The sequence below is a fragment of the Enterobacter cloacae complex sp. IR5441 genome (assembly GCF_049238215.1).
GTDB classification, from domain to species: domain Bacteria; phylum Pseudomonadota; class Gammaproteobacteria; order Enterobacterales; family Enterobacteriaceae; genus Enterobacter; species Enterobacter hormaechei_C.
This window is the reverse complement of the sequence record NZ_JBMKIA010000001.1, coordinates 478,423-578,487: the sequence shown is the minus strand read 5'-3', so window position 1 is coordinate 578,487 and position 100,065 is coordinate 478,423. Positions and strand designations below refer to the sequence as shown.

Genomic DNA, 100,065 nt, shown 5'->3' with positions numbered 1-100,065 from the left:
TCGATATTCATATCACTTCGAAAGCAATATGAAGTAATAGATGGTGCATCCGGGAGGATTCGAACCTCCGACCGCTCGGTTCGTAGCCGAGTACTCTATCCAGCTGAGCTACGGATGCAAAATGGCGGTGAGGCGGGGATTCGAACCCCGGATGCAGCTTTTGACCGCATACTCCCTTAGCAGGGGAGCGCCTTCAGCCTCTCGGCCACCTCACCACACAACGCCTCTTTCGAGTGCTTCGAGCAACTCGTTAAGAGCTTCTCGTCGCTGCGTGGCGCATATATTACTTTCTGGGACTTATAAGTCAAACAATTTTCCACATGCTTTTTTCGTTTGCACAATTCGCACGCAATTCGCATGTAAAAGCCGCAAAGAGAGTGTTTTATAAGCGGATTTTGCAGGCATCTTCACAGAATTGTGTTGAGAGAAGCGCGTCTTTTGGATGAGATAAGATTATGAGAGTGGTCAAAAACGAAGCGTTTGAAATAGAACGGTAACTTTATGCAGGAAAAATAGCAGGAGGGTTGCGTCTCGCCCGACAGCGAGACGCGACAATATCAGTAACTGGACTGCTGGGATTTTTCAGCCTGGATACGCTGGTAGATCTCTTCACGGTGGACAGATACTTCTTTAGGAGCGTTAACACCAATACGTACCTGGTTACCCTTTACCCCTAAAACTGTCACGGTGACCTCATCCCCAATCATGAGGGTCTCACCAACTCGACGAGTCAGAATCAGCATTCTTTGCTCCTTGAAAGATTAAAAGAGTCGGGTCTCTTGTATCCCGGCATTATCCATCATATAACGCCAAAAAGTAAGCGATGACAAACACGTAAAGTGTAAGCAGTCACGGCATCACATTCTGTTAAACGTAAGTTTAGCCGATATACACAAACTCAACCTGACTTTATCGTTATCGATAGCGCAGTGAGCAAGACGCCATAACGTTACCGCTATGGCGTCTGCTTGTGCTTTGTAGTTATTACAGTTTCGCGCTTACCCAGCTTTCAACGCTGGCTAATGCCGCGGGAAGTGCCGCCGCATCCGTACCACCGGCTTGCGCCATGTCCGGACGACCGCCACCTTTGCCACCCACCTGCTGGGCGACCATGCCAATCAGTTCCCCTGCTTTAACACGATCCGTCACATCCTTAGAGACGCCCGCAATCAGAGAAACCTTACCCTCTGCGACCGTTGCCAGCACGATAACCGTCGAACCAAGCTGGTTCTTCAGATCGTCGACCATGGTACGCAGCATCTTAGGCTCAACGCCCGCCAGATCGCTGACCAGCAGTTTGACGCCCTTAATGTCTACCGCTTTGCTGGAGAGGTTTGCGCTCTCCTGCGCCGCAGCCTGTTCTTTCAGCTGCTGGAGTTCTTTTTCCAGCTGACGGGTACGATCCAGCGCGACACGCACTTTTTCGCCCAGGTTCTGACTATCGCCTTTCAGCAGCTGCGCGATCTCGTGCAGCTGGTCGCTCTGCGCATGCAGGCTGGCAATCGCGCCTTCCCCGGTCACCGCCTCAATACGGCGCACGCCTGCCGCCGTCCCCGACTCGGAAACGATGCGGAACAAGCCGATGTCACCGGTACGGGATGCGTGAGTACCGCCACACAGTTCGGTAGCGAAGTCGCCCATGCTCAGCACGCGAACGCGGTCGTCATATTTCTCGCCAAACAGCGCCATCGCACCTTTCTTCTTCGCTGCCTCGAGATCCATGATGTGGGTTTCGATTGGCAGGTTACGGCGGATCTGGGCATTCACCAGGTCTTCCACCGCACGAATTTCAGACGGCTTCATCGCTTCAAAATGCGAGAAGTCGAAACGCAGCACTTTGTCATTAACCAGAGAACCTTTCTGTGCAACGTGCGTACCCAGCACTTCGCGCAGGGCTGCGTGCATCAGGTGGGTTGCCGAGTGGTTCAGACGAATGCGCGCGCGGCGAGCCTCGTCAACGTTGGCCTGAACGCCCTCGCCCACTTTCAGAGAGCCGGAAACCAGTTTGCCCTGGTGACCAATCGCCTGACCGTATTTCTGGGTATCGCTTACGCTGAAGCTGAAGCCATTGCCTTTCAGTTCGCCTTTATCGCCAACCTGACCGCCCGATTCCGCATAGAACGGCGTTTTATCCAGGATAACAACCGCTTCCTGGCCCGCGCTAATGCTGTCTACGGCTTTACCGTCAACAAACAGCGCGGTCACATTGCTGGTCAGGGCCAGCTCTTCGTAGCCTTTAAATTCAGACGCGCTATCAACGCGGATCATCGCGTTGTAGTCCGCGCCAAAACCGCTGGATTCACGCGCACGACGACGCTGCTCTTCCATTGCGGCTTCAAAGCCTGCTTCGTCAACTTTGATGTTGCGCTCGCGGCAAACGTCCGCGGTCAGGTCAACCGGGAAGCCGTAGGTGTCGTACAGGCGGAAAGCGGTTTCGCCATCCAGCGTGTCGCCCTTGAGTTTCGCCAGCTCGTCGTCCAGCAGCGCCAGACCGCGCTCCAGCGTACGGGCAAACTGCTCTTCTTCGGTTTTCAGAACCTGTTCAACCTGCGCCTGCTGGCGTTTCAGCTCGTCACCGGCAGAGCCCATCACGCCAATCAGTGGCCCAACGAGTTTATAGAAGAAGGTGTCCTTCGCGCCCAGCATGTTGCCATGGCGGATCGCACGACGAATGATACGACGCAGCACATAGCCACGGTTTTCATTCGACGGGATAACGCCGTCAGCAATCAGGAACGCACAGGAACGAATATGGTCTGCGATAACGCGCAGTGATTTGTTGCTCAGATCGGTTGCGCCCGTTACCTCAGCAACGGCTTTGATCAGGGTGCTGAACAGGTCAATCTCATAGTTGGAGTTAACGTGTTGCAGAACGGCCGCGATACGCTCAAGGCCCATACCGGTATCTACGGACGGTTTTGGCAGCGGCTCCATGGTGCCGTCGGCCTGACGGTTGAACTGCATGAAGACGATGTTCCAGATCTCAATGTAGCGATCGCCATCTTCTTCCGCGCTTCCCGGAGGGCCACCCCAGATGTGGTCGCCATGATCGTAGAAGATCTCGGTGCACGGACCGCAAGGGCCGGTGTCGCCCATCTGCCAGAAGTTATCAGACGCGTAAGGCGCGCCTTTGTTGTCACCGATACGGATGATACGTTCGCGCGGGATACCCACTTCTTTTTCCCAGATGTCGAACGCTTCGTCATCGGTCTCATACACGGTCACCCACAGACGCTCTTTCGGCAGATTGAACCAGTTTTCACCGGTCAGCAGTTCCCACGCGTATTGAATGGCATCGTGTTTGAAATAGTCGCCGAAGCTGAAGTTACCCAGCATTTCGAAGAAGGTGTGGTGGCGCGCGGTGTAACCGACGTTTTCCAGATCGTTGTGTTTACCGCCCGCACGCACGCAACGCTGTGAGGTTGTGGCGCGGGAATAATTACGCTTGTCGAGACCAAGGAACACATCCTTGAACTGGTTCATCCCGGCGTTGGTAAACAGCAGAGTCGGGTCATTGTTCGGTACCAGGGAGCTGCTGGCAACAACCTGGTGTCCCTTACTATGGAAAAAATCGAGAAACGCCTGACGGATCTCAGCGGTGCTCTTGCTCATAATTATCCTGAAATCAAGCTAACGAAATGTCGCAGCAGATCTGTATCTGTAAACAGTTGGACGGACCAGCTACTGGAAAAAGTGGGAATAAGATAAGTTTTCTTTAGTGGGAAGTAAAATCCCGCATGCGTTCAATCGGTAAAATTACGCCAGATATCCTGAATATCTTCCATCAGGAAGCCGCGGTAGAGCAAAAAGCGCTGGATTTTAACTTTTTCTGAAAATTCACGCGGCAGCGGCTCACCGTACTTTCGTACCGCCTGCTCACGCGCCAGTTCGCACCAGTCAATTTCACTTTCGCGCATGGCTTTTTCAATCGATTCACGGGCTACGCCTTTCTGGTTCAGCTCCTGGCGGATACGCGCTGGCCCATAGCCTTTACGACCACGGCTGGCAAGAAAGCGAGCGGCAAAACGGCCGTCATCCAGATAGTGATGCTCGTAGCACCAGGCAACCACGCGGTCATAATCTTCCGCGGTGGCATCAATGTCTTCCGGACCGTTTTTGCTCATGACGGGCGCTGACAGTTTCCGCCGCAGCTCCTGTTCGCTATGGTCACGCACGGCAAGAATACGCACGGCCCGATCCAGCAAGCGTGAGTAGGCTGGTCGGCGTGATGTCGGTTCACTCATAAAAAACCTGTCGATTCAGAAATGCAAAAAGGGCCGCATCAGCAGCCCTTCATTTTTATCCGAGAGGATTAAAAGTCTTCGTTGGTTTCTTCAGCATCCGCGCCGTCGACCACGAAATCAGGTTTAGAGTCCTGGTTGTTCAGCAGGAGTTCACGCACCTTCTTCTCAATCTCTTTCGCCGCCGCCGGGTTCTCTTTCAGCCAGGAGATAGCATTCGCTTTACCCTGACCAATCTTGTCACCGTTGTAGCTGTACCATGCGCCCGCTTTTTCAATCAGCTTCTCTTTCACGCCCAGGTCAACCAGCTCGCCGAGGAAGTTGATACCTTCGCCGTAGAGGATCTGGAACTCAGCCTGTTTGAACGGTGCTGCGATTTTGTTCTTCACAACCTTCACGCGGGTTTCGCTACCGACTACGTTATCCCCCTCTTTCACCGCGCCGATACGGCGGATATCCAGACGGACAGAAGCGTAGAATTTCAGTGCGTTACCGCCGGTGGTGGTTTCCGGGTTACCGAACATTACACCAATTTTCATACGGATCTGGTTGATGAAGATCAGCAGCGTATTGGACTGCTTCAGGTTACCCGCCAGCTTACGCATCGCCTGGCTCATCATACGTGCCGCGAGGCCCATGTGAGAGTCACCGATTTCACCTTCAATTTCCGCTTTTGGCGTCAGCGCCGCAACGGAGTCGACGATGATCACGTCAACCGCGCCTGAGCGCGCCAGCGCGTCACAAATTTCCAGTGCCTGCTCGCCGGTGTCCGGCTGGGAGCACAGCAGGTTGTCGATATCAACGCCCAGTTTACGGGCATAGACCGGGTCCAGCGCGTGCTCGGCATCGATAAACGCACAGGTTTTACCTTCGCGCTGTGCCGCCGCAACAACCTGCAACGTCAGGGTAGTTTTACCCGAGGATTCCGGACCGTAGATTTCTACGATACGGCCCATCGGCAAACCGCCAGCGCCCAGTGCGATATCAAGAGAAAGCGAACCAGTGGAGATAGTTTCCACATCCATGGAACGGTCTTCACCCAGGCGCATGATGGAGCCTTTACCGAATTGCTTTTCGATCTGGCCCAGTGCTGCCGCCAACGCTTTCTGTTTGTTTTCGTCGATAGCCATTATTACTCCTGTCATGCCGGGAGAAGCAACTGCGCTTCACCATGGACTTCTGTTCTGTTGAGGCAATTATACTGTATAGTCATACAGTATCAAGTATTTTGTAGAAATTGTTGCCAGAGCGTTTTTAACGCGTATTCCGTTGCCTGACGACGCACGCTTTCGCGGTCGCCGCTGAAGCATTCCCGGCGGGTGATCCCTTCACCTTTTGAGGTGGCAAAGCCAAACCAGACGGTGCCGACAGGCTTCACGTCGCTGCCGCCGTCCGGCCCCGCGATACCGCTGATGGAGATAGCGTAATCTGCGCGCGCCTCTTTCAGCGCGCCAATCGCCATCTCGATCACCACCGGCTCGCTGACCGCGCCATGCTGCTCAAGCGTGGCTTCACGCACGCCGATCATCTGCGCTTTCGCCTCGTTACTGTAGGTCACAAAGCCGCGTTCAAACCAGGCGGAACTGCCAGCAATATCGGTAATTGCTTTCGCCACCCAGCCGCCGGTGCAGGATTCTGCGGTCGTGAGAGTCGCGCCGCGCTGTTTCAGCGCCAGCCCCACCACTTCGCTTAGCTGCATCAATTCATGGTCAGTCATTCACGCTCCAGGCCTTAGAAAAACATGCAGCACAAGATAGCACTTTCTCATCAAATATGGGGATGCGCGTCGGGTTTTACGAGGGGGCTTCAGAAAAAAGCCGATGCGGGCGCATCGGCCAGAGAGACGCTTATTTCATGCTGTTAGCGAGGGTGTCCACATTGTGGCGAAACGCCTTGACGTAGGTGTCCGCCACGCCGCCCTTCGCGGACAGCGCTTCCGGGTAAAGTTCACCACCCGGCTGGGCGCCCGTGGCGGTCGCAATCTGCTTCACCAGGCGTGGGTCAAGCTGGTTTTCCATAAACCAGGTTTTCACGCCGTCAGCTTTAATCTGATTGATGATCTCCGCTACCTGCGCCGCGCTGGCTTCACTCTCAGACGACAGCCCCTGCGGCGCCATAAACGTCACACCGTAGGCGCGGCTGAAATAGCCGAAGGCGTCGTGGCTGGTCAGCACTTTGCGCTTCGCCTGTGGGATGTCGCTGAAACGCTTTTTAGCCCAACCGTCCAGCTGAGAGAGCTGCGCAATATAGGGTTTACCGGTAGCTTCAAGCGCCGCCGTATCTTCAGGATCGGCCTTCACCAGCCCTGAGAGAATATTTTGCGCATACAGCGCGCCGTTCGCCGCGCTGTTCCACGCGTGCGGATCGGTCACGGTTTTACCGTCCTCTTCCAGCGTGTGCGTTTTCACGCCGTCCGAAGCAACCACCAGCTGGCCTTTGAATCCGGAGGCTTTCACCAGACGGTCGAGCCAGCCCTCCAGCCCCAGCCCATTGACCACCACCACGTCAGCTTTACTCAGCGCCGCGCTGTCTTTGGGCGAGGGTTCGAAAGTATGGGGATCACCGTCCGGCCCCACCAGCGTCGTCACCTTCACACGATCGCCGCCAACCTGCTGCGTGATGTCTCCCAGGATGGAAAAGCTGGTCACCACATTAAGCGTTTTCGCCATTACGCCGTGCGTCATCATGCCGAGCGCGAGCGCCACGGCTAATCCTGTACGTTTCATCGTTTCCCCTTGCGTTAAAAAAGCGCCCGCAGGCTATCCGCCAGCCTGCTGCGCGTGCCAAATAAAACTGAAATAAAGAACAATGCGCTGGCGGTCAGCACAATGGAGGGCCCGGCGGGCAGACTCACTGCCCAGGAAAGGCTTAAGCCCAGCCACGCGCAAAAAATACCGCTGATACCCGCCATCAAAAGTAACCCTGGCAGTGTGCGCACCCAGCAGCGTGCCGCCACGGCGGGTAACATCATCAGCCCGACGGCCATCAGCGTGCCGAGCACCTGAAAACCGGCTACCAGGTTGAGCACCAGCAGCGCCAGAAACAGACCGTGTAACATCCCGGGCAGCCAGCGCGCGTTCACCTGCAACCACGCGGTATCAAACGCTTCGCTGACCAGCCCCCGATAAAAAATCGCCAGCGTGAGGAGCGTGAACATGCAAACGCCCGTCACGAACAGGGCTGACGCGCTATCCACGGCGAGAATGGAGCCAAACAGAAGATGAAGCAGATCGACATTTGAACCGCGCAGCGACACCAGCGTGACGCCCAGCGCCAGCGAGCCCAGGTAAAACCCTGCGAAGCTGGCATCCTCTTTAAGCGGCGTGCGGCGGCTGACCAGCCCGGCCACCAGCGCAACGGCGATCCCGGCAATAAACCCGCCGACAGTCATTGCCAGCAGCGACATCCCGCTGAGCAGATAGCCCACCGCGACACCCGGCAAAATGGCGTGAGAAAGGGCGTCCCCCATCAGGCTCATCCGACGCAGTTGAAGAAATACGCCCAGCGCAGTGGTGCTGACGGAGAGCGCCAGGCAAACCACCAGCGCGCGCCGCATAAAGCCGTACTCAATAAACGGCTGGAAGAAGAGATGCCAGATCATGCCACCCTCACCCGCTCGGTTTTCCAGTGCGGCGTATCAGCATCCAGCCGCAACGTTTGTGGGAAGTGGCGCGAGACGCGTTCGCTGTCGTGCAGTACCGCCAGCAGGGTCTGCCCCTGCATATACATCTCCAGCATCAGATCCATCAGCACGTTGCAGGTCGCTTCATCGACGCCGGTGAAAGGCTCATCCAGCATTACCAGCGGCGCCTGCTGCACCAAAACGCGGGCAAACAGCATGCGCTGAAACTGGCCGCCGGAAAGTTCATCTATGGTAGAGAACGCCATGGACTCCAGCCCCACGCGCTCCAGCGCGCCGGCAATGCGCATGCGGGTATCCCGACGAAAACCGGCAAACAGAGAGATTGCTGGCCAGCAGCCCATACTCACCACGTCCTGCACGGTCAGAGGAAATTGCGCCTCCAGCGCGTGACGCTGCGCCAGCCAGCCCACCACCGGACGTCTCCCCTGCCAGCGAAACGTACCGCTGACGGGCGGAATAAAGCCGGCGAGCGTTTTCAGCAGCGTGGATTTACCGCAGCCGTTGGCCCCGACGATGGCGGTCATGCTCCCGCGTTCAATCACGCCGGACAGCGCGCGCGTAACGGGCTGACGTTCGTAACCCGCCACCAGGTCGTTCATCACGATCATGGCAACGCCACCGCCCAGCGCACGGCCAGGCCGAGAAACAGAATGAGCACCAGCGCCAGCAGCAGCCGAACCGGGGATGAGAGAGAAAACAGGGACATGGATATCTCAATTCAAAAATAATGTTATAACATAACAATAATGAAAGTCGATTAAGATGTAAACGGTGGGAGTGAAATGGGAGTGTGGCGAAATGTTTCTGCAAACTTCCCTCTCCCGTGGGAGAGGGTCAGGGTGCGGGCAGCCATGCCGGGTGGCGGCGTTGCCTTACCCGGCCTACCCGTCAGGGTAACTTACTGGCTAAACGGTGACGCTGCCGGCACACGCGCCTGAGACACCGCCAGCCCCAGCTGCCACACCGCCATCGCATAGTGCGTGCTGTGGTTGTAGCGGGTAATGGTGTAGAAGTTCGGCAGCCCGAACCAGTACTGATAACCGGTTCCGACATCCAGGCGCAGCAGGCTCACCTGGTCAACATTGCCCAGCGGCTGCGACGGCGTTAAGCCTGCCGCTGCCAGCTGCGCCACGCTGTATTTGGTTTTAAATCCGTTTTCCAGACCAAACGCCTCGCCGTTCGCCTGCACCGCCACCTGGCCGCCCGGCGTCCAGCCATGCGCTTTGAAGTAGTTGGCCACGCTGCCAATGGCGTCTTCGGGATCCCACAGGTTGATGTGACCATCCCCGTTAAAATCTACCGCGTACTGCTTATAGGAGGACGGCATAAACTGGCCGTAGCCCATTGCCCCGGCGAACGACCCTTTCAGATCGAGCGGATCGTCCTGTTCGTCTCGCGCCATCAGCAGGAAGGTTTCCAGCTCGGAAGAGAAATACTCGGCGCGGCGCGGGTAGTTGAAGGAGAGCGTCGCCAGCGCATCAAGGATGCGGGTTTTACCCATAATGCGTCCCCAGCGGGTCTCGACCCCAATAATACCGACGATGATCTCCGGCGGCACGCCATAGACCTGCCACGCACGGTTCAGGGCGTCTTCATACTGATTCCAGAACACCACGCCATTCTGCACGTTGTCCGGGGTAATAAACTGTTTGCGATAGCGCAGCCACGCGCCGTTTGGCCCGGTCGGCACCTGGGCTGTCGGCGCCTGCCTGTCCATCAGGCGCAGCACGTAGTCCAGACGCTTCGCCTGAGACAAAATGGCATGCAGCTGCTGGCGGTCAAAACCGTGCTTGCTCACCATTTTATCGATGAACTGTTCGGCCGCAGGGTTATTCGCGAAGTCGCCGCCCATCTGCATCATATTGTGCTGCGGCTCCAGCAGGAATCCTCCGGAAGGCGCGCCCGCCGTTGGCTGAGCGGCTTCGGTCTTGGGTTTGCTACTACAGGCGGACAGGAGAATAAGCGCAGGCAACAGCGCTGCATAACGACGCTTGAACATGTGGCATCCATTTAACGAGTTCGGTAAGAACCCAGTATGGTAAAGCATCCCCAACTCCTCAAGGAAGCGGTACGCACCTCCCCGACGCAAATCCGTGCTTTTCTCCACCAAAAATTATTCACCTCATCAATAAACTTTCAAAATAATACATTTTTCTTTCATTGCGAGATCTGATTAACACTTTAAAACCTTTCAAAGTGATTATTATTAGCCGCAGATAGACAAAAACAAACGCCCTACAGGAGAGAAGAATGATAGAAACCATCACCCACGGCGCCGAGTGGTTCATCGGGCTGTTTCAGAAAGGCGGCGAGGTCTTCACCGGCATGGTGACCGGGATCCTGCCCCTGCTGATCAGCCTGCTGGTGATCATGAACGCGCTGATTAACTTTATCGGCCAGCAGCGTATTGAACGCTTCGCCCAGCGCTGTGCCGGCAATCCGCTGTCCCGCTACCTGATCCTGCCCTTCATCGGCACCTTTGTGTTCTGCAACCCGATGACCTTAAGCCTCGGCCGCTTTATGCCAGAGAAGTACAAGCCGAGTTATTACGCCGCCGCCTCCTACAGCTGTCATTCAATGAACGGCCTGTTCCCGCACATTAACCCCGGCGAGCTGTTTGTTTACCTCGGGATTGCCAGCGGTCTCACTACGCTGGGACTGCCGCTCGGCCCGCTGGCAGTGAGCTATCTGCTGGTCGGCCTGGTGACCAACTTCTTCCGCGGCTGGGTAACGGACCTCACTACCGCCATTTTTGAGAAAAAAATGGGCATTCAGCTTGATGAGAAAGTTCAGCTTTCGGGAGCCACAGTATGAACCGGATCCGCATAGAGAAAGGCACGGGCGGCTGGGGCGGCCCGCTGGAGTTCGACGCCATCAAAGGCAAAAAGATCGTCTACATCACCGCGGGCACTCGCCCGGCGATCGTCGACACGCTGCGCGAGCTGACCGGCTGGGAAGCGGTCGACGGCTTCAAAGAGGGTGAGCCGCCGGAAGCGGAAATCGGCGTGGCGGTGATCGACTGCGGCGGCACCCTGCGCTGCGGCATCTATCCGAAGCGCCGCATTCCGACGGTGAATATTCACTCCACGGGCAAGTCAGGCCCGCTGGCGCAGTACATCCTTGAGGATATTTATGTCTCTGGGGTGAAGGAGGACAACATCACGCTGGTGAATGGCACATCCGCGCCGCAAAAAGCGGCCCCGCGCGACTACGACACCAGCAAAAAAATCACCGAGCAGAGCGACGGCCTGCTGGCGAAGGTCGGGATGGGGATGGGGTCCGCCGTGGCGGTGCTGTTCCAGTCCGGGCGCGACACCATCGACACGGTGCTGAAAACCATTCTGCCGTTTATGGCGTTCGTCTCGGCGCTGATCGGCATCATCATGGCCTCCGGCCTCGGCGACTGGATTGCCCACGGCCTCGCCCCGCTCGCCAGCCACCCGCTCGGGCTGGTGACGCTGGCGCTGATCTGCTCCTTCCCGCTGCTGTCGCCGTTTCTCGGCCCGGGCGCGGTGATTGCCCAGGTCATCGGCGTGCTGATTGGCGTGCAGATTGGTCTGGGGAATATTCCCCCGCACCTCGCCCTGCCCGCCCTGTTTGCCATTAACGCCCAGGCGGCGTGCGACTTCATCCCCGTCGGGCTGTCGCTGGCGGAAGCGCGCCAGGAGACCGTGCGCGTGGGCGTCCCCTCCGTGCTGGTGAGCCGCTTCCTGACGGGCGCGCCAACGGTGCTGATTGCCTGGTTTGTCTCCGGCTTTATTTATCAATAAGAGGTTCCTGCCATGACCGTGATTTACCAGACCACCATTACCCGCATCGGCCAGAGCGCGGCCGATGCGCTCAGCGACCAGATGCTGATCACTTTCCGCGAAGGGGCGCCTGCGGATATCGAAGAGTTTTGCTTTATCCACTGCCACGGCGAGCTGAACGGTGAGCTGAAGGCCGGAAGCCAGCTGGAGCTGGGCAAGGCGCGCTATGCCGTAACCGCCGTCGGTGAGGTCGCCGAGCAAAACCTGCGCGAACTGGGGCACATCACCCTGCGTTTCGACGGCCAGCCGCGGGCGGAGTATCCCGGCACGGTTCACGTTGAGGGGCCGGTTCCGCAGGCTGTCACCCCAGGCTGCACGTTAAAATTTATTTCGTAATAAAGGAGAGACACATGAGTCAGGTTGCCGTTGTCATTGGTGGGGGACAAACCTTAGGCGAGTTCCTCTGCCATGGGCTTGCCGCAGAGGGCTACCGCGTGGCGGTCGTGGATATTCAGAGTGAGAAAGCCGCCCGCGTAGCGGACGCCATCAACACTGAGTTTGGCGAAGGGATGGCGTATGGATTTGGCGCCGACGCCACCAGCGAGCAGAGCGTGATGGCGCTGGCCCGCGGCGTGGATGAGATTTTTGGTCGCACCGATCTGCTGGTCTACAGCGCGGGGATCGCGAAGGCGGCCTTTATCAGCGATTTCGAACTGGGGGATTTTGACCGCTCGTTGCAGGTGAATCTGGTGGGCTATTTCCTCTGCGCCCGCGAATTTTCCCGTCTGATGATCCGCGACGGTATTCAGGGTCGCATCATTCAGATCAACTCAAAATCGGGGAAAGTGGGCAGCAAGCACAACTCCGGCTACAGCGCGGCGAAGTTTGGCGGCGTCGGGCTGACGCAGTCTCTGGCGCTGGATCTGGCCGAATACGGGATTACCGTGCACGCGCTGATGCTGGGTAACCTGCTGAAATCCCCAATGTTCCAGTCCCTGCTGCCGCAGTATGCCGACAAACTTGGCATCAAAGCGGAGGACGTCGAACAGTACTACATCGACAAAGTGCCGCTGAAGCGCGGGTGCGATTATCAGGACGTGCTGAACATGCTGCTGTTTTACGCCAGCCCGAAAGCCTCGTACTGCACCGGGCAGTCGATTAACGTTACCGGTGGGCAGGTGATGTTCTGAGTTCATTCCCCGGTGGCGCTGCGCTAACCGGGGCTACAATCCCCGTAGGCCGGGTAAGGCGCAGCCGCCACCCGGCAGTTAAGGAGCCGATATGGTCACCGCACTCATCACCGTCGCCGCCCTCGCCTGGCTTTGCCAGATGGCGTTTGGCGGCTGGCAAATCCGTCAGTTTAACCGCGCCTTTGATGCCCTGTGTCAGAAGGGACGCGTGGGCGTCGGGCGTTCCGGGGGACGCTTCAAACCGCGAGTTGTCGTCGCTGTTGCGCTGGATGAAAACAATAAGGTCTGCGATTCCCTCATCATGCGCGGCGTAACGGTGTTTGCCCGTCCGACCAAAATCCAGGCGATCAACGGCATTTCGCTGCATGAATTACAACCTGATGTGATCTTCCCCCATGATTCACTCTGTCAGAATGCACTATCATTAGCGCTTAATCTGAAACAGGGATAATTTCGTTGTGAAAGTTATAAACTTGCGGAATTATCATTTCGCAACGTAAGGAACGAAGCGCCTATGAAACCTCGTCAGCGGCAGGCGGCCATACTTGAGCATCTGCAAAAGCAGGGAAAGTGCTCGGTAGAGGATCTGGCCCACTACTTTGACACCACCGGCACGACAATACGCAAGGACCTGGTGTTGCTCGAAAACTCCGGCGCCGTCATTCGTACCTACGGCGGCGTGGTGCTCAATAAAGACGAAGCCGACCCGCCTATCGACCACAAAACGCTGATCAATACCCACCAGAAAGCGCTGATTGCCGAAGCCGCCGTCAAATTTATCCAGGACGGCGATTCCATCATCCTCGACGCAGGCAGTACCGTCCTACAGATGATCCCGCTGCTCAGCCGCTTTAATAACATCACCGTGATGACCAACAGCCTGCACATCGTCAATGCCCTGTCCGAGTTCGACAGCGAGCAGACCATCCTGATGCCCGGCGGCACCTTTCGTAAAAAATCCGCGTCGTTTCACGGGCAACTGGCGGAGAATGCCTTCGACCACTTTAGCTTCGATAAGCTGTTTATGGGCACCGACGGCATCGACCTCAACGCGGGCGTGACCACCTTCAACGAGGTGTTCAGCGTCAGCAAAGCGATGTGCAACGCCGCGCGGGAAGTGATTTTGATGGCGGACTCGTCGAAGTTTGGCCGTAAAAGCCCCAACATTGTCTGTAGCCTTGAAAGCGTCGATAAGCTGATTACCGACGCAGGTATCGATCCGGCATTTAAAAAAGCGCTGGAAGCGAAGGGCATCGACGTGATCGTAACCGGAGAGAAAAATGAGTGATTTTCTGTTAAACGCAGGCCGCCAGACCCTGCTGCTGGAGCTACAGGAAGCCAGCCGCCTGCCGGAGCGTCTGGGTGAAGATTTTGTTCGTGCAGCCAACACCATTATCCACTGCGAGGGCAAAGTGATCGTGGCGGGTATCGGTAAATCCGGTCATATCGGCAAGAAGATTGCCGCGACGCTTGCCAGCACCGGCACCCCGTCGTTCTTCGTGCATCCTGCCGAAGCGCTGCACGGCGATCTGGGGATGATCGAAAGCCGCGACGTGATGCTGTTTATCTCCTACTCCGGTTCAGCCAAAGAGCTGGATCTCATCATCCCTCGCCTGCAAGAAAAATCGGTGGCCCTGTTAGCGATGACCGGCAAATCCCGTTCGCCGCTGGCGTTGGCCGCGAAAGCAACGCTGGATATTTCCGTTGAGCGCGAAGCCTGTCCGATGCACCTGGCACCGACCTCCAGCACCGTCAACACCCTGATGATGGGCGACGCGCTGGCAATGGCGGTGATGCAGGCGCGCGGTTTTAATGAGGAAGATTTCGCCCGTTCGCATCCGGCAGGTGCGCTCGGCGCACGCCTGCTCAACAAGGTTCACCACCTGATGCGCATCGACGATGCCATTCCGCAAGTTAAACTCGACACCAGCGTGATGGACGCCATGCTGGAGCTGAGCCGCACCGGGCTGGGGCTGGTTGCGGTATGCGACAATGACCGCCAGGTGAAGGGCGTCTTCACCGACGGCGACCTGCGCCGCTGGCTGGTGGGCGGCGGCAAGCTGGAGGCGCGGGTATCCGAAGCAATGACCCGGGGCGGGCTGACGCTGAATGCCGACAGCCGCGCCATTGAAGCCAAAGAGGTGCTGATGAAGCGCAAAATCACCGCCGCGCCGGTGGTGGACGAGCACGGCAGGCTGTGCGGCGCGATCAACCTGCAAGACTTCTACCAGGCGGGGATTATTTAACCCTTCAGCCCCAGACGTTTCGCCAGCCTGTGAAGGTTGGCGACGTCCATCTCCAGCGCCCGCGCGCACGCCGCCCAGCTGCGGTTATTCTGCTCCAGCACGCGGGCGATCATCTGACGCTGGAACGCATCCGTCGCCTCGCGCAGGTTTTCGTTCACGCTCTCAGGTATCACCGGCTTCACGGACGGCGTCGTTTCCTCATGCAGCGCGAAATGGCGCGCATGAATAACCACTTCATCCCCCGAACGCGTTGCCCGCGCCAGCACTACCGCGCGGTGGATCGCATGTTCCAGTTCACGCACGTTACCCGGCCAGCCGTAGCTCAGCAGGTGCGTCCTCGCGCCGGGGCTTAGCACCACGCGGGAAAGCCCCATTTTGAGCCGACACTGTTCGCAGAAAAAGCCCGCCAGCAGCACCACATCCTCGCCACGCTCGCGCAGCGGCGGCACCGTGAGCGGGAACACGCTCAGACGGTGGAACAGATCGGCACGGAAATTCCCCGCCAGCACCTCTTCGCGCAGATCGCGGTTCGTCGCCGCCAGCACGCGCACATCCACGCGTAAGCTGCGATCGTCACCCACGCGTTGAATATCGCCATACTGCAACACCCGCAGCAGTTTGGCCTGGAGCGAAAGGGAGAGTTCGCCAATTTCATCGAGGAACAGCGTGCCGTTATCAGCCATTTCGAACTTGCCGCTGCGGTTGCTGATCGCCCCGGTAAAGGCCCCTTTGACGTGTCCGAACAGCTCGCTTTCCGCCACGCTTTCCGGCAGCGCCGCGCAGTTGAGATAGACCAGCGGATTCACCGCACGGGGCGAGGCTTCGTGGATCGCTTTTGCCACCAGCTCTTTACCGGTGCCGGTCTCCCCGAAGATCAGCACGTTCAAATCAGACGCGGCGACAATCTCAATCTCTTTTTTGAGCTGCGCCATGCCTGGCGAAAGGCCGATCATTTCGGTGTGCGCCACCTGCTCAAACGCCGTCGGGCTACCCGGAAGAATATTCTGGCTCTCCAGCTGTTCTATCAGCAGGGCGTTGTTCAGCGCCCCGGCCGCCAGCGCAGCAATCAGCCGTAGCTCTTCGTCGCTGAAGGTATCGAACTGATCAGGCGACATGCCGTCGAGGGTTAACGCGCCAATCAGGTTCTGCCCGGCAAACAGCGGCAGGCCGATACAGGCGTGCACCTTCAGGCTCTCCTGTCCGGGGATCAGGCCGTCGTACGGGTCGGGCAGATCGCTGTCTGCCGGAAAACGCACCACGTCACCCGCACGGGCGATAGTTTCCAGACGCGGGTGGCCCTCCAGGGTAAAGCGCCGCCCGAGTACGTCCTTCGCCAGACCGTCGATAGCCAGCGGAATAAACTGCCGCCCTTCGTAACGCAGCAGCGCCGAGGCATCGCAATCCAGCACGTGGCGCAACGTGGAGATCAGCCGCTGAAAGCGGTCCTGATGACCAATACCGGTTTGCAGTTCTATGGCGATCTTCGCCAGCACATCTACGGAAAAGCTCATCTCTGCCTCACTGTCATTTTGACAATGCATAGTGTCATATTGACAATTTTTAAGATAGTCAAAATGACTACCCATTAGGAAGCATTAAATTATTAATTCATGATTTTCAATGAGTTAAAAAGTTGGCACACAACTTGATATATGACAGTCATCTTATTTGAAAACGCCGTATTAAGTTGAGGTTGATATGTCTATTCTGGTTAAAAATAACATTCATTGGGTGGGTCAACGTGACTGGGAAGTACGTGATTTTCACGGGACGGAATACAAAACGCTGCGCGGCAGCAGCTACAACAGCTATCTCATTCGTGAAGGTAAAAACGTCCTGATCGATACCGTCGATCACAAATTCAGCCGCGAGTTCGTGCAGAACCTGCGCAGCGAAATCGATCTGAACGAGATCGACTACATCATCATCAACCACGCGGAAGAGGATCATGCCGGGGCGCTGACCGAGCTGATGTCCCACATTCCGGATACCCCAATCTACTGCACCACCAACGCCATTGACTCCATCAACGGTCACCACCACCATCCGGAGTGGAACTTCCACACCGTGAAAACCGGCGACACGCTGGATATCGGCAACGGCAAACAGCTGATCTTCGTGGAAACCCCAATGCTGCACTGGCCGGACAGCATGATGACCTACATGACCGGTGACGCGGTGCTGTTCAGTAACGACGCCTTCGGCCAGCACTACTGCGACGAACGTCTGTTCAACGACGAAGTGGATCAGACCGAGCTGTTCGAACAGTGCCAGCGCTACTACGCCAACATCCTGACCCCGTTCAGCCGTCTGGTCACGCCAAAAATCACCGAGATCCTCGGCTTCAACCTGCCGGTGGATATGATTGCCACCTCCCACGGCGTGGTATGGCGTGAAAATCCAACCCAGATCGTCGAACTGTACCTGAAGTGGGCGGCGGACTATCAGGAAGATCGCATCACCATCTTCTACGACACCATGTCCAACAACACCCGCATGATGGCGGACGCCATTGCCCAGGGCATCAACGAAGTTGACCCGAACGTGGCGGTGAAAATCTTCAACGTGGCGCGCAGCGATAAGAATGAGGTATTGACCAACGTCTTCCGCTCCAAAGGCGTGCTGGTGGGTACCTCCACCATGAATAACGTGATGATGCCGAAAATTGCCGGACTGGTGGAAGAGATGACCGGCCTGCGCTTCCGTAACAAACGCGCCAGCGCCTTTGGTTCACACGGCTGGAGCGGCGGCGCGGTAGACCGTCTCTCCACCCGTTTACAGGATGCCGGTTTTGAGATGTCCCTGAGCCTGAAGGCGAAATGGCGTCCGGATCTCGACGCGCTGGAAATCTGTCGCCAGCACGGTCGCGACATTGCCCGCCAGTGGGCGCTTGCGCCGCTGCCGGAAACCGCACCCGCCGCGGCGGTTACGCCGGAAGCCGTAGCAGAAGCCGCTCCTGCCGCGGCCGACCTCGGCCCTTGCATGCAGTGCAGCGTCTGCCAGTGGATTTACGATCCTGAGCTGGGCGAGCCGTTGCAGGATGTCGCGCCGGGTACGCCGTGGAGCGAGGTGCCGGACAACTTCCTCTGCCCGGAATGTTCCCTCGGGAAAGACGTCTTTGATGAACTGGCAACGGAGGCAAAATGAGCCACGGCATCGTCATTATCGGCTCGGGCTTTGCCGCCCGCCAGCTGGTGAAAAATATCCGCAAACAGGATGCTAACGTGCCGTTGACGGTGATCGCCGCCGACAGCATGGATGAGTACAACAAGCCTGATTTAAGCCACGTCATTAGCCAGAATCAGCGCGCCGACGATCTCACCCGCCAGACGGCGGGGGAGTTCGCAGAACAGTTTAACCTGCGTCTGTTTCCGTACACCTGGGTCACCGACATCGACGCCGACGCCCACGTGGTGAACGCGAAAGATAAAACCTGGCAGTACGACAAGCTGGTGCTGGCGACGGGGGCATCGGCGTTTGTGCCGCCGGTTGAGGGCCGCGAGCTGATGGTCACGCTCAACAGCCAGCAGGAGTATCAGGCCAGCGAGACCCTGTTACGCGACGCCACGCGGGTGATGATTGTCGGCGGCGGGCTGATTGGCACCGAGCTGGCGATGGACTTCTGCCGGGCGGGAAAATCCGTCACCCTGGTTGACCACGCGGCCAGCATTCTGTCAGCGCTGATGCCGGCAGAAGTAAGCAGTCGCTTACAGCATCGTCTGACCGACATGGGCGTACATCTGCTGCTGAAATCGCAGTTGCAGAGCCTGAGCAAAACCGAAACCGGCATTTGTGCGACGCTCGACCGCAACCGCAGCGTTGAAGTGGATGTGGTTATTGCGGCGACGGGGTTGCGCCCGGAAACCGCGCTGGCGCACCGCGCAGGCGCAGAGATCAATCGCGGCGTGAAGGTGGACAGCTACCTGCAAACCACCCAGCCGGACATTTATGCCCTGGGCGACTGCGCGGAAATTAACGGCCAGGTGCTGCCGTTCCTGCAACCGATTCAGTTAAGCGCCATGTTCCTGGCGAAAAACCTGCTCGGCGGCAACGCCCCGGTGAAATTACCCGCCATGCTGGTGAAGGTAAAAACGCCGGAACTACCGCTGCATCTCGCAGGTGAAACGCAGCGTCAGGATCTGGACTGGGAGATTGTCCTTTCGCCTCAGGGCATGGTGGCGCGCGGCACCGATACCGACGGTCAGATGCGCGCCTTTGTCGTCAGCGAAGACAGAATGAAGGAGGCCTTCGCGCTGCTGAAATCGCTACCAGCTTAACCCTCGTCATGCCGGGTGGCGCTCCGCTTACCCGGCCTACAGTACTGCCACGCTTACTTAACCTTTGGATTTTGTTGTCCACCGCCCCGATGTCCCGGGGCTTTTTTTATCGCTACACTTTCAGCGTCAGGAGCGCACCACCAGCGCGTCATAACCGCGCCAGCGATAGTTCGCCATCGAGATCAGCCAGCAGGCGACAAACAGCCCGACCACCACAAATCCGGCATCGCCCAGGTTATCGTTCACCGCGCCAATCAGATCCCACACGCCGCCGCTGAGGGCGAACTTGTCCATCAGCAGACCCAGCGCTTCCAGGCCGCCGATAAACAGCGCCACCACCACCGAAGTGCCGGTGATGGTCATGTTGTAGTAGAGCTTGCGCTGCGGCTTGTTAAACGCCCAGCCGTAGGCACCCACCATCAGCAGGTTATCGAGCGTATCCACCAGCGCCATGCCGCTGGCGAAGAGCGCCGGGAAGATCATGATCGACCACACCGACATCCCGCTGGAGGCGCTGGCGGCGGAGATCCCCAGCACGCCGATTTCGGTGGCGGTGTCGAACCCCAGGCCGAACAGGAAACCGACCAGGTACATCTGCCAGCTTTTATTGACGAGGCGGAAGGTTTTGCCGAACAGCCAGTTCATGACGCCGCCCTGTGCAGGCAGCGTTATGTCGCCCTGCACGGGATTGCCGTGTTTCAGCGCCTGAAAACTGCGCCAGACGCCGCGCAGGATCACCATATTCACCAGCGCCATCGCCAGCAGGAAGGTGGCGGAGACGGCGGTGCCAATCAGGCTGCCGGTTTCGTGGAACCATGCCATGTTTTTCTGAAACGCCGTGGCGGTCGCGGCGATAGCAATGGAGGCCAGCACCACGATGGTGGAGTGTCCGAGGGAAAACCATGCGCCCACGCCGGACGGGCGCTTGCCCTGCTGCATCATTTTACGCGTCACGGTATCAATCGCGGCGATATGGTCGGCATCCACCGCATGACGCAGTCCGTAACACCAGGCCAGCAGGCTGGCCGCCATCAGCGCCGTACTGCCGCTAAAGGTGTGCCACGCCAGCCCCCAGGCCAGCAGGTTAGCCATCCCGAGAGCCAGCAGCAGGCACGCTGCACGAGGTTCATTGCGTAAAAGTCGTAACATTTTAAATCCCTTGTGAACATGATCGGGCGGCAGCAACCACCGCCTGCCCGAAGGAGATCGCTCCGTCGCCTGCGGGCAGGCGCGAAGGAAAAAGAAGCGTGAAATCAGAAAGGTAATGACGAAGGCGCGCGCGCAGCAGGCGGTTGTGAAGGACGCCGCCGCTGAAGCACACCGTAGAGAGCGACCGTCGGCGGGCATGCGTTGCCGCCAGTTCGCTCAGCCCTTTTGCCAGCGCATCGTGAAAAGCCCAGGCACGCTCGCCGGGTTCCGCCCGCCAGGTAAGCCACTGTTGCCAGAACAGCGCAAGGTTATCCGTCTGGAGCGTCACCGGATGATCAACCCCTGCGCAGCGTTCGGCCAGCGCCTCCAGCCGGCACGCGGCTTCGCCCTCATAGCGTTGCGTTTCAATGCCCAGCGCACAGGCCACGGCGTCGAACAGACGACCACAGGAGGAGGCCCGCGGCGCATTGATACCGCGCGACACAGCCGTTGCCAGCAGCGGCCAGTTTTGACGCTGTACCACCTCTGTTTCCGGGTACTGCTGCCAGTCAGGTACGAACGCCAGACAGTGGGCGAGCAAATTGCGCCACGGCTGTTTTGCCGCCAGATCGCCCCCCGGCAGCGCAACGGCTGGCAGACCGCCCAGCCGTTCGCAGTCGCGATAGTTCACCCGCAGGCACTCGCCGCCCCACAGCGCACCGTTCTCGCCCATGCCGATCCCGTCCAGGGTCAGGGCAATAACATCCCCGCCGTCGAGCGGCCAGCCATTCTCCGCCAGACACGCTGCCGCATGCGCATGATGATGCAGCACGGTCTCAACGGGCAGCGCCTGCGCCCGGGCCCACAGTCGGGCGTGATAACCCGGATGGGCATCGCATACCACGCGCTCAGGCTGAAAGGCGTAGATGTCCTGCATCGTCGAGAGCGCACTGCGCCACTGCGCCTCTACCCCCTCGTCACTCAGATCGCCAAAATGCTGGCTCAGCACCGCCTGGTTGCCACGCACCAGGCTAAAGGTGTTTTTCATCTCCGCGCCGGTGCATAACATGGGCGGGATGTCGCGGAATCCGGCGGGCAATGTGATGGCATCCGGCACAAAACCGCGTGCGCGACGCAGCATCGTGCCCTCCTGGTCCATCACTGAATCATCCATCCGTTGCAGGATGTCGCGGTTGTGCAGCAGGAAGCCGTCAGCGATGTCACTGAGTTCTTCCAGCGCCTGCTGGTTGCTTATGGCGGGTGGATGGCCGCTGAGGTTGCCGGAGGTCATCACCAGCGGGCGCTGGCAGTCCAGCATCAGCAAATGCTGGAGCGGGTTCGCAGGCAGCATCACGCCGACCGTATCCAGCCCCGGCGCAATCTCCTCAGGAAACGCAGGAAGGCAGGCTTTTGGCGTCAGCACAATCGGCGCAGCGGGTGAACGTAACAGCGTCTGGATGGCCTCCGGCAGATCGTCCGCATGCGGGATCATCACCGCCAGCGGCCTGGTCGGGCGCTGCTTGCGTGCCCGTAATTTCCGAACCGCCTGCGGGTTAAGCGCGTCGCAGACCAGGTGAAAACCGCCCAGCCCTTTGACCGCCACAATCCCGCCGCCTTCCAGCATCGCCACCGCCGCGCTTAACGCCGATTCGCGGGTGGCAGCAGCCTCCCCGGCTCGCCACTCCAGCTGCGGTCCGCAATCCGGGCAGGCCACCGGCTGGGCGTGAAAACGCCGGTCAGCCGGGTTGCGGTACTCCGTTTCACAGGGCACACAGAGCGGGAATGGCGCCATTGACGTGGCCGGGCGGTCATAGGGCATGGCGCGGATAATGGTAAACCGCGGCCCGCAGTGGGTGCAGTTGATAAACGGGTAGCGGTAGCGACGTTCGCGGGGATCGCGCATCTCCACCAGGCATGCGGGACAGGTGGCGGCATCCGGGACGATTTGCGTGTCCATCGCCCCGCTCTCGCTGTGGCGGATGACAAACTCATCCGGCAGCGTCGTCCAGCTGAACGGCTGCGTTTCAATGCGATCGATGCGCGCCAGCGGTGGGCAGTCCTGGCGCAGTCTCGCGGTAAAGTCACCCCCACTGCCCGCGAGACGCACCAGGACACCCTCTCCGTCGTTGCAGACGTCGCCTGCCAGCCCCAGCTGGTGCGCAAGCTGCCAGACGAAGGGACGAAATCCTACCCCCTGCACCTTGCCGCGCACCCGAAGCTGTACGCCGTTAACGCGCATCGCAATTTAAAACAGCAGCGATGATGAGGTGTCGAACGCCGCGCGGCGGCGTTTTTCGGCACTCATCTGTTCGAGCTTGTCGCGATCGACGCAGACCAGCGCATGCGTCGGACAGGCTTCCATACACGCCGGACCGGCATCGCGGTGGTAGCAGAGGTCACATTTATTGGCTTCGGCTTTCTCCGCGCGTACGCTCAGCCCGATACCGCTGTTGCGCACCACCGGGCGAACCACCACCTCCATCGCGCCATACGGACACGCCACCACACAGGTTTTGCACCCGATGCAGCGCTCCTGCATCACATGCACGAAGCCTTTCTCGCGCTTAATCGCCCCGTTCGGACAGACGTTGGCGCACGGCGCGTCTTCGCACTGGCGACAGATAGCGGCGGTAGAAATATTCACGCCTTTAATGACGTGGATGCGCGGCAGGAAGGTATCAGGGGTGAGAGAGGCGCAATCCTGCTCTGCCTGATGGGACACCACGCACGCCACTTCACAGGTACGGCAACCAATGCATTTGCTGGCATCGGCCATAATAAAACGGTTCATCTGCTTCTCCGGCATTACTGTTATGCGCGAAGCTATTCATAAACCGTGCCAATATTTAATGCATTGATTTTATAGGGAAATTTAAAAGAGAAGGATCTGTCATCGTCATTAGTGACGATGACAGATGTCGACGTCAGCGATGCGGGCCGTCAATGACGGAGTCGCGCAGGATAAGCTCGCCGGAGAAGGTTTGCTGAGGCTTAAACTCACCGCCGTCGAGCATGAAAATCATACGGCTGATGGTCTCCTGAATCATCTCCGTTACTGGAATACGCACGCTGGAGAGGGACGGCACGATATAGGGCGCGATTGCCACATCGTCAAAGCCGATGACGGACACTGCGCCCGGCGTGGCGACGCCGCTCTCGTGCAGCTGCCTGATGGCGCCAATCGCCATGTCGTCGTTACTCGCCACCAGCGCGGTAAACGTTTCGCCGCGGGTGAGCAACTGAGAGACCGCCGCCGCGCCGCTGGCCGGGTTCCACTTCCCTTCGGCGATCAGCGCGTCGCGAACTGCAATCCCGTGCTGCGCCAGCGCGTCCTTGTAGCCGGAAAGACGCTCCACCCCGGTGGGGGAATCCAGCGAACCGGTGATAAACGCAATCTCCCGGTGGCCTTTCGCAATCAGCTGCGATACTGCGTCCTGACACGACGCTTTATGATCGGACCAGACGCTGTGACTGCTGTTTTTCCGCAAACGGCGGTTGAGCACCATGATCGGCTGCTCGCATTTCTCAATGATCTCGTCCAGCGCTTCCACGCTCAGAAAACGCGGATAGATGATTACCGCGTCGCAGCGCATGTCGAGCAGGTACTGGATCGCCTCGCGCTCCTCTTCGGCGCTGTGCTTGCCGTCCGCCAGGATCAGCTGACGCCCCTTCTCTTCCGTCATCCGCGCGGCGTTAAACAGCAGCTCGCTAAAGTAGACCCCATGGTACAGGGTGTTCGTCACCACCAGCCCCAGGGTCTGGGTGCGTTTGGTCGCCAGGTTTCGCGCCAGCAGATTGGGGCGATACCCGCTCTCTTCGATGGCCTGAAACACGCGGTCTTTCGTCTCCTGGCTGACGTAACCGTTCCCCGACAGTACCCGGGAGACCGTCGCTTTTGATACGCCTGCCCGCTTCGCCACTTCCAGCATCGTGGTCATATTATTATTCCGTCTGAACCTGATGGGCGCAGTGTACTGCACCGCAGAAAAATTGTCGCAGCGGCGTTATCACGCTTTTTACGGCCACGAGTGATCGTCATCACGAAACGAAAAAATGCATAAAAAGTGGTCTTGTTTCATTAAAAGAAACTCATGATGATTGTGTGAAACCGGTTTCCTACACTTCTCACAACGATAACAGGATCACATCCGATGGCAAAAAATTACGCTGCGCTGGCGACCGACGTCGTTAGCGCGCTGGGCGGCAAAGAGAACATCGTCGCCGTCACCCACTGTATGACGCGACTGCGCTTCGTCCTGAAAGACGAAAGCCTCACCGACGCCGCACGCCTGAAAAGCATCAGCGGTGTGCTCGGCGTGGTGCGCAACGACAACCAGTGTCAGGTGATCATCGGCAACACCGTGTCCCAGGCATACCGTGAAGTGGTGAGCCTGCTGCCCGCTAACCTGCAACCTGCCGTAGCGGAAGGTCCACAGAAGCTCACGCTGCGCCGGATTGGCGCCGGGATCCTCGACGCGCTGATCGGCACCATGTCTCCGCTGATCCCGGCGATCATCGGCGGGTCGATGGTCAAGCTGCTGGCGATGATCCTTGAGATGACCGGCGTGCTGGGCAAAGGCGACCCGACGCTGACGATCCTGACCGTTATCGGCGATGGCGCGTTCTTCTTCCTGCCGCTGATGGTGGCGGCGTCCGCGGCGGTGAAGTTCAAAACCAACATGTCGCTGGCAATCGCCATCGCGGGCGTTCTGGTTCACCCGAGCTTTATCGAGCTGATGGCGAAAGCCGCGCAGGGCGAGCACGTTGAGTTCGCCTTCATTCCGGTGACGGCGGTGAAATACACCTACACGGTGATCCCCGCCCTGGTGATGACCTGGTGCCTGTCATACATCGAACGCTGGGTGGATCGCATTACCCCGGCGGTGACCAAAAACTTCCTCAAGCCGATGCTGATCGTGCTGATTGCCGCCCCGCTCGCCATCGTACTGATTGGCCCGCTCGGGATCTGGATCGGCAGCGCCATCTCCGCGCTGGTCTACACCATTCACGGCTATCTGGGCTGGCTCTCCGTTGCCATTATGGGCGCGCTGTGGCCGCTGCTGGTGATGACCGGGATGCACCGCGTGTTTACGCCGACCATCATCCAGACGATTGCCGAAACGGGCAAAGAAGGGATGGTGATGCCGTCGGAGATCGGCGCCAACCTGTCGCTCGGCGGTTCGTCGCTGGCGGTGGCGTGGAAAACCAAAAATCCGGAGCTGCGCCAGACGGCGCTGGCCGCGGCGGCCTCCGCCATCATGGCGGGGATCTCTGAACCGGCCCTGTACGGCGTAGCGGTACGCCTGAAGCGTCCGCTGATTGCGAGCCTGATCAGCGGCTTTATCTGCGGCGCGGTGGCAGGCATGGCAGGCCTTGCCAGCCATTCGATGGCGGCGCCGGGGCTGTTTACCAGCGTGCAGTTCTTCGACCCGGCCAACCCGATGACCATCGTCTGGGTGTTTGGCGTGATGGGTCTGGCGGTAGTGCTGTCGTTTGTGCTAACCCTGCTGTTAGGGTTTGAGGATATCCCGGTAGAAGACGAAGCCGAAAAAGCACGCGCCCTGCAAACCGCACCGGTACAGAACAAAGCAGCAGAAGCATAAACTGAAAGCGAGGTAAGAATGTCTGTTTTTCCACAAGGATTTTTATGGGGCGGCGCGCTTGCCGCCAACCAGAGTGAAGGGGCTTACCGTGAAGGCGGCAAAGGACTGACGACGGTCGACATGATCCCCCACGGCGCAAACCGTCTGGCGGTAAAAGTCGGCAAGGAAAAACGGTTTTCGTTGCGGGACGACGAATTCTACCCGAGCCACGAGGCGATTGATTTTTACCATCGCTACAAAGAAGACATCGCCCTGATGGCGGAGATGGGCTTTACGGTGTTCCGCACCTCGATTGCCTGGAGCCGCCTCTACCCGAACGGCGACGAACCGCTGCCGAATCAGGAAGGCATTGCCTTCTACCGCGCGGTGTTCGAGGAGTGTAAAAAGTACAACATCGAGCCGCTGGTGACGCTCTGCCACTTCGACGTGCCGATGCACCTGGTCACGGAGTACGGCTCCTGGCGCAACCGTAAGATGGTGGATTTCTTCGCCCGCTACGCCCGCACCTGCTTCGAGGCGTTTAACGGGCTGGTGAAATACTGGCTGACCTTCAACGAAATCAACATCATGCTGCACAGCCCGTTCTCCGGCGCGGGGCTGGTATTTGAAGAAGGTGAAAACGAGGACCAGGTGAAGTACCAGGCCGCGCACCACGAGCTGGTGGCGAGCGCGCTGGCGACCAAAATTGCCCACGAGGTGAACCCGGAAAACCAGGTCGGTTGTATGCTGGCGGGCGGCAATTTTTACCCCTGGTCCTGCAAGCCGGAAGACGTGTGGATGGCGCTGGAAAAAGACCGCGAGAACCTGTTCTTTATCGACGTGCAGGCGCGCGGCAGCTATCCGGCTTACTCTGCCCGCGTGTTCCGCGAGAAAGGCGTGGTGATTGTGAAAGACCCGGGCGACGATGAACTGCTGAAAAACACCGTCGACTTTGTCTCGTTCAGCTATTACGCCTCGCGCTGCGCGTCGGCGGACATGAACGCGGGAAACACCAGCGCGGCGAACATCGTGAAGTCCCTGCGCAACCCGCATATTCAGGTGAGCGAATGGGGCTGGGGCATTGACCCGCTCGGCCTGCGCATCACCATGAACATGATGTACGACCGCTACCAGAAGCCGCTGTTCCTGGTGGAAAACGGCCTTGGAGCGAAGGACGTCATTGATGAAAACGGCGAGATCAACGACGACTACCGCATCAGCTACCTGCGCGAGCATATTCGCGCGATGGCTGATGCGATTGAGGACGGCGTACCGCTGCTGGGCTACACCACCTGGGGCTGCATTGACCTTGTCTCGGCCTCAACGGGGGAAATGAGCAAGCGCTACGGGTTTGTGTACGTCGACCGGGACGACGCCGGGAACGGCACGCTGGACCGCAAGCGCAAGAAATCATTCTGGTGGTATAAGAAGGTGATTGCGAGTAACGGGGGGGATCTGGAGTAGCCTGCTGCCCTCACCCCAGCCCTCTCCCACAGGGAGAGGGGGATGGGTTTGGTAGGCCGGGTAAGGCGAAGCCGCCACCCGGCACTGCTCAGAGCTGAGAAAATCCCCCATCCCCAACCCACCCGGCAAGCCGTGAATAGACCACGTCCACCGCCTCTTTCACCGGCGGCGTCATCGGGTAATAGAACCCGACAATGTCCGGCTGAATCCCCAGAAACAGCACCTCACCCACGTCGTCTTTAATCTGATCGACCAGGTAGTTCAGCGGCATATTGTGCGTCGTCATCATAAACATCTCGGCGATGTCGTCCGGGTCAATCAGGCGGATCTCACCGGGGTTGAGCCCCATATCGGTGGCATCAACGATTAACAGCCTGTCCGGGCGCAGCTCGCGAATGGCCACCACGTCGTTTTCCGGCGCGCTGCCGCCGTCAATTACCACCCAGCTGCCCGGCGGGTTTGCGGCGCACAGTTCCGCCAGCAGCGGACCCGCGCCGTCGTCGCCCATCATGCTGTTGCCGACACACAGTAAAACGTCAGTCACGTAATCTCCTCACCATCAGGTAGATGGCGCTCTCCTGATGAATATCGTGCAGCATGCTAAGCAGCGTTTTGCTCCACGCCTGCTGCTCGGGGGTTTGCCTGCTCAGCGCCGCGTCAAAGGCGTTAGCAAGCATCGTGATGTGGTTGGCGTCGATCACGATCTCGCCGTACTTCGGCACGCCTTCCATTTTGCGCCGCGCCGTGCTGCCCTCCTCCAGCGTGGCGATCCACGTCAGGTACTCGGGCCATGGACAGCTTAACGCCGCCTCCAGGCAGTCGATCACCCCGAGGTGATGCCCAATCGCCAGGCTGTAATAGACCACCTGCTGCGCCGCAGCCGGCGTGGCATCGTTCTCATCAATAAACTTACGGCTCAGCTGGCTGAACACCACCGTTTCACTCATCGGATACGCGCCTCATCCACGATGCTGTTCAGGTTCGCCACGATCTCATTGAGTCGCGGATCGTTTTCCGCCTCCAGCCAGCGCGCCACCTGATGGTCGCCCTGGCTCAGCAGGCGCAGATAATCGTCGGCAATCTGGCGTCCGTAGCGGTAGCCCGCCAGCCTGCGCGCCGTGCGGTCGATCTTCACCCGCAGCGGCTGCACCATATCCGGGTGCAGGATAGTGGCTGGCTGGTTGTCCAGCTCGCCCGGCTCGCGGGCGTGGATTTTCTGCTCCAGCAGGCCGAGCGCCATGGCAAAACCGTACAGCGTCGCGGCGGGCGTCGGCGGGCAGCCCGGAATGTAGACGTCCACCGGCACGATTTTGTCGGTGCCGCCCCAGACGCAGTACAGGTCGTGGAAGATGCCGCCGCTGTTGCCGCAGGCACCGTACGAGATGCAGATTTTCGGGTCCGGCGCGGACTGCCAGGCGCGCAGCGCGGGGGATCGCATGGCGCGGGTGACGGCCCCGGTAAACAGCAGAATGTCCGCATGGCGCGGAGACGGCACCACTTTGATGCCGAAGCGCTCGGCGTCAAACAGCGGTGACAGCGTGGCGAAGATCTCGATCTCGCAGCCGTTGCAGCCGCCGCAGTCCACGCGGTAGACGTAGGCCGAGCGTTTGATTTTTTTCAGCAGCGACGCCTTCATGCTGGCGATGGATTCGTCCACCGTCATCGGCACAGGAATGCCGTTAGCATCGCGCGGGCCCAGTAGGTTTTCCATCAGCTGGCCTCTCTCATATGGCGGGTTAAATCGATGCGATCAGACGGCAGCAGGCACTTCTGACGCTTGCACTCCGGGCAGGTTTCGAAGCTTTCACGGTGATGCTCCGCGCGCACGTCGCCGTTGTGCTTCAGCAGCGCGATGGCGTAGTCGATCTCTTTTTGCACGGCGAACGGACGCTTGCAGACGCGGCAGTTGCACAGCGCAAAGCGCGACTGCTGGAGGAAGTCCTCTTTTTTCCACACCGCCAGCTCGTACTCCTGAGACAGGCGAATGGCGACCGTCGGGCAGACCTCCTCGCAGCGGCCGCAGAAGATGCAGCGCCCGAGGTTAAACTGCCAGGCCAGCTCGCCGGTTTTCAGGTCCGTTTCCACCGTTAAGGCATTCGACGGGCAGGCGTTGACGCAGGCCGCGCAGCCGATGCACTGCTGTGGGTTGTGCTCCGGCTTGCCGCGAAAGTTTTTATCCACCGGGATCGGCTCCAGCGGATAACTGCTGGTCTGCGCGCCGGTTTTGATCACTTTTTTGATAAAGGTAAACATGGCGAATCCTTATTTCAGCGGCGAGTTCTTACGCTCGATGCTGTAGCGCTCAAGCTCTTTGTACGGCACCACCTGGCTTTTCTTCTTGCGCACGTCCACGACGGTCATGCGATCGGTGCAGGAGTAGCACGGGTCGAGGCTGCCGATGATCAGCGGCGCGTCAGAGACGGTGTTGCCGCGCAGCATGTAGCGCAGGGTTGGCCAGTTGGCGTAGGTCGCCGCACGACAGCGCCAGCGGTAGAGCTTCTGGTTGTCGCCGGTCATGCTCCAGTGGATGTCGTCCCCGCGCGGCGCTTCGGCAAAGCCGAGGGCAAAGCGGTTTGGAATGTAGGTGAAGCCCTCCACCATCAGCGGGCCGCCCGGCAGGTTATCGAGGCCAAAGTCGATCATGTTCAGCGCAGTGAATACCTCGTTGATGCGCACCTTCAGGCGGGAGATGACGTCGCAGCCCTGCTCGCTGTGCACGGTCATCGGCAGCAGGCCGTAGCCGACGAACGGGTGATCGGCGCGGGTATCGCGGGCGTGGCCGCTGGCGCGCACCATCGGACCAACGTTACTGAAGTCGCGGGCGATTTCCGGGTCAAGACGACCGATGCCGACGGTGCGCTGCTCGATGTTGGGCGTGCTGAGCAGCATATCCACCAGCTCCTGCACGTCCCGACGCATCTGCTGCGCCAGCTGGCGGGTCTGGATCATGTCGTCCTTCAGCAGGTCGCGGCGGATCCCGCCGATCAGGTTCAGACCGTAGGTTTTACGCGCCCCGGTGAGGATCTCCGCTATCTTCATTGATGCCTCGCGCACGCGGAAGAACTGCATAAACCCGGAGTCAAAGCCGACGAAGTGGCAGGCCAGGCCGAGGTTGAGCAGGTGTGAGTGCAGGCGCTCTACCTCAAGCAGAATGGCGCGGATCATCTGCGCGCGTTCCGGCACCACGATCCCCATGCCGTTTTCCACCGAGGTGGTGTAGGCGGTGCTGTGGGCAAAGCCGCAGATGCCGCACACGCGGTCAGAGAGGAACGTGACTTCGTTGTAGCCCATGCGGGTCTCCGCCAGCTTCTCCATGCCGCGGTGGACATAGAACAGGCGGTAGTCGGCGTCGATAATGTTCTCGCCGTCGACGAACAGGCGGAAGTGGCCCGGTTCGTCGGAGGTGACGTGCAGCGGGCCAATCGGCACTACGTTATTCTTCTTGCTGCCCAGCTCGTTGATGAACTCGTAGGTTTCGCTGTCGGTGGTCGGGGCCGGGCGCTGGCGGTAGTCCATGCTGTCCTTGCGCAGCGGATAGAGTTCGTCCGGCCAGTCGTCCGGCAGCACCAGACGGCGCTCGTCAGGCAGGCCAACCGGCACCAGACCATACATATCGCGCACTTCGCGCTCGCCCCAGACCGCGGCAGGCACGCGCGGCGTGACGGAGGGGTATTCCGGTTTAGCCGGATCGACCTCTACGCGCACGGTGAGCCAGCACTTCTCCCCCTGCTCCATCGACATCACGTAGTACACCGCATAGTTGCCACACAGCTGACGCTCGTCGTTGCCGAACAGCACTGACAGCCAGCCGCCCTGCTGGTAGTAGAGAAACTCCACCACTTCCGGCAGATAGTTCACCTTAATGGTGACGGTGATCTGGTCTTTGGTTTGCCAGGACTCCTCGAGCACCACGCCCGGGAAAGCCTGATGCAATGCGGCGAGATACTGCTGACCTTTCTTTTCTTCAGACATAAACACTCTCTTTAATCACGCCACCAGCAAGGAGACGAACGCTAAAAATGCAAAACCAAAACCGGCCCAGGTGATGCGTGACGTTTCGACAAAACGCAGGCGCGCCATGCTGTTTTCAAACAGGGCAATCACCAGCACGCCGATAAGCAGCTTGAGCACAGCCACCACCACGGCCAGCAGCAGGCCGCCCGCAGAGAAGTGCGTCATCTGCCCCCACGGGAAGAAAACGCCGACGAACATCTGCAACACCACCAGTTGCTTGAGGCTGATGCCCCACTTCAGCACCGCAAAGCCATAGCCGCTGTACTCGGTGAGCGGCCCCTCCTGTAATTCCTGCTCCGCTTCCGCGAGATCGAACGGCAGCTTGCCCATCTCGATAAAGGTGGCGAACGCGCAGGCGCAGAGCGCCAGCACCAGCGGGAGCGAACGTGAAACCGGCCAGTGGTAAACGGTGTCGGTGATGAAACTGATGTGGGTCGAGCCTGCAACCTGCGCGGCGACCCACAGCCCCAGCAGCAGAATTGGCTCAACCAGCACGCCGAGCATCGCTTCGCGGCTGGCGCCGATACCCGTAAACGGGCTGCCGGTATCCAGACCCGCAATCGCAAAGAAGAAACGCGCGATGGCGAAGAGGTAGATCAGCGTAATCAGATCGCCCAGCACCGGCAGCGGCGAAGCCACCGTCACCACCGGCAGCGCGGTGGCGATGGTCAGCATCACGCCGACCATCACGAACGGCGTCAGGCGGAACACCCAGCCTGCGGCATCCGGCGCGACGCTCTGACGGGAGAGCAGTTTGAAGAGATCGCGGTACTCCTGGAGCACGCCAGGTCCGCGACGATTGTGCAGCCGGGCGCGCGCCACGCGCGTGATGCCCGACAGCAGCGGCGCGACGGCGAACAGCACCAGCGCCTGAAGAATTGCCAGTAACAGACTCATGTCAGGCTCCTCGTGAAATGACAATCACCACCAGCACCGCCAGCTCGATCAGCGCCAGGCGGCGGAACAGCACGGGCACGGCGGCACCCTGCCAGCCCGGCACCCAGCCCACCGGGTTCAGCCAATGGCGCAGCTTCAGCACGGCGGCGAAGTTCTCCTTCACCGGCATAGCGAAACCGTGGGCGGTGATGACCATCGACTGCTCATGTTCGTAGCCGCAGGCCCACGCCGCGCCGCGCGAGCGGGAGGCGAGACGGTCGCGTCTGAAGAACAGCATCAGCACGAACGGCAGGAGCGGCGCGGCAATCAGCAGCAGCGCCATCATCGGCTGGGAAACGACGGTATGCGCCGTGACCAGCGGCAGCGGAATGGCGTGGCCCAGCAGCGGCAGCAACCACGGCGCGGCGACGCCGCCCGCGATGCAGCACAGCGCCAGTGCGACCACGCTTACGCCCATCAGTAGCGGTGCGCAGCAGGCGTTCTCAGCCTCACGCGTACGCGGTGCGCCCAGGAAGGTGACGCCGTAAACCTTCGCCATACACATCACCGCCAGCGCGCCGGTGATCGCCAGGCCCACCGCCAGCAGCGGGCCGAGTAAACGCCCGATAAACGCCTCGCTCTGGCCGAGGGCGAAGAAGGACTGATAAATCACCCACTCGCCGGCAAAGCCGTTCAGCGGCGGCATCGCAGCCATCGCCATCAGCCCGACCAGCATCGCCAGCGAAATGACGGGCATTTTTTTGCCAATCCCGCCGAGCTTTTCAATATCGCGGTGCCCGGTGCGGAACCAGACGCTGCCCGCACCGAGGAACAGGGTGCTTTTAAACAGACTGTGGTTGATAAGGTGATACAGACCGCCAATAAACCCGGCGGCAATCAGCGCCGGCTGGTTGAGCGCCAGCCCGGTGACGCCCGCGCCCATGCCGAGCAGGATAATCCCGATGTTCTCCAGGGTGTGGTACGCCAGCAGACGCTGGATGTTGTGCTCCATCAGCGCGTACAGCCCGCCGACGAACGCGGTGATCATCCCCGCAATCAGCAGCGCCACGCCCCACCACAGCGGCGGCTGACCGCCCGTCAGGGTTATCATCAGGATGCCGAACAGACCGACCTTCATCACCACGGTGGAGAACAGCGCAGCGGCCGGGGCTGAGGCATTGGCATGCGCCTGCGGCACCCAGCCGTGCAGCGGGATAATCCCGGCCAGCAGGCCAAAACCGACTACGCCCAACAGCCAGACGTCGTTGCCCAGCGGCTGACCGTTAAGCGCGGCAAAATCCAGCGTGCCGAAACGCTGCCACACCAGCCAGCAGGCCAGCGCCAGCAGCAGCGTACCGAGACGTCCGAGCGCAAACCACAGCTTGCCGGAGGCGCTGCATCCGGTCAGGAACACGCCGCACAGGGCCATGATTTCTGCCATCACCACCAGCGCGCCGAGGTTGCTGGCGATAACGGTACAGACCGCGGCGGCCATCAACAGGTTAACCAGCAGGCCGTTGGCTTTGGTGTGCTGATGTCGGTGCCAGTCGATATTAAACAGGCTGATAAACAGTCCGCACAGGCCAAAGGTTATCAGCCAGATGGCGTTCAGCGGCGTAAGCTCAACGGCGTGGTGAATCAGCGGGATGAGGGTGTCGACGGACTGGCCGTCGATCAGGACAACCCCGCCCGCCGCCAGCGTCATCAGGCTGCCGACCGCCCCGCCGATACCGGCGATCACCCCGCTCAGCGTTTTATGGAAGGAGAGAAGCAGCGCCAGGACAGCGGCGGCGGCAAACCAGGCCACACCGCTGGTCATCATAACTATCGCGTTCATTTCGCCCCCTCGTTAAGCGCCCGCAGCAGCGAAAGATCGCCGACGTCGGTATTGATGGTCAGCTCGCGCTTGCGTTTGCTGGTGCGAGCGATGTCGCGGATGTTGACCAGGACCAGCGCCCGGGTCGGGCAGGTCCGCACGCAGGCCGGACCCTGCTCATCGAAGCTGCACAGATCGCACTTCACCGCAACGGCGCGAATGCCCGGCACCCAGTCCAGCAGCGTACTCACGCGTGCCGGAGCCGGTGGCGCAGGCGGCGCTTTCGCAGTATTAGCATTCGCCGGAATATGCAGCGGACGGCTGCCTGAAAACTCAATGGCGCCGAACGGACAGGCGATGCCGCACAGCTTGCAGCTCACGCACAGGCTTTCGTTCAGCTGTACCGCGCCGTCAACGCGGGTGATGGCATTGACAGGACAGACGCCCGCGCACGGGGCGTCTTCACAGTGGTGACAGAGCTGCGGGGCAGACTCTTTCTCATTACGCATGACGCGCAGGCGCGGCATGGACTGTAGCCCGTGCAGGCGGTGCGTTTCCGAACACGCCGCCTCACAGGTCCGACAGCCAATACAGACCGTCGAGTCAGCAATTACAAAACGGTTCACCGGGTCATCCTCTGGTGATGGTCATTTTTGACGAAAAAAAACTGTCTTATCGACACTTCTCGACACTCGTTTTTCAAGCCACGTTCGCGGAGGATTTTCCGTCGATCAGCTGTTTCAGGTTGACTGGCCTGTCATGCTCAACGGCGGTGTAGAGGCCGTTGTAAACCGGCGCGATTTTCTCCAGATAGTGCTCCAGCACCTGCTGGCGATCGCGGTTGCTGACGTGACCGTCCACCATGCCGTCCGCCATCAGCTGCGCCCGGGCGATGCAGTGCCTGTCGCCCTCTTTCGTCTCGACGTAGTACTCAATCGTGTGGCTGTTGAAGGTCTCCGCCAGGGTGACGTAAACCGTAAAGTGACCGAACAGGACAAAACGCATATCCCCCTGCGCCGCACAGCTCATGGCGTGATGCAGATGGGCCTTCGATAGCGTGATCCCCTGGATCAGTGAATTGCAGTACAGGTGCCATTGCTCCTGGAGCTGCTGATGACGTTGTGCGATGTAATCCGCTTTTTCGCTAATTTCCCAAATAGTCATAAAAGGTATCCGGTTAATGGAGTTAGCGGCTGTTAAGCAGATTTCGTGCCAGTTTTTAATTTGTTGATTTAAATGGGTTTTAAAGAGATGCGCACTGTCACCGCCGCGGTGTCGACGTGTCATTTCGACAGCGTTGACATCGTCACGCCGTAACGCAAATCAAGCTGGCACCGTTATTGCATTGAAGGGGCAATTCATTAAGGAGGCGTCATGCACGAAATCACCCTCTGCCAGCGGGCACTGGAACTTATCGAACAGCAGGCAGTGCATAACCACGCGAAACGCGTCACCGGCGTCTGGCTGAAGGTCGGGGCGTTTTCCTGCGTCGAGACCAGCGCCCTCACCTTCTGTTTTGAGCTGGTGTGCCGCGGCACGCTGGCGGAAGGCTGCGCGCTGCATATCGACGAGCAGCAGGCAGAGTGCTGGTGCGAGCAGTGTCAGCAGTACGTCACGCTGCTGTCATCGAAGGTACAGCGCTGTCCGCAGTGCCAGAGCAGCGGGCTGCGCATCGTGGCGGATGACGGTATGCAGATCCAACGCCTCGAAATCGAGAAGGAGTAATGTATGTGTAGTACCTGCGGTTGCGCTGAAGGCAACCTGTATATAGAAGGGGATGAACACCGTCCCCACTCCGCGTTTCGCTCCGCGCCCTTTTCTCCTGCCCCGCGTCCCGCGGCGGCCCTGACCGGCATCACCTTTGCCCCGCAGCGTTCCGACGCGGGCGACCTCCATTACGGCCACGGCGAAGCGGGTACGCACGCGCCGGGCATCAGCCAGCGCCAGATGCTGGAGGTGGAGATCAACGTGCTGGACAAGAATAACCAGCTCGCCGCCCGCAATCGCGCCCGCTTTGCCGCGCGCGAACAGCTGGTGCTGAACCTGGTCTCCAGCCCCGGCTCCGGTAAAACCACGCTGCTGACCGAAACCCTTAAACGTCTGAACGAACACGTCTCCTGCGCCGTAATCGAAGGCGACCAGCAAACGGTAAACGACGCCGCGCGCATCCGCGAAACCGGTACGCCTGCGATTCAGGTCAACACCGGGAAAGGGTGCCACCTGGACGCGCAGATGATTGCCGACGCCGCCCCGCGCCTGCCGCTGGCGGATAACGGTATCCTGTTTATTGAAAACGTCGGCAACCTGGTCTGCCCGGCAAGCTTCGACCTCGGCGAGCGGCATAAAGTGGCGGTGCTCTCCGTGACCGAAGGAGAAGACAAGCCGCTGAAATATCCGCATATGTTTGCCGCCGCCTCCCTCATGCTGCTGAACAAGGTCGACCTGCTGCCGTACCTGAATTTCGACGTGGATAAGTGCCTGGCTTACGCCCGGGAAGTGAACCCGGACATTGAGATCCTGCTGCTTTCCGCCACGCGCGGCGACGGGATGGACGCCTGGCTGAACTGGCTGGAGAACGAACGATGTGCATAGGCGTCCCCGGACAAATTCATTCCCTCGACGGCAATCAGGCCAAAGTGGAGGTCTGCGGCATCCTGCGCGATGTCGACCTGACGCTGGTAGGCAGCCACGATGAGACCGGCGCAACGCGTCTCGGCCAGTGGGTGCTGGTTCACGTGGGTTTTGCCATGAGCGTGATTAATGAGGAAGAAGCCCGCGACACGCTGGATGCGCTACAGAATATGTTTGACGTCGAGCCGGACGTGGGCGCCCTGCTGTATGGCGAGGAGCGATAACACATGCGTTACGTTGATGAATATCGCGCGCCGGAGCAGGTGTTGCAGCTTATCGATCGCCTGAAAACCCGCGCCTCGCTGCTGGACTACACGAAAGAAAAACCGCTGCGGATCATGGAGGTGTGCGGCGGACACACCCACGCCATCTTTAAATTTGGCCTCGACCAGCTGCTGCCGGAGAACATCGAGTTTATCCACGGCCCCGGCTGCCCGGTATGCGTGCTGCCGATGGGGCGCATCGACAGCTGTATCGACATCGCCAGCCGCCCCGGTGTGATTTTTTGCACCTTTGGCGACGCCATGCGTGTTCCGGGAAAAAATGGCTCGCTGCTCCAGGCGAAGGCGCGCGGCGCGGACGTGCGGATCGTCTACTCACCGATGGATGCCCTGACGCTGGCGATGGCTAATCCTGAGCGTAAGGTCGTCTTTTTCGGGCTGGGTTTTGAAACCACCATGCCCGCCACCGCCATTACCCTCCAGCAGGCGAAAGCCCGCAACGTCACTAACTTTTACTTTTTCTGCCAGCACATCACGCTTATTCCCACGCTGCGCAGCCTGCTTGAAGCGCCGGATAACGGTATCGACGCGTTTCTGGCGCCGGGCCACGTCAGCATGGTGATCGGCACAGAAGCCTACGGTTTTATCGCTGAACAGTACAATCGTCCGTTAGTGGTGGCTGGTTTCGAGCCACTTGATCTACTGCAAGGCGTGACCATGCTGGTTGAGCAGAAAATAGCGGCCCTGAGTGCGGTGGAAAATCAGTATCGTCGCGTGGTGCCCGATGCAGGTAACAGACGGGCACAGCAGGCCATAGCCGACGTGTTTAGCGTCGAAGGCGACAGCGAGTGGCGCGGACTGGGGCTGATTGCCGAATCCGGCGTACACCTGACGCCCGCGTATCGCGCCTTCGACGCCGAAGCGCATTTCCGCCCGCAGCCGCAGCAGGTGTGCGACGATCCCCGCGCCCGCTGTGGCGACGTACTCACCGGCAAATGCAAACCTCATCACTGCCCGTTATTTGGCAACGCCTGTAACCCGCAAACCGCGTTTGGCGCGCTGATGGTCTCTTCCGAAGGGGCATGCGCCGCGTGGTATCACTATCGCAACCAGGAGTGTGAAGCATGAACACGGTGGAAATGGCGCACGGAAGCGGTGGACAGGCGATGCAGCAGCTGATTAACCGGCTGTTTATGGAAGCCTTTAATAACCCCTGGCTCGCCGAGCAGGAAGATCAGGCGCGTATTGACCTCGCGGCCCTGACCGCCCACGGTGACAGGCTGGCGTTCTCTACCGACAGCTACGTGATTGACCCGCTGTTCTTCCCGGGAGGCGATATCGGCAAGCTCGCCGTCTGCGGCACGGCAAACGACGTCGCCGTCAGCGGCGCGATCCCCCGCTACCTCTCCTGCGGGTTTATCCTCGAAGAAGGGTTACCAATGGAGACGCTCACGGCGGTGGTCAACAGCATGGCGCACACCGCCCGCGAGGCGGGGATCGCCATCGTCACCGGGGATACCAAGGTGGTGCAGCGCGGCGCGGCGGATAAGCTCTTCATCAACACAGCCGGGATGGGCGCGATCCCTGCCGACATTCACTGGGGCGCGCAGCAGCTTTGCGCAGGCGACGTGCTGATTGTCAGCGGCACGCTGGGCTGCCACGGGGCAACCATCCTGAACCTGCGCGAAGGCCTGGGGCTGGATGGCGAGCTGCGCAGTGACTGCGCGGTACTCACGCCGCTGATCCAGACGCTGCGCGACATGCCGGGCGTAAAAGCCCTGCGCGACGCCACGCGGGGCGGCGTGAATGCCGTCGTGCACGAGTTCGCGGCAAGCTGCGGCTGCGGGATTGAGCTGACCGAGCGCGGCCTGCCCGTTAAGCCCGCCGTGCGCGGGCTGTGCGAGCTACTAGGTCTAAACCCGCTTAACTTTGCCAATGAGGGCAAGCTGGTGATCGGCGTGGAACGCGCGGCGGCGGAAGCCGTACTTGCACAGCTGCGCACGCATCCTTTAGGGAAAGACGCGGCCATCATCGGCGACGTGGTTGAGCGCAAAGGGGTGCGCCTGACCGGGCTTTACGGCGTGAAGCGCACGCTGGATCTGCCGCACGCTGAACCGTTACCCCGAATTTGCTAGACCGCGCCAAAAGCGGTCAGCGCTGAATTTCTCTTTTTGCCAGTTTCTATTGGAAAGCAACAATGCCGTATACACCGATGAGCGATCTTGGACAGCAGGGCCTGTTTGACATCACGCGCACACTTTTACAACAGCCCGATCTCGGCGCGCTGAGCGATGCCCTGACGCGGCTGGTCAGGCAATCAGCGCTGGCGGACAGCGCCGCCATTGTGCTCTGGCATAGCGCAACCCACCGCGCGAGCTATTTCTCAACGCGTGATAACGGCAAAATCTTCGAATATGAAGATGAAACGTTTCTGGCCCACGGCCCGGTGCGGCGTATCCTCTCCCGCCCGGAAGCGCTGCACTGCAATTTTGACCAGTTTCGCCAGGCCTGGCCGAAGCTGGCAGAGAGCAATCTTTACCACCCATTCGGCCACTACAGCATGCTGCCGCTGGCGGTGGAAGGGCAAATTTTTGGCGGCTGCGAGTTTATCCGCGATACCGACCAGCCCTGGAGCGAGGCGGAGTACGAACGCCTGCACACCTTTACCCAGATTGTGGCCGTTGTCGCGGAGCAGATCCAAAGCCGCGTCACCAATAATGTGGACTACGACCTGCTGAGCCGCGAGCGCGATAACTTCCGCATTCTGGTTGCCATCACCAACGCCGTGCTCTCCCGCCTGGACATGGATGAGTTGGTCAGCGAAGTGTCAAAAGAGATCCATCACTATTTTAAAATCGATGCCATCAGCATTGCGCTACGCGGCAACCGGAAAGGCAAGCTCAACATCTACTCCACCCACTACCTTGATGAAGCCAACCCGGCGCACGAGCAGAGCGAAGTGGACGAAGCGGGAACGCTGTCCGAGCGGGTATTTAAAAGCAAAGAGATCCTGCTGCTCAATCTCAATGAACAGGATCCGGTAGCCCCCTACGAGCGGATGTTGTTCAACACCTGGGGCAACAAGATCCAGACCCTGTGCCTGCTGCCGCTGATGTCCGGCAACACCATGCTCGGCGTGCTTAAACTGGCGCAGTGCGATGAAGCCGTATTTACCACCGCTAACCTGAAGCTGCTGCGCCAGATCGCCGAGCGTATCTCCATTGCGCTGGATAACGCCCTCGCCTATCAGGAGATCCATCGCCTGAAGGAGCGGCTGGTGGACGAAAACCTGGCGCTGACCGAGCAGCTCAACAACGTGGACAGCGAGTTTGGCGAAATCATCGGGCGCAGCGATGCCATGTACAGCGTCCTTAAGCAGGTGGAAATGGTGGCGCAGAGCGACAGCACGGTGCTGATCCTCGGTGAAACCGGCACCGGGAAAGAGCTGATTGCCCGGGCGATCCACAACCTGAGCAACCGCAACAGCCGCCGGATGGTGAAGATGAACTGCGCGGCGATGCCTGCGGGCTTACTGGAAAGCGACCTGTTCGGCCACGAGCGCGGCGCCTTTACCGGCGCCAGCAGCCAGCGGCTGGGCCGTTTTGAACTGGCGGATAAAAGCTCGTTGTTCCTCGACGAAGTGGGCGATATGCCGCTGGAGCTTCAGCCCAAGCTGCTGCGCGTTTTGCAGGAGCAGGAGTTCGAGCGCCTCGGCAGCAACAAGCTGATCCAGACCGACGTGCGTCTGATTGCCGCCACCAATCGCGATCTGAAAAAAATGGTCGCCGACCGCGAGTTTCGCAGCGATCTTTACTATCGCCTGAACGTCTTCCCGATCTGCCTGCCGCCGCTGCGCGAGCGCCCGGAAGATATTCCGCTGCTGGTGAAAGCCTTTACCGCGAAGATTGCCCGCCGGATGGGGCGAAATATCGACAGTATTCCTGCCGAAACGCTACGCACACTCACGGCGATGGAGTGGCCGGGGAACGTGCGCGAGCTGGAAAACGTCATTGAGCGCGCGGTCCTGCTGACGCGCGGGAACGTGCTCCAGCTCTCCCTGCCAGAGGTTACTCTCTCTGAAACGACCGTGACCGCAACCGAGCTTGCGAAAGAGGGAGAAGATGAATATCAGCTCATTATGCGAGTGCTGAAGGAGACCAACGGCGTGGTAGCCGGACCGAAAGGTGCGGCGCAACGGCTGGGGCTGAAGCGTACCACCCTGCTCTCGCGCATGAAGCGTCTGGGAATCGATAAAGAGAGCCTGAATTAACCCGTCATTCCGGCGACGTCGCCCTGCGCGTAATTTGTCGCCCACTGCGGCGCGGAGCCGGTTATTTTTTGGGCCGATACTTTTCGGGTAATTCCGGAACCGGACGGCGATCGTCGATCAGATGACGGATGGTCAGAATCGGATGGCGCCATAACATACGTGGCCCTGCCCAGCGCATCACCTGCTTCATCTCTTCCCGTCGGGCGGGTTGATAACAGTGCACAGGGCACTGTTTGCAGGCAGGTTTTTCCTCACCAAACACGCATTTATCCAGCCGCTTATCGGCATAAGCCTTGAGCGCCGAATAGTGCCCCTCTTCTTTTATGGCGTGCGGACACCTGTTTTCGTACAGGGCGATCATTCTGGCGATCGTCTTTTTTTCTCGTGAAATACGTTTACCGGACATAACGTCGTCCTCAACAATAAAGTGCATTTATAATACCCTTTTATCCGCACATTTTCAGTCATTGCATTCCATTTTCTGAAGCGCCCTTCCAGAATTACCCCGCCCCCCGCTGCGTTTTACTGGTATTTTATACAGGCATAAATAACCACCTTTGACCGCATTCACCGGAGAGCTTATGCAAGAGATCGCGATCGCCAAACCCTATCGTCACTTGAAAGTGGGTTACTTCAGAAAACGTCATGAAGACCGTAAAACGAAAATTCCAAAACGGTACAGCGTACACGCTGCGCTGAGCCTGAAAGGCGACTGGCTTGAGCAAGCGGGATTTACCACCAACTCGCAGGTTCGGGTGGGCGTCGAGCACGGAAAAATCATCATTGAATTAATGGCGGAAGATGCCTCGTAAAGTCGTGACTTTTTTCTGCGCCGCACCTTTTTTTCATGCGACAATAGAAGGAACAATCGGCCATTGAGCCGCTCAAAGCGTAATATTTTCAAAGAAATGGATATCATAACTCCATGAGCACAATCGACAATTTCGACGCGCATACGCCAATGATGCAGCAGTACCTGAAGCTGAAGGCCCAGCATCCGGAAATTCTGCTGTTTTACCGTATGGGCGATTTTTACGAGCTTTTTTATGACGATGCGAAACGTGCGTCTCAGCTGCTCGACATTTCCCTGACGAAACGTGGCGCGTCGGCAGGCGAGCCCATCCCGATGGCGGGTATCCCGCATCACGCGGTTGAAAACTATCTGGCGAAGCTGGTGAACCAGGGTGAGTCTGTCGCTATCTGCGAACAAATTGGCGACCCGGCCACGTCGAAAGGCCCCGTTGAGCGCAAGGTCGTGCGCATCGTCACGCCGGGAACCATCAGCGATGAGGCCCTGCTTCAGGAGCGCCAGGATAACCTGCTGGCGGCGATCTGGCAGGACAGTAAAGGGTTTGGCTACGCCACGCTGGATATCAGCTCCGGTCGTTTTCGCCTGAGTGAACCGGCTGACCGTGAAACCATGGCGGCTGAACTACAGCGCACCAATCCGGCAGAACTGCTTTATGCAGAGGATTTCGCCGAGACGGCGCTGATTGAAGGTCGCCGCGGCCTGCGTCGTCGCCCACTGTGGGAGTTCGAAATTGATACCGCGCGCCAGCAGTTGAACCTGCAATTTGGCACGCGCGATTTGATTGGCTTTGGCGTAGAAAACGCCCCGCGCGGGCTGTGCGCAGCAGGCTGCCTGTTGCAGTACGTTAAGGATACGCAGCGTACCGCCCTGCCCCATATCCGTTCCATTACCATGGAGCGTCAGCAGGACAGCATCATCATGGATGCCGCCACCCGCCGCAACCTGGAGATCACTCAGAATCTCGCTGGCGGCATGGAAAATACGCTGGCGTCGGTTCTCGACAGCACGGTTACCCCCATGGGCAGCCGTATGCTCAAACGCTGGCTGCATATGCCGATCCGCAATACCGACACGCTGATCGGTCGCCAGCAAACCATTGCCGCATTGCAGGATCGTTACACCGACTTGCAGCCGGTGCTGCGTCAGGTGGGTGATCTTGAGCGTATCCTGGCGCGCCTGGCACTGCGCACCGCGCGTCCACGCGATCTCGCCCGTATGCGCCACGCGTTCCAGCAGTTGCCGGAACTGCGCGCCCAGCTGGGAGAGATCGACAGCGCGCCAGTGCAGAAGCTGCGCGAAACCATGGGCGAATTTACCGAGCTTCGCGAACTGCTGGAACGCGCCATCATTGATGCGCCGCCTGTTCTGGTGCGGGATGGCGGGGTTATTGCTCCAGGTTATAACGAAGAGCTGGACGAATGGCGTGCGCTGGCCGATGGCGCGACGGATTATCTGGATAAGCTGGAAATCCGCGAGCGTGAACGTCTGGGGCTCGACACCCTGAAAGTCGGCTACAACGCGGTACACGGTTACTATATCCAGATCAGCCGTGGGCAGAGCCACCTGGCACCTATTCACTACGTTCGCCGCCAGACGCTGAAAAATGCCGAGCGCTACATTATTCCCGAGCTGAAAGAGTACGAAGACAAAGTGCTCACGTCGAAAGGTAAAGCGCTGGCGCTGGAGAAACAGCTGTATGACGAGCTGTTCGACATCCTGATGCCGCACCTGGCTGACCTGCAACTGAGCGCCGCTGCGCTGGCCGAGCTGGATGTCCTGGTAAACCTGGCCGAGCGCGCCGATACGCTGAACTACACCTGTCCGACCTTTACTGACAAACCCGGCATTCGCATTACCGAAGGCCGCCACCCGGTGGTTGAGCAGGTGCTGAACGAACCGTTTATTGCCAACCCGTTGAACCTGTCACCGCAGCGAAGAATGCTGATCATTACCGGCCCCAACATGGGCGGTAAAAGCACCTATATGCGCCAGACAGCCCTTATCGCGCTGCTCGCCTACATCGGCAGCTACGTTCCGGCGCAGAAAGTTGAGATTGGCCCTATCGACCGTATCTTCACCCGTGTGGGTGCGGCGGACGATCTGGCGAGCGGTCGCTCTACCTTTATGGTCGAGATGACCGAAACCGCCAACATTCTGCATAACGCGACAGAGAACAGTCTGGTGTTGATGGACGAAGTAGGACGCGGTACCTCCACCTATGACGGCCTGTCCCTGGCCTGGGCGTGCGCGGAAAGTCTGGCAAATAAAATCAAGGCGCTGACGCTGTTCGCAACGCACTATTTCGAACTGACACAGCTGCCAGAGAAAATGGAAGGCGTGGCTAACGTCCACCTTGATGCGCTTGAGCACGGCGACACCATCGCCTTTATGCACACGGTGCAGGACGGCGCGGCAAGCAAGAGTTATGGCCTGGCCGTCGCGGCGCTGGCGGGCGTGCCAAAAGAGGTGATCAAGCGCGCGCGTCAGAAACTGCGTGAACTGGAAAGTTTGTCACCGAATGCGGCGGCGACGCAGATAGATGGTACGCAGATGTCACTGCTGGCGGTCCCGGAAGAGACCTCTCCGGCCGTGGAAGCGCTGGAAAATCTCGACCCGGATTCCCTGACGCCGCGACAGGCGCTGGAGTGGATTTATCGGTTGAAGAGTCTGGTTTAGTTCTCTGCGGTCTTTTTTGCCGGGTGGCGGCTTCGCCTTACCCGGCCTACAAAACCCGTAGGCCCGGTAAGCGTAGCGCCACCGGGCAAAGGACCGCACAATATTATCGCCCGGTAAGCGCAGCCGCCACCGGGCTTTTTTACAGCAGCGGCGGGATCGTCGGCACCTGCGGCGCCTCATCAATATCCTTCTGCGTCATGCGGAACGCTTCCGGGTAATGCTCGCGGCTGGTACGGCGCAGCGGTTCGGTATCGCGCCAGGTATAAAGACAGTGCTGACACTGGTATACCGTCCAGACACCTTTCACCGGTGATGTTGCCATCACTTCAATATGTTCATCGGCACAACGTGGACAAATCATTTTTTCCTCCTTATTGACGTGCCGCCAGCATCGCGGTCAGTTTTTCGGCCCAGGCTTTGGTTTCAGGGAGATCCTGTACCGGCTGGCTGTAGTGACCACGGTTGTCCGGGGCAACAGGGGTGGTGGCATCAATGATCAGCTTGTCAGTGATCCCCGCCGGGCTGGAGCCGGGGTCAAGCTCGAGCACAGACATATTCGGTAGCTGTACCAGATCGCCTGCCGGATTGACCTTCGATGACAGCGCCCACATCACCTGCGGCAGGTTAAACGGATCGACATCTTCATCCACCATAATCACCATCTTCACGTAACCCAGACCGTGTGGCGTGGTCATGGCGCGGAGCCCGACCGCACGGGCAAAACCGCCGTAACGCTTTTTAGTGGAGATAATCGCCAGCAGACCGTGGGTGTACATGGCGTTCACCGCCTGCACTTCCGGGAATTCCGCCTTCAGCTGCTGATAGAGCGGTACGCAGGTGGCGGGCCCCATCAGATAATCAATTTCGGTCCACGGCATGCCCAGGTAGAGAGATTCGAAAATCGGTTTAGTGCGGTAAGAAACTTTGTCGATACGCACAACCGTCATGTTGCGCCCGCCGGAGTAGTGACCGGTAAACTCACCGAAGGGCCCTTCAATTTCACGTTTCCGGCCTTCAATCACCCCTTCCAGGATCACTTCCGACCCCCACGGCACATCGAAACCGGTCAGCGGAGCCGTCGCAATCGGATACGGGCTTTCACGTAGCGCACCGGCCATCTCATACTCGGATTGATCGTATTTCAGCGGCGTGGCGCCCATCAGGGTGATGATCGGATCGTTACCCAGCGTAATGGCAATTGGCAGGTCTTCGCCGCGCTCTTCTGCCTTATGCAGATGCAACGCAATATCGTGCATCGGCACCGGTTGCAGGCCGAGCTTACGCTTGCCCTTCACTTCCATACGATAGATCCCGACGTTCTGCTTGCCGAAGTGATCGGGGTCGAGCGGATCGCGGGAGACAACGCATGCTTTATCGAGATAAAAGCCCCCGTCACCGTCGTTCAGGCGGAACAGCGGCAGAATGTCGAACAGGTTAATGTCTTCCCCGTCCACCGTGTTCTGCGCCCAGGCCGGGTTTGCACGACGCTCTGGCGCGACGGGAAATTTGTCCCAGCGACGAATAAACTCGTCGATCTGTTTTTTCACCGGGGTATTCGCCGGCAGCCCCATCGAAATAGCGTGGTTTTGCCACGAGCCGATAGTGTTCATCACCACACGGGCATCGGTGAAACCGCGAATATTATCGAACCACAGCGCAGGCGCGCCATCGCCAATGCGCCCGGTAGCGTTGGCGGCCGCCGCTAAATCCGGCTCAGCGTTTACCTCTTCCTCAATTTTCAGCAGCTGCCCTTGCTCATCGAGCGCCTGCAAGAAGCTTCTCAAATCATCAAATGCCATCTTTATTCTCCTGTGAAAAATGTTTCGCTGCCTGCAAACCTTCCCAGCGTCGGGCTTTTTTATGCTCCAGACCGAACTGGTCGAGAACGCGGGTCACGATATGATGGGTAATGTCATCGGCGGTTTGCGGGTGGTTGTAGTACGCAGGCATAGGCGGCACCATCGCCACGCCCATGCGGGAAAGGGCAAGCATGTTCTCGAGATGGATGGTGCTGAGCGGCGTCTCACGGGGAACCAGCACCAGCTTGCGTCCCTCTTTCAGCACCACGTCTGCCGCACGCCCTACCAGCCCTTCGGCGTAGCCCGCGCGGATACCCGCCAGCGTTTTCATGCTGCACGGGATGACGATCATGCCGTCGGTGCGAAACGAGCCGGAGGAGATGGTGGCAGCCTGATCGGCCGGGCTATGGACGACATCCGCCAGGGCAGCAACGTCATGCGCAGTGAAGGGCGTTTCCAGCTCAATCGTGGTTTTTGCCCACTTCGACATCACCAGATGCGTTTCCACCTCCGGCATTTCCCGCAGCGCCTGCAACAACGCCACGCCTAATTGCGCACCCGTTGCGCCCGTCATTCCCACAATCAATCTCATTCAGCACCTCAATAAGTTTGTTCGTATACGAACATATTAATTAACCTACGCCTTGATCCTGCTGCTGACAAGATCGTTCGCATACGATCACACTAATCGCTAAAAAACTCTCGCGTTAAAATTCAGCCCGAGAGCGGCTATCATAGAGGGAGTATTTTTCCGTCGGAGTGTCCATGGAGTTAAGACAAGAAGCTTTTCACCTGCTACGTCAGCTTTTTCAACAGCATACCGCCCAGTGGCAGCACGCATTGCCCGAACTGACAAAGCCACAGTATGCGGTGATGCGGTCAATTGCTGAAAATCCTGGCATTGAGCAGGTTGCCCTGACTGAAGTCGCGGTGAGCACCAAAGCGACGCTGGCAGAAATGCTGAGCCGCATGGAAGCACGCGGCCTGGTCAGGCGCGAGCACGATCCGGCGGACAAGCGCCGTCGGTTTGTCTTTCTGACGGCCGAAGGTGAGGCCCTGCTTGAGAGCAGTAAACCGATTGGAAATGAGGTGGATGAGACGTTTTTAGGGCGCCTTAACGGCGCGGAACGAGAGCAATTTTCAGCGCTCATTAAAAAGATGATGCAGGATTAAGTAACCCTGACGCGCATAAAATCAATAAATGTTCGCACTTTCGCGGGCACATGCCGGGCATCAGGATAAACGGCATAGATGCCCTGCTGAGCGAACGTGTACGCCGGTAACAGCGAGACCAGTTCCCCTGCATCCAGTGCGTTTCGCACCAGCCACTCCGGCAGCAGCGCCACTCCACATCCCGCGAGGGCAAAAGCCATCAGCGCCTGGGCGCTGTCTGCATACAGGCGCGGCGCTTTCTTGATCTCAAAGGAAACCGGCTGCCCATCAACGCCTCTCATCTGCCAGCGCAGCGGCGAGGTTAAACGCTCGTGAATGATCCAGTCCGCTTCCGCCAGCTGCTCCAGCGAGTTAACCGGATGGTTTGCCAGCCAGCCTGGCGTTGCCACGGGCAGGATGGTGAAGGAGGTCATCAACGCGGCGTGGTAGCGCGAATCTGCAAGCGTGCCGAGCCGGATAGCGACATCGAAGCGCTCGGCGATAAGATCGGCATGCAAAGAGGACGAGACATGCCGCACGCGAAGGTCCGGGTGCAACTGGCTAAATTCAGCCAGCAAAGGCACCACCACCTGCGAGCCATATTCGGGCGTGGTGGTGATCCGCAGTTCTCCCGTCAGCCCGGCGTGGTTGGCGCGAACGTCATCCTGCAATCGCTCTGCATACCGTAACAGCATCACGCTTCGTTGATGAAAGAGCTTCCCCGCCTCGGTCAGCGTCAGGCGTCGGGTGGTTCGCAGCAACAGGGTGACGCCCAGCTCCTCTTCAAGCTGACGAATATGAAAGCTGACCACCGCTTTTGTCAGCCCCATCGCCTCCGCTGCGGCGGTGAAACTGCCGGTGTCCGCTACGGCGATAAACATCGCCGTACGCTGTAAATTAAGCATCGCTTGCCTGGTTAACTGTCAAAATAATGTTGACAGTATATCGTGCTTTGTCGCGTTTATCCGTAACGCGCGGGCCGATACGATACGCCACCTCACCGGAGGAACTTCCATGACGTATCGCAGCAAAATCGCCGTCGTCTTTCTGCTCGGCTTTTTCCTTGATTTGATAAACATGTTTATTGCCAGTATCGCCTTTCCGGCGATGGCTCGCGCTTTCAATACCACACCTTCCGCGCTTGCCTGGGTAAGTAACGGATACATTGCCGGGCTGACGCTAGTCATCCCTTTCAGCAGTATCCTGACGCGCCGCGTCGGGCCGAAGCGCGTTATCCTGCTCTCACTGCTTCTCTTTAGCGCGGCCTCCGTTGCGGCGGGTCTCTCATCTTCGCTGGAAAGTCTGATTGCCTGGCGAGTCGTACAGGGCGCCGGAGGGGGTTTACTGATCCCGGTTGGTCAGGCGCTGACCTGGCAACAGTTTAAGCCTCATGAGCGGGCCAGACTCTCCTCGGCGGTGATGCTGGTCGCACTGCTTGCCCCCGCGTGCTCACCGGCTGTGGGCGGTATGCTGGTTCAGACATTCAGCTGGCGCTGGATATTTTTTGCCACCCTGCCCGTCGCCATTGTCACCTTTGCTTTGGCCTGCGCGTGGCTTAAAACAGAACCGTCGCCGATAAACACCACCAGGACAGTAAACCTGTCTTTGCTGACGGATCCGCTGTTGCGCTTATCCATGCTTATCTATGTGTGCGTACCCGGCATTTTTATCGGCGTGAACGTAACGGGCATGTATTACCTCCAGAGCGAGGCCAATATGACACCCGCCGCAACGGGCATGCTTATGCTGCCGTGGTCTGTGGCTTCGTTTGTGGCTATCACCGCGACAGGACGCTATTTCAACCGTATCGGCCCCCGGCCGCTGGTGGTCATCGGTTGCCTTTTGCAGGCGACGGGCATTCTGCTTTTAGTTAACGTCGGCCCGGCAATGCTGCTACCTGCCGTTGCGTTTGCGCTGATGGGCGCGGGGGGAAGCCTTTGCAGCAGTACGGCTCAGAGCAGCGCGTTTTTGACGATGCGACCGAAAGATATGCCCGATGCCAGAGCGCTATGGAATCTGAATCGTCAGTTGAGCTTTTTTGCGGGCGCTCTGCTGCTGGCGCAGGCGCTGAGCTTCATGCAGGATTATGTCGCGCCGCTGGCCGCCTGGCACGGGATGTTTGTTTTTGCCGCAGTCATCACCCTACTGCCCGTACTGTACGTCTACCGTCTTAACAACACGCAGTTACTTGCGCAACTGCAACAGGAGCAACCATGACCCATTTCGAACAAGAGATCCTCGACATTCACGTCGCCCTTGAAAACTGGTTAGGTGCAGGCGAAGGCGATCGGGACGCCCTGCTCGCCCGTTTCCGTCCGGATTTTCTGATGGTTCCACCTAGTGGCAACCCTTTAGATCATCACGCGCTTGCCCAATTTTTATATGCGCAGCGGGGAACCCGACCGGGGCTCAGGATCGACATTGATGCGTTAACAACGCTTCAGACATGGGACAACGGCGCAGTGCTCCATTACCGGGAGACGCAAACCCGGCCAGGCCAGCCCGTCAACGTGCGCTGGTCAACCGCGGTGCTTAATCAGGAAGGGGATAACATCACCTGGCGTTTGCTGCACGAAACGGCGCAGCCGTAAGGCATAAAAAAGGCCCGTCTCACGACGGGCCTTTTCTGACGAATGGTTGCTTACTCGCGGAACAGCGCTTCGATATTCAGACCTTGCCCTTGCAGGATTTCACGCAGGCGACGTAGTCCTTCAACCTGAATCTGGCGAACACGTTCACGGGTCAGGCCAATCTCACGACCGACGTCTTCCAGTGTCGCAGCTTCATACCCCAGTAAACCGAAACGACGTGCCAGCACTTCACGCTGTTTGGCGTTCAGTTCGAACAGCCATTTGACGATGCTCTGTTTCATGTCATCGTCCTGCGTGGTGTCTTCCGGGCCGTTGTCTTTTTCATCGGCCAGGATGTCCAGCAGCGCTTTTTCGGAGTCGCCACCCAGCGGGGTGTCAACCGAGGTAATGCGCTCGTTGAGACGCAGCATACGGCTTACGTCATCAACCGGTTTGTCGAGTTGCTCTGCAATCTCTTCCGCACTTGGCTCGTGGTCCAGTTTATGGGACAACTCGCGCGCGGTACGCAGATAAACATTCAACTCTTTGACGATGTGGATCGGCAGTCGAATCGTACGGGTCTGGTTCATAATAGCCCGTTCGATGGTCTGACGAATCCACCAGGTCGCGTAGGTTGAGAAACGGAACCCGCGTTCCGGGTCAAACTTCTCAACTGCGCGGATGAGACCTAAGTTGCCCTCTTCAATCAGATCCAGCAGAGCCAGACCACGATTGCCGTAACGGCGGGCAATTTTCACGACCAGTCGCAGGTTACTTTCGATCATGCGACGACGCGAGGCAACATCACCACGCAAAGCACGACGTGCGAAATAGACTTCTTCTTCGGCCGTTAGCAGTGGGGAGTAACCAATCTCCCCAAGGTAAAGCTGAGTCGCGTCCAGCACACGCTGTGTGGCACCCTGCGATAACAGCTCTTCTTCAGCCAAATCGTTATCACTGGGTTCCTCTTCTACTAAGGCTTTTTCGTCAAAAGCCTCTGCTCCGTTCTCATCAAATTCCGCGTCTTCATTTAAATCATGAACTTTCAGCGTATTCTGACTCATAAGGTGGCTCCTACCCGTGATCCCTGGACGAGACACCCTTGCTGGCATGTCCCATCAATTTATCGCTGCGGTAAATATTGCAGCGGGTTTACGGATTTCCCCTTGTAACGAATTTCAAAATGCAAGCGTGTAGAACTGGTTCCGGTGCTACCCATGGTAGCGATTTTTTGCCCCGCCTTAACTTCTTGTTGTTCCCGGACCAGCATAGTGTCGTTATGGGCGTAGGCACTCAGGTAATCATCATTATGTTTGATGATAATAAGATTACCGTAACCGCGCAGTGCGTTACCGGCATAGACAACGCGCCCGTCTGCGGTCGCGATGATTGCCTGTCCTTTACTGCCTGCGATATCGATCCCTTTGTTGCCCCCCTCAGAGGTAGCGAAGTTCTCGATAATCTTGCCGTCAGTTGGCCAGCGCCAGGTGGTGATTGACGAGCTGGCATTCTGACTGCTTGCAGTCGGTACAGTAGAGCTAACCACAGGTGCCGTAGTCGGTGCTGTGACAACAGTCGCAGTACCTTTATTATTCGGCAACATTTTGTTAGCACTCTGATCACCTGAATCCTCAGAATACGTAATTACAGGTTGTGAAGCAACCACCGTGGTGGATTTTTGTGCAGGCTTAACGCTGTTATTTTGAGCCGTCACATCTGCCGCTGAAACCGTGTTGCCAGGCGTCAGTGGGGTACCCGTTGCATTGCCTACCTGGAGCGTTTGCCCGACTTCCAGACCATACGGGGCCTGGACGTTGTTTCGCTGTGCCAGATCGCGGAAATCGTTCCCGGTGATCCAGGCAATATAGAACAGCGTATCGCCGCGCTTCACGGTATAGGTGCTGCCGCCGGTATAGCTACCTTTCGGAATGTTCCCATACTTACGGTTATACACTATGCGGCCATTTTCGGTCTGAACAGGCTGATCCACTGGCTGAATCTGCGAAGGCTGCGTAACTGGACGCTGAACCGGCTGGATCTGCGGAGTTTGCTGCGCCGTGGACGTGCCCATTTTAGGCGGAGGGGTAATCAACATTCCGCTGGACGTGTTACCCGAGCCGCTGGTTCCATTGACGGAACTGACGGGCGCAGGTGCATTGTCAGAACTTGTACAGCCTGCCAGCCAGAGCGAAACCAGTGATAATGCCGCAACACGGCTGATGGTGAATTTTGGGCTTCCCGCGCTCATTTATCCCCCAGGAATGTGTTAACTACCAGTGACTTAAAAATAACCGTGATGGCACGAACCTATCGCGCCACACCATACGCTGAATTTGCCTCAATAACCCTGGAAAAATCCGAGTCTCAGGCCAGCTCGCCCTTAACCAGGGGCACAAAGCGCACGGCTTCCACGGTATCGATAATAAACTCGCCGCCGCGTCGACGAACGCGCTTTAAAAGCTGCTGCTCATCGCCGACGGGCAAAACTAGAATGCCGCCCTCGTCCAGCTGCGAGAGAAGTGCAGCGGGAATTTCAGGTGGCGCGGCCGTGACTATTATGGCGTCAAACGGGGCGCGAGCCTGCCAACCCTGCCATCCATCGCCGTGGCGTGTCGATACATTATGTAAATCAAGCTGTTTCAGGCGACGGCGCGCCTGCCACTGCAAGCCTTTAATCCGTTCCACGGAACAGACATGGTGCACAAGGTGGGCCAGGATCGCGGTCTGATACCCTGAACCGGTGCCAATTTCCAGCACCCGGGAGTCTGGCGTTAACTCCAGAAGCTCCGTCATACGCGCCACCATGTAAGGCTGCGAAATCGTCTGGCCTTGCCCGATGGGCAGCGCCACGTTTTCCCACGCTTTGTGTTCAAACGCCTCATCTACAAACTTCTCACGGGGAACCTGGGCAAGCGCATCCAGCACCTGCTCGTTGGCGATCCCCTGTGCGCGTAATTGTTCCAGAAGAGTTTGTACACGTTTACTTACCATTGCGCGTTCACTCCGACCCGATCTAACCAGTCCGACACCACATCATGCGCGCTATAAGCGGTTAAATCTACGTGCAACGGCGTAACGGAAACGTAACCCTCATCCACCGCAGCGAAGTCGGTGTCTGGCCCGGCATCGCATTTATCTCCCGGCGGGCCGATCCAGTACAGGGTATTGCCGCGCGGATCCTGCTGGGGAATAACCTGATCGGCCGGATGGCGACTGCCGCAGCGCGTCACGCGGATCCCTTTGATCTCGTCCAGCGGGAGATCCGGCACGTTAATATTGAGGATACGTCCGGTACGCAGCGGCTCGCGGCCAAGCGCACGGAGAATAGAGCAGGTTACCGCGGCGGCAGTGTCATAGTGGGTGTGGCCGTTTAACGAGACCGCCAGCGCCGGGAACCCCAGGTGACGCCCCTCCATCGCCGCGGCCACGGTGCCGGAGTAAATCACATCATCGCCAAGATTCGGCCCGGCATTGATGCCGGAGACCACAACATCCGGCCGCGGGCGCATCAGCGCATTTACGCCCAGAAACACGCAGTCGGTCGGCGTCCCCATCTGGACGGCAATATCGCCATTCTCAAAGGTAAAGGTGCGAAGTGAAGACTCCAGCGTCAATGAGTTAGACGCGCCACTGCGGTTACGATCGGGAGCCACGACCTGCACATCCGCAAATTCGCGGAGGTGTTTCGCCAGCGTCTGAATACCTGGCGCATGGATCCCGTCATCGTTACTCAGCAATATTCGCATAATCACCCGACGTGTTGATAAGTTCCCTGACAACACTGGTGGCAAAGCTACCTGCCGGCAGCCAGAAGCGTAACTCGACGGTTACGTCATCCCACCAGTTCCAGCTCAGCTGTTGCGGGTAGAGGAGCATCGCACGGCGCGCCGCCTCGACTTTTTCCCGCACCAGCAATGATTGTAATTCTGGCGCATCCGCCACCGCTGACTGCTCAGCGGCCAGCGCCTCGCCCTGAGTTCCCCAGTCGCCTGAGCCCGGCAAGGCGGCGGTAATCATCAGCGCTTTAGCGTCCACGCGCGACTGGGCATCGGCCATCTCATCGGCCGTTGCCACAAACCAGCTTCCGCGTCCCGCTAATTGTAGCGCATCGCCGACAACAACTTGATTCGCGTCCGGTTTTTTCAGCCGTTCGCTCACAATCTGATTAAACAACGCACTGCGGGCTGCCGACAACCAAAAACTGCGTTTATTCCTGTCGCGCACCGGCGCGCTGCTTTGCGCCCAGCGCAGCGCGCCCAGCAGGTTGCTGCCACCAATGCCAAAGCGCTGTGCGCCAAAATAGTTTGGCACGCCGCGTTCGGTAATGGCCTTCAGGCGTTTTTCAACGTCATCGCGGTCGGCCACTTCACGCAGCACTAGCGTGAAATCGTTGCCTTTCAACGCTCCCGGACGCAATTTGCGTTTGTGGCGGGCATACTCCAGTACCTTACAGCCCTCAAGCTCAAATTTGCTTAAATCGGGCATGGCATTGCCGGGCACGCGGGCGCAAAGCCACTGTTCGGTCACGGCATGCTTATCCTTTTGACCGGCAAAGCTCACCTCGCGGGCGTGAATGTTGAGGAATTTTGCCAGCGCGTCCGCCACGAAGCGGGTGTTGCAGCCGTTTTTCAGAATGCGCACCAGGATGTGCTCGCCTTCGCCATCCGGCTCAAAACCCAGATCTTCCACTACCACGAAATCTTCAGGGTTGGCTTTCAGCAGACCCTTGCCCTGCGGTTTACCGTGCAGATACGTCAGGTTGTCGAAATCCGTCATTTGACCGCCTTCACCAGCAGCGCCACGGCTTCACAGGCAATGCCTTCGCCACGACCGGTAAAGCCCAGCTTCTCCGTGGTGGTCGCTTTGACGTTGACGTCGTCCATATGGCAGCCCAGATCTTCAGCGATAAACACGCGCATCTGAGGGATGTGCGGCAGCATCTTCGGTGCCTGAGCAATGATCGTCACATCAACGTTGCCGAGGGTGTAGCCTTTGGCCTGAATACGACGCCAGGCTTCGCGCAGCAGTTCGCGGCTGTCTGCGCCTTTAAAAGCAGGATCGGTGTCCGGGAACAGTTTACCAATGTCGCCCAACGCGGCGGCACCCAGCAGCGCGTCGGTCAGCGCATGCAGCGCCGCGTCGCCATCAGAATGCGCCAGCAAACCTTTTTCGTATGGAATGCGCACGCCGCCAATGATAATTGGGCCAACGCCGCCAAAGGCGTGTACATCAAAACCGTGTCCAATACGCATTATGCCTTCTCCTGAGGGGTCGTACGGGTAAGATAAAATTCCGCGAGCTGTAAGTCTTCCGGGCGCGTCACTTTTATATTATCAGCGCGCCCTTCAACAAGCGTTGGGTGGAAACCGCAATACTCCAGCGCCGAGGCTTCGTCCGTAATGGTCGCTCCTTCTTTAAGCGCACGCGTTAAGCAGTCGTGGAGTAATTCGCGGGGAAAAAATTGTGGCGTCAGCGCGTGCCATAAATCCACGCGCTCGACGGTGTGGGCAATCGCCGGTTTACCCGGTTCGGCACGCTTCATGGTGTCACGCACAGGGGCGGCCAGAATGCCGCCCACGTTACTGGTTTCACTCAGGGCCAGCAGACGTGACAGATCGTCGTGATGCAGACAGGGACGCGCGGCATCGTGCACCAGCACCCACTGCGCGTTCCCGGCAGCCTGAATGCCCGCCAGAACAGAGTCGGCCCGCTCGGCGCCGCCGTCAACAACGGTAATCTGGGGATGATGTGCCAGCGGGAGTTGCGCAAAACGCGCATCGCCGGGGCTGATGGCAATAACCACGCGTTTCACCCGGGCATGCGCCAGCAGCGCTGCCACGGCGTGCTCGAGGATCGTTTTATCACCAATTGAGAGGTACTGCTTGGGACACTCTGTCTGCATGCGACGGCCAAAACCTGCGGCCGGCACCACGGCACAGACGTCCGAAAAAGTTGCTGCCATGTCGTAATCCTGGGCCTGATTATCGATTGTTTTGTGCGGAGCCCTGATTGCGTTTAGACGCATCCGGAACCAGGCGATAAAACGTTTCGCCCGGCTTAGTCATACTGAGTTCATTGCGTGCGCGCTCCTCAATCGCCTCCTGGCCGCCATTGAGGTCATCAATTTCAGCAAAAAGTTGATCGTTACGCGCTTTAAGTTTGGCGTTTGTCGCCTGCTGTGCCGCGACGTCATCGCTCACCCGGCTGTAGTCGTGCAGTCCGTTTTTGCCGAACCACAGCGAATATTGCAGCCAGACCAGCAAAGCCAGCAACAGCAGCGTTAGTTTACCCATCCTGCCCCCTGAAAAAACGGCATCATCATCCCATAACTTTCCGCTGGACTCTACTGCGGGGTTTTAATTATGCCGTAAGTTAGCCCATCAGCCATAAAAACAGCAGGCCAAAGATGACCACAACGGTGGCGATAGTGATGAGCGTACTATACAGGAGCTTGCCGTTGAAAAGGGAGTGCAGCGCCACGCCCACAACCACCGCAACGGGCATCAGCGCCAGAAAGAAAGGCCAGGTATAGAGGAAGAAAAAGAGGGTGTTACCACCGTAGATCAAAAACGGGATACCCAGCGCCAGTAGCCACGATACGAAGCCGACTATCGCCCCAGGGAAGGACCAGGTCGTCTCGTCGTCGGTCGTTAACGGTTCCGACCCGGTGGTAATCATGTAGTTTTCACTGTTGCGCATAGCTAATCCTGTGACCGTGACTCATCGCTCGGGAAGACAGCTCCCGAACGATACCGTCTCAGGATCTGATAATATCGTCCCGTCTGAGCAGGTCTAATAATTGGCTTACTAAATTTGTTACCAATTGTTGACCTTGCAGATGAATCTCAGGGGATTCAGGCGCTTCGTAAACCGATTCAATGCCGGTGAAGTTTCGCAGCTCTCCCGCGCGGGCTTTTTTATACAACCCTTTCGGATCGCGCGCTTCGCAGATTGCCAGCGGCGTATCCACAAACACTTCAATAAAGCGATTCTGCCCCACGCGCTCGCGCACCATCTGACGTTCGGCGCGGTGCGGTGAGATAAACGCCGTTAGCACCACCAGCCCGGCATCCGCCATCAGGCTGGCGACTTCCCCCACCCGACGAATGTTCTCTTTACGATCTTCATCGCTGAACCCTAAATCGCTGCACAGGCCGTGACGCACGTTGTCGCCGTCCAGCAGGTAGGTGCTCACCCCCTGCTGATGCAGCGCCTCTTCCAGTGCGCCTGCCACCGTGGATTTACCGGAGCCAGACAGCCCGGTAAACCACAGCACAACCCCACGGTGACCGTGGAGCTGTTCGCGCTGGGCGACGGTGACCGGATGAGGATGCCAGACGACGTTCTCATCATGGGCAGCCATTACTTGCCTCCCAGCAGATCGCGTGCGCCCCAGTGCGGGAAGTGCTTACGCACCAGCGCGTTAAGCTCCAGCTCAAACGCGCTGAACTCAGAGGCCACGGCAGCCTGCGCGTTTGGCTCACGCACCATCCCGGCACCGACGGTGACGTTGGTCAGGCGGTCAATGAAGATCAGCCCGCCCGTCACCGGATTCTGCTGATACGGATCCAGCACCAGCGGCTCGTCGAAGGTCATATCCACCAGACCGATGCCGTTCAGCGGCAGCTCGCTCACGTCACGGTGGGTCAGGTTGTTGATGTCCACCTGGAACTGAATGCCGTCCACGCGGGCGCGGGTTTTCTTGCCGGCGATTTTAATGTCATAGCTCTGGCCTGCGGTCAGCGGCTGTTCGGCCATCCACACTACATCCACGGATGCGCCCTGCACCGCCGCCAGCGTTTCCTGCGCGTCGACCAGCAGGTCGCCGCGGCTGATATCAATTTCGTCTTTCAGTACCAGGGTTACCGCTTCACCTGCCCCGGCTTCGTCCAGATCGCCATCAAAGGTGACGATACGGGCGATGGTCGATTCCACGCCGGATGGCAGCACCTTGACGCGCTGACCCACCTTCACGGAGCCTGAAGCGAGAGTACCGGAGAAGCCGCGGAAATCGAGGTTCGGACGGTTCACGTACTGCACCGGGAAGCGCATCGGCTGGGTATCGACCACGCGCTGAATTTCAACGGTTTCCAGCACTTCCAGCAGCGTCGGGCCGCTGTACCACGGCATGTTCGCGCTCTGAGAGGCGACGTTATCCCCTTCCAGCGCCGACAGCGGCACAAAGCGAATATCGAGGTTGCCCGGCAGCTGTTCAGCAAAGGTCAGGTAGCTCTGGCGGATCTCGTCGAAACGCGCTTCGCTGTAGTCCACCAGATCCATTTTGTTTACTGCCACCACCAGGTGTTTGATCCCCAGCAGCGTAGAGATAAAGCTGTGACGACGAGTCTGATCCAGCACACCTTTACGGGCGTCGATCAGCAGGATCGCCAGGTCACAGGTGGACGCGCCGGTCGCCATGTTACGGGTGTACTGCTCGTGCCCCGGGGTGTCGGCGATAATAAATTTGCGCTTTTCGGTAGAGAAGTAGCGATAGGCGACATCAATGGTAATGCCCTGCTCGCGCTCCGCCTGCAAGCCGTCCACCAGCAGCGCCAGGTCGAGTTTTTCGCCCTGGGTGCCGTGGCGTTTGCTGTCATTGTGCAGGGAAGAGAGCTGATCTTCGTAGATCTGGCGCGTGTCGTGCAGCAGACGACCAATCAGGGTACTTTTCCCGTCATCCACGCTGCCGCAGGTCAGGAAACGCAGCAGGCTTTTGTACTGTTGGGCGTGCAGATAAGCTTCTACGCCGCCTTCATCGGCAATTTGTTGGGCAATAGTCGTATTCATGGCGGCTCCTTAGAAATAACCCTGACGTTTCTTCAGCTCCATGGAGCCTGCCTGGTCGCGGTCAATCACGCGGCCCTGTCGCTCACTGGTGGTCGACACCAGCATCTCCTCGATGATCTCGGGCAGCGTCTGCGCACTGGATTCCACCGCGCCGGTCAACGGCCAGCAGCCGAGAGTACGGAAACGGACCATCTGTTTTTTGATCACTTCGCCCGGCTGTAAATCAATGCGATCGTCGTCGATCATCATCAGCATGCCGTCGCGCTCCAGCACCGGGCGCTCGGCCGCCAGATACAGCGGAACGATCTCAATATTTTCCAGATAGATGTACTGCCAGATATCCAGCTCGGTCCAGTTGGAGAGCGGGAAGACGCGAATGCTTTCGCCCTTGTTGATCTGGCCGTTGTAGTTGTGCCACAGCTCCGGACGCTGGTTTTTCGGGTCCCAGCGGTGGAAGCGGTCGCGGAAAGAGTAGATACGCTCTTTGGCGCGGGATTTCTCTTCGTCACGTCGCGCGCCGCCGAAGGCCGCATCAAAACCGTATTTATTCAGCGCCTGCTTCAGCCCTTCGGTTTTCATGATGTCGGTATGCTTGGCGCTGCCGTGCACGAACGGGTTGATGCCCATCGCCACCCCTTCCGGGTTTTTGTGCACCAGCAGCTCGCAGCCGTAGGCTTTGGCGGTACGGTCACGAAACTCGTACATCTCGCGGAATTTCCAGCCGGTATCCACGTGTAACAGCGGGAACGGCAGCGTACCCGGATAAAACGCTTTGCGCGCCAGGTGCAGCATGACGCTGGAATCTTTACCGATGGAGTACATCATCACCGGGTTAGAAAACTCGGCGGCCACTTCGCGGATAATGTGGATACTTTCCGCTTCGAGCTGCCGCAGGTGAGTAAGTCGTTTTTGGTCCATAACCGTTCCTTAAGCCAAATTTATAACAGAAGTGCCAAAGCCTTCTGTGTCGGTTGTGTGTTGGAACCAGGCGAGCGTGCTGTGCAGCTGCACCACTTCTCCCACCACGATCAGGGCGGGCATTGGGGCGTCTTTCGCCAGGGTTGCAAGGTCTTGTAAGGTGCCGATGGCGACATGCTGATCGACGCGTGTCCCGCGGGAGATCACCGCTACCGGCGTCGTCGCATCGCGACCGTGCTGAATAAGCTGTTCGCTGATGTCAGCCGCTTTCATCGTGCCCATATAAATCGCCAGCGTTTGTCGGCTCTGGGCGAGATGCGACCAGTCAAACGGCGTGCTGTCGGCTTTATAGTGCCCGGTCACAAAGGTCACGCTCTGGGCGTAATCGCGATGGGTCAGCGGAATACCGGCGTAGGCCGTGACGGCAGACGCCGCCGTAATGCCGGGAACCACCTGGAACGGGACGCCCGCTTCGGCTGCCGCCTGCAACTCCTCGCCACCACGACCGAAGATAAACGGGTCGCCCCCTTTCAGGCGCACCACGGTCTTGCCCGCTTTCGCGGCGGCAATCAGCATCTGGTTGGTGTCGTGCTGGGGCACGGAGTGCTCGCCGGCACGTTTGCCGACGCAAATTTGCTCCGCGTCACGGCGGATCAGCTCGCGAATACCGTCGGTGACCAGGTGGTCATAGAACACGACATCCGCATCCTGAAGAGCCTGGAGGCCACGCAGCGTGAGCAGCCCGGCATCGCCCGGCCCGGCGCCCACCAGAATGATCTCCCCGCCCGTACTGCCGGGGTTATCCAGTTCGTCTTCGAGAATTTGTTGCGCTGCCGTCTCGTTACCGGCCTGCATCAGGCTGGCAAAGCGGCCGCGAAACACACGCTCCCAGAAGCGACGGCGTTCCGTCACGCTGGTCAGACGCGTTTTCAAATGGTTGCGCCAGTAGCTGGCCTTCTCCGCCATGCGTCCGAGGCTGGTCGGCAGCAGCGCTTCGATTTTTTCTCTCAGCACGCGCGCCAGCACCGGGGCGGTGCCGCCGGAGGAGATCGCCACCAGCAGCGGCGAGCGGTCGACAATCGACGGGAAGATAAATGAACATAACGGCTGGTCGTCTACCACGTTCACCAGACGGTGACGGGCCTGAGCTGCGTCGGAGATGCGGCGGTTGAGCGCCCGATCTTCGGTTGCCGCAATCACCAGCACCACGCTGTCGATCTGAGACTCTGCAAAATCCGCCTCTGCAACAATCTGCACCTGCGCCCCGGCGCGTTGCAGGAAGGCGATTTTGCGATCGGCAATTTCACCCGTCCCGACAACCAGTACCGGTCGGTCTTTTAAGGCAGCAAAAAGGGGGAGATAGTCCACAGGCAACAACTCACTAACAACCACGAATAAAGGGACTATAGGGGGCGGCTTAGATCGAATGAAATTACGAATTGGAATGAGTAGTTACTCAATGGAATAACGCCGTGGAAAAGCAAATATCAAAAAGTGCTTAACACGCGAAATTTCGGGCATTTAGGAGCAATTCAAATTGTGTCTACCCGATCACAGTTTCATACTATGCGGGTTAAAATTTTGCTCTGTTTTTAAGGACTCACTATGTTTTCCGCAATGCGCCACCGATTCGTTGCCCTGGCGCTCGGCGTTTGCTTTATCCTTCCGGCTCAGGCAAAAAATCAATCTTACGGTGAAATAGCCAGTATGCAGGCGCGGCATATTGCGACGGTCTTTCCGGGCCGTATGACCGGAACCCCAGCCGAGATGCTCTCGGCAGACTATATCCGTCAGCAGTTTGCGGATATGGGCTATGAGAGCGACATTCGCGCTTTCCACAGCCGCTACATCTATACCACACGCAATAAAACGCAAAACTGGCATAACGTAACCGGCAGCACGGTCATTGCCGCGCACGAAGGAAAGGCGGCTGAGCAGATTATTATTATGGCGCACCTTGATACCTACACGCCGTTGAGCGACGCCGATGTCGATAATAACCTCGGCGGGCTGACGCTTCAGGGACTGGATGACAATGCGGCGGGGCTGGGCGTGATGCTTGAGCTGGCCGAACGCCTGAAGAATATTCCGACGAAATACAGCATTCGCTTTGTTGCGACCAGCGGCGAAGAAGAAGGAAAACTCGGCGCTGAGAATCTCCTTAAGCGCATGAGCGCTGAGGAGAAGAAAAATACGTTGCTGGTGATTAACCTCGATAATCTGATCGTGGGGGATAAGCTCTATTTTAATAGCGGACAGAGCACGCCGAGCAGCGTACGTAAACTCACCCGCGACCGCGCGCTGGCGCTTGCCCGCACGCATGGCGTCTATGCCGCGACAAATCCGGGCGGTAACCCGCAGTATCCTAAAGGCACAGGCTGCTGTAATGACGGTGAAGTGTTTGATAAGGCGGGCATTCCGGTGCTGTACGTCGAGGCGACGAACTGGGCGCTGGGCAAAAAAGATGGCTATCAGCAGCGCAGCAAATCGAAAGCCTTTCCGGACGGGACCAGCTGGCATGATGTGCGGCTGGATAATCAGCAGCACATTGATAAAGCGCTGCCGCAGCGGATTGAGCACCGCAGCCGGGATGTCGTGAAGGTGATGCTGCCGCTGGTGAAGGAGCTGGCGAAAGCGGGGAAAGCCTGATGTCGTTAAGCCCGGTGGCGGCTACGCCTTACCGGGCCTACGTTTCGTGCCGTTGCAGGCCCGGTAAGCGCAGCGCCACCGGGCGAAAAAACATTACCCTTCGTGCAATCCGCACTCGCGCTTCAGCCCAAAGAATCGCGTCTCTTCTTCCGCCATTCCCGGTTCCCATTTACGCGTGGTGTGGGTGTCGCCTACCGACAGGTAGCCTTGATCCCACAGCGGATGGTACTTCAGCCCGTGCTTTTGCAGATACTGGTACACCGTGCGGTTATCCCAGTCGATAATCGGCAGCACTTTAAACACCCCGCGCTGCACCGCCAGCACCGGTAAGGTTGCCCGGCTACCGGACTGCTCGCGGCGCAGGCCCGCGAACCAGGTCTGAGCGTTCAGCTCTTTCAGCGCCCGGTTCATCGGCTCGACTTTGTTGATCTCATTGTATTTCTCAATGCCCTCAACGCCCTGCTCCCACAGCTTGCCGTAACGCGCCTCCTGCCAGGCCGCGCTTTCCGTCGCACGGTAGACTTTGAGGTTCAGCCTGAGCTTATCCGTCAGTTCATCAATAAACTGATAGGTTTCCGGGAACAGATAGCCGGTATCGGTGAGGATCACCGGAATGTCCGGGCGGATCCGATTCACCAGGTGCAGGCTGACCGCCGCCTGGATGCCAAAGCTTGACGACAGCACATAGTCACCCGGCAGGTTTTCCAGCGCCCACGCCACGCGCCCTTCGGCGTCGAGTTTTTCCAGCTGGGCGTTGGTTTCTGCCAGGGCCAGAATGCGTTCGACTTTTGGCAGGTCATTTAGGGCGTTTAGATCGAGTACGGACATAAGAACCTCGTTTGCCTGTTTTGCCGGGCGGCACTGCGTTTGCCCGGCCTACAAAACCCGTAGGCCCGGTAAGCGAAGCGCCACCGGGCAAAGGATGCGTTACTCCCAGAAATCCCTGGCGGGATCGAGCACCGGGCGAATGATGCCCGCACGCACCGTAAAGTCGCCGAAGCCTTCACCCGCTTCACGCTCTTTCGCCCAGCGCCCGACAAGCTCGTCGATAGAATCAAGAATTTCCGGTTCCGTAATATTTTCACGGTACATACGCGGAATGCGCGTCCCCATACGGTTGCCGCCAAGGTGCACGTTGTAACGACCCGGCGCTTTGCCCACCAGACCCAGCTCGGCCAGCATCGCGCGACCGCAGCCGTTCGGGCAGCCGGTGACGCGCATAACAATATGCTCGTCCGGAATACCGTGTTTTTCCAGAATCGCTTCCACTTTATCAGTGAAGGACGGCAGGAAACGCTCGGCTTCGGCCATCGCCAGCGGGCAGGTCGGAAACGACACGCAGGCCATCGAGTTTTCACGCTGCGGTTTAACCGCATTCATCAACCCATGATCGCGCGCCAGCTTCTCGATCTTCGCCTTCTGGCTTTCCGGCACGCCGGCAATAATCAGGTTCTGGTTGGCGGTAATGCGGAACTCGCCTTTATGGATCTTAGCAATTTCCAGCAGACCGGTTTTCAGCGGGCGGCCCGGATAATCCAGAATACGACCGTTTTCAATAAACAGCGTCAGGTGCCATTTATTATCGATACCTTTCACCCAGCCAATGCGATCGCCGCGACCGGTGAATTCGTAAGGGCGGATCGGCTCAAACTTGATCCCCGCGCGACGCTCCACTTCTTCTTTGAACGTCTCGACGCCTACACGCTCCAGGGTGTATTTGGTTTTCGCGTTTTTACGGTCGGTACGGTTGCCCCAGTCGCGCTGGGTAGTAACCACCGCCTCAGCCACGGCCAGCGTGTGCTCCAGCGGCAGGAAGCCGAACTCGCTCGCGGTGCGGGCGTAGGTTTTCTTGTTCCCATGCTCGATGGACAAACCGCCGCCCACCAGCAGGTTAAAACCGACCAGCTTGCCGTTTTCGGCAATCGCCACGAAGTTCATGTCGTTGGCGTGCAGGTCGATATCGTTCTGCGGCGGGATAACCACCGTGGTCTTGAATTTGCGCGGCAGGTAGGTCTGACCGAGGATCGGCTCTTCGTCCGTGGTCGCGACTTTCTCCTGATCGAGCCAGATCTCCGCATAGGCACGCGTGCGTGGCAGCAGGTGCTCCGAGATCTTCTTCGCCCACTCGTACGCTTCGGCGTGCAGCTCGGACTCATACGGGTTCGAGGTGCAAAGCACGTTACGGTTCATGTCGTTGGCGGTCGCCAGCGCGTCCAGCCCCACGGAGTGCAGCATCTGGTGCACCGGCTTGACGTTCTTCTTCAGAATGCCGTGGAACTGGAAGGTCTGACGGTTAGTCAGACGGATGCTGCCGTAAATCGTGTTTTCACCGGCAAACTTGTCGATCGCCTGCCACTGTTTGGTGGTGATGATGCCACCCGGCAGGCGGCAGCGCAGCAGCATCGCATGACGCGGCTCCAGCTTCTGTTCGGCACGTTCGGCGCGGATATCGCGGTCGTCCTGCTGGTACATACCGTGGAAACGGATCAGCAGGAAGTTGTCGCCTTTGAAACCGCCGGTCAGGCCGTCATTTAAATCTTCGGCAATGGTACCGCGCAGGTAGTTGCTCTCTACCTTCATGCGCTCGGCATCAGACAGTTTGCCTTCGACCACCAGTGGGCCAGGATGTTTTTCGCTCATTAGTAGACATCTCGCTGATAACGGCGCTCTACGCGCAGCTCACTTAAAAATTCATCCGCCGTTTCGGCATCCATACCGCCGAATTCGGCAATCACTTCCAGCAGTGCCTGCTCAACGTCTTTCGCCATGCGATTGGCGTCGCCGCAGACATAAATGTGGGCGCCGTCATTGATCCAGCGCCACAGCTCTGCGCCCTGTTCGCGCAGTTTGTCTTGTACGTATACTTTTTCTTTCTGATCGCGGGACCAGGCCAGATCGATGCGGGTCAGCACGCCCTCTTTGACGTAGCGCTGCCATTCAACCTGGTAGAGGAAATCTTCAGTAAAATGCGGGTTGCCGAAGAACAGCCAGTTTTTACCCGGTGCCTCGTCCGCTGCACGCTGCTGCATAAAGGCGCGGAACGGTGCGATGCCGGTGCCCGGGCCAATCATGATCACCGGCGTTTCCGGGTTTGCCGGCAGGCGGAAGTTGTCGTTGTGTTCGATAAAGACGCGCACCTCGCCCTCTTCTTCCACGCGGTCGGCCAGGAAGCCCGACGCCCCGCCCGCGCGCGCGCGGCCTTCGATGTCGTAACGCACCACGCCAACGGTGATGTGGACTTCGTTTTCCACTTCCGCCTGTGAAGAGGCGATGGAGTAAAGACGCGGCGTCAGCGGACGCAGCAGGCCGATCAGCGCGTCGGCATCCAGCTGTGCCGGGGAGAAACGCACCATGTCGACAATCGGCGTCGTCGCGGCGTAATGCTGTAACTTCACTTTGTCCCCCACCAGCGGCAGAAGGGACTCGCTGCGCGTTAAGGTGGCGTAGTTTTCAACGATATTGGCGGTGTTCACCGTCAGCTCGAAATGCCACTGAAGCGCCTCAGAGAGCGGTAAGGTTTTACCTTCCACCTGGACCGGCTCCGTGCCTTTCAGCCACAGCAGCTCGACCAGCTCTTTCACCAGCGCCGGATCGTTCTGATACCAGACGCCCAGCGCATCGCCAGGCTGATAACGCAGGCCGGAGTCACCGAGATCGATTTCGATATGGCGCACGTCTTTTTCCGAATCACGGCCCGTGATTTTCTGGTTTACCGACAGGCTCGCCGTCAGCGGCGCCTCTTTCGTGTAAGGGCTGGTGTGGATTTCGTTGACGGTGCCCGCTGCGGTAACGGCGGCCTGCGCTGGCGTCTCTTTCGGGACGCGGGCCTTCAGCACCTCAACGATGCGCGTCCGCCATTCGGCGGCGGCGGCCTGGTATTCGACATCAGCGTCTACGCGATCCAGCAGGCGCTCTGCACCCAGCTCCGCCAGCTTGCTGTCGAAGTCTTTACCGGACTGGCAGAAAAATTCATAGGACGTATCACCGAGGCCGAAGACGGCAAAGGCGGTGCCCTCCAGCCTGGGCGCTTTTTTCGAGAACAGGAACTTATGCAGCGCGACGGCTTCTTCCGCAGGCTCACCTTCCCCCTGCGTTGACGCCACCACCACCAGCAGTTTTTCTGACGCGATCTGTTTGAATTTATAATCCCCGGCGTTGACCAGGTTAACGTTCAGCTTCGCGGCGAGCAGGTCATCACGCAGCGCTTCGGCCACACGACGGGCATTACCCGTTTGCGAAGCGGAGATAAGCGTGATGGCAGGAATTTCAACGGCCGTTGGCGGGACGCCAGCCACAGCACCCGGCTGCTGATTGAGCATTCCCCAGAAATAGCCGGAGACCCAGGCGAGCTGGGTGGGTGAAAAATCGGAAGTCGCGGCCTGGAGGCGCGCCAGTTGCTCCGGGTTAAGGGGAAGCAAATTTGAAGGTGGGGCCTGTGTTGTCATGCGTCGTTATGTTCCAGTAGCAAAGCGGACTTTAAGCGAATAAATCCAAACTGAAGATAAGGTTAACGGCGGGGATAATAACAATTAAAGAAGGGATGGAAATAATAAATAACCAAATGGACTAACCTGTTTTAGTTATCGTTCTTAACGATAAAAGCGATTAAATAACTATCTGAAATAAAACAATAAAGGCCGATAAACACCATGAATACGAGGCGGTGACCGTTCAAAGCCGTTTTAGTTAATGATAAAAATTGTGCTTTCCGGTACTATGCGGCGGTTTTTTCCGCATTCCTGAGAGCTATGATGTCCACCACACTGTTTAAAGATTTCACCTTCGAAGCCGCACACCACCTTCCACACGTTCCTGCCGGGCACAAATGTGGCCGCCTGCATGGACACTCGTTTATGGTGCGTCTTGAAATCACCGGTGAAGTCGATCCCCATACGGGCTGGATCATGGACTTTGCCGAACTGAAGGCTGCGTTTAAGCCGACCTACGATCGTCTCGATCACTACTATCTGAATGATATTCCGGGCCTTGAAAACCCGACCAGCGAAGTGCTGGCGAAATGGATTTGGGATCAGATGAAACCGCTGGTCCCGCTGCTGAGCGCGGTGATGATCAAAGAGACCTGCACGGCAGGCTGCGTCTACCGCGGGGAGTGAATCTCCTCCGTTGCGGTCTCACGAGGCACGAGCGGCGTAAACTCGTAGAGCACCAGCGCATTACTCTCCAGTGATTCACTCAGTTGCCAGCCGTCATAAAGGCGTTCATCGCGTACGGAAAGCGTTGGACGCGCTTTATGCGCTATCCAGCGCCACATCTCTTCATCAGGGCCGCTTTCGCTGCCAACCCCTTCAAGTAACGGATAGAGCGCGCCGTTGTGCTGATCAAACAGATGACATTTAATTCGCCATTTACCGCGCATTCCCTTCAGGTGTAAATGATACTGCTGGCGAAAACGCTGGATGAAGGCTTCTTCACTGGAAAGGAGCGGATTAAAAACCACCACATTACGCAGCAACAGCTGATAACCATTGCGATGGCGCGTAAGCAGGACACGCTTATCATTGACCAGCACCTCGCCCCGCAGACGTTGCCAGAGCCAGAGTACCCAATAAACCGGACGCGGCAGACCATGGTTATACTGTAGCGCAAGGCTTGAGGTATCGATGGTGTTGTTCGCACGAGCTTCTCCCTGAAGGCCCGAATTGAGCCAGAATCCCGCCAGCCAGACCTGCTCCGAAAGCCCGAGCAGGTTCTGCATCAGCAGCGCCCCACGAAAAAACCAGCCGTTTGTCGCCCGCGTGTTGCCGGTGAGGGTATTCCAGGAGAGAAGCCAGACGGGAAGCGAACTTTTTCGCAGGCGAAGGGCAGCGAGGATCTGGCGGACCTTCAGTATCGGATAATTTTCCGTTGAGGAGAGAGGGGTTGCCTCCAGCTGCGCGGGATCGAGAAGTTCATTAGCATCGGCAGAACAGGCAAGAAAATCGGCCTGCATCAGGATTGCTGAACTGAACAGGGTATCGTCGCTTACGCCCGCGCTGACGGGGGCAAATCGGTGCCATAAACCAAACTTTGCCTGCGGAAGATAAGTTCGTATTGCCTTTTGCTGGGCCAGCCAGACCTGCTCCCGGGTCTCCTCACTTGCCTGTGTTGACCAGTGCATGACGAAGTGCCAGCCCGCGGTGATCTCTGGCGAAAAATGATTAACCGACTGTTGTAAAAAACGGGTCAGAAGATCGCGACGGGTCGTTACGCCGGTGTGCAGTAGCACCGTCCACTGCTTTTTTGCCAGCCAGGTGAAGAGCTGATGCAGATTGTACCAGCAGGCGTAGCCCGCCATCTGGGGGTCATCCCACCCGGTGGCAAACAGACGACTGCTGAGAAAAGGTTCGGCGATATCAATTCCCTCAATGGGAATGGCCTCATTTATCGCCTCCAGATTTTGTCGAACGTCCTCACGCAGCAAATCGTCGAGCTCACGCAGGGTAATGACCACCCGCATACGGCGCAGCGAGGCAGAAAGAGGATTAAGCTGCTCAAGATCCAGGCTCTGCTCCTGCTGCGGATGAACGATGAGCGGCGAGGCTCCCCAACCGCGCGCCACCGGTTCATTGAGCAGGCTAAACAGCTTGTCCACGGCGACCGGATAGCGCTGCTCACGCCTGTCCGTCCGAATACGTGCCGCCTCCGGGTGCTGGCGCCGGGCCTTACGAAACTCACCTGGAGACATATTGTGAACACGCCTGAACCGATCGCTCATCATACGCGTGCTGGCGAAACCCTGCTCAAGCGCAATCTGGTGCAGCGGTCGGTTCGTCAGCCGGAGAGCGTCGGCCGCCTTTTCCAGCCGCAGGTGGGTGATGTACTGCATGAAACTGATCCCCACCTCCTTGCGAAAGAGACGAGAGAGCCAGGCTTCAGAGACATATTCACTCGCGGCGATTTCCGCAAGCGTAATACGGCGGGAATAACTGGCATTGATCCGCTCTATCACCCGGGCGATGCGTTTGCTGTGCGCTGATGAAAGTTCCCGGGACAGCATACGGGCGGGCTGTTGAAAGCGGCTGGTCAGCAACAGCAATATCTCGCTCAGCCAGCGGTACGCCTCCAGCCGGTAGCGGTGCGGGTCGTTGATGAGGGTGACCACAAGAAGCTGGCGCAGCAGATCGCGAAGCGCATCGCATTGGGGCCAGACGCCTCCGGCTTCTGCCGGTACAGCATAATCATGGGCAAAAAAATCATTGCAGAGCTGGACGACCCAGCGCCCGGAAAGGGTTACGCGCAGGGTGACATTTGCCGTTTCGCTCGTGAACTGCCAGCGCCGATGACGGTTGATGATAGCAAGGGTATTGGCCTCCAGGATGTCACGTCCCACATCGGTGTTCAGCTCTGCCCGCCCTTCCAGCACCCAGAGCAACGTTAGCGTATCGCCTTCATCCTCCACGCAGTGGCGAATGTCCTGAATCTCTATCCAAAATTCATCTCCCCGTTGCGCCATCTTACCCCTCACCAAAGACAAAAAATGACCTGATCTTTTTTGTCATAACTGAATTGTATGAAAAACAATCAAAATAAAGCCGTCGCTTTACAACAAAAAAATGCATTTTCAGGCGGGACGATCGTCATAGACTCGAAATTATCATCGTTTGGCAGAAAAAGGATAACAAAAATGACACATCCAATTATCGAAGCTCTGCGTGGCAACGAAGCCCGGTTCACTGAATTACGTCACTATTTTCATCAGCATCCTGAAATTGGTTTTGAGGAGCACAACACGAGCGATCGCGTTGCAGCGCTGCTTCAGGAATGGGGATATGAGGTTCATCGCGGCCTGGCGAAAACCGGTGTGGTCGGCACACTGAAGGTGGGTAACGGGCATAAACGCCTGGGCCTGCGCGCCGATATGGATGCGCTGCCAATGCAGGAAAACAACGGCAAGGCGTGGAGCAGTACCGTTGAGGGTAAATTCCACGGCTGCGGTCATGACGGCCACACCACAACGCTCCTGTATGCAGCGGAGTACCTGGCACGCACCCGCAATTTTAACGGCACGCTGCACCTTATTTTTCAGCCCGCGGAAGAACTTCTGTATGGCGGACGCGTTATGGTAGAGGACGGTTTGTTTGACCTGTTCCCCTGCGACCACATCTTTGGCCTGCACAATATGCCGTCACAGCCCCTCGGAAAAATTGGTCTGCGCGATGGCGCCATGATGGCCTCTTCCGACACCCTTCATATTGAGGTTAACGGCGTGGGGGGGCACGGCGCGGTGCCAGAACATACCGTTGACGCCACCCTGGTTGCCTGTCATATCACTATCGCGTTGCAGTCGATTGTTTCGCGCAACATTACCCCCTTCCAGCCAGCCGTCGTTACCGTAGGCAGCATTCAGGCCGGGCACGCCCCTAACATTATCAACGACAAAGTATTGATGAAACTTACCGTACGCACGCTGGATGAACGCGTGCGGCAAACCGTGCTACAGCGTATCCATGATATCGCCGTTGCACAGGCGGAAAGTTTCAATGCGACGGCCACCATTCGACACATTAACGGCAGCCCGGTGCTGAAAAACAATCCGCAAGCCAACGAGATGGTGCGCAGCGTCGCCACCGATCTGTTCGGTCAGGATGCCGTCGCGGAGGTCAATGCGTTTATGGGCAGCGAGGACTTTGCTTTCATGCTCGAGAAAAATCCCAATGGCTGCTATTTCACGCTTGGCGCCGGGGATGAGCCTGACCGCTGCATGGTACATAACCCGGGCTACGACTTTAACGACAACATTCTCCTCACCGGCGCGGCGCTGTGGGCCGCACTGACCGAACACTATCTGCGCTGATTCGCACCTTCCCGGGAGGGCTGCACTATGAGTACCGTTTCCCTGACAGGCGCATCCGCCTACGCCGGTAACGATCGGCTGCTGGCGGGTATCGTCATGAGCGTTCTGACATTCTGGCTGTTTGCCCAGTCGGTTATCAACGTGGTTCCGGCCATGCAGAATAGCCTCGATATTGCCCTCGAAACCCTTACGCTGGCCGTCAGCCTGAGCGCGTTGTTCAGCGGCTGTTTTGTCGTCGCCTGCGGTGGGTTTGCCGATAAGTTTGGGCGCATGCGCCTGACCATGATTGGCCTGATCCTGAGCATGATCGGGAGTGGTCTGCTGTTCATTTCATGGGAGCCCGTCCTGTTTCTGTTGGGACGAGCGATACAGGGGCTATCAGCGGCCTGCATCATGCCCGCCACGCTGGCGCTGATTAAAACCTGGTATGAAGGTAAAGCACGCCAGCGCGCAATCAGTTTCTGGGTTATCGGTTCATGGGGCGGGAGTGGCCTGAGCTCGTTTGTGGGAGGCGCCATCGCCACCACGCTGGGCTGGCGCTGGATTTTTATTTTGTCGATGGTGGTGGCTCTGGTCGCGCTATTGCTTATCCGCGCCACGCCGGAAAGCCGCAGCCCTGATGCGTGTCGACACAAACTGGATATCAGCGGCCTGGTGAGTTTTGTCCTTATGCTGGTGCTGTTCAATCTGTTTATCAGCAAAGGACACAGCTGGGGCTGGAGCAGCAGTTTATCGCTTCTTGTACTGTGTGGAGCCGTGATTGCACTGATGTGCTTTGTCGTTACCGGGCGGCGAAAAGGCGATGCGGCGCTGATCGATTTCGCCCTGTTTAAAAACCGGGCCTATAGCGCCTCGGTATTCTCAAATTTCCTGCTCAACGGCTGCATTGGCACCATGATGATCGCCAGCATCTGGTTGCAGCAAGGCCATCATCTGTCACCACTACAGACAGGCATGATGACGCTGGGGTATCTGGTTACCGTACTGGCGATGATCCGGGTGGGTGAAAAACTGCTTCAGCGCTATGGCGCCAGGCTACCGATGATGACCGGCCCGCTGCTGACCGCAACAGGTATTTCGCTGATTTCATGCACCTTCTTAAGCAAAGAGGTCTACATTGTTACCGTTTTTCTGAGCAATATTTTATTCGGGCTGGGGCTCGGATGTTACGCCACGCCCTCAACGGACACGGCGGTAATGAATGCCCCTGAAAACAAAGTGGGGGTGGCTTCAGGGATCTATAAGATGGGCAGTTCCCTGGGCGGCGCAATGGGTATCGCGGTCACCGCATCGCTGTACGCGCTATGGCTGCCGATGGGAACGGCCAGTGCCGCGCAGTATGCCTTGCTTTTCAACAGTGCGATTTGCCTTGGGTCGGCAGTCGTGACCTGGGCTTTACTGCCAACAACAAAAGCCCCGCGTTAAGCGGGGCCACAAAAGTATCAGGCAATGTTCAGATATTTGTGCGTCTGCATCGACAGCCGCCAGTTGCGGGCGATACAGGTTTCAATGCACAGACGGGTCGCATCGTCTTTCTGGCTGATAGGCTGTAGCGCGATCACGCGCTGCTTTTCGTCCGTCAGCGTCGCCAGCAGTTCATCCAGCGCTTCGATGTCACGCACGCGCCCCACCGGATGTTTGATCTCATCAGCACGCTCAAGCGCCTGCGACAGTACGTCATACCCGCCGCGCATATTCACTTTTGGTGAAACCGTAACCCACGTTGAATGGGAGCAGCGCACTTCATGGGTGCCGCTGGTTTCGATCTGACAGCTATAGCCGTTCTTCTCGAGCAGTTCGGTGAGCGGCATCAGATCGTGAATGCAGGGTTCCCCGCCGGTGATCACCACATGCCGCGCCGTCCAGCCCTGACGACTAATAATGGCAAGCAGATCTTCCGCGCTGCCCGCGCCCCATTTATCGCTCTCTTTGGTTTTCGCCAGAATGCTGAACAGCGACACTTCCCGATCTGCGAGCTTATCCCACGTATGTTTGGTATCACACCAGGCGCAGCCAACCGGGCATCCCTGTAAACGAATAAAGATAGCGGGAACGCCGGTAAAGTAACCCTCGCCTTGCAGGGTCTGGAACATCTCGTTAATCGGGTACTGCATAGTCAACTCTGTTAAGGGGATAAACGATAAGTATCGCAGATCCCCGTCAGATGATCATGCTCCATCGGTGCTTTGCGCGCCAATTGCCGCCATAAACCGTTCCGTAATTTGCTGTGGTCGGGTGATCGCCCCGCCGACGACAACCGTGTGCGCCCCCAGCGTCAGACACCTGGCCGCGCGTTCAGGCGTATCCACGTTACCTTCAGCAATCACGGGGATCGTGACGGCAGACAGCACCTCTTTCAAAAACGCGCAGTCATTTTCCGGTAGCGAATGGCCCGCAGTCTCGGCCGTATAACCGTAAAGGGTGGTTCCGACGCAATCAAACCCCAGCGCCTGCGCGGCCACGGCCTCCTGCACGGTGGCAATATCCGCCATCAGCAGCAGCGAAGGGTAACGGGTGCGGATCTGCGCGATCAGCATGTCCAGCGATCCGCCACCGGGCCGTTTCCGGGCGGTCGCATCCAGCGCAACGATCTCCGGGCCGACCGCCATCAACTCATCCACTTCTTTGAGCGTTGCGGTGATGAACACCTCGCTGTCCGGATAGTCTCGTTTGATGATGCCGATTACCGGCAGTGAGACCAGCCCTTTGATAGCCTCGATATCCACCACGCTATTGGCGCGGATCGCAGCGGCACCGCCCTGGGCCGCCGCCAGCGCCATTCGCGACATAATAAACGGGCTGTGCAGCGGTTCGTTTTCCAGCGCCTGGCAGGAGACGACCAGTTTTCCTTTCAGGTTATCCAGTACAGTTTTCATTACGATAAGATCTCTTCTACTTCGTTTTTGATAATGGTGACGTGCGGGCCATAGATGACCTGGACCCCGTTGCCGCGGACGATTACGCCGCGGGCGCCGGTCGCTTTCAGTGCAGATTCATTGACTTTGCTACCGTCTTTCACCGTGACGCGAAGGCGCGTGGCGCAGCAGTCAACGTCATCCAGATTGTCTTTTCCTCCCAGCCCGGCGATCACCGCCGCGGCGCGCTCGCTTTGCGGCAGGGTAGCCTCGTCAGCCAACGCCTCCTTTTCACGGCCCGGCGTGGCAAAATCAAAGCGTTTGATCAGATAGCGGAAGGTACAGTAGTAAAGGAAGAACCACGGTACGCCCACCAGCGGGACGAACATCCAGTTAGTTTTCGCTTCCCCCTGCAAAATGCCGAACAGCACGAAATCAATAAACCCGCCGGAGAAAGTTTGTCCGATGGTGATGTGCAGCATGTGCGCGAGCATGAACGCCAGCCCGTCAAACAGCGCATGAATGACGTACAGCACCGGGGCAATAAACAGGAATGAGAACTCTATGGGCTCGGTAATTCCCGTCAGGAATGAGGTTAACGCCGCAGAGAGCAGCAGCCCAGCGACGCGCTTTTTGTTCTCCGGCCTGGCCGTGTGGTACATCGCAAGGCAGGCGCCCAGCAGACCAAACATCATGGTAATAAAGCGCCCGGACATGAAGCGCGACGTGCCCTCATAGAAATGCTGCGTGTTCGGGTCGGCGAGCTGGGCGAAGAAGATCCGCTGCGTGCCCTCAACCAGGTGACCGTTAACAATTTCACTGCCGCCAAGCGCGGTGGTCCAGAATGGAAGATAGAAGATGTGGTGCAGACCAAACGGGCCAAGCATGCGCAGGATGAAGCCGTACAGCAGAGTCCCCAGATAGCCGGTGGCATCCACCAGCCCGCCGAGGCCAAAGATCAGCTTCTGAAAATGCGGCCAGACCACGGTCATCAGCGCGCCGACGAGTATCGCCGCCAGCGAGCTGATAATGGGAACGAAGCGTGAGCCGCCAAAAAAGCCCAGGAATTGCGGAAGCGCGATTTTATTAAACCGATGATGCAGTGCACAGGTCACCAGTCCAATAACTACCCCACCAAACACGCCCGTTTCAAGCGTCTGAATACCCAGCGTCATGCCCTGCCCTACGGCGCCCGGGTTTTCATGCGCCAGTTTTCCGGTCAGGATCAGCAGCGCATTGATAGTGGCATTCATCACCAGATAAGCGAGCAACGCCGCCAGCCCTGCCGTGCCTTTATCATTTTTTGCCAGCCCAACGGCGACCCCAACAGCAAACAGTACCGACAGGTTTGCAAACACAATCGAGCCAGCGCTGCTCATGATGGTAAAGATGGCCTGTAGCCAGCCAACGTCTAAAAATGGATACGCGGTAAGCGTATTCGGATTCGATAGCGCCCCGCCGATCCCCAGCAACAGACCTGCTGCGGGCAGTATGGCGATGGGTAACATAAAGGATTTGCCAAAGCGCTGCGCTTTTTCAAACCATCCGCCGGAAGACGCTCCGCTGAACATTTGCATCATTTTTTATCCCCCTGGTTTTTGATGAAAATTTTTACCATATATATTTTTAATTGTGAAAATTACCACCAAAAACCAGGACGCCGATCATACTTTTTCGAAATGACTGGCATCTCTCCCCCGCTTTCCGCCACACTAGTTGGCAGAGAAACGCATTAAGGATCTAGCATGTCGGACCATGAAAACCTGCTGCTGAAGCTACGCCAGGAGGCTTCCGGGTACAGCCCAACGCAACAAAAACTGGGGGAGTTTGTCCTCAACGATCCTGCCAGGGTGCTCTACCTGACGATCACCGAGCTGGCGCGTGAAAGCGGCACCAGCGAGGCCAGCGTCACACGTCTTTGCCGCACGCTGGGCTGTAAGGGATATAACGAATTTAAAATGGCGCTTGCGCTGGATATTCAGCAGGGTTTGCCGGAGCGTCAGGCAGGAGATGCAATAGATAACGTGGTGGATGAGTCTGTCCAGGCGCTGCAAGATACCGCAAAACTCCTCGACCGGGCCCAGCTTGAACAGGCGACACTGGCCCTGCATCAGGCGCAGTCAGTGCAAATTTACGGGGTGGCGGCCAGCGCAATTCTGGGGGAGTATTTGCATTACAAGCTGCTGCGACTCGGCAAACCTGCACAGCTGTTTAGCGATATGCATCGCGCCGCCATGAATGCGACGACGCTCTCGAAAGAGACGCTGGTGGTGGCCATCTCAAGTTCCGGCTCTACACGGGATCTGCTTCACGTGGTGAAACTCGCTCGCAAGCGCGGCGTTAAGGTACTGGCGCTCAGCAATACGCCCCGCAGCCCGCTGGCCTCCCTGAGCGATTTACAGCTGGTTGCAGCCAAACCCGAGGGACCGCTGAGCGCGGGTGCGCTCAACGCCAAGGTTGGCGTGATGCTACTGGTTGAACTGCTAACCACTTCCCTTATTGCAGTAGACAGCCATTACGGTGACGTTAGCCAGCAAACGGCAAGCGCCACGTTGCCGCTTCTGCTATAGAAAACAAAAAACCCGCCGAAGCGGGTTTTTTCATAAGAACGAAGGTTCAGGCTTATGCCTGGCCTTTGATCTCTTTACGACCGTTGTAAGGTGCTTTTTCGCCCAGCGCTTCTTCGATACGAATCAGCTGGTTGTATTTAGCAACACGGTCAGAACGGCTCATAGAACCGGTTTTGATCTGGCCAGCAGCGGTACCAACAGCCAGGTCAGCGATGGTAGCGTCTTCAGTTTCGCCAGAACGGTGAGAGATAACCGCGGTGTAGCCAGCGTCTTTCGCCATTTTGATCGCAGCCAGCGTTTCGGTCAGAGAACCGATCTGGTTGAATTTGATCAGGATGGAGTTAACGATGCCTTTCTCGATGCCTTCTTTCAGGATCTTGGTGTTGGTTACGAACAGATCGTCACCAACCAGCTGGATTTTGTCGCCCAGTACTTTGGTCTGGTATGCGAAACCATCCCAGTCAGACTCGTCCAGACCGTCTTCGATAGAAACGATTGGGTACTGTTTGGTCAGGTCTTCCAGGAAGTGGGTGAACTCTTCAGAGGTGAACGCTTTGTTGCCTTCGCCAGCCAGAACGTATTTACCGTCTTTGTAGAATTCAGATGCTGCGCAGTCCATCGCCAGGGTGATGTCTTTGCCCAGCTCGTAGCCTGCTGCTTTAACTGCTTCAGCGATAACAGCCAGTGCTTCTGCGTTAGAACCCAGGTTTGGCGCGTAGCCGCCTTCGTCACCAACAGCCGTGTTCATGCCTTTAGCTTTCAGAACTTTAGCCAGGTTGTGGAACACTTCAGAACCCATACGTACCGCTTCTTTCAGGGTTTTCGCGCCAACTGGCTGAATCATGAATTCCTGAATATCAACGTTGTTGTCTGCGTGCTCACCACCGTTGATGATGTTCATCATTGGTACAGGCATGGAGTATTTGCCTGGGGTGCCGTTCAGTTCAGCGATGTGCTCGAACAGTGGCATGCCTTTAGCTGCCGCTGCCGCTTTGGCGTTCGCCAGGGAAACGGCCAGGATTGCGTTCGCACCGAAGTTAGATTTGTTTTCAGTACCGTCCAGATCGATCATGATCTTGTCGATGCCAGCCTGATCTTTAGCATCTTTGCCAACGATAGCCTGAGCAATAGGACCGTTAACAGCGCCAACCGCTTTCAGTACGCCTTTGCCCATGAAACGGGATTTGTCGCCATCACGCAGTTCCAGCGCTTCGCGGGAACCTGTAGAAGCACCTGATGGAGCCGCTGCCATACCGACGAAACCACCTTCCAGATGAACTTCAGCTTCAACGGTCGGGTTACCACGGGAGTCGATGATTTCACGACCGATGACTTTAACGATTTTGGACATTAGATTTTCCTCAGTACAAGTTAAACTAAAACTCCAGACAAACAACGCGTACCAAAGGTACGCGTTGCCGTTCTAACTTTTTTTACTTCGCCTGACGCTTCTGGTACTCGCTGGCGGCTTTCACGAAGCCTGCAAACAGCGGATGCCCGTCACGCGGCGTTGAAGTAAATTCCGGGTGGAATTGGCAGGCCACGAACCACGGATGGTTAGGCACTTCGATGATCTCGACTAACTGATCATCCCCGGAACGGCCCGCAACACGCAGACCCGCAGCTTCAATTTGTTTCAACAACATGTTGTTGACTTCATAGCGGTGACGATGGCGCTCGGTGATGACCGGCTCGCCGTACAGCTTGCGTACCACGCTATCGTCGGACAGCTGGCAGGCCTGTGCGCCAAGACGCATGGTGCCACCCAGATCGCTCTTCTCGGTACGGACTTCGACGTTACCGTCTTCGTCGCGCCATTCCGTAATCAGCGCCACAACAGGGTACTTACAGTCTGGCACAAATTCCGTAGAGTTCGCGTTTTCCATTCCCGCTACGTTGCGCGCAAATTCAATCAGCGCAACCTGCATACCCAGGCAGATACCGAGGTATGGAATATTGTTTTCACGCGCATAGCGTGCAGTGGCGATCTTGCCTTCAACACCACGGTAGCCGAAGCCGCCAGGGATGAGGATAGCATCCAGATCTTTAAGAATTTCAACGCCGCGCGTCTCCACATCCTGTGAATCAATCAGCTTGATGTTCACAGAGACGCGATTCTTCAGACCACCGTGTTTCAGCGCTTCGATAACTGACTTATAGGCATCCGGCAGTTCGATGTACTTGCCGACCATACCGATAGTCACTTCGCCGCCCGGATTGGCTTCTTCGTAAATCACCTGCTCCCATTCAGACAGGTTAGCTTCCGGACAGTTCAAGCTGAATCGTTTACAAATATAATCGTCCAGACCCTGTGATTTCAACAGGCCCGGGATTTTATAAATGGAATCGACATCTTTCATTGAAATAACGGCTTTTTCAGGCACGTTACAGAACAATGCAATTTTCGCGCGTTCGTTCGCCGGAATCGCGCGATCGGAACGGCAAACCAGGATGTCAGGCTGAATACCGATGGAGAGCAGCTCTTTAACAGAGTGCTGAGTCGGTTTGGTTTTCACTTCACCTGCTGCCGCCATGTAAGGCACCAGCGTCAGGTGCATGAACAGCGCGTGCTCACGACCAATATCTACCGCCAGCTGACGAATCGCTTCGAGGAACGGCAGGGATTCGATATCCCCTACGGTACCGCCGATTTCAACCAGCACAACGTCATGCCCTTCGCCACCGGCAAGGACACGCTCTTTAATGGCGTTAGTGATGTGTGGGATGACCTGCACGGTCGCGCCCAGGTAGTCACCACGGCGCTCTTTACGCAGAACGTCAGAGTAGATACGGCCAGTCGTAAAGTTGTTACGACGGGTCATTTTGGTACGGATGAAACGCTCGTAGTGGCCAAGATCCAGATCGGTTTCAGCGCCGTCTTCAGTAACGAACACTTCCCCGTGTTGGGTTGGGCTCATGGTGCCAGGATCGACGTTGATGTACGGATCCAGTTTCATCATGGTCACATTGAGGCCACGGGCTTCAAGAATGGCTGCGAGGGAGGCTGCGGCAATGCCTTTACCCAGAGAGGATACGACCCCGCCGGTCACAAAAATATAGTTCGTTGTCATGCTGAACCTGAGAAGTTAGGGTGAAACGATGGAATAACCAGGACGGGAAAGTAGTATACCCGAACACGACGAGCGCCACAAACTTTCATTCTCCGTCTCCACTCCAGGCCATGACAAACATAAGGAGTGAGAAAATAGCCCCTTTTGGGTAAATGTTTTTGACGCAAATCAAGCGCTTGTCATTTAAAAAATCACACAAATTGCGCTTGATCGCAAAATCTCGTTAGAGATCATGTTCCTGGCGTTTTACTTCCTGCCAGACTTCTTCCATCGCGTCGAGGTCAATCCCGCTCATTTCCAGGCCGCGCGAGGCCACAATCCGCTCAACTTCGCGAAAGCGACGTTCGAATTTAATGTTCGCTTTTTGCAGGGCGGTTTCCGCTTTTACACCGAGGTGGCGCGAAAGGTTGACGGTCGCAAACAGCAGATCGCCCATCTCCTCTTCCAGCTTTGCTTCATCCACAACGGCCTGCTGCGCTTCATGCATCACTTCGTCGATCTCTTCGTGCACCTTTTCCAGCACCGGGCCGAGAGAGGTCCAGTCAAACCCTACCGCCGAGCAGCGCTTTTGAATTTTGTGCGCGCGCATCAGCGCGGGAAGGTTCAGGGGAATGTCGTCCAGCGCCGAGTGCTGGGATTTTTCAGCGCGTTCGGCGCTTTTTATCTGCTCCCAGCGCGCCAGCACTTCCGCACTGTTGCCTGCGGAGGCATCGCCAAAAATATGCGGATGACGACGCTCCAGCTTGTCGCTGATAGCGGCGCAGATATCGTCAAAGTTAAAGCGCCCCTCTTCCTGCGCCATCTGCGCGTAGAACACAACCTGGAACAGCAGGTCGCCCAGCTCACCGCGCAGGTCGTCGAAATCTTCGCGCGAAATCGCGTCCAGCACTTCGTAGGTCTCTTCCAGCGTGTAAGGCGCAATGGTGGCGAAAGTCTGCTCTTTATCCCACGGGCAGCCGTTTTCCGGATCGCGCAGGCGTTTCATGATGCCAAGCAGGCGGTCGATTTGAGTCATAACAGATTCCATTAAATGCCTGAGCCGGGTGGCGGCGTTGCCTTACCCGGCCTACAGAAGAGGATGTTTAGCCGCCGTGCAGACGACGCGCGTCAATCACATCCGGCACCTGGTTCAGTTTGCCGAGTACGCGGCCCAGCACCTGAAGGTTATAGATTTCGATAGTCATATCGATGGTGGCAAGCTGCTCGCGGGTATCGCTGCGGCTGGCAACGCCCAGCACGTTGACCTTCTCGTTGGCGAGAATGGTGGTGATGTCGCGCAGCAGGCCGCTGCGGTCGTTGGCAGTGACGCGCACCACCAGCGAGTAACCCGCCGAGTAGCTCTCCCCCCAGACGGCTTCCACGATACGTTCCGGCGCATGCGATTGCAGCTCTGCAAGCTGATCGCAGTCGGAGCGGTGAATCGAGATCCCGCGCCCCTGGGTGATAAAGCCGACAATATCGTCTCCCGGGATCGGCTGGCAGCAGCGGGCAATATGGTGCATGAGGTTACCCACCCCTTCAACCACCACGCGGCCATTGTCCTTGCTGCGCTGCTGCGGAGCGTAGGTTTTCTGCTGGAGTTGTTTCAGCGCTGCCGCATCCTGCTCCGCTGCGCTTGGCTTGTTGAACTGCGCTTGCAGGAAGTTCACCATCTGGTTCAGGCGGATATCGCCGCCACCAATCGCCGCTAACAGTTCGTCGAGCTCGTTGAAGTTGTAGCGCGGCAGCAGGAATTTCTCCGCCTCTTTCAGGCTTATCCCGATATGTTCCAGCTCGTCGTCCAGGATCTGACGACCGGCAAGGATGTTCTTGTCACGATCCTGCTTGCGGAACCAGGCGTGGATTTTAGAGCGCCCACGGCTGGTGGTAACGTAACCGAGGTTCGGATTCAGCCAGTCGCGGCTTGGGTTTGGCTGCTTCTGGGTGATGATTTCAATCTGATCGCCCATCTGGAGCTGGTAGGTAAACGGTACGATACGTCCGCCGATCTTCGCCCCGATGCAACGGTGCCCCACATCGCTGTGGATGTGGTAGGCGAAATCGAGCGGCGTGGAGCCTGCCGGCAAATCAACAACATCCCCTTTCGGGGTAAAGACGTAGACGCGATCGTCGAAGACCTGACTGCGCACTTCGTCGAGCATTTCGCCGGAGTCGGCCATCTCTTCCTGCCACGCAATCAGCTTACGCAGCCAGGCGATACGGTCCTCGTGACCGGAGCGACCGCCGCCGGAGGTACCCTCTTTGTATTTCCAGTGCGCCGCCACGCCCAGCTCGGCGTCTTCGTGCATCTGTTTGGTACGGATCTGAATTTCCACCGTTTTGCCGCCAGGGCCGAGCACCACGGTATGAATAGACTGATAGCCGTTTGGTTTGGGGTTGGCGACGTAGTCATCGAACTCATCCGGCAGATGGCGGAAGTGAGTATGCACTATCCCCAGCGCGGCATAGCAGTCCTGGAGACGCTCCGCCACGATACGTACGGCGCGCACGTCAAACAGCTCGTCAAAGGCGAGATGTTTCTTCTGCATTTTGCGCCAGATGCTGTAGATGTGCTTTGGACGCCCGTAGACCTCGGCGCGCACATTCTCCTCTTTCATCGACTGGCGCAGCCCGCTGACAAATTCCTCGATATAGTGCTCGCGGTCAATGCGGCGTTCGTGCAGCAATTTTGCAATGCGTTTGTATTCCGCCGGATGCAGGTAGCGGAAGCAGTAATCTTCCAGCTCCCACTTCAGTTGCCCGATACCGAGACGGTTCGCCAGCGGCGCATAGATATTCGTACACTCTTTAGCGGCCAGGACGCGCTCGTCTTCCGGCGCATCCTTCACTTCACGCAGATGGGCAACCCGTTCGGCCAGCTTGATCACCACGCAGCGGAAATCATCTACCATCGCCAGCAGCATGCGACGGACGTTATCCACCTGCTCGGAAGAGACAGAGTCCGTTTGCGCGGCTTTAAGCTGACGAATGGCTGCCATGTCACGCACGCCGTGGATAAGCGCCACGACGGACTGGCCGACGCTTTCACGCAGGACGTCTTCCGTCACCACGTCGGCGTCCGCCAGGGGGAACAGCAGTGCGGCCTGTAGCGTTTCGATATCCATGTTCAGCATGGAGAGAATTTCAACCATCTCCACGCCGCGCCACAACAGCAATTCAGCGTCCGGATGCCCCTGCGTTGTGCGTAAACAATAGGCCCAGGTTTCGGTTAAGCGTTCACACGACTGCTGGCTGGAAATCCCCAGACTTGCGATCCATTTTTGAGGGTCAAACTCACCAGCTTTATTTAAATGTGCACTTCTTACCGCAACCATCGTCCTCTCCTTTAGGGACAAGGGCCTGTCGAAGTCGACAAGCCAAACTCATTAGATGTGCTCGAACAACACCATCGATTCCAGATGACCAGTGTGCGGGAACATGTCCAGCATTGCCAGACGTCGAATCTGGTAACCCCCGCTCAATAATGCTTCGCTGTCACGGGCAAGCGTCGCCGGGTTACAGGAAACATAGACCACGCGTTCAGGCGCGAGTTTAATTATATGCTGCATCACGCCCGGCGCACCTGCGCGCGCCGGGTCGAGCAGGATCTTATCAAAGCCCTGCTTAGCCCACGGTTGCTGAGTAACATCATCCTCAAGATTTTGATGAAAGAATGTCACATTTTGCAAGCCGTTCTGTTGGGCGTTTTCCTGGCCTTTCACCACCAGCGCCTCAACGCCTTCCACCCCGACCACGCTTGCTGCTTTGCGGGCCAGCGGCAGGGTAAAGTTCCCCATACCGCAGAACAGATCGAGCACCCGATCGGTGGGCTGTACGTCCAGCCACGCCAGCGCGTTCGCTACCATCTGCTGGTTCACGCCGTCGTTAACCTGGATAAAATCCCGCGGGCTGAACGTTAAGCGTAGCCCGTCTGACGCATACCAGGGCGCTTCTCCGCTGACCTGCTCAAGTATCTCGCTTTGCGGCGCGAGGAAAAGCGCAAGCTCATGAGAATGCGAAAAGCGTTCCAGTTTTTCGCGATCTGCCTTTGACAGCGGCGCGGTGTGGCGCAGTACCATCAGCGGGCCACTGTTGGCCAGCACCAGTTCGACATGGCCCAGCGAACGCACGCCATCCAGCGATGCAAGACAGTGGTGCACGTCCGGGAGCAACGCCTCAAGATGGGGCACCAAAACAGGGCACTGCGTGACAGAGACGATATCGCTGGAGCCGGCTTTGCGAAAACCCATCTCCAGCCGCTCGGTTTTGGACTGGTAGCTGAGGCTCAGGCGAGCGCGGCGACGGTAGCCCCAGGGCCGATCGGCAATGATGTCATTCACGTCGTGTCCGACCAGGCGGGCCAGCGCGCTGCTTTTACTTTTTTGCTGTAATTCTGTGCTGGCATGCTGTTGCTGGCAGCCACCGCAGACGCCAAAATGGGGGCAGCGAGGCATCACGCGCTCCGGGCTATCATTAAGACGGCGCTTGACCTGACCGCGCGCATACTGACGTTTTTCTTCCGTCAGCGTAATATCTGCGCGTTCTCCTGGCAGCAAACCTGTGATAAACAGTGTCTTACCCTTGTGACGCGCCACCCCCTGTCCAAAAGGATCGAGGTCCGTGGCTTCAACAGTTATGATCTGACGCGTCGTCACGCGTCGTTTTGCAGAGTAGAATTGCGCCATCGCCGAGATTGTTCTCAAATAAACATAATTAGCCTGATTGTCCCATAACGGAACTCCATGACCAACTACAGCCTGCGCGCGCGCATGATGATTTTGATCCTCGCTCCTACCGTTCTCATCGGTTTGCTGCTGAGCATTTTCTTTGTGGTGCATCGCTATAACGATTTGCAGAGACAGCTTGAAGATGCCGGGGCCAGCATTATCGAACCGCTGGCCGTCTCCAGCGAGTACGGCATGAACCTGCAAAACCGTGAATCCATTGGTCAGTTAATCAGCGTGCTGCACCGCCGTCATTCAGAGATTGTGCGCGCCATTTCCGTTTACGATGAGCATAACCGTCTGTTCGTCACCTCGAATTTCCATCTGGATCCCACGTCGCTGAAAATCCCGGATGGTACCCCCTTCCCGCGTCATCTTACGGTGTTGCGGCGCGGCGATATCATGATCCTGCGCACGCCGATTATCTCCGAAAGCTATTCACCCGATGAATCCGCCCAGTCCGATGCGAAGTCCAGCAATAATATGCTGGGATATGTGGCGCTGGAGCTGGATCTTAAGTCGGTACGGCTCCAGCAGTACAAAGAAATATTCATCTCCGGCGTGATGATGCTGTTCTGCATCGGCATCGCGCTGATCTTCGGCTGGCGACTGATGCGCGACGTCACGGGGCCTATCCGCAACATGGTGAATACCGTTGACCGGATCCGCCGGGGTCAGCTCGACAGCCGCGTGGAAGGCTTTATGCTCGGCGAGCTGGATATGCTGAAAAATGGCATCAACTCAATGGCGATGTCGCTGGCGGCTTATCACGAAGAGATGCAGCACAACGTTGACCAGGCCACCTCTGACCTGCGCGAAACGCTGGAGCAGATGGAGATCCAGAACGTGGAGCTGGATCTGGCGAAAAAACGTGCGCAGGAGGCGGCACGTATTAAGTCAGAGTTCCTGGCGAACATGTCGCACGAGCTGCGCACGCCGCTGAACGGGGTGATTGGCTTCACCCGTCTGACGCTCAAAAGCGAGTTGAACCCGACCCAGCGTGACCATCTGCATACCATTGAACGCTCAGCCAACAACCTGCTGACCATTATTAACGACGTACTGGACTTCTCGAAGCTGGAAGCGGGCAAGCTGATTCTGGAGAGTATTCCCTTCCCGCTGCGCAGCACGCTGGATGACGTGGTCACGCTTCTTGCCCACTCATCGCATGATAAGGGTCTGGAACTGACGCTCAATATTAAAAATGATGTGCCGGATAACGTCATTGGCGACCCGCTGCGCCTGCAACAGGTCATTACCAATCTGGTGGGCAACGCGATTAAGTTCACCGAGAGCGGCAACATCGACATTCTGGTCGAAAAAAGGGCGCTCAGTAATAACAAAGTCCAGATTGAAGTGCAGATCCGGGATACCGGCATTGGTATTCCGGAGCGCGATCAGACGCGTCTGTTCCAGGCTTTCCGCCAGGCCGATGCGAGCATTTCCCGTCGTCACGGCGGAACGGGCCTGGGGCTGGTGATCACCCAAAAGCTGGTGAAAGAGATGGGAGGCGATATCTCCTTCCACAGCCAGCCTAACCGGGGCTCAACCTTCTGGTTCCATATCAACCTTGATCTTAACCCGAACGTGCAGACCGACGGCCCGGTCACCGGGTGCCTGAAGGGGATGCGTCTGGCCTATGTGGAACCGAACGCCGCGGCGGCGCAGTGTACGCTGGATGTATTAAGCAGCACGCCGCTGGAGGTCATCTACAGCCCGACCTTCTCCGCGCTGGCGAACGATCATTACGATATCCTGTTGTTGGGGATTCCGGTGACGTTTACCGGAGAACTGACCATGCAGCAGGAACGCCTGGCGAAGGCGGCCTCAATGACGGACTACCTGCTGCTGGCGCTGCCGTGCCACGCCCAAATCAACGCCGAAGAGCTGAAAAACGACGGAGCGGCGGCGTGTCTGCTGAAACCCCTCACCGCCACACGGCTGTTACCTGCGTTGACCGAATATTGCCGTCTGACGCATCAGTCCCTGCCGCTGGAAAACGACGAACATAAGCTGCCGATGACGGTGATGGCCGTGGACGACAACCCGGCGAACCTGAAGCTGATTGGCGTGCTGCTTGAGGATCAGGTTCAGCATGTTGAGCTGTGTACCAGCGGCGCCGAAGCCGTGGAACAAGCCAAACAGATGCAGTTCGACCTGATCCTGATGGATATTCAGATGCCGGGCATGGATGGCATCCGCGCCTGCGAGTTGATTCGCCAGCTTCCGCACCAGCAGCAGACGCCGGTGATTGCCGTGACGGCGCACGCGATGGCGGGGCAAAAGGAGAAACTGCTGGGTGCGGGCATGAACGATTATCTGGCGAAACCGATCGACGAAGAGAAGCTGCACAGCCTGCTGCTGCGCTACAAGCCGGGGCACATTGGCGGGACATACACCATTACAGCTGAATCGCCGGAGATCAGCGTTAACCAGAATGCCACGTTTGACTGGCAACTGGCGCTGCGCCAGGCGGCGGGCAAACCGGATCTGGCCCGCGATATGCTGCAAATGCTGGTGGACTTCCTGCCTGAGATCCGTAACAAGGTTGAAGAACAGCTGGTGGGTGAAAACCCCGAAGGACTGCTGGAAGCCATTCATAAACTGCATGGCAGCTGCGGCTACAGCGGCGTACCGCGGTTGAAAAATCTCTGCCAGTTGCTTGAACAGCAGCTCCGCGCGGGTACGCCAGAATCCGACCTCGAACCGGAGTTCCTGGAGCTGCTGGACGAGATGGACAACGTGACGCGGGAAGCAATGAAGGTGTTGGGGAGCTAAGACAAAAGCCCGGTGGCGCTTCGCTTACCGGGCTTACAGGAGCACGAACGTTAACGCGACATCCCCCGCCCCATCTTTATCACCGCTGCAATATTCCTTGCGGCCATCTGTACATTCTGTTGCGCATTTTCCAGCGCATCCTCCAGCGAGCAGATGGTGTAAATCACGCTGAATACGGCATCCAGTCCGTGCTCATGCACCACGCCAACATCCGCCGTCAGGCTGCCGGCAATGCCGATAACCGGCTTGTTATAGCGTTTCGCAACTCTCGCCACGCCAACGGGCACTTTGCCGTGGATCGTCTGGCTGTCGATACGCCCTTCGCCCGTGATCACCAGATCGGCGTCCGCGACCTGTTCATCAAGATGCAGGGCATCGGTGACAATCTCAATCCCCTGACGGAGCTGTGCGCCGCAAAATGCATACAGCGCCGCCCCCATTCCGCCAGCCGCACCGCCGCCCGCCAGGTTTAAGACGTCAATATCCAGATCCCGGGCGATAATTTTTGCGTAATGCGCCAGCGCGTTGTCCAGCGTCCTGACCATCTCCGGCGTCGCCCCTTTCTGCGGACCAAATACCGCAGAAGCGCCAGCTTCGCCGATCAGGGGGTTGGTCACATCGCAGGCCACTTCAATTCGACAGTCTGCCAGCCGCTTATCCAGCCCGCTAAGATCGATATGCGCAAGGCTTGCCAGTTCGCCGCCGCCCGGCCCTACGGGCTGCGCTTTCGCATCCAGCAGTTTTACGCCCAGCGCCTGCACCATGCCTGCGCCACCGTCATTGGTCGCGCTGCCTCCAATGCCAATAATGATATGCTTAACGCCCGCATCCAGCGCATGACGGATCAGTTCCCCGGTTCCCCAGGAGGTGGTGATTAACGGGTTACGCTTTGCCGGAGCAACAAGCTCCAGACCGCTCGCTGCCGCCATCTCGATAAAGGCGCTTTTCCCGTCTCCGGATAACCCGAAAAACCCTTCCACGCGTTCACCCAAAGGCCCGGTAATGGGAACATGGACAAGACGCCCATGCGTGGCTGCCACCATCGCTTCCACCGTCCCTTCGCCACCATCGGCAACCGGTAATTTGACATAGTCCGCTGACGGGAAAATGTCGCGAAAACCGACCTCTATCGCTGTCGCCACCTCCAGCGCGCTCAAGCTTTCCTTATACGAGTCCGGAGCGATAACAATTTTCATAAGCCATCCTTACGCATGTTAGTTACGTTAAGCATACACCACGTAAGGGACCACTCATGGGAGCGGTCCCAATGCGCTTATCGTACCATGCACGGACGTTTATTGTCGAATGTCCACTCTGGGATCAGGTATTGCATCGCCAGCGCGTCATCACGCGCCCCCAGGCCGTGTTTCTGGTACAGCTCATGCGCTTTCATGACCTGGTCCATATCCAGCTCTACGCCCAGACCCGGCGTAGCAGGAACCTGTACCATACCGCCTTTGATTTCAAACGGCTGTTTGGTCAGGCGCTGGTTGCCCTCCTGCCAGATCCAGTGGGTGTCGATGGCGGTAATGTTGCCCGGCGCGGCAGCCGCCACGTGGGTGAACATCGCCAGCGAGATGTCGAAGTGGTTGTTGGAGTGCGAGCCCCAGGTCAGGCCGAACTCATGGCACATCTGCGCCACGCGAACCGAGCCCTGCATCGTCCAGAAGTGCGGGTCTGCCAGCGGAATGTCCACCGATTGCAGCGAGAGCGTGTGCCCCATCTGACGCCAGTCGGTCGCGATCATGTTGGTGGCGGTTGGCAGCCCGGTGGCGCGACGGAACTCCGCCATCACTTCACGTCCGGAGAACCCCTGCTCTGCACCGCACGGATCTTCCGCATAGGCCAGCACGCCTTTAAGCTGCTTACCGATTTTTATCGCCTCATCAAGCGACCAGGCACCGTTCGGATCCAGCGTGACGCGCGCCTGCGGGAAGCGCTTCGCCAGCGCGGCGATCGCCTCTGCTTCTTCTTCACCCGCCAGTACACCGCCTTTCAGCTTGAAGTCATTAAAGCCATATTTTTCATACGCGGCTTCCGCCAGGCGCACTACCGCGTCCGGGGTCATCGCTTCATCGTGACGCACACGATACCAGTCGCATTTTTCGTCCGGCTGGCTCTGGTACGGCAGCGGGGTGAGTTTGCGGTTGCCGATAAAGAACAGGTAGCCGAGCATTTCCACTTCGCTGCGCTGTTGGCCGTCGCCCAGCAGGGAGGCGACATTGACGCCAAGATGCTGGCCCAGCAGATCCAGCATCGCGGCTTCAATGCCCGTGACCACATGGATAGTGGTGCGCAGATCAAACGTTTGCAGACCACGGCCACCCGCATCACGATCGGCAAAGGTCGTACGCACGCGAGTCAGCACATTTTTGTACTCGCCCAGCGTTTTACCCACCACCCGCGGAATGGCGTCCTCCAGCGTTTTACGGATCTTCTCCCCGCCCGGGATTTCACCGACACCGGTATGCCCTGAGTTGTCCTTGATCACCACAATATTACGGGTGAAGAACGGCGCATGGGCGCCGCTCAGGTTCATCAGCATGCTGTCATGTCCCGCGACAGGAATGATCTGCATGGAGGTGACTACAGGGGTAGAAAATGTGCTCATCGTTCGATCCTTTTATCAGTGACGTCCAAATACAGGGCGCTTACGGTCAAATGTCCAGCCGGGGATAAGGTACTGCATCGGGCCTGCGTCGTTGCGCGCGCCGCCCGGCAGTTTTTTATACGCTTCATGCGCCTTGTGGATCTGATCCCAGTCAAGCTCCACGCCCAGCCCCGGCGCATCCGGTACGGCAATTGTGCCGTTTTTGATTTCAAGTGGATTTTTGGTCAGGCGCGCTTCGCCTTCCTGCCAGATCCAGTGCGTATCGATGGCGGTCGGGTTGCCCGGCGCCGCCGCGCCAACGTGGGTAAACATCGCCAGCGAAATGTCGAAATGGTTATTGGAGTGGCAGCCCCAGGTGAGCCCCCAGTCATCGCACAGCTGCGCCACGCGCACCGCGCCGGAAAGGGTCCAGAAGTGCGGGTCCGCCAGCGGTATGTCCACCGCATTCAGCATCACCGCATGGCCCATTTCACGCCAGTTGGTGGCGATCATGTTGGTCGCAACCGCCAGTCCGGTAGCGCGGCGGAATTCGGCCATCACCTCGCGGCCAGAAAATCCCTGCTCGGCGCCGCACGGATCTTCCGCGTAGGTCAGCACGTCGCCCAGCCCTTTGCACAGCGCGATAGCTTCATCCAGCAGCCAGGCGCCGTTCGGATCGACGGTGATGCGTGCCTCCGGGAAGCGTTTTTTCAACGCGCGCACGCTTTCAATCTCCTGCTCGCCCGGCAGAACGCCGCCTTTCAGCTTGAAGTCTTTAAAGCCGTAGCGATCCTGCGCCGCCTCTGCCAGGCATACCACCGCTTCGCCAGAGAGCGCCTCCTGATGACGCAGGTGATACCACGCGTGGCTGCCCGGCGAGCGTTCCAGATACGGCAGATCGGTTTTCGTCCGGTCGCCAACGTAGAACAGATAGCCCAGCACCGTTACCGCATCACGCTGTTTGCCTGGCCCCAGCAGTTCGCAGACCGGCACGTTCAGCGCCTTGCCCAGTAAATCGAGGAGAGCCGCCTCCAGCGCCGCCACCGCGTTAACGCGCAGTTCAAACGTCCAGGCGCCTTTGCCGAAGGTATCAAAATCCGCCGACTGGTTGCCCTTATGCACCCGCTGAACCACCTTGTTCAGGCGGGCGACCTCCTGCCCAACCACCTGCGGGATGGCGTCGACCAGCGTCTGGTAAATCACCTCTCCGCCAGGCGCTTCCCCGACGCCAGTGTTCCCTGCGCTGTCGGTCAGCACCACAATATTGCGGGTGAACCAGGCGTTATGCGCGCCACCAATGTTGAGCAGCATGCTGTCCTGCCCCGCCACCGGAATGACCTTCATCTCCGTCACGATCGGGCTTGATTGCGTTGTCATCATCCGCGCTCCCCAACAGGTTTTAGTTCGATTCGTTTGATGTCACCCACCAGCACCAGATAACTGAGTACCGCCACCAGCGCATGGACGCCTACATAAATCAGCGCGCCGTTGAAGGAGCCGGTGGTGCCGACGATGTAACCGATAGCGATTGGGGTGACAATGCCGGAAATGTTGCCAAACATGTTGAACAGACCGCCGCTCAGGCCGCTGATCTCTTTCGGCGCGGTATCTGCCATCACCGCCCAGCCCAGTGCGCCAATGCCTTTACCGAAGAAGGCCATCGCCATAAAGCCGATAATCATCCACTCCGCGCTGACGTAGTTACAGAACACCATGGTCATGGAGAGCAGCATGCCGAGCACGATTGGCGTTTTACGCGCAATATTCAGCGAACCGGTACGACGCATCAGCCAGTCGGAGATGACCCCGCCAAGCACCCCGCCCACGAAGCCACAGATGGCCGGCACGGAGGCGACAAACCCCGCCTTCAGAATCGACATCCCGCGCGCCTGCACCAGGTAAACCGGGAACCAGGTGATAAAGAAGTAGGTTAAGGCGTTAATGCAGTACTGGCCGAGATAGATACCGATCATCATCCGTGAGCCGACGAGCTGTTTGATCTGCCCCCATTTCTGGCTGAACGGAACTTTAGCTTTCTGGGTTTTCTGATCCATGTTGATCAGCGCCCCACCTTCAGCAATGTAGTCCAGCTCTTTCTTGTTCACGCCCGGATGCTGGTTTGGTTCGTGGATCACTTTCAGCCAGATGAAGCTGATGACGATCCCCAGCCCGCCCATGAAGAAGAAGACGTGCGACCAGCCCACCTCATGCGTCAGCCAGCCCATGATTGGCGCGAAAATAACCGTCGCAAAGTATTGCGCCGAGTTAAAGATGGCTACCGCCGTTCCCCTCTCCTGCGCCGGGAACCAGGCGGCCACAATACGGCTGTTGCCAGGGAACGATGGCGCTTCCGCTAAGCCCACCAGGAAGCGGAGGGTAAAGAGCGCAATGATAATGCCGAAGCCGCTGAAGATATCCACGAAGCCCTGTAACAGGGTAAACATCGACCAGATGAAAATGGACCAGAAATAGACCCGTTTTGAGCCAAAGCGGTCCAGCAGCCAGCCGCCAGGGATTTGGCCGATTACGTAGGCCCATGAAAATGCGGAGAAAACATAACCCATACCCACCGGATCAAGTCCGATGTCTTTTGCCATCTCAGAGCCGGCAATGGATAACGTGGCACGGTCGCCGTAGTTGAAAGAGGTGACGATAAACAGCATCACCACTATCCAGTAGCGGGCGTTGGTGCGCTTCTCAGCGCTGCTCGCCGCGTGGCTTAATGTACTCATTGTTGCACTCCTGAAACATAGCTTTCGCCTGGTTCATTCTGTACAGCACCTGTAGGGTAATCAGAATGAGAGATTTGTGTTTGGTTTTGGTACGGCCAGAAGCCGTTTTATAGTGACGGGAAAAGTATATGAAGGAGTGCCTCTTCACCTCACCGTGCAAAAACACAGTATTGAAGGGCGTGAGGGAGGTTGTTTAGGGCATAAGCCCAGAGGAGTGGAAGGTGGTTCACGGAAATGGCGTTGGGGCGGGGTGTAATGCCGGGTGGCGGCTACGCCTGACCCGGCCTACCATTGGTATAGCGCAGGGTTATTTAAGCAGCGTTGCCCAGTGCTCGACCCACGGGTTTGACTCGCTTTCTGGCTCAGGGTGTTCACCCGCATCAATCAGCAACATCTCTCCGACGCGCTGAGCGCTCTGTTCCTGCAACAGCGCGTCGAACTGTTTACCGCCGCCGCAGAAATTAGCGTAAGATCTATCGCCGAGGGCGATGATGCCATAGTGAACATCTGGCTGATAGCCGAGCTGGTCTTTAATGCCCTGGAAAAGCGGGACGATGCTGTCCGGCAGATCGCCCTGCCCGGTGGTGGAGGTCACCACCAGGATGTATTTATCTTTATACTTTTCCCAGTCCGCCAGCTCCGGATCTTCATAGACCGTTGCTTTATGGCCCTGGTTTACAAGGATTGCTTCCGCTTCCTCCGCCACCAGCAGCGAGTTGCCGTACATCGTGCCGACAAAAATGCCTACTTCAGCCATGCTTTGCTCCCGTAATTATTGCGCTTGCTGTTCATCCTGAACGTTGCCTGCGGCAAACTCAACCCTTTCATTTTCGGGGAGTTGTCCCAGCCAGCCAAACTGTGACAGCGCCTGCATCCAGACCTCGTCCAGCCCTGCGCGAATAGTCAGCGGTTCGCCGGTAAACGGGTGCGTCAGGCGTAGCTCGCTGGCGTGCAGCATCAGCCGGTTACAGCCAAAGTGCTCGGCCGCGCTGCGGTTCTGGCGCAGATCGCCGTGCTTGCTGTCGCCGATAATTGGGTGGCGCAGATGTGCAAGATGGCGGCGAAGCTGGTGCTTGCGCCCGGTTTTGGGCAAAAGCTCAACCAGACTGTATCGCGTGGTCGGAAATTTGCTGGTCGCCACCGGCAGTTCTGTGGTCGCCATACCGCGATAGTCGGTCACCGCAGGCTGCGGGCCTTTATCTTCGCGGGCAAATTTATCGGCGATTTTATCCAGTTCCTCCACCAGCGGATAATCAAGCGTGGCGGAATCCGTCAGCCAGCCACGCACGATGGCGTGGTAGCGCTTTTGCATCTGGTGCTGCTCAAACTGCTGCGAAAGCAGTCGACCCGCCTCACTGGAAAGCCCCATCAGCAGAACGCCAGAGGTTGGCCGATCCAGACGATGAGCAGTAAAGACGTGCTGACCGATCTGATCGCGCACGGTTTGCATGACCACCACTTTCTCATCGCGATCGAGCCAGCTACGGTGCACCAGCCAGCCGGACGGTTTATTCACCGCCACTAACCACTCATCCTGATAAAGGATCTCAAGCGTCATGCATCGTCACCGGCGAAAAGCGCATCGAGCTTTTCCAGCTCCACCAGCATCATGGCACGCGCCGGGTGGGTCGCTTCCAGCGCCATTTCGTAATAGGGAGAGACGGCAAAAGATGCGGGCAACGCGTGACCACCTTCCAGCAGCGCGTGCATACGCGGAATTAAGACCCACTGGAGCCACTCGAACGGGGCCAGCGTATCCAGACAAAACGGTTGGGTGCTGGCGAACGCGTCTGGCTGCGGCGCGTTATCCTGCCACAGCTGATGCTGGCGCATAAGGGCTTCGATGGCGTGCAACTGCGCACGAACGTTGTCATGATGCGACATATATACCTCAACTGAAAAACGGAATGGCGCGAAGCATAGCATTGCGGAAGACAGAAATAAAAAAAGGGAGCACTGTAAAAACAGTGCTCCCGGTTCGTTTCGCAGCATTCCAGCTACAATACGTGCTCCCTGCTCATCCGTGACAACTTTTCCTGATGCCCGAAGGCCTGGTCATCCCTTTACCTTTTGCTTCCTGCTCACATCGTCCTGATGTGTAGGTTTCATCCTGAAACGTCCTGGCCATCCTGACCCACCGACCATCCTGACCGGCTCTCGTTCTCCTTCCTGGAGGTGTCCCTTACGCATCCTGCGTGATCCACTTTGCTTCATCCTGAAGCCTTCCTGCGGCGTCATCCTGACGTGTCCCTGGTAAGAAACGCCATCATCCTGATGTTCGTTTCTCGTGTCGGCATCCTGTCGACACAGATAGAATCCGCTATTCTGCTTCGTCTTACAACCCACCTTGTAAGCAATGTAAGCCAGGCGAAACGGGGGATTTCCTTTCAGAAAAACACTAACCTGTTGAAAGAAAAGTTAATATTAATCTGAAATTCCTAAGGCAACGCTAACTGTTTCGGCGATGTCTCACAGAGCGTGTAAGAGATCTCTCACACGTCCAGTAGCATCATGGATTACAGAAGCGGCTCAATTTGGGTAAGAAAATCCGCAAGTGAAGGCGCGAGAACGTCGCGATTGCGGGTGCCGAGCGTCTCTTTGATGACCTCGCCAGACAGGTTGCAGACAGAAATGACGTCCATTTCACCGTCGAGCGTCGCAATAAAAAGAGTCGGAGAGAGCTTAAGGCGTTTTTGCGTGACCAGGTGACCAATGAGGTTTTCCTGAACGCGTTGCAGATCGTCTTCGCTCCAGGTTTGCAGCAGCGTCAACGGCTGTCCTGCAAAACATGCAGTCATATCCCCGGCAAACTGCGTGGTATAAAATGCATGAAGCGCAGGTTGTATCACAATGTCCATCGCGCGTTCAACCGCATTTACATTCTGCTCGCCCGTGAACGGTTTCGGTTGCCAGATAACGTAACCATCCTGCGAAGCGATAATGCACGGTGACGGCACGCCATATAAGTCAGTACTTTGCGGCCACGTCCCCCGCTTTTCATGCCAGGTATCGCAATAGCGGGTCGTGAAGGACGTCAGGGCATTTGCAGTTTCGATATCCACCGATTTCTCTCTTCTTGTAAGACAGGATAAACTCAGCCCATAAGTGTACCTGTAAAGTGGCTATGAAACATGTCTTACGAAAATCATCAGGCGTTAACGGGCTTAACGCTAGGTAAATCGACCGATTACCGCGACACCTACGATGCAAGCCTGTTGCAGGGCGTGCCGCGCAGTCTGAACCGCGATCCGCTCGGGCTGCACGCTGACGCGCTGCCGTTTGTCGGCGGCGACATCTGGACGCTGTACGAACTCTCCTGGCTGAATGCGCGCGGTCTGCCGCAGGTGGCCGTGGGCCACGTCGAGCTGGATTACGCCAGCGTAAACCTGGTCGAATCCAAGAGCTTTAAGCTCTATCTCAACAGCTTTAACCAGACCAAATTCAACAGCTGGGACGAGGTGCAACAGACGCTTGAACGTGATTTAAGCGCGTGCGCGCAGGGGAACGTAACCGTCTCGTTATACCGTCTGCATGAGCTGGAAGGACAGCCTGTCGCCCATTTCCACGGCACCTGCATCGACGATCAGGACATTGAGGTGGAAAGCTATGAATTTAGCACCGACTACCTGGAAAACGCGGCGGGCGGAAAAGTGGTCAACGAGACGCTGGTCAGCCATCTGCTGAAATCCAACTGCCTTATCACCCATCAGCCGGACTGGGGCTCGGTACAGATCCAGTACCGCGGCCCGCAGATTGACCGTGAAAAGCTGCTGCGTTACCTGGTGTCATTCCGTCATCACAACGAATTCCACGAGCAGTGCGTGGAGCGCATCTTCAACGACATCCAGCGTTTCTGCCAGCCCGAAAAGCTGAGCGTTTACGCCCGCTACACCCGTCGCGGCGGCCTGGATATCAATCCGTGGCGCACCAATACCGATTTTGTGCCTGCCACCGGACGGCTGGTGCGCCAGTAAGATAAATATTTTCACAATATGCGGGCGGTATTCCGCCCGAAGTGTTGTGAAACGTCATAAGCCAGGGCTATTGTAATCAACAGGGAAAGACGATAATCGTCCCATAAGGAGCTTACTTGATTACACATATTAGCCCGCTTGGCTCTATGGATATGTTGTCGCAGCTGGAAGTGGACATGCTTAAACGCACCGCCAGTAGCGACCTGTATCAACTGTTTCGTAACTGTTCACTTGCCGTACTGAACTCCGGAAGCCTGACCGACAACAGTAAAGAGCTGCTGTCCCGCTTCGAAAGTTTTGATATCAACGTGCTGCGCCGCGAGCGCGGGGTGAAACTGGAAGTGATCAACCCGCCGGAAGACGCTTTTGTCGACGGGCGTATTATTCGCTCACTTCAGGCCAACCTGTTTGCCGTGCTGCGCGACATTCTGTTTGTTAACGGACAGATCAGCAACGCCGGACGTTTCCAGCATCTTGACCTGGAAAGTTCCGTTCATATCACCAACCTGGTCTTCTCCATTCTGCGTAACGCCCGCGCCCTGCACGTGGGCGAAGCGCCGAACATGGTCGTCTGCTGGGGTGGTCACTCTATTAACGAAACCGAATACCTGTATGCCCGCCGCGTGGGGACGCAGCTCGGCCTGCGCGAACTGAATATCTGTACCGGTTGCGGTCCTGGCGCGATGGAAGCACCAATGAAAGGCGCGGCAGTAGGTCACGCGCAGCAACGCTATAAAGAAGGCCGTTTTATCGGCATGACCGAGCCGTCGATCATCGCCGCTGAGCCGCCTAACCCGCTGGTTAACGAACTGATTATTATGCCGGATATCGAAAAACGTCTTGAGGCGTTTGTCCGTATCGCGCACGGCATTATTATCTTCCCGGGCGGCGTAGGTACGGCGGAAGAGCTGCTTTATCTGCTCGGGATCCTGATGAACCCGGCCAACAAAGATCAGGTTCTGCCGCTGATCCTGACCGGCCCGAAAGAGAGCGCCGACTACTTCCGCGTGCTGGACGAGTTTATCGTGCATACGCTGGGCGAAGACGCGCGCCGTCACTACCGCATTATTATTGACGATGCCGCAGAAGTGGCCCGTCAGATGAAAAAAGCGATGCCGCTGGTGAAAGAGAATCGTCGTGATACCGGGGATGCCTACAGCTTTAACTGGTCCATCCGTATCGCACCGGATCTTCAGATCCCCTTCGAGCCGTCGCATGAGAACATGGCGAACCTCAAACTCTATCCGGATCAGCCGGTGGAAGTGCTGGCTGCCGACCTGCGTCGCGCCTTCTCTGGCATCGTGGCGGGGAACGTGAAAGAGGTGGGGATACGCGCAATTGAAGAGTTTGGCCCGTATAAGATCCACGGTGATCCGGAGATGATGCGCCGCATGGATGATATGTTGCAGGGCTTTGTCGCTCAGCACCGCATGAAGCTTCCAGGCTCTGCCTATATTCCGTGTTACGAAATCATCAAGTAAAGCGACATTCCTCTCCTCTCAAGCCGGATCGTCATCCGGCTTTTTTATTCGTGTTGCAATTCATAGCGATCTTCAATGTTATTAACAAATCTGACGCTTGCGCAAACGATTACCTCGTTTTTGAAACCGTAAATAATCAGTCTTAATCGAAATTACCCGCCAGAAAATCCTAAAATCCCATTTCTTTACAGCGAAAGACACCTATCTCGCGGGTCGACCTTTTCGAAAACATGTCGTTAATGGTAGCCTTCGCGCCCGTAAATTCTCTTTGATGTTTTTTTAACAGATAAATGGTCTAAAGATACCCACATCACAAGTGGATTATTGCATTTGGGATCGCGATCACTGATAGATTCATAACTAGAATGTATCTTTCCGCCCGCCAATAGTTACGGGCAAAAATTATTAAAAAACCGTCACTGAACGAATTTCATATTACCGTCAGGCGCTTTTTCATCGGATTTGACTAAAAACCTGACAATTTGCTTCCTCCAGGAGATACAGATGGAAACCACTCAAACCAGCACCGTTGCTTCGATTGAATCCCGAAGCGGTTGGCGCAAAACGGATACCATGTGGATGCTTGGCCTGTACGGCACAGCAATCGGCGCTGGTGTACTGTTCCTTCCTATCAACGCAGGTGTCGGCGGTATGATCCCGCTGATCATCATGGCCCTCATCGCCTTCCCGATGACCTTCTTTGCGCACCGAGGCCTGACCCGCTTCGTGCTGTCCGGTAAAAACCCGGGCGAAGACATCACTGAAGTCGTCGAAGAACACTTCGGCGTCGGCGCAGGTAAGCTGATTACCCTGCTCTACTTCTTCGCGATTTACCCGATTCTGCTGGTGTACAGCGTTGCTATCACCAACACCGTAGAAAGCTTTATGATGCACCAGCTTCAGATGACCCCGCCGCCGCGTGCGATTCTGTCCCTGATCCTGATCGTCGGTATGATGACCATCGTGCGCTTCGGCGAGCAGATGATTGTGAAAGCGATGAGCGTGCTGGTGTTCCCGTTTGTTGCGGCTCTGATGGTGCTGGCTCTGTACCTGATCCCACAGTGGAACGGCGCTGCGCTGGAAACCCTGTCTCTGAGCAGCGCATCCACGACCGGCAACGGTCTGCTGCTGACCCTGTGGCTGGCGATCCCGGTGATGGTGTTCTCCTTCAACCACTCGCCAATCATCTCTTCCTTCGCAGTAGCGAAGCGTGAAGAGTACGGAAATGGCGCAGAGAAGAAGTGCTCCAGCATCCTGGCTCGCGCGCACATCATGATGGTACTGACCGTAATGTTCTTCGTGTTCAGCTGCGTGCTGAGCCTCTCCCCGGCGGATCTGGCGGCGGCGAAAGAGCAGAACATCTCTATTCTGTCTTACCTGGCAAACCACTTTAACGCACCGCTGATTGCGTGGATGGCGCCGATCATCGCAATTATCGCCATCACCAAATCCTTCCTGGGCCACTACCTGGGCGCACGTGAAGGCTTCAACGGCATGGTGATTAAATCTCTGCGTGGTAAAGGCAAGACCATTGAAATCAACCGTCTGAACAAAATCACTGCGCTGTTCATGCTGGTGACCACCTGGGCGGTAGCCACCCTGAACCCAAGCATTCTGGGCATGATTGAAACCCTGGGCGGCCCGATTATCGCGATGATCCTGTTCCTGATGCCGATGTACGCGATTCAGAAAGTGCCTGCGATGCGTAAATACAGCGGCCATATCAGCAACGTGTTCGTTGTTGTGATGGGCCTGATTGCCATCTCCGCTATTTTCTACTCGCTGTTCAGCTAATACCTCCTGCGCC

At 57.7% G+C, this 100,065-nt stretch carries 93 protein-coding genes and 2 tRNA genes; 32 read left to right on the top strand and 63 right to left on the bottom strand.

The window, feature by feature from the left end:
• Positions 1-41 precede the first annotated feature (41 nt).
• The 11 genes from ACOTX5_RS02770 to mltB all read right to left on the bottom strand — a co-directional run bounded on the left by ACOTX5_RS02770 (position 42) and on the right by mltB (position 9,883).
• Positions 42-118, bottom strand: a tRNA-Arg gene (locus ACOTX5_RS02770).
• Between the two features lie 4 nt (positions 119-122).
• Positions 123-215: transfer RNA gene (locus ACOTX5_RS02765), tRNA-Ser, on the bottom strand.
• 342 nt (positions 216-557) lie between these two features.
• Positions 558-743, bottom strand: coding sequence for a carbon storage regulator CsrA (csrA, locus tag ACOTX5_RS02760; protein ID WP_000906486.1), 186 nt, complete (start codon positions 741-743; stop codon positions 558-560).
• A gap of 241 nt (positions 744-984) precedes the next feature.
• Positions 985-3,612: an alanine--tRNA ligase gene (alaS, locus tag ACOTX5_RS02755; RefSeq protein ID WP_234101221.1), complete on the bottom strand. Its 2,628-nt coding sequence runs from the start codon at positions 3,610-3,612 to the stop codon at positions 985-987.
• A 131-nt stretch (positions 3,613-3,743) separates the two neighbouring features.
• Entirely contained in the window at positions 3,744-4,244 is a 501-nt protein-coding gene (gene recX, locus ACOTX5_RS02750; protein WP_017382782.1) for a recombination regulator RecX, read from the bottom strand.
• 68 nt (positions 4,245-4,312) lie between these two features.
• The gene (gene recA, locus ACOTX5_RS02745; RefSeq protein ID WP_015571667.1) at positions 4,313-5,371 is read right to left on the bottom strand and encodes a recombinase RecA; all 1,059 of its coding nucleotides are present in this window, start codon (positions 5,369-5,371) and stop codon (positions 4,313-4,315) included.
• An 89-nt stretch (positions 5,372-5,460) separates the two neighbouring features.
• Positions 5,461-5,958, bottom strand: a complete 498-nt coding sequence (pncC, locus tag ACOTX5_RS02740) for a nicotinamide-nucleotide amidase (protein WP_003862172.1) — start codon at positions 5,956-5,958, stop codon at positions 5,461-5,463.
• A gap of 130 nt (positions 5,959-6,088) precedes the next feature.
• Complete coding sequence (locus tag ACOTX5_RS02735) at positions 6,089-6,967, bottom strand: metal ABC transporter substrate-binding protein (protein ID WP_022649141.1); 879 nt, start codon at positions 6,965-6,967, stop codon at positions 6,089-6,091.
• Between the two features lie 14 nt (positions 6,968-6,981).
• Complete coding sequence (locus ACOTX5_RS02730; protein WP_015571669.1) at positions 6,982-7,842, bottom strand: metal ABC transporter permease; 861 nt, start codon at positions 7,840-7,842, stop codon at positions 6,982-6,984.
• On the bottom strand, positions 7,839-8,492 hold the full coding sequence (locus tag ACOTX5_RS02725) for a metal ABC transporter ATP-binding protein (RefSeq protein ID WP_015571670.1): 654 nt from the start codon (positions 8,490-8,492) through the stop codon (positions 7,839-7,841). Before ACOTX5_RS02725 ends, ACOTX5_RS02730 begins: the two co-directional genes overlap by 4 nt.
• Positions 8,493-8,782: 290 nt before the next feature.
• A complete protein-coding gene (gene mltB, locus ACOTX5_RS02720) occupies positions 8,783-9,883 on the bottom strand; it encodes a lytic murein transglycosylase B (RefSeq protein ID WP_015571672.1) in 1,101 nt (366 codons plus the stop codon).
• A 251-nt stretch (positions 9,884-10,134) separates the two neighbouring features.
• Here mltB and srlA point away from each other — a divergent pair, with 251 nt between their 5' ends.
• The 7 genes from srlA (at position 10,135) to gutQ (ending at position 15,069) form a co-directional block, all read left to right on the top strand.
• Positions 10,135-10,698 carry a PTS glucitol/sorbitol transporter subunit IIC gene (gene srlA, locus ACOTX5_RS02715; RefSeq protein WP_015571673.1) on the top strand — a complete coding sequence of 188 codons (564 nt, stop codon included), beginning with the start codon at positions 10,135-10,137 and terminating at the stop codon, positions 10,696-10,698.
• Positions 10,695-11,654, top strand: coding sequence for a PTS glucitol/sorbitol transporter subunit IIB (gene srlE / locus ACOTX5_RS02710; RefSeq protein ID WP_045911262.1), 960 nt, complete (start codon positions 10,695-10,697; stop codon positions 11,652-11,654). The genes srlA and srlE overlap by 4 nt, the downstream gene beginning before the upstream one ends.
• A gap of 12 nt (positions 11,655-11,666) precedes the next feature.
• Positions 11,667-12,029: a PTS glucitol/sorbitol transporter subunit IIA gene (srlB, locus tag ACOTX5_RS02705; protein WP_045911263.1), complete on the top strand. Its 363-nt coding sequence runs from the start codon at positions 11,667-11,669 to the stop codon at positions 12,027-12,029.
• Between the two features lie 14 nt (positions 12,030-12,043).
• Entirely contained in the window at positions 12,044-12,823 is a 780-nt protein-coding gene (srlD, locus tag ACOTX5_RS02700; protein WP_045911264.1) for a sorbitol-6-phosphate dehydrogenase, read from the top strand.
• A gap of 91 nt (positions 12,824-12,914) precedes the next feature.
• Positions 12,915-13,274 carry a transcriptional regulator GutM gene (gutM, locus tag ACOTX5_RS02695; RefSeq protein WP_045911265.1) on the top strand — a complete coding sequence of 120 codons (360 nt, stop codon included), beginning with the start codon at positions 12,915-12,917 and terminating at the stop codon, positions 13,272-13,274.
• Between the two features lie 63 nt (positions 13,275-13,337).
• Complete coding sequence (srlR, locus tag ACOTX5_RS02690) at positions 13,338-14,111, top strand: glucitol operon DNA-binding transcriptional repressor SrlR (RefSeq protein WP_015571676.1); 774 nt, start codon at positions 13,338-13,340, stop codon at positions 14,109-14,111.
• Positions 14,104-15,069, top strand: coding sequence for an arabinose-5-phosphate isomerase GutQ (gutQ, locus tag ACOTX5_RS02685; RefSeq protein ID WP_045911266.1), 966 nt, complete (start codon positions 14,104-14,106; stop codon positions 15,067-15,069). Before srlR ends, gutQ begins: the two co-directional genes overlap by 8 nt.
• On the opposite strand, the gene norR is transcribed toward gutQ, so the two are convergent.
• Positions 15,066-16,580: a nitric oxide reductase transcriptional regulator NorR gene (gene norR / locus ACOTX5_RS02680; RefSeq protein WP_045911267.1), complete on the bottom strand. Its 1,515-nt coding sequence runs from the start codon at positions 16,578-16,580 to the stop codon at positions 15,066-15,068. The two genes, gutQ and norR, sit on opposite strands and share 4 nt — an antisense overlap.
• Before the next feature lie 187 nt (positions 16,581-16,767).
• On the opposite strand from norR, the gene norV reads away from it, so the two are divergent.
• Positions 16,768-18,216, top strand: a complete 1,449-nt coding sequence (gene norV, locus ACOTX5_RS02675; RefSeq protein WP_040118028.1) for an anaerobic nitric oxide reductase flavorubredoxin — start codon at positions 16,768-16,770, stop codon at positions 18,214-18,216.
• Complete coding sequence (gene norW / locus ACOTX5_RS02670; protein ID WP_015571680.1) at positions 18,213-19,346, top strand: NADH:flavorubredoxin reductase NorW; 1,134 nt, start codon at positions 18,213-18,215, stop codon at positions 19,344-19,346. The genes norV and norW overlap by 4 nt, the downstream gene beginning before the upstream one ends.
• 126 nt (positions 19,347-19,472) lie before the next feature.
• Here norW and ACOTX5_RS02665 read toward each other — a convergent pair whose 3' ends face one another.
• The 4 genes from ACOTX5_RS02665 to ACOTX5_RS02650 form a co-directional block, all read right to left on the bottom strand.
• Positions 19,473-20,495 (bottom strand): HoxN/HupN/NixA family nickel/cobalt transporter, encoded by a 1,023-nt coding sequence (locus ACOTX5_RS02665; RefSeq protein WP_033487574.1) that lies wholly within the window; start codon positions 20,493-20,495, stop codon positions 19,473-19,475.
• Position 20,496: 1 nt separating this feature from the next.
• Entirely contained in the window at positions 20,497-22,713 is a 2,217-nt protein-coding gene (gene hypF / locus ACOTX5_RS02660; RefSeq protein ID WP_017382792.1) for a carbamoyltransferase HypF, read from the bottom strand.
• 6 nt (positions 22,714-22,719) lie between these two features.
• A complete protein-coding gene (hydN, locus tag ACOTX5_RS02655; protein WP_017382793.1) occupies positions 22,720-23,265 on the bottom strand; it encodes an electron transport protein HydN in 546 nt (181 codons plus the stop codon).
• A gap of 133 nt (positions 23,266-23,398) precedes the next feature.
• Positions 23,399-24,436, bottom strand: coding sequence for a LacI family DNA-binding transcriptional regulator (locus tag ACOTX5_RS02650; RefSeq protein ID WP_322934345.1), 1,038 nt, complete (start codon positions 24,434-24,436; stop codon positions 23,399-23,401).
• A 189-nt stretch (positions 24,437-24,625) separates the two neighbouring features.
• Between ACOTX5_RS02650 and ascF the strand changes: the two genes are divergently transcribed.
• Together ascF and ACOTX5_RS02640 are read left to right on the top strand one after the other, a co-directional pair.
• A complete protein-coding gene (gene ascF / locus ACOTX5_RS02645; protein ID WP_017382795.1) occupies positions 24,626-26,077 on the top strand; it encodes a PTS cellobiose/arbutin/salicin transporter subunit IIBC in 1,452 nt (483 codons plus the stop codon).
• 18 nt (positions 26,078-26,095) lie between these two features.
• Positions 26,096-27,520, top strand: a complete 1,425-nt coding sequence (locus ACOTX5_RS02640; RefSeq protein WP_040118032.1) for a 6-phospho-beta-glucosidase — start codon at positions 26,096-26,098, stop codon at positions 27,518-27,520.
• 88 nt (positions 27,521-27,608) lie between these two features.
• On the opposite strand, the gene hycI is transcribed toward ACOTX5_RS02640, so the two are convergent.
• The 9 genes from hycI to hycA all read right to left on the bottom strand — a co-directional run bounded on the left by hycI (position 27,609) and on the right by hycA (position 35,390).
• Entirely contained in the window at positions 27,609-28,064 is a 456-nt protein-coding gene (gene hycI, locus ACOTX5_RS02635; protein WP_023295326.1) for a hydrogenase maturation peptidase HycI, read from the bottom strand.
• A complete protein-coding gene (locus ACOTX5_RS02630) occupies positions 28,057-28,467 on the bottom strand; it encodes a formate hydrogenlyase maturation HycH family protein (RefSeq protein WP_045333218.1) in 411 nt (136 codons plus the stop codon). The genes hycI and ACOTX5_RS02630 overlap by 8 nt, the downstream gene beginning before the upstream one ends.
• The gene (locus tag ACOTX5_RS02625) at positions 28,464-29,231 is read right to left on the bottom strand and encodes an NADH-quinone oxidoreductase subunit B family protein (RefSeq protein ID WP_032669323.1); all 768 of its coding nucleotides are present in this window, start codon (positions 29,229-29,231) and stop codon (positions 28,464-28,466) included. The genes ACOTX5_RS02630 and ACOTX5_RS02625 overlap by 4 nt, the downstream gene beginning before the upstream one ends.
• A complete protein-coding gene (locus ACOTX5_RS02620; RefSeq protein ID WP_003862138.1) occupies positions 29,231-29,773 on the bottom strand; it encodes a formate hydrogenlyase complex iron-sulfur subunit in 543 nt (180 codons plus the stop codon). Before ACOTX5_RS02620 ends, ACOTX5_RS02625 begins: the two co-directional genes overlap by 1 nt.
• A gap of 9 nt (positions 29,774-29,782) precedes the next feature.
• Positions 29,783-31,492 carry an NADH-quinone oxidoreductase subunit C gene (locus ACOTX5_RS02615; RefSeq protein ID WP_045911269.1) on the bottom strand — a complete coding sequence of 570 codons (1,710 nt, stop codon included), beginning with the start codon at positions 31,490-31,492 and terminating at the stop codon, positions 29,783-29,785.
• A 15-nt stretch (positions 31,493-31,507) separates the two neighbouring features.
• Positions 31,508-32,431 (bottom strand): respiratory chain complex I subunit 1 family protein, encoded by a 924-nt coding sequence (locus ACOTX5_RS02610; protein WP_045911270.1) that lies wholly within the window; start codon positions 32,429-32,431, stop codon positions 31,508-31,510.
• Between the two features lies 1 nt (position 32,432).
• Positions 32,433-34,247: a formate hydrogenlyase subunit 3 gene (gene hycC / locus ACOTX5_RS02605; protein ID WP_045911271.1), complete on the bottom strand. Its 1,815-nt coding sequence runs from the start codon at positions 34,245-34,247 to the stop codon at positions 32,433-32,435.
• Entirely contained in the window at positions 34,244-34,852 is a 609-nt protein-coding gene (locus tag ACOTX5_RS02600) for a 4Fe-4S dicluster domain-containing protein (protein ID WP_017382803.1), read from the bottom strand. The genes hycC and ACOTX5_RS02600 overlap by 4 nt, the downstream gene beginning before the upstream one ends.
• Before the next feature lie 73 nt (positions 34,853-34,925).
• Positions 34,926-35,390 carry a formate hydrogenlyase regulator HycA gene (gene hycA / locus ACOTX5_RS02595; RefSeq protein ID WP_045911272.1) on the bottom strand — a complete coding sequence of 155 codons (465 nt, stop codon included), beginning with the start codon at positions 35,388-35,390 and terminating at the stop codon, positions 34,926-34,928.
• Between the two features lie 210 nt (positions 35,391-35,600).
• On the opposite strand from hycA, the gene hypA reads away from it, so the two are divergent.
• The 6 genes from hypA (at position 35,601) to flhA (ending at position 41,348) form a co-directional block, all read left to right on the top strand.
• On the top strand, positions 35,601-35,951 hold the full coding sequence (hypA, locus tag ACOTX5_RS02590; protein ID WP_032654800.1) for a hydrogenase maturation nickel metallochaperone HypA: 351 nt from the start codon (positions 35,601-35,603) through the stop codon (positions 35,949-35,951).
• A gap of 3 nt (positions 35,952-35,954) precedes the next feature.
• A complete protein-coding gene (gene hypB / locus ACOTX5_RS02585) occupies positions 35,955-36,818 on the top strand; it encodes a hydrogenase nickel incorporation protein HypB (protein ID WP_017382805.1) in 864 nt (287 codons plus the stop codon).
• On the top strand, positions 36,809-37,081 hold the full coding sequence (locus ACOTX5_RS02580; RefSeq protein WP_015571696.1) for a HypC/HybG/HupF family hydrogenase formation chaperone: 273 nt from the start codon (positions 36,809-36,811) through the stop codon (positions 37,079-37,081). Before hypB ends, ACOTX5_RS02580 begins: the two co-directional genes overlap by 10 nt.
• Positions 37,082-37,084: 3 nt before the next feature.
• Positions 37,085-38,206: a hydrogenase formation protein HypD gene (gene hypD / locus ACOTX5_RS02575; protein ID WP_017692769.1), complete on the top strand. Its 1,122-nt coding sequence runs from the start codon at positions 37,085-37,087 to the stop codon at positions 38,204-38,206.
• Positions 38,203-39,213 (top strand): hydrogenase expression/formation protein HypE, encoded by a 1,011-nt coding sequence (hypE, locus tag ACOTX5_RS02570; RefSeq protein WP_017692768.1) that lies wholly within the window; start codon positions 38,203-38,205, stop codon positions 39,211-39,213. The genes hypD and hypE overlap by 4 nt, the downstream gene beginning before the upstream one ends.
• Before the next feature lie 62 nt (positions 39,214-39,275).
• On the top strand, positions 39,276-41,348 hold the full coding sequence (flhA, locus tag ACOTX5_RS02565) for a formate hydrogenlyase transcriptional activator FlhA (RefSeq protein ID WP_063438829.1): 2,073 nt from the start codon (positions 39,276-39,278) through the stop codon (positions 41,346-41,348).
• A gap of 61 nt (positions 41,349-41,409) precedes the next feature.
• Here the strand turns inward: flhA and ACOTX5_RS02560 are convergent, their stop codons facing one another.
• Positions 41,410-41,754 (bottom strand): nitrous oxide-stimulated promoter family protein, encoded by a 345-nt coding sequence (locus ACOTX5_RS02560; RefSeq protein ID WP_022649174.1) that lies wholly within the window; start codon positions 41,752-41,754, stop codon positions 41,410-41,412.
• A 175-nt stretch (positions 41,755-41,929) separates the two neighbouring features.
• Here ACOTX5_RS02560 and ACOTX5_RS02555 point away from each other — a divergent pair, with 175 nt between their 5' ends.
• Both ACOTX5_RS02555 and mutS read left to right on the top strand, forming a co-directional pair.
• Positions 41,930-42,160, top strand: a complete 231-nt coding sequence (locus ACOTX5_RS02555) for a SymE family type I addiction module toxin (protein ID WP_003862120.1) — start codon at positions 41,930-41,932, stop codon at positions 42,158-42,160.
• Between the two features lie 113 nt (positions 42,161-42,273).
• A complete protein-coding gene (mutS, locus tag ACOTX5_RS02550) occupies positions 42,274-44,835 on the top strand; it encodes a DNA mismatch repair protein MutS (protein WP_017382809.1) in 2,562 nt (853 codons plus the stop codon).
• Between the two features lie 139 nt (positions 44,836-44,974).
• Here the strand turns inward: mutS and ACOTX5_RS02545 are convergent, their stop codons facing one another.
• The 3 genes from ACOTX5_RS02545 to ACOTX5_RS02535 are packed head-to-tail and all read right to left on the bottom strand — an operon-like array spanning position 44,975 to position 47,226.
• A complete protein-coding gene (locus tag ACOTX5_RS02545; protein WP_003862116.1) occupies positions 44,975-45,196 on the bottom strand; it encodes a non-oxidative hydroxyarylic acid decarboxylases subunit D in 222 nt (73 codons plus the stop codon).
• Positions 45,197-45,206: 10 nt separating this feature from the next.
• Entirely contained in the window at positions 45,207-46,634 is a 1,428-nt protein-coding gene (locus ACOTX5_RS02540; protein ID WP_015571702.1) for a non-oxidative hydroxyarylic acid decarboxylases subunit C, read from the bottom strand.
• Positions 46,624-47,226: a non-oxidative hydroxyarylic acid decarboxylases subunit B gene (locus ACOTX5_RS02535; RefSeq protein WP_063438830.1), complete on the bottom strand. Its 603-nt coding sequence runs from the start codon at positions 47,224-47,226 to the stop codon at positions 46,624-46,626. The genes ACOTX5_RS02540 and ACOTX5_RS02535 overlap by 11 nt, the downstream gene beginning before the upstream one ends.
• 173 nt (positions 47,227-47,399) lie before the next feature.
• Here ACOTX5_RS02535 and ACOTX5_RS02530 point away from each other — a divergent pair, with 173 nt between their 5' ends.
• Positions 47,400-47,807, top strand: a complete 408-nt coding sequence (locus ACOTX5_RS02530) for a MarR family winged helix-turn-helix transcriptional regulator (protein WP_023304324.1) — start codon at positions 47,400-47,402, stop codon at positions 47,805-47,807.
• Here the strand turns inward: ACOTX5_RS02530 and ACOTX5_RS02525 are convergent.
• Complete coding sequence (locus ACOTX5_RS02525; protein WP_045911273.1) at positions 47,804-48,691, bottom strand: LysR family transcriptional regulator; 888 nt, start codon at positions 48,689-48,691, stop codon at positions 47,804-47,806. The genes ACOTX5_RS02530 and ACOTX5_RS02525 overlap by 4 nt on opposite strands.
• Before the next feature lie 109 nt (positions 48,692-48,800).
• Between ACOTX5_RS02525 and ACOTX5_RS02520 the strand changes: the two genes are divergently transcribed.
• Positions 48,801-50,003 (top strand): MFS transporter, encoded by a 1,203-nt coding sequence (locus tag ACOTX5_RS02520; protein ID WP_047727315.1) that lies wholly within the window; start codon positions 48,801-48,803, stop codon positions 50,001-50,003.
• On the top strand, positions 50,000-50,377 hold the full coding sequence (locus tag ACOTX5_RS02515) for a DUF4440 domain-containing protein (protein WP_015571707.1): 378 nt from the start codon (positions 50,000-50,002) through the stop codon (positions 50,375-50,377). The genes ACOTX5_RS02520 and ACOTX5_RS02515 overlap by 4 nt, the downstream gene beginning before the upstream one ends.
• A 50-nt stretch (positions 50,378-50,427) precedes the next feature.
• On the opposite strand, the gene rpoS is transcribed toward ACOTX5_RS02515, so the two are convergent.
• Both rpoS and nlpD read right to left on the bottom strand, forming a co-directional pair.
• Positions 50,428-51,420, bottom strand: coding sequence for an RNA polymerase sigma factor RpoS (rpoS, locus tag ACOTX5_RS02510; RefSeq protein WP_013098493.1), 993 nt, complete (start codon positions 51,418-51,420; stop codon positions 50,428-50,430).
• Between the two features lie 59 nt (positions 51,421-51,479).
• Positions 51,480-52,553 (bottom strand): murein hydrolase activator NlpD, encoded by a 1,074-nt coding sequence (gene nlpD, locus ACOTX5_RS02505; RefSeq protein WP_223230139.1) that lies wholly within the window; start codon positions 52,551-52,553, stop codon positions 51,480-51,482.
• On the opposite strand from nlpD, the gene ACOTX5_RS02500 reads away from it, so the two are divergent.
• Positions 52,486-52,626, top strand: coding sequence for a peptidase (locus ACOTX5_RS02500; protein ID WP_223230135.1), 141 nt, complete (start codon positions 52,486-52,488; stop codon positions 52,624-52,626). The two genes, nlpD and ACOTX5_RS02500, sit on opposite strands and share 68 nt — an antisense overlap.
• 94 nt (positions 52,627-52,720) lie before the next feature.
• On the opposite strand, the gene ACOTX5_RS02495 is transcribed toward ACOTX5_RS02500, so the two are convergent.
• From ACOTX5_RS02495 to cysG, 11 genes are all read right to left on the bottom strand, one after another.
• Positions 52,721-53,347 (bottom strand): protein-L-isoaspartate(D-aspartate) O-methyltransferase, encoded by a 627-nt coding sequence (locus tag ACOTX5_RS02495; RefSeq protein WP_015571709.1) that lies wholly within the window; start codon positions 53,345-53,347, stop codon positions 52,721-52,723.
• Positions 53,341-54,102, bottom strand: a complete 762-nt coding sequence (surE, locus tag ACOTX5_RS02490; RefSeq protein WP_017382816.1) for a 5'/3'-nucleotidase SurE — start codon at positions 54,100-54,102, stop codon at positions 53,341-53,343. Before surE ends, ACOTX5_RS02495 begins: the two co-directional genes overlap by 7 nt.
• The gene (truD, locus tag ACOTX5_RS02485) at positions 54,083-55,132 is read right to left on the bottom strand and encodes a tRNA pseudouridine(13) synthase TruD (protein WP_045344497.1); all 1,050 of its coding nucleotides are present in this window, start codon (positions 55,130-55,132) and stop codon (positions 54,083-54,085) included. Before truD ends, surE begins: the two co-directional genes overlap by 20 nt.
• Entirely contained in the window at positions 55,129-55,608 is a 480-nt protein-coding gene (ispF, locus tag ACOTX5_RS02480; RefSeq protein WP_063945134.1) for a 2-C-methyl-D-erythritol 2,4-cyclodiphosphate synthase, read from the bottom strand. The genes truD and ispF overlap by 4 nt, the downstream gene beginning before the upstream one ends.
• Entirely contained in the window at positions 55,608-56,318 is a 711-nt protein-coding gene (gene ispD / locus ACOTX5_RS02475) for a 2-C-methyl-D-erythritol 4-phosphate cytidylyltransferase (protein WP_045911275.1), read from the bottom strand. The genes ispF and ispD overlap by 1 nt, the downstream gene beginning before the upstream one ends.
• A gap of 19 nt (positions 56,319-56,337) precedes the next feature.
• Positions 56,338-56,649 (bottom strand): cell division protein FtsB, encoded by a 312-nt coding sequence (ftsB, locus tag ACOTX5_RS02470; RefSeq protein ID WP_003862095.1) that lies wholly within the window; start codon positions 56,647-56,649, stop codon positions 56,338-56,340.
• A gap of 79 nt (positions 56,650-56,728) precedes the next feature.
• A complete protein-coding gene (locus ACOTX5_RS02465; RefSeq protein ID WP_006811767.1) occupies positions 56,729-57,055 on the bottom strand; it encodes a DUF3561 family protein in 327 nt (108 codons plus the stop codon).
• A 58-nt stretch (positions 57,056-57,113) separates the two neighbouring features.
• Positions 57,114-57,719 (bottom strand): adenylyl-sulfate kinase, encoded by a 606-nt coding sequence (cysC, locus tag ACOTX5_RS02460; protein WP_045911276.1) that lies wholly within the window; start codon positions 57,717-57,719, stop codon positions 57,114-57,116.
• Positions 57,719-59,143 carry a sulfate adenylyltransferase subunit CysN gene (gene cysN / locus ACOTX5_RS02455; RefSeq protein ID WP_045911277.1) on the bottom strand — a complete coding sequence of 475 codons (1,425 nt, stop codon included), beginning with the start codon at positions 59,141-59,143 and terminating at the stop codon, positions 57,719-57,721. The genes cysC and cysN overlap by 1 nt, the downstream gene beginning before the upstream one ends.
• 9 nt (positions 59,144-59,152) lie before the next feature.
• Positions 59,153-60,061 (bottom strand): sulfate adenylyltransferase subunit CysD, encoded by a 909-nt coding sequence (gene cysD / locus ACOTX5_RS02450; RefSeq protein ID WP_006811770.1) that lies wholly within the window; start codon positions 60,059-60,061, stop codon positions 59,153-59,155.
• A gap of 9 nt (positions 60,062-60,070) precedes the next feature.
• The gene (gene cysG / locus ACOTX5_RS02445; RefSeq protein ID WP_045911278.1) at positions 60,071-61,429 is read right to left on the bottom strand and encodes a siroheme synthase CysG; all 1,359 of its coding nucleotides are present in this window, start codon (positions 61,427-61,429) and stop codon (positions 60,071-60,073) included.
• A gap of 237 nt (positions 61,430-61,666) precedes the next feature.
• Between cysG and ACOTX5_RS02440 the strand changes: the two genes are divergently transcribed.
• The gene (locus tag ACOTX5_RS02440) at positions 61,667-62,710 is read left to right on the top strand and encodes an aminopeptidase (RefSeq protein WP_015571715.1); all 1,044 of its coding nucleotides are present in this window, start codon (positions 61,667-61,669) and stop codon (positions 62,708-62,710) included.
• 93 nt (positions 62,711-62,803) lie between these two features.
• On the opposite strand, the gene cysH is transcribed toward ACOTX5_RS02440, so the two are convergent.
• The 3 genes from cysH to cysJ all read right to left on the bottom strand — a co-directional run bounded on the left by cysH (position 62,804) and on the right by cysJ (position 67,155).
• Positions 62,804-63,538 carry a phosphoadenosine phosphosulfate reductase gene (gene cysH / locus ACOTX5_RS02435; protein WP_045911279.1) on the bottom strand — a complete coding sequence of 245 codons (735 nt, stop codon included), beginning with the start codon at positions 63,536-63,538 and terminating at the stop codon, positions 62,804-62,806.
• 99 nt (positions 63,539-63,637) lie between these two features.
• A complete protein-coding gene (gene cysI, locus ACOTX5_RS02430; protein WP_015571717.1) occupies positions 63,638-65,350 on the bottom strand; it encodes an assimilatory sulfite reductase (NADPH) hemoprotein subunit in 1,713 nt (570 codons plus the stop codon).
• Complete coding sequence (gene cysJ, locus ACOTX5_RS02425) at positions 65,350-67,155, bottom strand: NADPH-dependent assimilatory sulfite reductase flavoprotein subunit (RefSeq protein WP_032619140.1); 1,806 nt, start codon at positions 67,153-67,155, stop codon at positions 65,350-65,352. The genes cysI and cysJ overlap by 1 nt, the downstream gene beginning before the upstream one ends.
• Before the next feature lie 303 nt (positions 67,156-67,458).
• On the opposite strand from cysJ, the gene queD reads away from it, so the two are divergent.
• Positions 67,459-67,824 carry a 6-carboxytetrahydropterin synthase QueD gene (gene queD, locus ACOTX5_RS02420; RefSeq protein ID WP_006811776.1) on the top strand — a complete coding sequence of 122 codons (366 nt, stop codon included), beginning with the start codon at positions 67,459-67,461 and terminating at the stop codon, positions 67,822-67,824.
• On the opposite strand, the gene ACOTX5_RS02415 is transcribed toward queD, so the two are convergent.
• Complete coding sequence (locus ACOTX5_RS02415) at positions 67,809-70,163, bottom strand: helix-turn-helix domain-containing protein (protein WP_047727313.1); 2,355 nt, start codon at positions 70,161-70,163, stop codon at positions 67,809-67,811. The two genes, queD and ACOTX5_RS02415, sit on opposite strands and share 16 nt — an antisense overlap.
• Before the next feature lie 171 nt (positions 70,164-70,334).
• On the opposite strand from ACOTX5_RS02415, the gene ACOTX5_RS02410 reads away from it, so the two are divergent.
• Both ACOTX5_RS02410 and ACOTX5_RS02405 read left to right on the top strand, forming a co-directional pair.
• Positions 70,335-71,504 carry a M20 aminoacylase family protein gene (locus ACOTX5_RS02410; RefSeq protein ID WP_015571720.1) on the top strand — a complete coding sequence of 390 codons (1,170 nt, stop codon included), beginning with the start codon at positions 70,335-70,337 and terminating at the stop codon, positions 71,502-71,504.
• A gap of 27 nt (positions 71,505-71,531) precedes the next feature.
• Positions 71,532-72,929 (top strand): MFS transporter, encoded by a 1,398-nt coding sequence (locus tag ACOTX5_RS02405; protein ID WP_032102901.1) that lies wholly within the window; start codon positions 71,532-71,534, stop codon positions 72,927-72,929.
• Between the two features lie 17 nt (positions 72,930-72,946).
• Here the strand turns inward: ACOTX5_RS02405 and queE are convergent, their stop codons facing one another.
• Genes queE through ACOTX5_RS02390 form a run of 3 tightly spaced genes read right to left on the bottom strand, consistent with a single transcriptional unit; the run spans position 72,947 to position 75,939 of the window.
• A complete protein-coding gene (gene queE / locus ACOTX5_RS02400; protein ID WP_015571722.1) occupies positions 72,947-73,618 on the bottom strand; it encodes a 7-carboxy-7-deazaguanine synthase QueE in 672 nt (223 codons plus the stop codon).
• A gap of 54 nt (positions 73,619-73,672) precedes the next feature.
• Positions 73,673-74,380 (bottom strand): N-acetylmannosamine-6-phosphate 2-epimerase, encoded by a 708-nt coding sequence (locus ACOTX5_RS02395; RefSeq protein WP_045349483.1) that lies wholly within the window; start codon positions 74,378-74,380, stop codon positions 73,673-73,675.
• Complete coding sequence (locus tag ACOTX5_RS02390) at positions 74,380-75,939, bottom strand: maltose/glucose-specific PTS transporter subunit IIC (protein WP_017382825.1); 1,560 nt, start codon at positions 75,937-75,939, stop codon at positions 74,380-74,382. Before ACOTX5_RS02390 ends, ACOTX5_RS02395 begins: the two co-directional genes overlap by 1 nt.
• Positions 75,940-76,104: 165 nt before the next feature.
• On the opposite strand from ACOTX5_RS02390, the gene ACOTX5_RS02385 reads away from it, so the two are divergent.
• Positions 76,105-76,929, top strand: coding sequence for a MurR/RpiR family transcriptional regulator (locus tag ACOTX5_RS02385; protein WP_015571725.1), 825 nt, complete (start codon positions 76,105-76,107; stop codon positions 76,927-76,929).
• A gap of 52 nt (positions 76,930-76,981) precedes the next feature.
• On the opposite strand, the gene eno is transcribed toward ACOTX5_RS02385, so the two are convergent.
• The 5 genes from eno to rlmD form a co-directional block, all read right to left on the bottom strand.
• Entirely contained in the window at positions 76,982-78,280 is a 1,299-nt protein-coding gene (gene eno / locus ACOTX5_RS02380) for a phosphopyruvate hydratase (protein WP_006811784.1), read from the bottom strand.
• Between the two features lie 82 nt (positions 78,281-78,362).
• Positions 78,363-80,000 carry a glutamine hydrolyzing CTP synthase gene (gene pyrG, locus ACOTX5_RS02375; protein WP_003862718.1) on the bottom strand — a complete coding sequence of 546 codons (1,638 nt, stop codon included), beginning with the start codon at positions 79,998-80,000 and terminating at the stop codon, positions 78,363-78,365.
• Between the two features lie 223 nt (positions 80,001-80,223).
• Positions 80,224-81,015, bottom strand: a complete 792-nt coding sequence (gene mazG, locus ACOTX5_RS02370; protein WP_003862720.1) for a nucleoside triphosphate pyrophosphohydrolase — start codon at positions 81,013-81,015, stop codon at positions 80,224-80,226.
• A 67-nt stretch (positions 81,016-81,082) separates the two neighbouring features.
• Positions 81,083-83,314: a GTP diphosphokinase gene (gene relA / locus ACOTX5_RS02365; RefSeq protein WP_003862722.1), complete on the bottom strand. Its 2,232-nt coding sequence runs from the start codon at positions 83,312-83,314 to the stop codon at positions 81,083-81,085.
• Positions 83,315-83,365: 51 nt separating this feature from the next.
• The gene (gene rlmD / locus ACOTX5_RS02360) at positions 83,366-84,664 is read right to left on the bottom strand and encodes a 23S rRNA (uracil(1939)-C(5))-methyltransferase RlmD (protein ID WP_023295343.1); all 1,299 of its coding nucleotides are present in this window, start codon (positions 84,662-84,664) and stop codon (positions 83,366-83,368) included.
• A 57-nt stretch (positions 84,665-84,721) separates the two neighbouring features.
• On the opposite strand from rlmD, the gene barA reads away from it, so the two are divergent.
• On the top strand, positions 84,722-87,481 hold the full coding sequence (barA, locus tag ACOTX5_RS02355) for a two-component sensor histidine kinase BarA (protein ID WP_003862726.1): 2,760 nt from the start codon (positions 84,722-84,724) through the stop codon (positions 87,479-87,481).
• Between the two features lie 50 nt (positions 87,482-87,531).
• Here the strand turns inward: barA and ACOTX5_RS02350 are convergent, their stop codons facing one another.
• From ACOTX5_RS02350 to syd, 8 genes are all read right to left on the bottom strand, one after another.
• Positions 87,532-88,677 carry a glycerate kinase gene (locus ACOTX5_RS02350; protein WP_045141979.1) on the bottom strand — a complete coding sequence of 382 codons (1,146 nt, stop codon included), beginning with the start codon at positions 88,675-88,677 and terminating at the stop codon, positions 87,532-87,534.
• 77 nt (positions 88,678-88,754) lie between these two features.
• The gene (gene gudD, locus ACOTX5_RS02345) at positions 88,755-90,092 is read right to left on the bottom strand and encodes a glucarate dehydratase (RefSeq protein ID WP_045911282.1); all 1,338 of its coding nucleotides are present in this window, start codon (positions 90,090-90,092) and stop codon (positions 88,755-88,757) included.
• Positions 90,093-90,107: 15 nt separating this feature from the next.
• The gene (locus tag ACOTX5_RS02340; RefSeq protein WP_045911287.1) at positions 90,108-91,448 is read right to left on the bottom strand and encodes an enolase C-terminal domain-like protein; all 1,341 of its coding nucleotides are present in this window, start codon (positions 91,446-91,448) and stop codon (positions 90,108-90,110) included.
• Positions 91,448-92,803, bottom strand: coding sequence for a galactarate/glucarate/glycerate transporter GudP (gene gudP, locus ACOTX5_RS02335; protein WP_003862734.1), 1,356 nt, complete (start codon positions 92,801-92,803; stop codon positions 91,448-91,450). The genes ACOTX5_RS02340 and gudP overlap by 1 nt, the downstream gene beginning before the upstream one ends.
• A gap of 307 nt (positions 92,804-93,110) precedes the next feature.
• Positions 93,111-93,560: a flavodoxin gene (locus tag ACOTX5_RS02330; RefSeq protein WP_045911283.1), complete on the bottom strand. Its 450-nt coding sequence runs from the start codon at positions 93,558-93,560 to the stop codon at positions 93,111-93,113.
• Positions 93,561-93,575: 15 nt separating this feature from the next.
• Positions 93,576-94,361 carry a tRNA pseudouridine(65) synthase TruC gene (gene truC / locus ACOTX5_RS02325; protein ID WP_015571733.1) on the bottom strand — a complete coding sequence of 262 codons (786 nt, stop codon included), beginning with the start codon at positions 94,359-94,361 and terminating at the stop codon, positions 93,576-93,578.
• Positions 94,358-94,687 carry a YqcC family protein gene (locus ACOTX5_RS02320; RefSeq protein WP_017382834.1) on the bottom strand — a complete coding sequence of 110 codons (330 nt, stop codon included), beginning with the start codon at positions 94,685-94,687 and terminating at the stop codon, positions 94,358-94,360. Before ACOTX5_RS02320 ends, truC begins: the two co-directional genes overlap by 4 nt.
• Before the next feature lie 632 nt (positions 94,688-95,319).
• Positions 95,320-95,865 (bottom strand): SecY-interacting protein, encoded by a 546-nt coding sequence (syd, locus tag ACOTX5_RS02315; RefSeq protein WP_045911284.1) that lies wholly within the window; start codon positions 95,863-95,865, stop codon positions 95,320-95,322.
• 69 nt (positions 95,866-95,934) lie between these two features.
• Here syd and queF point away from each other — a divergent pair, with 69 nt between their 5' ends.
• The 3 genes from queF (at position 95,935) to ACOTX5_RS02300 (ending at position 100,052) form a co-directional block, all read left to right on the top strand.
• The gene (gene queF / locus ACOTX5_RS02310) at positions 95,935-96,777 is read left to right on the top strand and encodes an NADPH-dependent 7-cyano-7-deazaguanine reductase QueF (RefSeq protein ID WP_015571734.1); all 843 of its coding nucleotides are present in this window, start codon (positions 95,935-95,937) and stop codon (positions 96,775-96,777) included.
• A 116-nt stretch (positions 96,778-96,893) separates the two neighbouring features.
• On the top strand, positions 96,894-98,258 hold the full coding sequence (gene ppnN, locus ACOTX5_RS02305) for a nucleotide 5'-monophosphate nucleosidase PpnN (RefSeq protein WP_003862748.1): 1,365 nt from the start codon (positions 96,894-96,896) through the stop codon (positions 98,256-98,258).
• Between the two features lie 504 nt (positions 98,259-98,762).
• Positions 98,763-100,052: an HAAAP family serine/threonine permease gene (locus ACOTX5_RS02300; RefSeq protein ID WP_003862749.1), complete on the top strand. Its 1,290-nt coding sequence runs from the start codon at positions 98,763-98,765 to the stop codon at positions 100,050-100,052.
• The last annotated feature ends 13 nt before the right edge of the window (positions 100,053-100,065 follow it).

Coding starts and splice junctions, on each gene's coding strand:
- csrA (WP_000906486.1), bottom strand. CDS start 743: ATGCTGATTCTGACTCGTCGAGTTGGTGAGACCCTCATGATTGGGGAT.
- alaS (WP_234101221.1), bottom strand. CDS start 3,612: ATGAGCAAGAGCACCGCTGAGATCCGTCAGGCGTTTCTCGATTTTTTC.
- recX (WP_017382782.1), bottom strand. CDS start 4,244: ATGAGTGAACCGACATCACGCCGACCAGCCTACTCACGCTTGCTGGAT.
- recA (WP_015571667.1), bottom strand. CDS start 5,371: ATGGCTATCGACGAAAACAAACAGAAAGCGTTGGCGGCAGCACTGGGC.
- pncC (WP_003862172.1), bottom strand. CDS start 5,958: ATGACTGACCATGAATTGATGCAGCTAAGCGAAGTGGTGGGGCTGGCG.
- ACOTX5_RS02735 (WP_022649141.1), bottom strand. CDS start 6,967: ATGAAACGTACAGGATTAGCCGTGGCGCTCGCGCTCGGCATGATGACG.
- ACOTX5_RS02730 (WP_015571669.1), bottom strand. CDS start 7,842: ATGATCTGGCATCTCTTCTTCCAGCCGTTTATTGAGTACGGCTTTATG.
- ACOTX5_RS02725 (WP_015571670.1), bottom strand. CDS start 8,492: ATGATCGTGATGAACGACCTGGTGGCGGGTTACGAACGTCAGCCCGTT.
- mltB (WP_015571672.1), bottom strand. CDS start 9,883: ATGTTCAAGCGTCGTTATGCAGCGCTGTTGCCTGCGCTTATTCTCCTG.
- srlA (WP_015571673.1), top strand. CDS start 10,135: ATGATAGAAACCATCACCCACGGCGCCGAGTGGTTCATCGGGCTGTTT.
- srlE (WP_045911262.1), top strand. CDS start 10,695: ATGAACCGGATCCGCATAGAGAAAGGCACGGGCGGCTGGGGCGGCCCG.
- srlB (WP_045911263.1), top strand. CDS start 11,667: ATGACCGTGATTTACCAGACCACCATTACCCGCATCGGCCAGAGCGCG.
- srlD (WP_045911264.1), top strand. CDS start 12,044: ATGAGTCAGGTTGCCGTTGTCATTGGTGGGGGACAAACCTTAGGCGAG.
- gutM (WP_045911265.1), top strand. CDS start 12,915: ATGGTCACCGCACTCATCACCGTCGCCGCCCTCGCCTGGCTTTGCCAG.
- srlR (WP_015571676.1), top strand. CDS start 13,338: ATGAAACCTCGTCAGCGGCAGGCGGCCATACTTGAGCATCTGCAAAAG.
- gutQ (WP_045911266.1), top strand. CDS start 14,104: ATGAGTGATTTTCTGTTAAACGCAGGCCGCCAGACCCTGCTGCTGGAG.
- norR (WP_045911267.1), bottom strand. CDS start 16,580: ATGAGCTTTTCCGTAGATGTGCTGGCGAAGATCGCCATAGAACTGCAA.
- norV (WP_040118028.1), top strand. CDS start 16,768: ATGTCTATTCTGGTTAAAAATAACATTCATTGGGTGGGTCAACGTGAC.
- norW (WP_015571680.1), top strand. CDS start 18,213: ATGAGCCACGGCATCGTCATTATCGGCTCGGGCTTTGCCGCCCGCCAG.
- ACOTX5_RS02665 (WP_033487574.1), bottom strand. CDS start 20,495: ATGTTACGACTTTTACGCAATGAACCTCGTGCAGCGTGCCTGCTGCTG.
- hypF (WP_017382792.1), bottom strand. CDS start 22,713: ATGCGCGTTAACGGCGTACAGCTTCGGGTGCGCGGCAAGGTGCAGGGG.
- hydN (WP_017382793.1), bottom strand. CDS start 23,265: ATGAACCGTTTTATTATGGCCGATGCCAGCAAATGCATTGGTTGCCGT.
- ascF (WP_017382795.1), top strand. CDS start 24,626: ATGGCAAAAAATTACGCTGCGCTGGCGACCGACGTCGTTAGCGCGCTG.
- ACOTX5_RS02640 (WP_040118032.1), top strand. CDS start 26,096: ATGTCTGTTTTTCCACAAGGATTTTTATGGGGCGGCGCGCTTGCCGCC.
- ACOTX5_RS02630 (WP_045333218.1), bottom strand. CDS start 28,467: ATGAGTGAAACGGTGGTGTTCAGCCAGCTGAGCCGTAAGTTTATTGAT.
- ACOTX5_RS02625 (WP_032669323.1), bottom strand. CDS start 29,231: ATGGAAAACCTACTGGGCCCGCGCGATGCTAACGGCATTCCTGTGCCG.
- ACOTX5_RS02620 (WP_003862138.1), bottom strand. CDS start 29,773: ATGTTTACCTTTATCAAAAAAGTGATCAAAACCGGCGCGCAGACCAGC.
- ACOTX5_RS02615 (WP_045911269.1), bottom strand. CDS start 31,492: ATGTCTGAAGAAAAGAAAGGTCAGCAGTATCTCGCCGCATTGCATCAG.
- ACOTX5_RS02610 (WP_045911270.1), bottom strand. CDS start 32,431: ATGAGTCTGTTACTGGCAATTCTTCAGGCGCTGGTGCTGTTCGCCGTC.
- hycC (WP_045911271.1), bottom strand. CDS start 34,247: ATGAACGCGATAGTTATGATGACCAGCGGTGTGGCCTGGTTTGCCGCC.
- hycA (WP_045911272.1), bottom strand. CDS start 35,390: ATGACTATTTGGGAAATTAGCGAAAAAGCGGATTACATCGCACAACGT.
- hypA (WP_032654800.1), top strand. CDS start 35,601: ATGCACGAAATCACCCTCTGCCAGCGGGCACTGGAACTTATCGAACAG.
- hypB (WP_017382805.1), top strand. CDS start 35,955: ATGTGTAGTACCTGCGGTTGCGCTGAAGGCAACCTGTATATAGAAGGG.
- ACOTX5_RS02580 (WP_015571696.1), top strand. CDS start 36,809: ATGTGCATAGGCGTCCCCGGACAAATTCATTCCCTCGACGGCAATCAG.
- hypD (WP_017692769.1), top strand. CDS start 37,085: ATGCGTTACGTTGATGAATATCGCGCGCCGGAGCAGGTGTTGCAGCTT.
- hypE (WP_017692768.1), top strand. CDS start 38,203: ATGAACACGGTGGAAATGGCGCACGGAAGCGGTGGACAGGCGATGCAG.
- flhA (WP_063438829.1), top strand. CDS start 39,276: ATGCCGTATACACCGATGAGCGATCTTGGACAGCAGGGCCTGTTTGAC.
- ACOTX5_RS02560 (WP_022649174.1), bottom strand. CDS start 41,754: ATGTCCGGTAAACGTATTTCACGAGAAAAAAAGACGATCGCCAGAATG.
- ACOTX5_RS02555 (WP_003862120.1), top strand. CDS start 41,930: ATGCAAGAGATCGCGATCGCCAAACCCTATCGTCACTTGAAAGTGGGT.
- mutS (WP_017382809.1), top strand. CDS start 42,274: ATGAGCACAATCGACAATTTCGACGCGCATACGCCAATGATGCAGCAG.
- ACOTX5_RS02545 (WP_003862116.1), bottom strand. CDS start 45,196: ATGATTTGTCCACGTTGTGCCGATGAACATATTGAAGTGATGGCAACA.
- ACOTX5_RS02540 (WP_015571702.1), bottom strand. CDS start 46,634: ATGGCATTTGATGATTTGAGAAGCTTCTTGCAGGCGCTCGATGAGCAA.
- ACOTX5_RS02535 (WP_063438830.1), bottom strand. CDS start 47,226: ATGAGATTGATTGTGGGAATGACGGGCGCAACGGGTGCGCAATTAGGC.
- ACOTX5_RS02530 (WP_023304324.1), top strand. CDS start 47,400: ATGGAGTTAAGACAAGAAGCTTTTCACCTGCTACGTCAGCTTTTTCAA.
- ACOTX5_RS02525 (WP_045911273.1), bottom strand. CDS start 48,691: ATGCTTAATTTACAGCGTACGGCGATGTTTATCGCCGTAGCGGACACC.
- ACOTX5_RS02520 (WP_047727315.1), top strand. CDS start 48,801: ATGACGTATCGCAGCAAAATCGCCGTCGTCTTTCTGCTCGGCTTTTTC.
- ACOTX5_RS02515 (WP_015571707.1), top strand. CDS start 50,000: ATGACCCATTTCGAACAAGAGATCCTCGACATTCACGTCGCCCTTGAA.
- rpoS (WP_013098493.1), bottom strand. CDS start 51,420: ATGAGTCAGAATACGCTGAAAGTTCATGATTTAAATGAAGACGCGGAA.
- ACOTX5_RS02495 (WP_015571709.1), bottom strand. CDS start 53,347: ATGGTAAGTAAACGTGTACAAACTCTTCTGGAACAATTACGCGCACAG.
- surE (WP_017382816.1), bottom strand. CDS start 54,102: ATGCGAATATTGCTGAGTAACGATGACGGGATCCATGCGCCAGGTATT.
- truD (WP_045344497.1), bottom strand. CDS start 55,132: ATGACGGATTTCGACAACCTGACGTATCTGCACGGTAAACCGCAGGGC.
- ispF (WP_063945134.1), bottom strand. CDS start 55,608: ATGCGTATTGGACACGGTTTTGATGTACACGCCTTTGGCGGCGTTGGC.
- ispD (WP_045911275.1), bottom strand. CDS start 56,318: ATGGCAGCAACTTTTTCGGACGTCTGTGCCGTGGTGCCGGCCGCAGGT.
- ftsB (WP_003862095.1), bottom strand. CDS start 56,649: ATGGGTAAACTAACGCTGCTGTTGCTGGCTTTGCTGGTCTGGCTGCAA.
- ACOTX5_RS02465 (WP_006811767.1), bottom strand. CDS start 57,055: ATGCGCAACAGTGAAAACTACATGATTACCACCGGGTCGGAACCGTTA.
- cysC (WP_045911276.1), bottom strand. CDS start 57,719: ATGGCTGCCCATGATGAGAACGTCGTCTGGCATCCTCATCCGGTCACC.
- cysN (WP_045911277.1), bottom strand. CDS start 59,143: ATGAATACGACTATTGCCCAACAAATTGCCGATGAAGGCGGCGTAGAA.
- cysD (WP_006811770.1), bottom strand. CDS start 60,061: ATGGACCAAAAACGACTTACTCACCTGCGGCAGCTCGAAGCGGAAAGT.
- ACOTX5_RS02440 (WP_015571715.1), top strand. CDS start 61,667: ATGTTTTCCGCAATGCGCCACCGATTCGTTGCCCTGGCGCTCGGCGTT.
- cysH (WP_045911279.1), bottom strand. CDS start 63,538: ATGTCCGTACTCGATCTAAACGCCCTAAATGACCTGCCAAAAGTCGAA.
- cysI (WP_015571717.1), bottom strand. CDS start 65,350: ATGAGCGAAAAACATCCTGGCCCACTGGTGGTCGAAGGCAAACTGTCT.
- cysJ (WP_032619140.1), bottom strand. CDS start 67,155: ATGACAACACAGGCCCCACCTTCAAATTTGCTTCCCCTTAACCCGGAG.
- queD (WP_006811776.1), top strand. CDS start 67,459: ATGATGTCCACCACACTGTTTAAAGATTTCACCTTCGAAGCCGCACAC.
- ACOTX5_RS02415 (WP_047727313.1), bottom strand. CDS start 70,163: ATGGCGCAACGGGGAGATGAATTTTGGATAGAGATTCAGGACATTCGC.
- ACOTX5_RS02410 (WP_015571720.1), top strand. CDS start 70,335: ATGACACATCCAATTATCGAAGCTCTGCGTGGCAACGAAGCCCGGTTC.
- ACOTX5_RS02405 (WP_032102901.1), top strand. CDS start 71,532: ATGAGTACCGTTTCCCTGACAGGCGCATCCGCCTACGCCGGTAACGAT.
- queE (WP_015571722.1), bottom strand. CDS start 73,618: ATGCAGTACCCGATTAACGAGATGTTCCAGACCCTGCAAGGCGAGGGT.
- ACOTX5_RS02395 (WP_045349483.1), bottom strand. CDS start 74,380: ATGAAAACTGTACTGGATAACCTGAAAGGAAAACTGGTCGTCTCCTGC.
- ACOTX5_RS02390 (WP_017382825.1), bottom strand. CDS start 75,939: ATGATGCAAATGTTCAGCGGAGCGTCTTCCGGCGGATGGTTTGAAAAA.
- ACOTX5_RS02385 (WP_015571725.1), top strand. CDS start 76,105: ATGTCGGACCATGAAAACCTGCTGCTGAAGCTACGCCAGGAGGCTTCC.
- eno (WP_006811784.1), bottom strand. CDS start 78,280: ATGTCCAAAATCGTTAAAGTCATCGGTCGTGAAATCATCGACTCCCGT.
- pyrG (WP_003862718.1), bottom strand. CDS start 80,000: ATGACAACGAACTATATTTTTGTGACCGGCGGGGTCGTATCCTCTCTG.
- mazG (WP_003862720.1), bottom strand. CDS start 81,015: ATGACTCAAATCGACCGCCTGCTTGGCATCATGAAACGCCTGCGCGAT.
- relA (WP_003862722.1), bottom strand. CDS start 83,314: ATGGTTGCGGTAAGAAGTGCACATTTAAATAAAGCTGGTGAGTTTGAC.
- rlmD (WP_023295343.1), bottom strand. CDS start 84,664: ATGGCGCAATTCTACTCTGCAAAACGACGCGTGACGACGCGTCAGATC.
- barA (WP_003862726.1), top strand. CDS start 84,722: ATGACCAACTACAGCCTGCGCGCGCGCATGATGATTTTGATCCTCGCT.
- ACOTX5_RS02350 (WP_045141979.1), bottom strand. CDS start 88,677: ATGAAAATTGTTATCGCTCCGGACTCGTATAAGGAAAGCTTGAGCGCG.
- gudD (WP_045911282.1), bottom strand. CDS start 90,092: ATGAGCACATTTTCTACCCCTGTAGTCACCTCCATGCAGATCATTCCT.
- ACOTX5_RS02340 (WP_045911287.1), bottom strand. CDS start 91,448: ATGACAACGCAATCAAGCCCGATCGTGACGGAGATGAAGGTCATTCCG.
- gudP (WP_003862734.1), bottom strand. CDS start 92,803: ATGAGTACATTAAGCCACGCGGCGAGCAGCGCTGAGAAGCGCACCAAC.
- ACOTX5_RS02330 (WP_045911283.1), bottom strand. CDS start 93,560: ATGGCTGAAGTAGGCATTTTTGTCGGCACGATGTACGGCAACTCGCTG.
- truC (WP_015571733.1), bottom strand. CDS start 94,361: ATGACGCTTGAGATCCTTTATCAGGATGAGTGGTTAGTGGCGGTGAAT.
- ACOTX5_RS02320 (WP_017382834.1), bottom strand. CDS start 94,687: ATGTCGCATCATGACAACGTTCGTGCGCAGTTGCACGCCATCGAAGCC.
- queF (WP_015571734.1), top strand. CDS start 95,935: ATGTCTTACGAAAATCATCAGGCGTTAACGGGCTTAACGCTAGGTAAA.
- ACOTX5_RS02300 (WP_003862749.1), top strand. CDS start 98,763: ATGGAAACCACTCAAACCAGCACCGTTGCTTCGATTGAATCCCGAAGC.